Annotated in this window: 89 protein-coding genes (1 of these 89 only partly in view); 40 read left to right on the top strand and 49 right to left on the bottom strand. The window is 68.2% G+C overall.

Annotated elements, in window-relative coordinates; translation table 11 throughout:
- From VG502_RS08280 to katG, 4 genes are all read left to right on the top strand, one after another.
- Positions 1-772, top strand: partial view of a hypothetical protein gene (locus tag VG502_RS08280; protein WP_414655719.1) — the 3' portion only. It extends 434 nt beyond the left edge of the window; the window shows 772 of its 1,206 coding nt (coding positions 435-1,206); its start codon lies off the left edge, out of view; it ends in the stop codon at positions 770-772.
- Between the two features lie 79 nt (positions 773-851).
- Positions 852-2,324, top strand: a complete 1,473-nt coding sequence (locus VG502_RS08285; RefSeq protein WP_325549561.1) for a bifunctional phosphatase PAP2/diacylglycerol kinase family protein — start codon at positions 852-854, stop codon at positions 2,322-2,324.
- Positions 2,325-2,428: 104 nt separating this feature from the next.
- On the top strand, positions 2,429-2,866 hold the full coding sequence (locus tag VG502_RS08290; protein WP_325549648.1) for a Fur family transcriptional regulator: 438 nt from the start codon (positions 2,429-2,431) through the stop codon (positions 2,864-2,866).
- A 24-nt stretch (positions 2,867-2,890) separates the two neighbouring features.
- Entirely contained in the window at positions 2,891-5,089 is a 2,199-nt protein-coding gene (gene katG, locus VG502_RS08295; protein ID WP_325549562.1) for a catalase/peroxidase HPI, read from the top strand.
- A 307-nt stretch (positions 5,090-5,396) separates the two neighbouring features.
- Here katG and VG502_RS08300 read toward each other — a convergent pair whose 3' ends face one another.
- Complete coding sequence (locus VG502_RS08300; RefSeq protein WP_325549563.1) at positions 5,397-5,699, bottom strand: hypothetical protein; 303 nt, start codon at positions 5,697-5,699, stop codon at positions 5,397-5,399.
- Between VG502_RS08300 and VG502_RS08305 the strand changes: the two genes are divergently transcribed.
- The 3 genes from VG502_RS08305 to VG502_RS08315 are packed head-to-tail and all read left to right on the top strand — an operon-like array spanning position 5,656 to position 8,149.
- Positions 5,656-6,672, top strand: coding sequence for a CapA family protein (locus VG502_RS08305; protein WP_325549564.1), 1,017 nt, complete (start codon positions 5,656-5,658; stop codon positions 6,670-6,672). The two genes, VG502_RS08300 and VG502_RS08305, sit on opposite strands and share 44 nt — an antisense overlap.
- A 50-nt stretch (positions 6,673-6,722) precedes the next feature.
- Positions 6,723-7,136 carry a VOC family protein gene (locus VG502_RS08310; protein WP_325549565.1) on the top strand — a complete coding sequence of 138 codons (414 nt, stop codon included), beginning with the start codon at positions 6,723-6,725 and terminating at the stop codon, positions 7,134-7,136.
- Positions 7,133-8,149: a GNAT family N-acetyltransferase gene (locus VG502_RS08315; RefSeq protein ID WP_325549566.1), complete on the top strand. Its 1,017-nt coding sequence runs from the start codon at positions 7,133-7,135 to the stop codon at positions 8,147-8,149. The genes VG502_RS08310 and VG502_RS08315 overlap by 4 nt, the downstream gene beginning before the upstream one ends.
- 7 nt (positions 8,150-8,156) lie before the next feature.
- Here VG502_RS08315 and VG502_RS08320 read toward each other — a convergent pair whose 3' ends face one another.
- Positions 8,157-8,516, bottom strand: a complete 360-nt coding sequence (locus tag VG502_RS08320) for a winged helix-turn-helix transcriptional regulator (RefSeq protein ID WP_325549567.1) — start codon at positions 8,514-8,516, stop codon at positions 8,157-8,159.
- An 84-nt stretch (positions 8,517-8,600) separates the two neighbouring features.
- Here VG502_RS08320 and VG502_RS08325 point away from each other — a divergent pair, with 84 nt between their 5' ends.
- From VG502_RS08325 to menD, 6 genes are all read left to right on the top strand, one after another.
- Positions 8,601-9,374, top strand: coding sequence for an NAD(P)H-dependent oxidoreductase (locus tag VG502_RS08325; protein ID WP_325549568.1), 774 nt, complete (start codon positions 8,601-8,603; stop codon positions 9,372-9,374).
- 25 nt (positions 9,375-9,399) lie between these two features.
- Complete coding sequence (gene treY, locus VG502_RS08330; RefSeq protein ID WP_325549569.1) at positions 9,400-11,805, top strand: malto-oligosyltrehalose synthase; 2,406 nt, start codon at positions 9,400-9,402, stop codon at positions 11,803-11,805.
- Positions 11,802-13,517 carry a malto-oligosyltrehalose trehalohydrolase gene (treZ, locus tag VG502_RS08335; protein WP_325549570.1) on the top strand — a complete coding sequence of 572 codons (1,716 nt, stop codon included), beginning with the start codon at positions 11,802-11,804 and terminating at the stop codon, positions 13,515-13,517. Before treY ends, treZ begins: the two co-directional genes overlap by 4 nt.
- Positions 13,514-13,978 carry a flavodoxin family protein gene (locus VG502_RS08340; RefSeq protein WP_325549571.1) on the top strand — a complete coding sequence of 155 codons (465 nt, stop codon included), beginning with the start codon at positions 13,514-13,516 and terminating at the stop codon, positions 13,976-13,978. The genes treZ and VG502_RS08340 overlap by 4 nt, the downstream gene beginning before the upstream one ends.
- Positions 13,979-14,175: 197 nt before the next feature.
- Complete coding sequence (locus VG502_RS08345; protein ID WP_325549572.1) at positions 14,176-15,504, top strand: MFS transporter; 1,329 nt, start codon at positions 14,176-14,178, stop codon at positions 15,502-15,504.
- Positions 15,505-15,537: 33 nt separating this feature from the next.
- Positions 15,538-17,289 (top strand): 2-succinyl-5-enolpyruvyl-6-hydroxy-3-cyclohexene-1-carboxylic-acid synthase, encoded by a 1,752-nt coding sequence (menD, locus tag VG502_RS08350; RefSeq protein ID WP_325549573.1) that lies wholly within the window; start codon positions 15,538-15,540, stop codon positions 17,287-17,289.
- 149 nt (positions 17,290-17,438) lie between these two features.
- Here the strand turns inward: menD and VG502_RS08355 are convergent, their stop codons facing one another.
- On the bottom strand, positions 17,439-18,368 hold the full coding sequence (locus tag VG502_RS08355) for an aldose 1-epimerase family protein (RefSeq protein WP_325549574.1): 930 nt from the start codon (positions 18,366-18,368) through the stop codon (positions 17,439-17,441).
- The gene (locus tag VG502_RS08360; RefSeq protein ID WP_325549575.1) at positions 18,361-19,998 is read right to left on the bottom strand and encodes an AMP-binding protein; all 1,638 of its coding nucleotides are present in this window, start codon (positions 19,996-19,998) and stop codon (positions 18,361-18,363) included. Before VG502_RS08360 ends, VG502_RS08355 begins: the two co-directional genes overlap by 8 nt.
- A 186-nt stretch (positions 19,999-20,184) precedes the next feature.
- On the opposite strand from VG502_RS08360, the gene VG502_RS08365 reads away from it, so the two are divergent.
- Entirely contained in the window at positions 20,185-22,386 is a 2,202-nt protein-coding gene (locus VG502_RS08365; protein WP_325549576.1) for a helicase-associated domain-containing protein, read from the top strand.
- A 112-nt stretch (positions 22,387-22,498) separates the two neighbouring features.
- On the opposite strand, the gene VG502_RS08370 is transcribed toward VG502_RS08365, so the two are convergent.
- The gene (locus tag VG502_RS08370; protein ID WP_325549577.1) at positions 22,499-23,332 is read right to left on the bottom strand and encodes a TrmB family transcriptional regulator; all 834 of its coding nucleotides are present in this window, start codon (positions 23,330-23,332) and stop codon (positions 22,499-22,501) included.
- Positions 23,333-23,476: 144 nt separating this feature from the next.
- Between VG502_RS08370 and VG502_RS08375 the strand changes: the two genes are divergently transcribed.
- The gene (locus VG502_RS08375) at positions 23,477-25,531 is read left to right on the top strand and encodes a putative Ig domain-containing protein (RefSeq protein WP_325549578.1); all 2,055 of its coding nucleotides are present in this window, start codon (positions 23,477-23,479) and stop codon (positions 25,529-25,531) included.
- A gap of 130 nt (positions 25,532-25,661) precedes the next feature.
- Here VG502_RS08375 and VG502_RS08380 read toward each other — a convergent pair whose 3' ends face one another.
- The gene (locus tag VG502_RS08380) at positions 25,662-27,608 is read right to left on the bottom strand and encodes a M13 family metallopeptidase (protein WP_325549579.1); all 1,947 of its coding nucleotides are present in this window, start codon (positions 27,606-27,608) and stop codon (positions 25,662-25,664) included.
- 88 nt (positions 27,609-27,696) lie between these two features.
- Positions 27,697-28,626: a hydroxymethylglutaryl-CoA lyase gene (locus VG502_RS08385; protein WP_325549580.1), complete on the bottom strand. Its 930-nt coding sequence runs from the start codon at positions 28,624-28,626 to the stop codon at positions 27,697-27,699.
- 185 nt (positions 28,627-28,811) lie between these two features.
- Between VG502_RS08385 and VG502_RS08390 the strand changes: the two genes are divergently transcribed.
- Both VG502_RS08390 and VG502_RS08395 read left to right on the top strand, forming a co-directional pair.
- Entirely contained in the window at positions 28,812-30,374 is a 1,563-nt protein-coding gene (locus VG502_RS08390) for a M20/M25/M40 family metallo-hydrolase (RefSeq protein ID WP_325549581.1), read from the top strand.
- A gap of 167 nt (positions 30,375-30,541) precedes the next feature.
- Positions 30,542-31,081 (top strand): YbaK/EbsC family protein, encoded by a 540-nt coding sequence (locus VG502_RS08395; RefSeq protein ID WP_325549582.1) that lies wholly within the window; start codon positions 30,542-30,544, stop codon positions 31,079-31,081.
- 42 nt (positions 31,082-31,123) lie between these two features.
- On the opposite strand, the gene betT is transcribed toward VG502_RS08395, so the two are convergent.
- The 3 genes from betT to VG502_RS08410 are packed head-to-tail and all read right to left on the bottom strand — an operon-like array spanning position 31,124 to position 36,424.
- Positions 31,124-33,178, bottom strand: a complete 2,055-nt coding sequence (betT, locus tag VG502_RS08400) for a choline BCCT transporter BetT (RefSeq protein ID WP_325549583.1) — start codon at positions 33,176-33,178, stop codon at positions 31,124-31,126.
- On the bottom strand, positions 33,175-34,917 hold the full coding sequence (gene betA, locus VG502_RS08405) for a choline dehydrogenase (RefSeq protein WP_325549584.1): 1,743 nt from the start codon (positions 34,915-34,917) through the stop codon (positions 33,175-33,177). Before betA ends, betT begins: the two co-directional genes overlap by 4 nt.
- A 19-nt stretch (positions 34,918-34,936) precedes the next feature.
- Positions 34,937-36,424 carry an aldehyde dehydrogenase family protein gene (locus tag VG502_RS08410; protein ID WP_325549649.1) on the bottom strand — a complete coding sequence of 496 codons (1,488 nt, stop codon included), beginning with the start codon at positions 36,422-36,424 and terminating at the stop codon, positions 34,937-34,939.
- A 128-nt stretch (positions 36,425-36,552) separates the two neighbouring features.
- On the opposite strand from VG502_RS08410, the gene VG502_RS08415 reads away from it, so the two are divergent.
- The 3 genes from VG502_RS08415 to VG502_RS08425 all read left to right on the top strand — a co-directional run bounded on the left by VG502_RS08415 (position 36,553) and on the right by VG502_RS08425 (position 40,691).
- On the top strand, positions 36,553-37,128 hold the full coding sequence (locus tag VG502_RS08415) for a TetR/AcrR family transcriptional regulator (RefSeq protein WP_325549585.1): 576 nt from the start codon (positions 36,553-36,555) through the stop codon (positions 37,126-37,128).
- A gap of 89 nt (positions 37,129-37,217) precedes the next feature.
- Positions 37,218-38,867 carry a DNA repair helicase XPB gene (locus VG502_RS08420; protein WP_325549586.1) on the top strand — a complete coding sequence of 550 codons (1,650 nt, stop codon included), beginning with the start codon at positions 37,218-37,220 and terminating at the stop codon, positions 38,865-38,867.
- A 150-nt stretch (positions 38,868-39,017) separates the two neighbouring features.
- On the top strand, positions 39,018-40,691 hold the full coding sequence (locus VG502_RS08425; protein WP_325549587.1) for a substrate-binding domain-containing protein: 1,674 nt from the start codon (positions 39,018-39,020) through the stop codon (positions 40,689-40,691).
- A gap of 7 nt (positions 40,692-40,698) precedes the next feature.
- On the opposite strand, the gene VG502_RS08430 is transcribed toward VG502_RS08425, so the two are convergent.
- The 3 genes from VG502_RS08430 to VG502_RS08440 form a co-directional block, all read right to left on the bottom strand.
- Positions 40,699-41,340: a response regulator transcription factor gene (locus VG502_RS08430; protein ID WP_325549588.1), complete on the bottom strand. Its 642-nt coding sequence runs from the start codon at positions 41,338-41,340 to the stop codon at positions 40,699-40,701.
- Positions 41,341-41,345: 5 nt separating this feature from the next.
- Positions 41,346-42,650, bottom strand: a complete 1,305-nt coding sequence (locus VG502_RS08435) for a sensor histidine kinase (protein WP_325549589.1) — start codon at positions 42,648-42,650, stop codon at positions 41,346-41,348.
- A gap of 178 nt (positions 42,651-42,828) precedes the next feature.
- A complete protein-coding gene (locus VG502_RS08440; protein WP_325549590.1) occupies positions 42,829-44,292 on the bottom strand; it encodes an NCS2 family permease in 1,464 nt (487 codons plus the stop codon).
- Positions 44,293-44,385: 93 nt separating this feature from the next.
- Here VG502_RS08440 and VG502_RS08445 point away from each other — a divergent pair, with 93 nt between their 5' ends.
- The 3 genes from VG502_RS08445 to VG502_RS08455 all read left to right on the top strand — a co-directional run bounded on the left by VG502_RS08445 (position 44,386) and on the right by VG502_RS08455 (position 47,216).
- On the top strand, positions 44,386-44,640 hold the full coding sequence (locus VG502_RS08445; RefSeq protein ID WP_325549591.1) for a DUF2530 domain-containing protein: 255 nt from the start codon (positions 44,386-44,388) through the stop codon (positions 44,638-44,640).
- A gap of 63 nt (positions 44,641-44,703) precedes the next feature.
- Positions 44,704-46,143: a glucose-6-phosphate dehydrogenase gene (zwf, locus tag VG502_RS08450; RefSeq protein WP_325549592.1), complete on the top strand. Its 1,440-nt coding sequence runs from the start codon at positions 44,704-44,706 to the stop codon at positions 46,141-46,143.
- 308 nt (positions 46,144-46,451) lie between these two features.
- Positions 46,452-47,216, top strand: a complete 765-nt coding sequence (locus tag VG502_RS08455; RefSeq protein ID WP_325549593.1) for an IclR family transcriptional regulator — start codon at positions 46,452-46,454, stop codon at positions 47,214-47,216.
- A 320-nt stretch (positions 47,217-47,536) separates the two neighbouring features.
- On the opposite strand, the gene VG502_RS08460 is transcribed toward VG502_RS08455, so the two are convergent.
- The 5 genes from VG502_RS08460 to VG502_RS08480 form a co-directional block, all read right to left on the bottom strand.
- The gene (locus VG502_RS08460; protein ID WP_325549594.1) at positions 47,537-48,385 is read right to left on the bottom strand and encodes an amidohydrolase family protein; all 849 of its coding nucleotides are present in this window, start codon (positions 48,383-48,385) and stop codon (positions 47,537-47,539) included.
- Positions 48,386-48,476: 91 nt separating this feature from the next.
- Positions 48,477-49,214, bottom strand: coding sequence for an amino acid ABC transporter ATP-binding protein (locus VG502_RS08465; protein WP_325549595.1), 738 nt, complete (start codon positions 49,212-49,214; stop codon positions 48,477-48,479).
- Positions 49,215-49,345: 131 nt separating this feature from the next.
- Positions 49,346-50,224: an amino acid ABC transporter permease gene (locus VG502_RS08470; protein ID WP_325549596.1), complete on the bottom strand. Its 879-nt coding sequence runs from the start codon at positions 50,222-50,224 to the stop codon at positions 49,346-49,348.
- Between the two features lie 214 nt (positions 50,225-50,438).
- The gene (locus VG502_RS08475; protein WP_325549597.1) at positions 50,439-51,365 is read right to left on the bottom strand and encodes a transporter substrate-binding domain-containing protein; all 927 of its coding nucleotides are present in this window, start codon (positions 51,363-51,365) and stop codon (positions 50,439-50,441) included.
- Between the two features lie 415 nt (positions 51,366-51,780).
- Entirely contained in the window at positions 51,781-52,479 is a 699-nt protein-coding gene (locus VG502_RS08480) for an RraA family protein (protein WP_325549598.1), read from the bottom strand.
- 377 nt (positions 52,480-52,856) lie between these two features.
- Between VG502_RS08480 and VG502_RS08485 the strand changes: the two genes are divergently transcribed.
- From VG502_RS08485 to VG502_RS08495, 3 genes are all read left to right on the top strand, one after another.
- Positions 52,857-53,813, top strand: coding sequence for a zinc-binding dehydrogenase (locus VG502_RS08485; RefSeq protein ID WP_325549599.1), 957 nt, complete (start codon positions 52,857-52,859; stop codon positions 53,811-53,813).
- 146 nt (positions 53,814-53,959) lie between these two features.
- Positions 53,960-54,655, top strand: a complete 696-nt coding sequence (locus VG502_RS08490; protein WP_325549600.1) for a response regulator transcription factor — start codon at positions 53,960-53,962, stop codon at positions 54,653-54,655.
- A 1-nt stretch (position 54,656) separates the two neighbouring features.
- The gene (locus VG502_RS08495; RefSeq protein ID WP_325549601.1) at positions 54,657-55,808 is read left to right on the top strand and encodes a sensor histidine kinase; all 1,152 of its coding nucleotides are present in this window, start codon (positions 54,657-54,659) and stop codon (positions 55,806-55,808) included.
- A 53-nt stretch (positions 55,809-55,861) separates the two neighbouring features.
- Here VG502_RS08495 and VG502_RS08500 read toward each other — a convergent pair whose 3' ends face one another.
- The 5 genes from VG502_RS08500 to VG502_RS08520 all read right to left on the bottom strand — a co-directional run bounded on the left by VG502_RS08500 (position 55,862) and on the right by VG502_RS08520 (position 60,511).
- Entirely contained in the window at positions 55,862-56,614 is a 753-nt protein-coding gene (locus VG502_RS08500) for a DUF3027 domain-containing protein (protein WP_325549602.1), read from the bottom strand.
- Positions 56,615-56,617: 3 nt separating this feature from the next.
- A complete protein-coding gene (locus VG502_RS08505) occupies positions 56,618-57,001 on the bottom strand; it encodes a cold-shock protein (protein WP_325549603.1) in 384 nt (127 codons plus the stop codon).
- A gap of 175 nt (positions 57,002-57,176) precedes the next feature.
- Complete coding sequence (locus VG502_RS08510; RefSeq protein WP_325549604.1) at positions 57,177-57,797, bottom strand: HAD family hydrolase; 621 nt, start codon at positions 57,795-57,797, stop codon at positions 57,177-57,179.
- Positions 57,798-57,832: 35 nt separating this feature from the next.
- Complete coding sequence (locus tag VG502_RS08515) at positions 57,833-58,510, bottom strand: hypothetical protein (protein WP_325549605.1); 678 nt, start codon at positions 58,508-58,510, stop codon at positions 57,833-57,835.
- Between the two features lie 111 nt (positions 58,511-58,621).
- Positions 58,622-60,511 (bottom strand): ABC transporter ATP-binding protein, encoded by a 1,890-nt coding sequence (locus VG502_RS08520; protein ID WP_325549606.1) that lies wholly within the window; start codon positions 60,509-60,511, stop codon positions 58,622-58,624.
- A gap of 81 nt (positions 60,512-60,592) precedes the next feature.
- Between VG502_RS08520 and VG502_RS08525 the strand changes: the two genes are divergently transcribed.
- The 3 genes from VG502_RS08525 (at position 60,593) to VG502_RS08535 (ending at position 61,768) form a co-directional block, all read left to right on the top strand.
- Positions 60,593-61,072 carry a MarR family winged helix-turn-helix transcriptional regulator gene (locus VG502_RS08525; RefSeq protein ID WP_325549607.1) on the top strand — a complete coding sequence of 160 codons (480 nt, stop codon included), beginning with the start codon at positions 60,593-60,595 and terminating at the stop codon, positions 61,070-61,072.
- A gap of 100 nt (positions 61,073-61,172) precedes the next feature.
- On the top strand, positions 61,173-61,412 hold the full coding sequence (locus tag VG502_RS08530) for a CopG family transcriptional regulator (RefSeq protein ID WP_325549608.1): 240 nt from the start codon (positions 61,173-61,175) through the stop codon (positions 61,410-61,412).
- Positions 61,406-61,768 (top strand): type II toxin-antitoxin system PemK/MazF family toxin, encoded by a 363-nt coding sequence (locus tag VG502_RS08535; protein ID WP_325549609.1) that lies wholly within the window; start codon positions 61,406-61,408, stop codon positions 61,766-61,768. The genes VG502_RS08530 and VG502_RS08535 overlap by 7 nt, the downstream gene beginning before the upstream one ends.
- Before the next feature lie 46 nt (positions 61,769-61,814).
- On the opposite strand, the gene VG502_RS08540 is transcribed toward VG502_RS08535, so the two are convergent.
- A complete protein-coding gene (locus tag VG502_RS08540; RefSeq protein ID WP_325549610.1) occupies positions 61,815-62,507 on the bottom strand; it encodes an NUDIX hydrolase in 693 nt (230 codons plus the stop codon).
- Positions 62,508-62,597: 90 nt separating this feature from the next.
- Between VG502_RS08540 and VG502_RS08545 the strand changes: the two genes are divergently transcribed.
- Both VG502_RS08545 and VG502_RS08550 read left to right on the top strand, forming a co-directional pair.
- Positions 62,598-63,608, top strand: coding sequence for an SPFH domain-containing protein (locus VG502_RS08545; RefSeq protein ID WP_325549611.1), 1,011 nt, complete (start codon positions 62,598-62,600; stop codon positions 63,606-63,608).
- Complete coding sequence (locus VG502_RS08550; RefSeq protein ID WP_325549612.1) at positions 63,605-64,480, top strand: NAD(+)/NADH kinase; 876 nt, start codon at positions 63,605-63,607, stop codon at positions 64,478-64,480. The genes VG502_RS08545 and VG502_RS08550 overlap by 4 nt, the downstream gene beginning before the upstream one ends.
- 13 nt (positions 64,481-64,493) lie before the next feature.
- On the opposite strand, the gene VG502_RS08555 is transcribed toward VG502_RS08550, so the two are convergent.
- From VG502_RS08555 to VG502_RS08565, 3 genes are all read right to left on the bottom strand, one after another.
- Positions 64,494-65,036 (bottom strand): hypothetical protein, encoded by a 543-nt coding sequence (locus VG502_RS08555; protein WP_325549613.1) that lies wholly within the window; start codon positions 65,034-65,036, stop codon positions 64,494-64,496.
- A gap of 96 nt (positions 65,037-65,132) precedes the next feature.
- Complete coding sequence (locus VG502_RS08560) at positions 65,133-65,495, bottom strand: DUF3024 domain-containing protein (protein ID WP_325549614.1); 363 nt, start codon at positions 65,493-65,495, stop codon at positions 65,133-65,135.
- Positions 65,496-65,501: 6 nt separating this feature from the next.
- The gene (locus tag VG502_RS08565; protein WP_325549615.1) at positions 65,502-66,440 is read right to left on the bottom strand and encodes a 1,4-dihydroxy-2-naphthoyl-CoA synthase; all 939 of its coding nucleotides are present in this window, start codon (positions 66,438-66,440) and stop codon (positions 65,502-65,504) included.
- Positions 66,441-66,471: 31 nt separating this feature from the next.
- On the opposite strand from VG502_RS08565, the gene VG502_RS08570 reads away from it, so the two are divergent.
- The 5 genes from VG502_RS08570 (at position 66,472) to VG502_RS08590 (ending at position 71,025) form a co-directional block, all read left to right on the top strand.
- Positions 66,472-67,482, top strand: a complete 1,011-nt coding sequence (locus tag VG502_RS08570; RefSeq protein ID WP_325549616.1) for an o-succinylbenzoate synthase — start codon at positions 66,472-66,474, stop codon at positions 67,480-67,482.
- 48 nt (positions 67,483-67,530) lie between these two features.
- A complete protein-coding gene (locus VG502_RS08575; protein ID WP_325549617.1) occupies positions 67,531-68,682 on the top strand; it encodes a glycosyltransferase in 1,152 nt (383 codons plus the stop codon).
- Between the two features lie 119 nt (positions 68,683-68,801).
- The gene (locus VG502_RS08580) at positions 68,802-69,299 is read left to right on the top strand and encodes a MarR family winged helix-turn-helix transcriptional regulator (RefSeq protein WP_325549618.1); all 498 of its coding nucleotides are present in this window, start codon (positions 68,802-68,804) and stop codon (positions 69,297-69,299) included.
- Positions 69,296-70,543 (top strand): MFS transporter, encoded by a 1,248-nt coding sequence (locus VG502_RS08585; protein ID WP_325549619.1) that lies wholly within the window; start codon positions 69,296-69,298, stop codon positions 70,541-70,543. Before VG502_RS08580 ends, VG502_RS08585 begins: the two co-directional genes overlap by 4 nt.
- A 41-nt stretch (positions 70,544-70,584) precedes the next feature.
- Positions 70,585-71,025 carry a cytidine deaminase gene (locus tag VG502_RS08590; protein WP_325549620.1) on the top strand — a complete coding sequence of 147 codons (441 nt, stop codon included), beginning with the start codon at positions 70,585-70,587 and terminating at the stop codon, positions 71,023-71,025.
- A 92-nt stretch (positions 71,026-71,117) separates the two neighbouring features.
- On the opposite strand, the gene VG502_RS08595 is transcribed toward VG502_RS08590, so the two are convergent.
- Entirely contained in the window at positions 71,118-71,897 is a 780-nt protein-coding gene (locus VG502_RS08595) for an inositol monophosphatase family protein (protein WP_325549621.1), read from the bottom strand.
- 188 nt (positions 71,898-72,085) lie between these two features.
- Positions 72,086-72,829: an SDR family NAD(P)-dependent oxidoreductase gene (locus VG502_RS08600; RefSeq protein ID WP_325549622.1), complete on the bottom strand. Its 744-nt coding sequence runs from the start codon at positions 72,827-72,829 to the stop codon at positions 72,086-72,088.
- Positions 72,830-72,941: 112 nt separating this feature from the next.
- Between VG502_RS08600 and menE the strand changes: the two genes are divergently transcribed.
- Both menE and VG502_RS08610 read left to right on the top strand, forming a co-directional pair.
- Positions 72,942-74,102: an o-succinylbenzoate--CoA ligase gene (menE, locus tag VG502_RS08605; RefSeq protein WP_325549623.1), complete on the top strand. Its 1,161-nt coding sequence runs from the start codon at positions 72,942-72,944 to the stop codon at positions 74,100-74,102.
- A 39-nt stretch (positions 74,103-74,141) separates the two neighbouring features.
- Entirely contained in the window at positions 74,142-75,020 is an 879-nt protein-coding gene (locus VG502_RS08610; RefSeq protein WP_325549624.1) for a 1,4-dihydroxy-2-naphthoate polyprenyltransferase, read from the top strand.
- Positions 75,021-75,026: 6 nt separating this feature from the next.
- Here the strand turns inward: VG502_RS08610 and VG502_RS08615 are convergent, their stop codons facing one another.
- Both VG502_RS08615 and VG502_RS08620 read right to left on the bottom strand, forming a co-directional pair.
- Entirely contained in the window at positions 75,027-76,217 is a 1,191-nt protein-coding gene (locus VG502_RS08615; RefSeq protein WP_325549625.1) for a S1C family serine protease, read from the bottom strand.
- A 40-nt stretch (positions 76,218-76,257) separates the two neighbouring features.
- Positions 76,258-77,202: an EamA family transporter gene (locus VG502_RS08620; RefSeq protein WP_325549626.1), complete on the bottom strand. Its 945-nt coding sequence runs from the start codon at positions 77,200-77,202 to the stop codon at positions 76,258-76,260.
- A gap of 71 nt (positions 77,203-77,273) precedes the next feature.
- On the opposite strand from VG502_RS08620, the gene VG502_RS08625 reads away from it, so the two are divergent.
- Positions 77,274-78,179: a LysR family transcriptional regulator gene (locus tag VG502_RS08625; protein ID WP_325549627.1), complete on the top strand. Its 906-nt coding sequence runs from the start codon at positions 77,274-77,276 to the stop codon at positions 78,177-78,179.
- Positions 78,180-78,184: 5 nt separating this feature from the next.
- Here the strand turns inward: VG502_RS08625 and VG502_RS08630 are convergent, their stop codons facing one another.
- From VG502_RS08630 to VG502_RS08665, 8 genes are all read right to left on the bottom strand, one after another.
- Entirely contained in the window at positions 78,185-78,427 is a 243-nt protein-coding gene (locus VG502_RS08630) for a DUF4229 domain-containing protein (protein WP_325549628.1), read from the bottom strand.
- The gene (gene ccsB / locus VG502_RS08635; protein ID WP_325549629.1) at positions 78,427-79,485 is read right to left on the bottom strand and encodes a c-type cytochrome biogenesis protein CcsB; all 1,059 of its coding nucleotides are present in this window, start codon (positions 79,483-79,485) and stop codon (positions 78,427-78,429) included. The genes VG502_RS08630 and ccsB overlap by 1 nt, the downstream gene beginning before the upstream one ends.
- Positions 79,482-81,200 (bottom strand): cytochrome c biogenesis protein ResB, encoded by a 1,719-nt coding sequence (gene resB / locus VG502_RS08640; protein ID WP_325549630.1) that lies wholly within the window; start codon positions 81,198-81,200, stop codon positions 79,482-79,484. Before resB ends, ccsB begins: the two co-directional genes overlap by 4 nt.
- Positions 81,201-81,202: 2 nt before the next feature.
- A complete protein-coding gene (locus tag VG502_RS08645) occupies positions 81,203-81,946 on the bottom strand; it encodes a cytochrome c biogenesis CcdA family protein (RefSeq protein ID WP_325549631.1) in 744 nt (247 codons plus the stop codon).
- 9 nt (positions 81,947-81,955) lie between these two features.
- Positions 81,956-82,534, bottom strand: a complete 579-nt coding sequence (locus VG502_RS08650; protein WP_325549632.1) for a TlpA family protein disulfide reductase — start codon at positions 82,532-82,534, stop codon at positions 81,956-81,958.
- A gap of 8 nt (positions 82,535-82,542) precedes the next feature.
- The gene (locus VG502_RS08655; protein WP_325549633.1) at positions 82,543-83,199 is read right to left on the bottom strand and encodes a histidine phosphatase family protein; all 657 of its coding nucleotides are present in this window, start codon (positions 83,197-83,199) and stop codon (positions 82,543-82,545) included.
- 95 nt (positions 83,200-83,294) lie between these two features.
- A complete protein-coding gene (gene hemL / locus VG502_RS08660) occupies positions 83,295-84,641 on the bottom strand; it encodes a glutamate-1-semialdehyde 2,1-aminomutase (protein WP_325549634.1) in 1,347 nt (448 codons plus the stop codon).
- 34 nt (positions 84,642-84,675) lie between these two features.
- Positions 84,676-85,194: a MarR family winged helix-turn-helix transcriptional regulator gene (locus tag VG502_RS08665; RefSeq protein WP_325549635.1), complete on the bottom strand. Its 519-nt coding sequence runs from the start codon at positions 85,192-85,194 to the stop codon at positions 84,676-84,678.
- Positions 85,195-85,330: 136 nt separating this feature from the next.
- On the opposite strand from VG502_RS08665, the gene VG502_RS08670 reads away from it, so the two are divergent.
- Positions 85,331-85,885: a YceI family protein gene (locus VG502_RS08670; protein ID WP_325549636.1), complete on the top strand. Its 555-nt coding sequence runs from the start codon at positions 85,331-85,333 to the stop codon at positions 85,883-85,885.
- Positions 85,886-86,152: 267 nt separating this feature from the next.
- On the opposite strand, the gene hemB is transcribed toward VG502_RS08670, so the two are convergent.
- The 10 genes from hemB to VG502_RS08720 all read right to left on the bottom strand — a co-directional run bounded on the left by hemB (position 86,153) and on the right by VG502_RS08720 (position 95,530).
- Entirely contained in the window at positions 86,153-87,199 is a 1,047-nt protein-coding gene (gene hemB / locus VG502_RS08675; protein ID WP_325549637.1) for a porphobilinogen synthase, read from the bottom strand.
- Positions 87,196-88,833 carry a bifunctional uroporphyrinogen-III C-methyltransferase/uroporphyrinogen-III synthase gene (locus tag VG502_RS08680; RefSeq protein ID WP_325549638.1) on the bottom strand — a complete coding sequence of 546 codons (1,638 nt, stop codon included), beginning with the start codon at positions 88,831-88,833 and terminating at the stop codon, positions 87,196-87,198. The genes hemB and VG502_RS08680 overlap by 4 nt, the downstream gene beginning before the upstream one ends.
- Positions 88,830-89,870, bottom strand: coding sequence for a hydroxymethylbilane synthase (gene hemC / locus VG502_RS08685; RefSeq protein ID WP_325549639.1), 1,041 nt, complete (start codon positions 89,868-89,870; stop codon positions 88,830-88,832). Before hemC ends, VG502_RS08680 begins: the two co-directional genes overlap by 4 nt.
- Entirely contained in the window at positions 89,867-91,171 is a 1,305-nt protein-coding gene (locus VG502_RS08690) for a glutamyl-tRNA reductase (RefSeq protein WP_325549640.1), read from the bottom strand. The genes hemC and VG502_RS08690 overlap by 4 nt, the downstream gene beginning before the upstream one ends.
- Entirely contained in the window at positions 91,168-91,833 is a 666-nt protein-coding gene (locus tag VG502_RS08695; RefSeq protein ID WP_325549641.1) for a redox-sensing transcriptional repressor Rex, read from the bottom strand. The genes VG502_RS08690 and VG502_RS08695 overlap by 4 nt, the downstream gene beginning before the upstream one ends.
- A 486-nt stretch (positions 91,834-92,319) precedes the next feature.
- On the bottom strand, positions 92,320-92,583 hold the full coding sequence (locus tag VG502_RS08700) for a glutaredoxin family protein (RefSeq protein ID WP_325549642.1): 264 nt from the start codon (positions 92,581-92,583) through the stop codon (positions 92,320-92,322).
- An 11-nt stretch (positions 92,584-92,594) separates the two neighbouring features.
- Positions 92,595-93,944: a lysophospholipid acyltransferase family protein gene (locus VG502_RS08705; protein ID WP_325549643.1), complete on the bottom strand. Its 1,350-nt coding sequence runs from the start codon at positions 93,942-93,944 to the stop codon at positions 92,595-92,597.
- Positions 93,937-94,926: an NAD-dependent epimerase/dehydratase family protein gene (locus VG502_RS08710; RefSeq protein WP_325549644.1), complete on the bottom strand. Its 990-nt coding sequence runs from the start codon at positions 94,924-94,926 to the stop codon at positions 93,937-93,939. The genes VG502_RS08705 and VG502_RS08710 overlap by 8 nt, the downstream gene beginning before the upstream one ends.
- Positions 94,927-95,061: 135 nt before the next feature.
- Complete coding sequence (locus VG502_RS08715; RefSeq protein WP_082775156.1) at positions 95,062-95,160, bottom strand: 30S ribosomal protein bS22; 99 nt, start codon at positions 95,158-95,160, stop codon at positions 95,062-95,064.
- Between the two features lie 169 nt (positions 95,161-95,329).
- Entirely contained in the window at positions 95,330-95,530 is a 201-nt protein-coding gene (locus VG502_RS08720) for a helix-turn-helix domain-containing protein (RefSeq protein WP_325549645.1), read from the bottom strand.
- Positions 95,531-95,972 lie beyond the last annotated feature (442 nt).

A 95,972-nucleotide genomic window follows, 5' to 3' on the forward strand; every position in this document is an offset into this window, starting at 1 on the left:
GCGACAGGTCATCGCGGCCCGCCTGTCCGACGAGTTCGGAGTGTCCGCCACGTTCCGGCCGTTGTCGGTCGTGTGCATCGAGCGGGTTGCGGGCAGCGGCTCGGCACAGGAGATCATCGCGACACCGCCGAACCCGTACCTCGCGACGGTCGGCCTGCGGATCGACCCGGCGCCCGTCGGCAGCGGTGTGCAGTTCGACCTGGAGGTCGAGGCCGGGTCGATGCCGCCGGCGTTCTTCACTGCGGTGCGGTCGTCGATCGACGACACCCTGCGGCAGGGCCTGAGCGGCTGGCCGGTGACCGATTGTGTTGTCACCATGACGCATTCGGGCTACTGGGCACGTCAGTCCCACGCTCACGGCAGCTTCGACAAGTCGATGTCGAGCACCGCCGGCGACTTCCGATTGCTCACGCGCCCCGTGCTGATGCGGGCGTTGCGGCAGGCCGGCACGACGGTCTGTGAGCCGGTGGAGGCCTTCACCCTGGATCTGCTGCCGGAGCAGGTCCCGACCCTGCTCGGTGAGCTCGCCCGGTGGGAGGCCGACGTGACCCGCACCGAGATCGACGACCGTGACGCGCAGTTGGAGGGCGTCATACCGACGCGGTTGACGGATGCCATGCAGCAGCGGCTGCCGGATCTGACCAGCGGAGAAGGCGTTTGGGAGAGTCGGCTGGATCATCATCGCTCGGTGCGCGGGGTTCCGCCGGTGTCACCGCGGGTCGGTGTCGACCCGGGCGACTGGGCGGCATACGTGAAGGCACACCCGCGCTGACCCACCCTCCCGCTGGCCGCGGTGCGGACGGTGCGCGAGTATGACGGCACCACCATCCACACCGCGACAGGACAGTCCCGTGATCGACCGATTCAAACGCGTCCTGCAGGACGTCGACAACCTCGACGTGTCGATCTTCGAGAGCGTCGCCGCCGCCCGGAGTCCGGTGCTGGACAAGGTGATGCCTCGCCTGACCGACGCCGCGGACCATTCGCTGCTGTGGTTCGGGATCGCCGGCGCGTTGGGGGCCAGTCGTGACCGGCGCGCGAAACGTGCCGCACTGCGTGGCGTCGTGTCGATCGCAGCAACCAGTCTGATCGCGAATCAGGTTGCCAAGCGGACGAATCGGCGTCCGCGCCCGTCGATCGCCGCGCTGCCGGCCGGCCGGCTGTCCCGCCGCCTTCCGACGTCCGCCAGCTTCCCGAGTGGGCATGCGGCGAGCGCGGCGACCTTCGCGGCAGCGGTTGGCCTGGAGATGCCGGCGCTGTCCGCGCCGTTGCGCGTGCTGGCCGCTGCAGTCGGGTTCTCCCGCGTCTCGACGGGTGCGCATCACCCGTCCGATGTCGTGGCCGGGTGGATGCTCGGGACTGCGGTCGCCGGGGTCGGCGGGCGCCTGGTGCCCCCGGCGGAAGCGCCCTCCGTCATACAGCGCCCTGACGTCATACAACTGGAGGCGAAGCCGACCGGGTCCGGCGTCGTCCTGGTGGTGAACCCTGCGTCGCACAGTGGCGAGGGCGAGCGGGTGCTGGACAAGGTCCGCGACGAACTGCCCGACGTGGACGTGGTGGTGCTCGACGAGGATTCCGACGTAGAAGCGGTGATGCGCGAATCTGCCTCTCGTGCAGAGGTTCTCGGCGTCGCGGGTGGCGATGGGACGGTGCGCACGGCAGCAGCAGCGGCGCGGGACGCGGACATTCCACTGGCGGTGTTCCCGGCCGGGACGTTCAACCACTTCGCGAAGGATGCGTGGACGTATCCGCTGCGCGCGGCGATCACCGCCGTCAAGCAGGGCACCGCCGGCAAGGTCGACCTGGCCTATCTGAATGACGGGATCTTCCTCAACACGGCCAGCATCGGCGTCTACACCGACTTCGTCACGATCCGCGAGCGCAACGAGAAGCGCATCGGCAAGCCCCTGGCCGCGCTGTATGCCGGGGCACGCACCCTGTTGCGGTCGACACCGATCACCGTGCGGGTGGACGACCGGACCGCGGAAGTCGACCTGCTCTTCCTGGGCAACAGCGAATATCAGCCGCACGGGTTCGCACCGAGCTTCCGGGAACGACTGGACGACGGACTGGTCGACCTGCGGATGCTCGACGCGTCCGGTGTCGGGGCCACGCTGACGATCCTCGCCTCGCTGCTGACCGGCCAGCTCGGCCGGCACAAGCGCTATCACGAGATCCATGCGCCGTCGCTGAAGATCGAGGTGCTGCAGGGTGGTCCGGTGCGGATCGCACGCGACGGCGAGCTCGGCGAGGAAGCGGATGTGCTGGAACTACGCGTCGACCGGCGGGCGCTCACGGTCTACCGGCACGACGGCGCCTACTGAATGCCGGTCGGTCAGCGTCGGTGCATACGGTGGGCAATCCGACCCGGATGGATACCTCGAAAGAAAGACTTGACTCAGTCCAGAAAATGCACAAGGCTGGCGTCATGCCGGACTTCGAGGACACCTTGCGCGAGGCGGGACTGCGTGTGACGCGCCCGCGGGTCGCAGTGCTCGAGTCGGTGCGCGACCACCCGCACGCCGACTCCGCGTTACTGGCCGAGACGGTGCATGAAGCACTGCCGAGCGTCTCGCGCCAGGCGATCTTCGACTGTCTCAACACGTTCACCGAGACGGGGCTCGTGCGGCGCATCCGCCCGTCGGGCTCACCCGCGCGCTACGAGCTCAAGCGCAACGACAATCACCACCACCTTGTCTGCCGATCGTGCGGCACGGTCGTCGACGTCGAGTGCGCCGTCGGCACAGCTCCGTGCCTGCACGCATCGGACGACCATGGTTTCGTCATCGATGAGGCCGAGGTCATCTACTGGGGCTATTGCCCCGATTGCGCTGCCTCCCAACAGATTTCACCCGAGCGGGCCTGACACCCGCCGTTACGAAAGGATGTCATGAGCACCACAGACGAGCAGCCGCTGGCAGAGATCAACGACAGCGGAAGCGACACCGGCAAGTGCCCGGTCATGCACGAGTCCGTGCAGCCCGCGCAGGGCGGCGGCAACCAGCAGTGGTGGCCGCAGCGCCTCAACCTGCGGATCCTCGCCAAGAACCCCGCCATCGCGAACCCGGTCGGCGAGGACTTCGACTACGCGAAGGCGTTCGAGGCGCTCGACCTCGCTGAGGTGAAGGCCGACATCATCAGCACCGTCAAGACCTCGCAGGAGTGGTGGCCGGCCGACTTCGGTCACTACGGCCCGCTCATGGTCCGTATGGCGTGGCACAGCGCCGGCACCTACCGCGTGCAGGACGGCCGCGGCGGCGCCGGGGCCGGACAGCAGCGTTTCGCGCCGCTGAGCTCCTGGCCCGACAACGTGCTGCTCGACCGCGCCCGCCGCCTGCTGTGGCCGGTCAAGAAGAAGTACGGCAAGTCCCTGTCCTGGGCCGACCTGATCGTCCTGGCGGGCAACGTCGCCATGGAGGACATGGGCTTCAAGACCTTCGGCTTCGCGGGCGGCCGCGTCGACGCATGGGAGCCGGACGACGACATCTACTGGGGCGCCGAGACCGAGTGGCTGGGCGACAACACCCGCTACTCCGGCGAGCGCGACCTCGAAAACCCGCTGGCTGCAACGCAAATGGGCCTCATCTACGTCAACCCGGAGGGTCCGGGCGGCAACCCCGACCCGCTGGCTGCAGCGCACGACATCCGCGAGACCTTCGGCCGGATGGCGATGAATGACGAGGAGACCGTCGCCCTGATCGCCGGTGGTCACACCTTCGGCAAGACCCACGGTGCCGGCAACGCCGAGCAGGTCGGTCCGGAGCCGGAGGCTGCGCCATACGAGCAGAACGGCCTCGGCTGGAAGTCGTCATACAAGAGCGGTAAGGGCATCGACGCGATCGGCTCGGGCCTCGAGGTCACCTGGACCTACCACCCGACCCGTTGGGACAACGAGTTCTTCCACATCCTCTACGGCTACGAGTGGGAGCTCTTCCAGTCCGCGTCCGGCGCCAACCAGTGGCGTCCGGTCAAGGGTGGCGGCGCCGACATGGTGCCCGAGGCACAGGGCGACGGCAAGCGTGAGCCGCGCATGCTCACCACCGACCTCTCGCTGCGCTTCGACCCGGAGTACGGCAAGATCTCCAAGAAGTTCCTGGAGGACCCGGAGGCGTTCTCCGACGCCTACGCTCGCGCGTGGTTCAAGCTGACCCACCGCGACATGGGCCCGGCGACCCGTTACGTCGGCACCGAGGTGCCCAGCGAGGAGCTCCTCTGGCAGGACCCGATCCCCGCCACCGAGGCCCCGGGCGCCGACAAGATCTCCGCCGCCAAGCAGCAGATCGCGGACGCCGGCTTCTCGGTCTCCGAGCTGGTCAAGACCGCCTGGGCCGCTGCGGGTTGCTATCGCAACTCCGACAAGCGCGGTGGCGCCAACGGCGCGCGCCTGCGCCTGGAGCCGCAGAAGGGCTGGGCCGTCAACGACCCGGGCGTCACCGGTCCGGTTGTCGCCAAGCTGGAGCAGATCGCTTCTGCGACAGGCGTTTCCGTCGCTGACGCGATCGTCCTCGCGGGCAACCTCGGCGTCGAGCAGGCAGCCAAGGCCGCCGGGTATGACGTGCAGGTGCCGTTCACCCCGGGTCGCGGTGACGCGAGCCAGGAGCAGACCGACGTCGACTCGATGAGCTACCTCGAGCCGAAGATCGACCCGTTCCGCAACTACGTCCAGACCGAGCCGAAGGCACCGCTCGAGTTCCACCTGGTGGACCGCGCCAACCTGCTCAACCTGTCGGCGCCGGAGATGACCGTGCTGATCGGTGGTCTGCGGGTGCTGGGCGCCAACACCGGCGAGAGCAAGGCGGGTGTGCTGACCGATCGTGAGGGTCAGCTGACGAACGACTTCTTCGTCAACCTGCTCGACATCACCGCCGAGTGGAAGCCGGGCGACAAGCCGGGCACCTACGTCGGCAACGGCCCCGACGGCCAGACCTGGACCGGCACCCGTGTGGACCTGGCGTTCAGCGCGAACTCCGAGCTGCGTGCGGTTGCCGAGGTCTACGCCTCCGACGATGCCGCCGAGAAGTTCGTCCACGAGTTCGTCGCCGCCTGGGCGAAGGTCATGGACAACGACCGGTTCGACGTGCGGCGCTGATTCTTGCTGCGACTCCTCACGGCATAGGCAACGGGCCCGGCGAACTTGTTCGCTCGGGCCCGTTGCGTATGCCGGTCGTCGTCTCCGCGCCGGTCGACTTTCATGCGGTGAGGTTAGTCCGGGCTGTCGCCGGGTCCCTCGTCATACGCACAACTCGCTACTGTCGTCAGTTACTCGCCGCGGTTCGCGACGTCGTACTCGTGCTGCTTCTCCGCCGCACGGAAGAACAGGACGCCACCGCCGAACAGACCAACCGGCGATGTCGGTTACGCTCACGCCGCATGTGGCCCGCTCGCTCCCGCTTCCGTCACCGAGCCGCGGCTCTGGCTGCAACCGCCGTGCTGCTGGGCGGGTGTTCCTCCGCGATCGGGTCCTCGCCGGACCGCGGCACGGACGCCGCTTCCACTGCAGCGACCGCCGCACGGGCGCCGTCCAGCGCGTCGCGCAGCACCCCGCCCCACTCGTCGGGCACTTCCTCGAACCCGACGAGCAGTACTTCAGCGTCCGCCTCGAGCAGCGCCTCCTCCGCCCCGAAGTCTTCGGCCGCCCCGAAGCCGGCCGGCTCGGTGACCGTCGCGGTCTCCGGCGATGAGATCCCGCACCCCGCCATACTTTCGACCGCACGGCGGGGCGGCGGCTGGGACTTCGACCCGATGTTCGCCGAGGTGGCGCCGACGATCCGTGCCGCCGACGTCGCGATCTGCCAACTCGAGACGCCGCTGGGTGCGACCGGCGCCAATCTCAGCCATGGATTCATCATGGGCGCGCCGGCGGCATTCGCGACCGGTCTGCGGCGGGCCGGGTTCGACGGCTGCAGCACCGCGAACAACCACACCTTCGACCAGCAGCTGGCCGGAGTGCGGGACACGCGCCGCATCATGCAGCAGGTCGGGCTCCGGGCCGCGGGACCCGGACCCGACGCCTCGCACCCGGGTCAGCCCGCCTACTACCGCGCCAAGGGCTTCACGATCGCGCAGCTGTCCTACTCCTACACACTCGACAACACCGTCGGGAACACGAGGCACGTGCCGGTGCAGGCGCCGTGGGCGGTCAGCTCGATGTACGACATCGTGGGTGTCCGCGGCATCGAGGCGGATGCGCGCGCCGCACGGGCGCATGGTGCGGATCTCGTTCTCGTCTCGATGCATTGGGGCGAGGAGCAGGAGCAGAAACCGACCGACGACCAGCGACGTATGGCGCGGCAGCTCCTGTCGTCCGGCACCGTGGACTACATCATCGGCAACCACCCGCACGTCATCCAGCCGTGCGAGCGCATCCACGGCCGGATGGTCAACTACAGCCTCGGCAACGCGTTGTCCGACCAGACCGCCGGCATCGTCGCGTATGGCGGCAAGAAGTCGACCGACGCGGTCCAGGACGGCGTCATCGCACTCGTCACCTTCCGCCGGGACGCGGCCGGGAAGATCACCTCGACCGAGAAGTTCCAGCCCACCCGCGTCGACCGGGCGGCCGGTTACGTCATACGGCCGGTGACCAAGAGCTCGAATCCTTCGTCGTGGCAACGCACTTCGTCGGTCATCACGTCCGGTGGCAATAGTTGTGGGGCGAAGCCGCTGTCCTGACCGCGGGAAAATCGATGTCCTTCACCGGCCCGGCGACCCAGAATGGCGACATGGAGATGCAACTGAGCATGGTCGTGCTCGAAGTGCGGGATGTGGCGAAGTCGGTGGAGTTCTATCGGGCCCTCGGGCTGGCGATGCCGGACCCGCGCGAGGACCGGCCGGTGTCGCTGTTGCGGATGCCCAGCGGGGTCAGCCTCGTCCTCACCGAGAAGTTCGCGTCGGTCTACGACCCGGCCTGGACTCGCCCTGCCGGCGGCTATCAGCAGATGCTGGAGTTCTTCGCCGGCGAGGACGCCGAGGTCGACGCTATGTGGGACCGGCTGACGGCGGCCGGGTATGCCGGTCGGATGGCGCCGACGCAGACCCAGGGCCCGTATGCCGCGATGATCGACGACCCGGACGGCAACGTGGTGCTGCTGACATCCGACCAAGCAGCGCGAATCTCCAACAAGGACAACGCATGACGCTTCCGTCGGAGGCCGCGGCCCGCGACCGGCTCGACGAGCTACCCGGGATCTCCTGGCAACCGTTCGGGCGCGACGACCTACCGGCGATCGCCGCGTTCTACACCGAGTGTGAGACGTATGACGAGAACCCCGAGCGCAGCTCGCTCGCCGACCTCGAGGAGTTCTGGGACTCGACCAGGTCGGTGCCGGAGGCGGACACCCTGGTGGGACACGACGCCGATGGACGGGTGGTGGCCACGGCCTGGGCCGGGTGCAACCGGGCGATCACCGAACAGCGTCGCGTCCGCCTCGCGGGCGCGGTCCGGCCGGACCGGCGCGGCGAGGGGATCGGCCGGGCGGTCCTGCAGTGGGAGCTCGCGCACGGCCTCGCGTGGGATGACGCGACGCGTCGGGAGGGTTACGGCTCCCTGGTGATGCGTCTGTTCGTGCCGACGGAGCAGACGGATGCACGCGATCTGGCTGCGCGGCACGAAATGCCCACGGAACGCTACTTTTTCGAGATGTCGCGCTGGCTCGACGACGCGTTCGATGTGCCGGCCATCGATGGAGTGCGGCTCGTCGACTGGGACCCCGCGCGCAACGACGAGGTCCATCGGGTGATGGACGAGGCCTTCCGCGATCACTGGGGGCACACCGACATGACCGCCGAGATGTGGCAGGAGAACATCGACTCACACGGGTTCCGGCCGGACTGGACGGTGCTGGCGATCGACGACGGCACCGACCGAGTGATCGGGGCTGCCATGAACTACGCCTGGGAGCAGGACTGGGAGCCGCAGGGTTACACCGAGGGCTACACGGACCAGCTCGGGGTGTTGCGCAGCCACCGCGGGCGTGGCATCGCCGCGGCGCTGCTGCTCGAATCCATGCGCCGCTTCGGCGAGTCGGGCATGCAGGCCGCGGGGCTGGGTGTCGACGCGGCGAACCCGTCCGGGGCGTTGCGCCTCTACGAGAAACTCGGCTACCAGCGCACCGCCAGCACCTGCGCGCACCAGTTCACCCGCTCGTAGTGCCGAATCACGCTGAGTCCGAACGCAGCTCGGACTCAGCCGAGCCTCCGACATACTTCTTGCCCCAGCTGCCGAGCCGGTCGGCGATGTCCGCGAGCGCCATACCGGCTTCGGTGAGCTCGTAGGTGACGCGCGGCGGCACTTCGGCATACACAGTGCGTATGACGACCCCGTCGGCCTCCAGGGCGCGCAGCTGCCGAGTCAGCGTCTTGGCGGAGACAGGCCCCACCTGCCGTTGCAACTCGCCGAAACGGAGCGGGCCGGGCGCGAGCTTCGAGACGGCCGTGAGCTTCCAGTCGCCGCCGGCGACGGCCACGCCGACCTCGATCGGACAGATTTCGAGCGCCCGGCGCACTGGGTCGCGCATGCCCCACTCCGTTCCCGTCATGTCCATTAGTGACATGAATGACCGTACTACCGAAAGACGCACCGTGCACGTAGCGTTCTTGGTATGCGAGCACTACTGATCTCCGCAGCGCCTTCCGCGCACTCGTTGACAGATGATCTGACGCGCACCGCAAGCGCCGAGCTGCGGGCTCAGGGACATGCCGTCGATGTGCTGAATCTCAATGATTTGCAATGGGATGCGGTGGTTCGGCCGACCGACTACGGCATCGCCGAGTTCGAGCGCCCGGTCGGCGACCACGCGGTCGATGCGCGCTGCGAGGGCACCATCGACTCGGTCGTCGACCGGCACCAACGCCTCGTGGAGCGCGCCGACCTGATCGTGCTGATCTTCCCGTTGTGGTGGGCGGGTATGCCGGCAGTCATGAAGGGCTGGTTCGACCGTGTCTTCACCCAGGGGTTCGCCTACGGGCTGCACGACGCCGAGGGCAATACGCGCAAGTATGGCGACGGCGCGTTCGCCGGGAAGCGCGGGCTCGTGATCACCACGACCGGCGACCGGGCGTCCGCCTTCGGCGAGCGCGGCCTCAACGGCAACATCCACGACCTGCTCTTCCCAATCACCCACGGCATCCTCTGGTACACCGGCATCGCGCCGCTGGAATCCCTGGCACTGCTCGGGATCGACACCCCGGACTGGCCGGGCGTCGAGGACGCGCGTGAGCAGGTGCGTGCGCGGTTGGCCTCACTCGAGACGCAGGAGCCCATCCCCTATCGCCGGATGCTGGAGGACTACGACGCCGACCGGCGGCTGCGCGAGGAGCACGCCACAGGCCGCACCGACCTGGCGATCCACCTGCGGTCCGACCGCGCGTCGTGAAGCGGCACCCAGGCATGATGGGGCCATGGCTCGTGACGTCACCAGCACCTACCGGCTGCAGTTGCACGCGGGGTTCACCTTCGCGGACGCTGCCACCCAACTGGACTACCTGGCGGCCCTGGGGGTCTCGCACCTCTATCTCTCGCCGATCCTGCAGGCGGCGACCGGCTCGATGCACGGGTATGACGTCGTCGACCACTCGCGGATCAGTGAGGAGCTCGGCGGCCGGGCGGCGTTCGAGGAGCTGGTGACCGCTGCGCACAGCCGTGGGCTGGGCCTCGTGGTCGATGTCGTGCCCAACCACATGGCGATCCCGGCACCCGAGTCGCTGAACCCGCAGCTCTGGGAGCTGCTGCGCGACGGCCGTGATGCCAGCACCGCTTCGTGGTTCGACATCGACTGGAAGGCCGGCGGTGGCCGGATCGGGCTGCCGTTCCTGGGCAAGCCGCTGGACGAGGTGCTGGCGGACGGTGAGATCACGCTCGATCGGTCCGGGGACGAGCCGGTGCTGCGCTACTTCGACCATGCCTGGCCGCTCGCCCTCGGCACGGACAGCACCGACGATGTCGCGGAACTGCTGCAGCGACAGCACTATCGGCTCGCGCACTGGCGGGCGAAAGACACCGTCCTCAACTACCGGCGCTTCTTCGAGGTCGACACGCTCATCGCCATACGCGTGGAGGAGCCGGAGGTCTTCGATGCTTCGCACGCGCTGCTGCTCGAGCTGAACGACGATGGCCTGATCGACGGCTTCCGCATCGATCACCCGGACGGTCTCACCGACCCGATCGGCTATCTGAACCGACTGCGCGACAAGGCATCTCGCGGAACACCGGTCTGGGTCGAGAAGATCCTCGAGCCCGACGAGGCGTTGCCGCGATCCTGGAAGTGCGCGGGCACCACCGGGTATGACGCGCTGCGCGTCATACAGTCCGCGCTGACCGACCCGGCGGCGGCGACCGTGCTGCAGTCGACGTGGGCCGCGACCGGCGGCGACCGGGACTACACGCACGCGGTGGAGGTCGCCAAGCGGCAGGTCATCGCGCGGTCGCTGCAGCCCGAAGTGGAGCGGTTGACCCGGCGGGCACGCGAGGTGCTGCCCGAGCTGCCCGCCGACAACCTGCGAGCCGCGATCGTCGAACTACTCGTCGCGAGTGAGGTTTACCGCGTCTACGTGCGTCCGGGGCGCAAGCCCACGACGCAGGAGCAGCACCAACTGCAGTCCGCGCACGGGCGCGCGGTCGATGCGCGCCCCGACCTGCAGGAGGAGCTCGATGCCCTGTTGCCGCTCGCACTGCTGACCGATGAGCGCCCGGCCGCCACCGACTTCGGCGTGCGACTGCAGCAGACCTGGGGTCCGGTGATGGCCAAGGGAATCGAGGACACCACCTTCTATCGCTGGGGCGAATTCATCGCCATGAACGAGGTCGGCAGCGACCCACACCTGGTCGGACAATCCACTCCGAGCGAGTTCCACGATTGGGCCAAGCAGCACCGCGGATCGCGCGCGGGCGCCATGACGACACTGTCCACACACGACACGAAACGCAGCGAGGACGTGCGCGCCCGGCTGATCGCCGTCAGCGGCGATCCCAAAGCGTGGCAAGCGATTTCGGATGCAACGCGCAAGGCGGCCAAGCGCGCTCGTGTCGACGGCCGGACCGGGCACTTCGTGTGGCAGACGCTGCTCGGGGCGGGTGAGTTGTCCGACGAGCGACTCACCACTTACCTGCAGAAGGCGCTGCGTGAGGCCGCCCTGCAGACGTCGTGGCTGGACGTGAACGCCGACTACGAGCAACGGGTCATCGACTTCGCGCGCGACATCAACGCAGCCGGCCCGGTGCGCGACGCGATCGACGCGGCGCTTTCCGCCAACGCCAAGGCGATTCGTGCCGTCACGCTCGGCGCTAAGTTGTTGCAGCTGACCATGCCCGGCGTCCCGGACACCTATCAGGGCACCGAGCTCGTCGACCTGTCGCTCGTCGACCCGGACAACCGGCGACCGGTCGATTTCGAGCAGCGCGCGGAGTTGCTGACCACCGAGGACGGCACCGGGCTGGATGCGGAGAAGTTGCACGTGGTCACCACCGCGCTGCATGCCCGTCGTGACCATCCCCGTGTCTTCGGCAACGAATCGTCATACCAGCCAACGGTGTCCAGCTCCGATCATCTCCTCGGATTCAGCCGCTCGGTGTCCCCGAGCCGCCTGACGCCGATCGGACGCAACGGTCGCGAAACCTTCGTCACTCTCACGACGAGAGCGCCCTCAGTGCTCCACCGGTCCCGCGGCTGGCGGAACGCGACCGTCGACCTGCAGCGCGGCGAATGGCACGACCACATCTCCGACGCCACCGTGAGCAGCGAGGGCCAGCTTGAGCTGGCCGAGATCCTCGGCGACTGGCCGGTGGCGCTGCTGGAGAAGCTGTCATGACCGAATTCGCAGTGTGGGCACCGCTTGCCGGCAACACCGTCGAGCTCGCGATCGCTGACCGGGTCCTGCCGATGACTCGCGACGGGGACTGGTGGCGGGCAACCGCCGCCGCCGCTCCCGGCGAGCGCTACGCATTCCGCCTCGACGGCGGCGACGAGCGCCCGGACCCGCGATCCCTCGCCCAGCCCGATGGTCCGCACGAGCGCTCGGCGGTGGTGGACCTGCACGCGCACGAGTGGCACGACCAGGACTGGGCCGGGCAGCCGCTCGACGGCGCGGTGATCTACGAGCTGCACATCGGCACCTTCACTCCTGAGGGCACCTTCGACGCCGCGATCACGAAGCTGGATCACCTGGCCGCACTGGGTGTTTCGCTCGTCGAGGTCATGCCGGTCGCGGCATTCCCGGGCGACCGCGGATGGGGCTACGACGGGGTGGCGCCATACGCCGTGCACGAGGTGTATGGCGGGGCTGCCGCCTGCCAGCGGTTCGTCGACGCCTGTCACCAGCACGGCCTCGGAGTCCTGCTCGACGTCGTCTACAACCACCTGGGACCGAGCGGCAACTACTTGGCGCAATTCGGGCCGTATTTCACCGACCACTACGCCACGCCGTGGGGCAGCGCCGTCAACCTGGACGGCCAGGGCAGCGACGAGGTGCGCCGCTACTTCCTCGAGAACGCGCGAATGTGGTTGCGGGACTTCCATTTCGACGGGTTGCGCCTGGATGCGGTGCACGAGCTGCACGACGGGCGCGCGGTGCACTTCCTGGAGGAGCTGGCAGCGAAGACCGACGAGTTGGCGGCCGAGCTGGGCAGGCCGCTGACGCTGATCGCCGAATCCGACCGCAACGACCCGCGCACGGTGCGCCCTCGCGACGACTCCGGTGCCGGGCTGGGGCTCACCGGCCAGTGGGCGGACGACATACATCACGCACTGCACGTGGCGCTGACCGGCGAAACCCAGGGCTACTACTCGGATTTCGCCGATCCGGAGGCGCTCGGCAAGGTGCTGCGCACGCCGTTCTTCCACGACGGCACGTGGTCCAGCTTCCGCGGCAGGCACCACGGCCGCCCGGTCGACTTCGGCCGGACACCGCCGTGGCGCTTCGTCGCGTCGCTGCAGACCCACGATCAGGTCGGCAACCGGGCGACCGGCGACCGGCTCTCACACTTGGTGAACCCTGGCCGCCTCGCCGGCGCAGCCGCGCTGCTGCTCACCAGCCCCTACACACCGATGCTCTTCATGGGCGAGGAGTGGGGTGCCTCGACGCCGTGGCAGTACTTCACCGACCACCAGGAACCCGAGTTGGCGCAGGCGGTCTCCGAGGGTCGTGCACGGGAGTTCGCCGCGCACGGCTGGTCGGCGAATGTGCCTGATCCGCAAGCGGTTTCGACGTTCAACGACTCGGCCCTCGATTGGTCCGAGACGACCGACGGCGAGCATGCCAGGCTGCTCGACTGGTATGCCGCACTGCTCCGCCTCCGACGCGAGATCCCGGCGTTCACGGCCGCCGACGCGCCGCGAGTCTTCCGCAACGGCGCGACGATCCGGGTGCACCGCGGTGACTACGTCGTCCTGGTCAACCTCGGCGCGTACGACGCCGCGATGCCGGGCGAAGTGGTGCTCGCATTCGGCGAGGTCCGCGGCGGCGGTTCCGAACCGGTCACTGTCGGCGCCGAGTCGGTGGCGATCCTGAAGACGTCCCGGTGACCGCACCACGCCTGCTGGTCCTGCACCACTCCCCGACTCCGCGCCTCCGGTCGCTGCTGGACTGCGTGCTCGCCGGCGCACACCACGAGGACCTGCCGCCGGTCGACATACACGTCGTCGAGGCCCTGTCGGTGACGATCGACGACTTCCTCACCGCCGATGGCTACCTCCTGGGCACGCCGGCGAATTTCGGCTACATGTCCGGCGCGATGAAGCACGCCTTCGACTCGACATACGACGACACCCGCGGCAAGGTGTCGCGCCGGCCGTTCTCGTTCTGGATCCACGGCCGGTCGGACACCACCGGCGCGCGACGTTCGCTGGAATCGATCACGACCGGTCTCGAGTGGCGCCTGGCCGCTGAACCGGTGGAGATCCTGCGCGTCGAGTCCGACGAGCAGCGCGACGCGCTCACCGAGCTCGGCGGCACCCTCGCCGCCGTCGTCGCCGACTCCCCCTGACCGACACACTGACCGACACCCTGACCGACACCCTGACCGACACACCCTCCGCGAGTGACGGCTTCTTCGCCGACTGACGGTCGTATGGCGCCGTCACTCGGCGAGGAAGCCGTCATTCGGCATGGGGGTGGGTGGGTGGGTGGGCCGGCGCGAAAATCGGGTGACGGCTGTCGGTGCCTCGTGGTCGACTGTCCGACGTGCCGAAACCATCCCTGTCCCGAGTCCGCACCGGGCTCGGCCAGCTGATCCCGCCGACTCCCCTGTCGCGGCGATTGTCGCTGCAGTCCTTGCTGTTCGCGACGGCCGAGGGCACCTTCCTGACCGGCAGCGCGGTGTTCTTCACGCAGGTCGTCGGGTTGTCCGCGGCACAGGTCGGTCTCGGGCTGACCATCGCCGGCGTCGTGTCCTTCCTGGTCGCCTACCCGGCCGGACGCGTCGTGGACGTTCTCGGGCCGAAGCGCATGTGGTCGGCGGGCGCGTTGCTCGCGGCGCTGATGTTCGGGCTGTGGCCGTTCATGACGGGCTTCTCGGCATACCTGCTGATGGTGGTGCTGTTCGAGATCATCGAGAACGCCGCGGGCGCCGGCCGCAACGCCTACATCCTGGACGTGATGCCGGAGCAGGAGCGGGTCCGCACCCAGGCCTACATGTACTCCGCGCTCAATGTCGGCTTCACGCTCGGCGCGATCGTCGGTGGCGTCGCACTGGCTTTCGACAATCTCACCGTGCTGCGGTGGATGCCGTTGGTGACATTGGCAATCGGGCTGGTCAATGCCTTCTGGATCGCCCGGCTGCCGCGTGCCTCGCACGACGAACGCGCGGCGAAGCGCGACCGCAAGATCAAGCCCGAGCCGATCCCGGGCAAGGGCCCGCTGCACAACTTCGGCTGGATGGGCGTCAGCTTCTGCAGCGGCACGATGTGGACCAACCAGGTGCTGCTCAACGTCGTGATCCCGCTGTGGCTGGTCGAGGCCACGGACTCACCGCACTGGCTGCTGGCGTGGCTCTTCGGCACCAACACGGTGATGTGCATCTTCCTGCCGGCATACACGACGCGCGGCATACACACGTTGCAGGACGCACTCAAGGCCGTGCGGATCTCCGGTGCGTTCTTCGTGCTGTCGTGCCTGATCACGATGGTCACGCACACCACCTCCGGGTTGCTCACCGTCGCACTCGTATGGCTCGGGCACGTCACGGTGACCGGAGCCGAGCTGGCCGTGTCGGCGAGCAGTTGGGCGTTCCAGGCCGAGCTGATGGATCCGCGGCGACGGGGCGAATACGGCGGCGTGCAGGAGGTGTTCGCGACCCTCGGCGGGCGGTGGGCGCCTGCGGCATACACCTTCCTGGCGCTCAGTTGGCACGGCCCCGGGTGGCTGATCATCGCCGCGATCGTCGTGCTCGCCACGGCCGGGATGCATCCGTCAGTGCGCGCCGCGGAGGCATTCCTCGTGCGCGAAGTCCCCGCCGACGTTCTTGCCCGGGACCGGCCGGCGCCCCAGGAAGCGGCAGCCACCGTCGCCTGACGCGCCCGCCGACCGGTGCGGGAGGATGGCACCGTGAATCCTTCCGCTGCCATCGCAACCGTCCTGCTGGACGAGCTCATCCGCCAGGGTGTGCGTGAGGTCGTCCTGGCACCCGGGTCACGCTCCGCGCCGCTGGCGTATGCCGCCGAGGCGGCCGAACGCGCCGGACGCCTGCGACTGCACGTGCGGGTCGACGAGCGGTCCGCGGCATACCTCGCGCTGGGCCTGGCCAAGGCATCCCGTATGCCGGTGCCGGTCATCACCACGAGTGGCACGGCCGTCGCGAACCTCTACCCGGCCATGCTCGAGGCAGCGCACGGGTACGTTCCGATGATCCTGCTGACCGCAGACCGGCCGCAGGAATTGCGCGGCACGGGCGCCAACCAGACCACCGACCAGGTGAAGATCTTCGGCGGCTCGACGCGGTGGTTCCACGAGTTCGGCACGCCCGAGCGTCGTCCCGGCCAGCAGGCGATCTGGCGTTCGGTCATCGGCCGCGCGGTCGCGGAGTCGCGCGGCTACCCGTCCGGCGACCCGGGCCCGGTGCATCTGAACGTGCCGTTGCGTGACCCGCTGGTCCCGGACCAGCTCGACGACACCGACGCGGACTGGCCGGAGAGTCTCACCGGCCGGCCGCACGGCGAGGCCTGGCTCAGCCTGCGCCAGCCCGACTCACACGGCCGAGGTGCCGTGACCGGGTCGGGCATCGCTCCGGTGCCGAGGACGCTGGTGCTGCTGGGTGACCTGCCCGCCGCCCACCATTCCTCCGAGCTCGCCGAGCTCGCCGACGCCGCCGGCTGGCCGATCATGGCCGAGCCCTTCGGCGCCTACCGCCGTGGCCGCGTGACGCCCAACGGCCCGTTGCTGCTGCGCGCGCACGACTGGGTCGACGATCACCTACCCGAGCGGGTGCTGATCGGTGGACGCGTCACACTCGACCGCGAAGTCGCCCGGCTGCTCAGCAATCCGGCCGTCACCGTCGAAGCGGTCACACCGCTGACCTCGTGGGCCGACCCCGGTCACGTCGTGCGCCGGGTGCACGACTGGGACGACATCGAACGCAGTCACCAGGCCGTCGCATCGTGTGTCGATCGGGCGTGGGCGTCGCAGTGGCGCACCGCCGGTCAGGTCGTGGCTGCCGCGGCGGTGCCGCTGATCGAAGCCAGCTGGCCGAGCGGGCCGTCCGTGGCGCGCACCGTGGTGCACAGCCTGCCCGCCGACTCCGGCATGTACATCGGCTCGTCCAACACGGCCCGCGACGTCGACCTGGCCCGTGATCCGCGCGAGATCACGCACGGTGTCGTGGCGGTCGGAAACCGCGGACTCGCCGGCATCGACGGCGTGATCTCGTCGGCGATCGGTTTCGCGCTGGCCCGCGCGCCGCATCCCGCCGTGGCCCTGGTCGGTGACCTGACCTTCCTGCACGACACGAACGCGTTGCTGATCGGCCCGCACGAGCCACGCCCGGATCTGACGATCGTGGTGATGAACGACAACGGCGGCGGTATCTTCGGCACCCTCGAGCCGGGCCGTGACTCACTGTCCGGGCCCTACGAGCGGATCTTCGCCACCCCGACCGACACCAACATCAGTGAGCTGTGCGCGGCACACGGCATCGAGCACGAGTATGTCGGTGACGCCGACGTCCTTGCCGACCGGATCGCCAATCCGGGCAAGGGGATTCGCGTGTGTGAGGTGCGCATCTCGCGTGACGGCCAACGCGAGTTCCGCGCCGAGCTCGGCGCGGCCGCAGCCGCGGCACTGGCGCCCAAGCCGACCGAGTAGTCACGCCGGACCCTCTTGCCGAGAGGACACCAAAACACCGAGAGGACACGAAATTCGGGCGATTTTCCGCCGATTTTCGTGTCCTCTCGGTCGTTGGGTGTCCTCTCGGCGAAAGAGGGCGGCGGGACTTGCTGCTGCCGGACGCGACATCAGCCGCGGTGGGTGACACCCCACCGGCCGGACCAGGTGTCGCCGGGTTCGAGCACGACGAGCGCCTCGCCGGTGGCGAATGCACCAGCCGGGCAACTCATCGGCTCGACCGCGACGCCGGTGCGGCGGGCGCGTTCTACCGGCAGGGAGTCACCGGTGAAAACCTGTGTATAGCCGAAGTGTTCGGCCTCGGCCCACAAGGTGGTGCTGCGGTCGCCATTGCTCAGGGTGATCCGCCAGCGGCCGTCCTCGTCCGCGCTCAGCCCGGTGAACGCCGTGTCGAGCACGGCTCCCCCGATTTGCCGCGCGCTGCGGAAGTCGTAGTCGGTGTCGTCCACCGGCTTCGTACCGGTCGGCAACAGGCGATCGTCGACCGTCAGGTAGTCGGCGGCCGGCAGCGTCAGCGTCAGCTCGTCCACCGAGTCCTCGCCTGTGGTCAGGTAGGGATGCGCACCGAAACCGAACGGCGCCCGCGTCGACCCGACGTTCGTGGCGCTCGGCGTCACCGTCAGGCCGTCGTCGTCGAGTTCATACCGGACCCGCAGATCGAGTATGGCGCCCCACCCCGGGCTGGGCATCAGCCGAAGCCCAACGGTCACAGTCGAATCCGTCCGTTCGACGAGCGACCACTGCTCCCATCGGACCAGCCCGTGCGAGGCATTGAGCCGGGCCGGCTCGGTCAGCGGCAACTGCTGGGATGCCCCGTCGAAGGTGTATTTGCCGTCGGCGATGCGGTTCGGCCACGGCATGAGCAACTGACCGCGACCGGCATCCGCCTTGGCATCGGTCGGGTAGCCGAAGAGCGCGGGACGACCGCCGGCGTCATACGACCGGATGCCGCCGCCGACGCTGACGACGGTGAGTCGCTGGTCGCCGTGAGTGATCTCCCACTGCTCCCCCGACGGTGGAATCGCTTGTGTCTCAGTCATTGCCGAGGATCTTACGCGCCGCCTCGCGCATCTCGACCTTGCGGATCTTGCCCGTCACCGTCATCGGGAACGCGTCAGTGACGTGCACATAACGCGGGATCTTGTAGTGCGCCAGCCGCCCCTTGCAGAACTCCTGTATGGCGCCCGCATCCAGCGGCTCCTCCCCGGACCGCATGACGATCCAGGCCATCAGCTCCTCGCCATACTTCTCGTCCGGGACACCGATGACCTGCACGTCGGCGATCTTCGGATGCGTGTAGAGGAACTCCTCGACCTCGCGCGGGTAGATGTTCTCACCGCCACGGATCACCAGGTCCTTGATGCGGCCCACGACGTTGACATAGCCGTCGTCGTCCATCGTCGCCAGGTCGCCCGTGTGCATCCAGCGTGCGCTGTCGATCGCCTCGGCGGTCTTCTCCGGTTGCTCCCAGTAGCCGAGCATCACGCTGTAACCGCGCGTGCACAGCTCCCCCGTGCCACCCTGCGGAACCGTCAAACCCGTTGCGGGATCGACGATCTTGACCTCCAGGTGCGGCATGACCCGACCAGTTGTCTCGGTACGCCGCGCCAGCGTGTCATCGGTGCGGGTCATCGTCGAGACCGGCGAGGTCTCGGTCATGCCGTAACAGATCGCGACCTCGCTCATGTTCATCTCGGCGATCACCCGCTTCATGACCTCCACCGGGCACGGCGATCCGGCCATGATGCCGGTGCGCAGGGTGCCGAGATCGAAGCTGCGCTCACCCTGATCAACGAGGGCGAGCTCTGCGATGAACATCGTGGGCACGCCATACAAGGACGTACAGCGTTCTGCCTCAACGGCTTTCAGCGTCGCCTCAGGCTCGAAGGACGGCGCGGGGATCACCATACAGGCGCCGTGTGAGGTCGCCGCGAGGTTGCCCATCACCATCCCGAAGCAGTGGTAGAAGGGCACCGGCAGGCAGATGCGGTCCTGCTCGGTGTAGCTGACCAGCTCACCGACGAAGTAGCCGTTGTTGAGGATGTTGTGGTGCGAGAGCGTCGCGCCCTTGGGGAATCCCGTTGTGCCAGAGGTGTATTGAATGTTGATCGGGTTGTCGGCGGACAGCCCCTCGGACCGCTGTGCCAACTCGTCGGCGGTGACCCGTGCCGAACCGGCGACCAGGTCGTCCCAGGTCGGGTCGCCGATGTAGACGACCTGCTGCAGCTCGCGGCACTCACCACGCACCTGCTCGACCATCGAGCGGTAATCGGAGGTCTTGTGGGTCTGCGCGCTGACGATCATCCGCATGCCGGATTGGTTGACGACATACGCCAGCTCGTGGGAGCGGTATGCCGGGTTGACGCAAACCATGATCGCGCCGATGCGTGCCGTCGCGTACTGCACCAGGGTCCACTCGGGGCAGTTGGGTGACCAGATGCCGACCCGATCCCCCTTGTCGATGCCGGCGGCCATCAGTCCCCGCGCGACCTCGTCGACGGCCGCGTCGAATTCCGTGTAGGTCCAGCGGCGGCCGCTGGGAAGGTCGACCAGCGCGTCCCGGTCCCCGAAGCGCTCGACCGTCCGTCGCAGGTTGTCGCCGATCGTGTCACCGAGCAGCGGTGTCTGGGATGTGCCACTGGCGTATGACGGGTGGCTGGCAACGGGCATCGGGGACCTCCTGGGGTGACTACGTGTCGTGTCTCACATTAGGTCAGGGCACGCCGCGATGGCATGCCTCTGCCGTCGGCGGCGTCCGGATCCGTTGATGCCGTGGTTCGTCCTTCTGGGCGAGCGACCTGTTGGAGCCTCGTGCACCCGACGCCTGGCTCGCCACCAGGGACATATCCTTGCCCCGTGCCGAAGTCCGCCCGCAGTTTCGCCGACGACCTGCGCGCGCGCAGCGACGACCAACTGCGCGTGCTGCTGACGGCACGCCCCGACCTGACCCGCCCCGCGCCGGGAGACCTGACCTCGCTTGCCGCCCGTGCAGCGACCCGCGGCAGCGTGCAACGGGCCCTGGACGGCTTGTCGGCCGACCACCTGCGCGTGCTCGAAGCGGTCCTCGTCGGTGGGTCCGAGGCCGCCCCGAAACTCCTGTCCGCCACCAAGCGCGCCGTTCAGGCGGCCTGCCGCTCCTTGTGGGATCGCGCCCTCCTGTGGCGCAGCCCCGAGGGCTACCGCCCCTGCCGCGCCGTCTCGGAGATCCTGAGCAGCCCCGCCCGGCTGGGCCCGCCGGCGCGCGATCTCGGTGTGCCCGATCGCAGTGCGGATGCTCCCGCGGCATACGAGAACCTCAGTGAGGCAGCGCGATCCGCGATTGACCGGCTGCTGTGGCGGCATCCGCGTGCCAGCTTCGAGGGGGCTTCCGCCACCGGCGTCCTGGACGAACTGCTGGCCGCCGGGCTGGTGGTCCGCACCGACGACGGCGGCGTGATCCCCCGTGAGGTCGGACTCGCGCTGCGCGGCGGCCGGCTCTACGCGGACGGCATCGATCCACCGGCCGTGCCGACCGAGCAGCTCTCCGCGCACGACGTCGACGCGGATGCGGCTGCCGCCGCCCTCGACATCCTCTGGCGGGTCGACACCCTGGTGCGGCTGTGGGATCAGTCTCCGCCGCGGGTGCTGCGCTCGGGCGGGCTGAGTGTCCGCGACCATCGCGCCGCCGCGAGTGCGCTCGATGCCGACCTCGAGCTGGCGGCATTCGTCATCGAGATCGCGTATGCCGCACGACTCATCGCCAACGACGGCGACTTCGAACCCAGCTGGCTGCCGACCACCGCGTATGACGACTGGGTCGACGCGGACACCGGGACGCGCTGGGCCGCGATCGCGACCGGCTGGCTGGACAGTTCCCGCGCCGCCTCGCTCGCCGGCACCTCCACCGACCAGGGCACGATCAACGTGCTGAGCACCGAAGTGGGCTGGCCGATGATGCGGTCCCGCAGACGCGATGTCCTGGAGATCATGGCAGCACCCGGTCAATCCGTCACCGTGCCAGCGGAATACGTCGACGCGATGCTGCACTGGAAGCGGCCGCTGCGACTGCCCGCCGGTGCGCCGACCCGCTCCGGCGAAGTACTGCGCGAAGCGGCCTGGCTCGGAGTCACCGGCCGTGGCGTGCTGTCCGGCCCTGGTCGCGCTCTGCTGGCGGGTCAGGACGCCGCGGCGGCGATGACCGGCGCGCTGCCTGCGCCGGTCGACCACCTGTTACTGCAGGCCGATCTCACCGCTGTCGCACCCGGCCCGCTGACCGACGAGCTGCACTCGCTGATGCAGGCAGCGGCTGATGTCGAATCCCGCGGTGGTGCAACGGTTTACCGGTTCACCGACAAGAGCATTCGACGAGCATTGGATGCAGGGCGGTCGGCGACCGAGCTGATCGAGCAGCTCACCGTTGCCAGTCCGACACCGGTGCCGCAGCCGTTGGAGTACCTCATCGCGGACGTCGCCCGGCGACACGGCCAGACCCGGGTCGGGACGGCGACCTGCTACCTGCGCAACGACGACCCCGCGACGCTCGACGCGATGACCAACGACCGCAACCTGTCGGCCCTACAACTGCGAAAGATCGCCCCGACGGTCGTCGTCTCCCCCGCCCATCCGACCACCGTGCTGGAAATGCTGCGCCAGCACGGATATTCGCCGGTCGCCGAAGGTCAGGACGGGCACGTCGTCCATGTCGGCAGCAACCACAGTCGCGCCGCTGCGCCGCGCGGGAGCGAGCCGCCACGGCTGGATGCCGTCACCGACGAGCTGATCGACCAGGTGATCGCGCATGCCCGCCGCGGTGAGCAGGCGTCCGCGGGACGCGCCCTGAACAACTCCGGACCACGCATCCCGTCGACCGATCCCACGGTGACGCTGGCGATGTTGCAGGATGCGGCCTCGGAGCAGTCCGCCGTCTGGATCGGCTACTCCGACACCGACGGCGCGCTGCACCGGACGCTCTTCCGGCCACACCGTGCCGATGGTGGCCGGGTCACCGGTGTCGTCGGCGACGGCTCCGAGTCGCGCACGTTCTCGATCCACCGCATCACCGGCGTGGCCCCGGCGTAGCGGGTCGAGTAGCGGTGAGGAACGAGCCGCGTATCGAGACTCGGCGACCGTTGTTGGTTTCGATACGGCCTCCGCCGCTTCGCTCCCCCGGCCTACTCAACCCGCCAACTCCTCAGACGTCGAAACCTGCCTCGCGCGCGGCGTCGAGCACGGGCCGGCCGGCCTCCCACAATGCCTCGAAGGCGAAGGTCAGCGACGCCGCCAGATCAGGGTGCTCGACCAGCACGTTCGTGGCGGTCAGGCCGCCCGCGACGGGATCGGTCAGCGAGAACAGCGCATGGGTGCCGTTGACCAGGCACAGCTTCATCGGCACCCTGTCGACGATCCGGCCCTGCTCGCCCGCTGCGGCGAATTCCCTGAGACTCTCGACTGATTCGGCCGAGTCGAGGACTTCCTTCTCGTAGCAGCAGCGCACGTCGCCGCCCGACTCGGCGATCCTTCGGGTCGCGTCGAGGCCGGGCTGGTCATTGTCGACGACATACGGCTTGCGGGTGAAGAGCAGCATCGAGCTGGTGGCGCGGCGCTGCAACTCGAGGAACCGCGCGCCGAGGCTCGCCGGGTCGCGCAGGAACTCCACGAAGGCCAGCGGCGCCTGCTCCTGCTGACCGCTGCTCCACAGGCCGGCCAGCTCGTCCGACACGCCGTCGGCACTCAGCGCGAGAGCACTCAACCGCTGGCGATGCTCGGCGACCAGTCCGGAGATCGCCACCCGGGGATCCGTCGCGGTGAACGCGACCACCTGACCGCTGACCGGGCGGGCCAGCCCGCGCTGCACCAGCCCGTCGACCACGTCGTAGATCCGCTGCCGCGGGATCCGCGCACTCCGTGCGAGCTCGACCGCGGTCGACGTATTCCGTTGCACGAGAACGGCATACGCCTTGGCTTCGTATGACGTGAGCCCTAGGTCACGCAGCACGCGGGTGATCTCGGCAAGGTCCGGCGACATGTGGTCCATCATCCGACCGCTCGCAGCTTTGACCAAACCCTTGCCATCTCTTGACCCCTTGCTGGCGGACGCCGGGAGTAAGTTCCCCGGTTGCCACCACTAACAAGTGGTGACAATTCTGAAGGTTACCTGAAAGGACACCTGATGTCGTCAACCAAGCTGCGACACAGCCGGCGAAAAGCAGCCGGCGTCGCACTTTTCGGAGTTGTCGCCGCGTTGCCTCTCGCCATGACCGGCGGTACGGCGTATGCGCATCCGGACCACGGCTCCGTGCAGCCGGCCCACAAGGCAACGCACGCCGCGTCGTCCACGACCTCGGTTTCCGGCACCCCGGTGAAGGGGTCGGTGAAGGTCGAACACGTCTGTTCCCAGCACGTTGCGAAGGGCATTGCGAAGTGCTTCGCGCTGAAGCAGACCAACGCCGTCGAGCCCAACCGGATCGTCCCGCGTGCCGTGACGCCGAACGCGACGCCGTCGGGCTACGGCCCGAGCGACATCCAGTCCGCCTACAACCTGCCCGCCGCCGGTGCCGGCACCACGGTCGCGATCGTCGACGCGTATGACGACCCGAACGCCGAGTCCGACCTGGCCGCCTATCGGCAGCAGTACGGCCTGTCCCCCTGCACCACCGCGAACGGCTGCTTCACCAAGATGAGCCAGAGCGGCTCGACGAACAGCCTGCCGACACCCGACAGCGGCTGGGCGGGCGAGATCTCACTGGACCTGGACGCCGTCAGCGCGGCCTGCCCCGCCTGCCACATCCTGCTGGTCGAGGCGAACACCGCGAGTATGGACGACCTCGGAACCGCTGTGAACCAAGCGGTTTCGCAGGGCGCCAAGTACGTCTCGAACAGCTACGGAGGCAGCGAGGACAGCAGCACCACCACCGCCGACAGCCAGTACTTCAAGCACACCGGCACGTTCATCACGGCCAGCACGGGCGACAGCGACTACGGCGCCGAGTACCCCGCGACATCGGCATACGTGACCGCCGTCGGTGGCACCTCGTTGTCCCGCAACAGCGGGACCAGCCGTGGTTGGAGCGAATCTGTTTGGAAGACAAGCACTTCCGAGGGCACGGGCTCGGGTTGTTCGGCATACGTGAGCAAGCCGTCCTTCCAGACCGGCGTCAGCACCGGGTGCAGCAAGCGCGCCGAGGCCGACGTCTCCATGGACGCCGACCCGGCGACCGGCCTGGCCGTCTACCAGACGTACGGCGGCAACGGCTGGAGCGTGTATGGCGGCACCAGCCTCGCCTCGCCCCTGCTGGCCGCCACCGCGGCCGTCGCGGGCGCAGCAGGCCACTCGACCTACGGCAACGACCTGTCCTACTCGCACACCGGTGACTTCAACGACGTCACCAGCGGCAACAACGGCAGCTGCGGCACCGTGCTGTGCAACGCCGGTGTCGGCTGGGACGGCCCGACCGGCAACGGCACCCCGAACGGGGTGGCGGGCTTCGGCGCCGGCACCACCTCCGGCGTCAGCGTCACGAACCCGGGGAGCAAGAGCAGCCCGGTCAACACTGCGGCCTCACTGCAACTCGCGGCGAGCGGCGGCACTGCGCCATACACCTGGAGCGCGAGCGGCCTGCCGACCGGCCTGTCGATCAGTGCCTCCGGCCTGATCTCCGGCACGCCGACCACGGCCGGCACCTACTCGGTGACGGCGACCGCGAAGGATGCCACCGGCAAGACCGGCACGACGACCTTCAGCTGGACGATCACCAGCGGCTCCGGTGGCTCCTGCACCGCGCAGCTCGTGAGCAACTCCGGCTTCGAGTCGGGCGCGACCGGCTGGACGCAGAGCAACGACCAGATCATCGGCCAGTGGGGTTCCTACGAGCCCACGCACGGCGGCTCGTATGACGCGTGGCTCGACGGCTACGGCCAGTCGCACACCGACACGTTGTCGCAGAGCATCACGATCCCGTCCGGCTGCACCGCGAGCCTGTCGTTCTACCTGCACATCGACACGGACGAGTCCGGCTCGACGGCATACGACAAGCTGGCTGTGAAGGCCGGGTCGACCACGCTGGCGACCTACTCGAACGCCAACGCGGCCGCCGGCTACACCAAGCACACGATCAACCTGTCGGCATACGCCGGCCAGACCGTGACGCTCACCTTCACCGGCACCGAGGACAGCTCCCTGCAGACGTCCTTCGTGCTGGACGATGTGACGACGCAGCTGTCCTGATGAAGCCCGGTCCCGTTTTGGATTGAGCGGCATACACACGCATTGAGCGGCGTACGGAAATCGTGGATTTCCGTACGCCGCTCAATGCATTGGTATGCCGGTCAATCTTGGCGAGCCCGCCCGCGAGGCGTCAGAAGATGCGGACCTGCTGCTCCTCCGGCAGGTACATCCCGTCGCCGTCGGCGACACCGAACGCCTCGAAGAACTCACGCAGGTTGCGGGCGACATTGGCACGCGCGTCGGCCGGCGAGTGCGGGTCGATCGTGAGCAGCCGCTTGGCCTCCGCCTCACGCGCCTTGCCGCACCAGACCTGCGCCCAGCCGAGGAAGAAACGCTGCTCCGGAGTGAAGCCGTCCAACTCGGGCGAGTCCTGCGTCTCCTGCGCGATCTGCCACGCCTTGTAGCCGATCGTCAGGCCGCCGAGGTCACCGATGTTCTCGCCGATCGTCAGCGCACCGTTGATCTTGTTGCCCGGGGCGTCGCGTCCCTCGAGACCGTTGAACTGCTCGATCAGCTTCTGCGACAACGCATCGAAGCGCTCCCGGTCCTCGTCGGTCCACCAGTCGACGAGGTTGCCGTCGCCGTCATACCGCGAACCCTGGTCGTCGAAACCGTGCCCGATCTCGTGACCGATGACGCCACCGATGCCGCCGTAGTTGACCGCGTCCTCGGCGTCGACGTCGAAGAACGGCGGCTGCAGTATGGCGGCCGGGAAGACGATCTCGTTCATCACCGGCATGTAGTAGGCGTTGACGGTCTGCGGAGTCATGAACCACTCCTTGGCGTCGACCTCGTCGCCGACACGACGCAGCATCCGGTCGACCTCCCACGCGGTGGCCGCGGCGATGTTGCCGATCAGGTCGTCGTGGCGAATCTCGATGTCGGAGTAGTCCTTCCACTCCTCCGGGTAACCGATCTTGGGCGTGAACTTCGCCAGCTTCTCCAGCGCCTTCGCCCGTGTCGTCTCGCTCATCCAGGACAACGTCTCGAAGTCGCGGCGGTAGGCCTCGACGAGGTTGGCGACGAGCTTCTCCATGCGCGCCTTGGCGTGCGGCGGGAAGTGCCTTTCGACATACAGCTGGCCGGCGGCCTCGCCGATCAGCGACTCGACGAGCGAGACGCCGCGCTTCCACCGCTCCCGGTTCTCGGGTATGCCGGACAGGGTGCGCCCGGCGAAATCGAAGCGCTCCTCGACCATCGCCTGATGCAGGTATGGCGCACGGTCCGACACCAGCCGCCAGGTGAGCCAGGACTTCCAGGCGTCGAGTGATTCGCTGGTCAGCGCCTCGGCGAATCCGGTGAGGAATGAAGGCTGCTCGACGTTGACCGGGTCGAGGATCCGCGCCTCGCCGCCCACGCCGTCGAGCCACGCGTCCCAGTCGAGACCGGGAGTGAGCGCCTCCAGCTCGGCCCGGGAGACCTTGTTGTAGGTCTTGACCGCATCACGCGACGTGACCCGGTCCCAGTGCGCCTTCGCGATGCGCGTCTCCAGGGCCATGATCGTGTCGGCCTGCGCGGCATCCAGACCGGCGAGGCCGAGCAGGCGCCCGATGTGCGCGACATACTGCGCACGCAGTTCGGCGTGCTCCTCCTCGCGGTAGTAGGACTCGTCCGGCAGGCCGATGCCGGCCTGCATGACGTAGAGGATGTTGTGCGCCGAATCCTTCGCATCCGCAATGGAATAGAAACCGATGAAGGAGTCGACACCGCGCCGGCTCAGCTGCCCACACGCCCGGACCAGGTCGGACGGCGAGCCGATCTTGTCGATGATCGCGAGGTCCTCGGCGAGCGCGCTCGCGCCGGCCTTCTCGATGCGTTCGGTGTCCATGAAGGACGCGAAGAGGTCGCCCACCTGCCGACGAGGCGTGCCCGGCTCCGAGGCGGACTCCGCGGCCTCCTCGATCAGCGCGTGAACAGCCGCCTCAGCGGACTCCCGCAGCCGGTCGAAGGTGCCGTAACGCCCTCTGTCCGAAGGGATCTCGGTCTGCGCGACCCAGGTGCCGTTGACGTGGCCGAACAGGTCGTCCTGTGGCCGCACCGATCGGTCGAAGTTGTCGGTGGTGAGACCAGACTTCATGTGTGCACTCCTTGTGGTTTCCCGCCCCCGCGGATATCAGACTGTGGCCCAACCTACGCGGCGAGCCGATGTATGTCGCCGGGTCCGCCTAACCCGCGAGTGCCCTGACGACACTCGACGGCGACGGTCGACCGAGTTGCTGCGCCATCCAGACCGACGTCTCGACCAGCTTCTCCAGGTCGACCCCGGTCTCGATGCCGAGCCCCCGGCACATCCAGACCAGGTCTTCGGTCGCCAGGTTGCCGGTGGCCGATTTGGCGTAGGGGCACCCGCCGAGGCCGCCGGTGGAGGCGTCGACGACGCGGACCCCGTGGCTCAGCGCCGTCACCGTATTGGACAGCGCCTGCCCGTAGGTGTCGTGGAAGTGGACGCCGATGCGGTCGGCGCTGATGCCCTTGTCATCGAGCGCGGCCAGCAGCGCGGTCACGTGGCCGGGCGTCCCGACGCCGATGGTGTCGCCCAGGCTCAGCTGGTCGCACCCGAGGTCCATCAGCTTGCGGCATACGTCCACGACCTGCTCGATCGGCACAGGGCCCTCCCACGGGTCACCGAAGCACATCGAGACGTAACCGCGCACCCAGAGGCCGGCGTCCTGCGCCCGCGACACGACCGGCGCGAACATCGCCAGCGACTCATCGACCGAGCGGTTGAGGTTCTTGCGGGCGAAGGTCTCGGTCGCCGAGCCGAAGACCGCGACCGCGCCGACGCCGGCTGCGAGCGCGTTGTCCAGGCCGCGCTCGTTGGGCACCAGCACCGGACGCGTGGCGCCCTTGCCGAGATCGCCGAGCCGCTCCATCAGCTCGCGCGCGTCCGCAAGCTGTGGGATCCACGACGGCGGCACGAACGACGTCAGCTCCACGGCGTCGAGTCCGGCTCCGACCAGCCGCTCGATGAACTGCGCCTTGACCTCGGTGGGCACGACAGCCTTCTCGTTCTGCAGGCCGTCCCGCGCGCCGACCTCGTAGATCATGATCGACTCGGGCATCGACGGCATCGACGCAACCTGTGGCAGCTCCATGGCCCCATGGTCGCACCGCGTGACGTGCGCCACGTATGCCGGGCTCGGGGTCGTTCGGCGCGCCGGAGCAACCGCTCGTCTCACCGCTGCGACCACTGATCGAACATGAGCCGCGCTTGACCCTGCTCCTCGCGCCAGTGATCGAGAGTGACCTGCATCACACCGTCACGTGCAAGGAGCCAACCGTGAATGACGCCACTGATCCGACCTCCCGAGGACGACTGCTCAACCGCAGAGGATTCCTGACCCGCGCGGGCGGGATCGCCGCCGTGGTCGCCGCGGGGGCGATCTCCGGCGAGTCGCTGCTCGGCAGCGACCACGCCGCATCGGCAGCCACACTGCGCCCGGGCAGGAAGGCGGCGGCAGCGGCCGACGATCCGCTCGCCCTGCTGCAGAAGATGATCAGCTTCGACACCCAGAACTTCGGCAAGGGCGGCAAGACCCGGCCGTATGCCGAGATGGTCAAGGGCCTGTGGGACGCCGCCGGCGTCTCCTCCGAGATCATCCCGACACCTCAGCCGGACAACGTCCACCTGCTGGCCCGGATCAAGGGCACCACCTCTGCCGCGCCGGTCCTGTTGCTCGGACACTCCGACGTCGTACCGGTGGAGAAGGAGCACTGGTCGGTCGACCCCTTCGCCGGCGTGGTCAAGGACGGCCAGATCTGGGGCCGCGGCGCCCTCGACATGAAGGGCATGAACTCGGCGAGCATCAGCGCGCTGCTGCGCCACCTGGGCGAGGGCGGCAAGTTCGAGCGCGACATCATCGTGCTCACCGACTGCGACGAGGAAGCCGGTGACTACGGGTCGTCCTGGCTGGCGAAGAACCACTGGGACAAGCTCGACTGCGGCATGGTCCTGACCGAGGGCGGCTGGTTCATCGCCCAGTCCGACAAGACCACACCGATGCTGATCACCGTCACCCGCCAGGACAAGGTCTACTTCAACCTCGACCTGTATGCCGACGGCACCGCCACCCACTCGTCGAAGCCGATGCCCGACTCGGCGATCGTCGGCCTGTCGCGCGCGGTCGCCGAGCTCGGGGAGTATGACGCGCCGGTCCATCTGACCGACGTGACCCGCGAGTACTTCGGGGCGTTGGCCGATGCGACCGACGACCGGCGGTGGGAACGCGCCATCCGGTTGATGCTGCACGCCCGTGGCCAGCACGCCCTGGAGCGCACCGCCGCCCTGGTGGTGAAGGGCTCGGATTACCCCTACCTGCACCACGCCCTGCTGCACACGACGGCGGCATACGTCATCGAGGACTCGGGGTACAAGGAGAACGTCATCCCGTCGGAGGCGCATGTGCGCGTCAACTGCCGCGGCATACCCGGCGGCGAGAAGCCGCGGGACTTCCTGGCGACGGTGCGGCAGAAGATGAAGCCCCGCGGCATCACCGTGAAGTTGGCAGCGCCCGACGGAGTGTCCGAGGCGGACTACCTCGACCAGCTGGACCACACCTGGGCCACCCCGGCGGCGGATATCAAAACGCCTCTCTACCAAGCCATTTCGAAGGCATCGGAGCAGACCTACCCGGAGGCGGTCTTCGCGCCGGCACTATTCGAAGCAGGCACGAGCCTCGGGCCGTGGCGCGAGCACGGCATACCCGGGTACGGCGTCTACCCGTACGTGATCGACAACGACCAGCTCGTCGCCATGCACGGCAACGACGAGCGGATCTACGTCGACGCGCTGAAGACGGGGACGGATTTCATGTACCGGGTGTTCGACCAGTTCCGCGCCTGAGCCGCCCGGGTGTAGCCACCCCTTCCACCGAGAGGACACCCCTTCATCGAGGGGACACGCGATCCGGACGATTTCGACCCAAATCGCCTGTCCTCTCGATGCATTGGGTGTCCTCTCGGCAAGTGGGTGGTGCCCGACCCGTCGTCGGGGAGTCATATCGTGGCGGCATGCCTGATGCACCCGACGGACGCGGCACCCTGACCTGGCACTCCGCAGCGGAGCGCATCGACCTGCTCGGCGATCCGGTCGCCAAGCAGGTCGATGCGGTCCCGGGTCTCGAGGTCGCCGAGATCGACCCGGAACTGGCCGACACCGCGGCGTTCTGCGAGCGCTACGGCTCGGCGCCGGAGCTGTCGGCCAACTGCGTCGTCGTCGCGGGCCGCCGCGGCGAGATCACCCGGTATGCCGCGGTGGTCGTGCTCGCCACCACGCGGGCCGACGTCAACAAGGCGGTGCGCAAGTTCCTCGATGTGCGCAAGTGCTCCTTCGCGCCGATGGACGACGCCGTCCGCCTGAGCGGGATGGAGTATGGCGGCATCACGCCCATCGGGCTGCCGGCCGACTGGCCGCTGCTGATCGACGAGCGGGTCGCGAACGCGCCGGCCTCCGTCGTCATCGGCTCGGGCCTGCGCCGTAGCAAGTGCCTCGTGCCGCCCGCCGAACTCGCCGCACTGCCGACTGCCGAAGTCGGCGCCTTCGCCGGCTGACCGGATGCGCGACCGTATGCCGGGCGCGGGGAGGCCGACGGCTCAGGCCAGCGCGTCGGCGGCTACGGCCTGCGACGAGGACCACCACTGGTAGTGGTCCAGCACGTCGTGACAGATCCGGTCCGCGGAGTAGTCGAGGACGTCATACGTGCCGCCGCCGGGCAGCGCCACCTCGAGGTTCGCGGTGAGGTCGTCGGCCTCGATCATCCGGGCGCCGTACGAGGGCGCCTTCGCCCGCCTGATCCGCACTGTGTAGCCGAACGTCGTGTCCGTGCCGCTTCCCGGCACCTCCAGCGTGGCCATCCGCACGATCGGGTCCGCCAGGTCGTCGGCGGTGACGATCCGCGCGTCGACGCCCTGCTGCACCAGCTCGTCGACCACCTCGTGCAGTGCGGGCAGGACCACGCCATCCAGCCGGCGGGACGCCTGCCGGAGGCTGACCGTGCCGAGGGACCGGCTCAACCGGCTCCGCCAAGTGCTCGGCCGACGCAGTTCCGGCCCGCCGATCGCGGTGGTGGGCAGTGCGGTTCGGAAGGCGCTGGCCTGTAGGCGTTCGGACTCCAGCGCCCGGTGCAGCCCGAGCATCACGAGGACCATCACCAGCGCGAACGGCAGCCCCATGATGATGGTGGCGTTCTGCAGCGCCGGTATGCCGCCGACCATCAGCATCGCCACCGTCAGCACACCGGTGGCGGCGGCCCACAGGATGCGCAGCCACGGCCTGGCATCCGTCTCGGAGTCCGGGAGGTCGGACGACAGATTGGCCATCACCAGCGCCCCGGAGTCGGCACTGGTCACGTAGAACAGCAGACCGACGAACGTGGCGAGACCGACGAGAACGAGCGGCAGCGGGTAGTGCTGCAGCAGGTCGAAGAACCCCTGCTCGGGCGAGTTGACCGCGCGCTTGCCGAAGCTGCCGTCACCGTCGCGGATCCGCTTCACCGCGCTGTTCCCGAAGATCGACACCCACATGATGATGTAGAGGAACGGGATGGTCAGCGTCCCGAAGACGAACTGCCCGATGGTGCGGCCCTTGGAGATGCGCGCGAGGAACATTCCGACGAAGGATGCCCAGGCGATCCACCAGGCCCAGAAGAAGAGGGTCCACGAGCTCATCCACTCGCTCGGGTGGTCGTAGGCCATCGTGTCCATCGTCATACCGGGGAACATCGAGACGAAGTCGCCGACGTTCATCACCATGGCACGCAGCAGGAACCCGGTGCTGCCGGTGACCAGGACCCACAGGGCAAGTCCGATCGCCAGCAGCACGTTCAGCTGGGACAGGAAGCGAATTCCCTTGTCGACACCGGAGACTGCGGACACGGTCGCCATGATCACCGCGAGCGCGACCAGCCCGCTCTGCGCCGGCAGGCCCTGGTCGATGCCGAACAGCACATCGAGTCCGACGTTCAGCATCACGACGCCGATCCCGAGCGAGGTCGCCACCCCGAAGATCGTGCCCAGCACCGTGGCGATGTCCACCGCGTCGCCCAGCCGACCGCGAATCCGCTTGCCCAGCACCGGATACAGCGCCGAGCGGACCGCGAGCGGCAGTCCCTTGCGGTGTGCGAAGTAACCCAGCGCGATGCCCATCAGGGTGTACATGGCCCAGCCGGTGATGCCGTAGTGGAACAGCGTCCAGACGGTCGATTCCCGTGCTGCGTCGAGGGTTCCGCCCTTGCCCTGTGGCGGGTGCAGGTACTGCGTGGCGGGCTCGGCCACCGCGAAGAACATCACGTCGGTGCCGATGCCCGCGGCGAAAAGCATGCACGCCCAGGAGAACGTGGAGAACTCGGGACGGTCCGAGTCCTTGCCGAGACGCACTCTGGGGTAACGAAATCCGACGTAGACGACGAACACCAGCACGGCCGTGGCGAGAGCGATGTAGAACCACCCGAACCCGCCGGCGATGGCGGTCACCGCGTCCCCGAGCGCCGCAGCCGCGGAGTCGGTGTCGAGCATCGCCCACCCGGCGACCGCGATGGTGAAGACACCGGACACGATCAGCACCGGCCACTTGGTGGCCGGTCCGGTGACGTGATCGTCGACGGTCCGCTGAGATTCCTCGGTCGCGGTGTTGGCCTTCCCGATGGTCATCGCGCCTCCCCGGTGATCGCCTGTTCGGCGCTGGGGACCGTCGGCCGGGCGTCCCAGGCCTCATTGCGTGGATCGCCCTGTGGGTGGATCGGCATACCCGCACCGGCGCGGTAGACGGGCGCGTGCTCGGGAGCCAGCGGAGTGTTCCCGGCGATCAGGTCGGCCGCCTTCTCGGCGACCATCATCACCGGCGCGAAGATGTTGCCGTTGGTGATGGTCGGGAACACCGACGCGTCGACGACGCGCAGGCCCTCGGTGCCGTGCACGCGCATCGACGCCGGGTCGACGACCGCCTGGTCGTCGGTGCCCATCTTGGCCGAACACGAAGGATGCAGAGCGGTTTCCGCGTCCTTGGCCACCCAGTCGATGATCTCCTGGTCGGTCTGCACCGACGGGCCGGGCGAGATCTCGCCGCCGTCGAACGTCGCGAACGCGGGCTGGTCGAGGATGTGCCGCGCCGCGCGGATCACCTCGACCCACTCCCGCCGGTCGCGCTCGGTGGACAGGTAGTTGAACCGGATGGCGGGCTTGTGCCGCGGGTCCGCATCCTTGATGCGGACGTGACCGCGCACGTCGGAATTCATCGGGCCGACGTGCACCTGATAGCCATGACCGCCCTCGGGCGCGCTGCCGTCATACCGCACGGCGATCGGCAGGAAGTGGAACATCAGGTTCGGGTAGGCGACGTCGTCGTTGGTGCGGATGAAGCCGCCGCCCTCGAAGTGGTTGGAGGTGCCGACGCCGCGGTTGAACAGCCATTCGGCACCGATGTATGGCGCCTTCCACTTCTTCAGCCAGGGCGCGATCGACACCGGCTGGACGCAGCTGTGCTGCAGGTAGACCTCCAGGTGGTCCTGCAGGTTCTCGCCGACGCCCGGCAGCTCGACCCTCGGGGTGACTCCGGCCGAGCGCAGCGTCTCCGGGTCTCCGACCCCGGCCAGCTGCAGCAGCTGCGGCGAGTTGAACGCGCCACCGCACAGGATGACCTCTCCCGCCTGCACCGTATGGCGCCGGCGCCCGGCACGCACGAAGTCGACCCCGGTGACGCGGTCACCCTGCCAGCGCAGCCCGGTCACCGTGGCCAGCGTGGCGATGTCGAGGTTCGCCCGGCCACGGACCGGCCACAGGTACGAACGCGACGCGCTCATCCGGCTGCCGTGGAACACGTTGCGGTCGAAGGGTGCGAAGCCCTCCTGGCGGTAGCCGTTCACATCGTCGGTGCGGGGGTAGCCGGCCTGCTCGGTCGCCTCGAAGAACGCCTGGAAGAGCGGGCTGCTGGCCGGGCCGCGTTCCATCTTGAGCGGGCCGGACCCGCCGCGCCAGGCGTCCGCGCCCGCCATACAGGACTCCATGCGCTTGAAGTAGGGCAGGCAGTGGGCGTAGTCCCAGTCCTGCATCCCGTCGAAGCTCGCCCACTTGTCGTAGTCGCCGGGGTTGCCGCGCTGGAAGATCATCCCGTTGATCGAGCTGGAGCCGCCGAGCACCTTGCCGCGTGCGTGCGCGACGCGGCGTCCGTTCATGAACGGCTCGGGCTCGGTCTCGTAGGCCCAGTCGTAGAGCGGGTTCCCGGCGGGGAACATCAGCGCCGCAGGCATGTGGATGAGTGGGTCGAAGACGAAGTCCGAACGTCCGGCTTCGAGGACGAGCACCGAGGTGGACTCGTCGGCGCTGAGCCGGTTGGCGAGTGCGGAACCGGCTGATCCGCCGCCGACGATGACGTAGTCGTAGCTCTGCTTCATGTCGCGAATTCCTCTGCGCTCAGTGGTTTTCGGGTATGGCGAACCAGCCGGCCGGGGCGGGCCGGGTGTTGTGCCAGATGTGTTTGGTCTCCTGATATTCGGCGAGCCCGTCGATGCCGAGCTCCCGGCCGATCCCGGACTGCTTCATGCCGCCCCACTCGGCCTGGGGCACGTAGGGGTGGTAGTCGTTGATCCACACTGTGCCGTGCCGCAGCCGGCGCGCCATACGCTCCGCGCGTCCGGCATCGTTGGTCCACACCGCCCCCGCCAGCCCATAGACCGTGTCGTTGGCGATCCGGGCGGCGGCGTCCTCGGCCTCGTCCCTGGTAGCACCGGAGAAGGTCTCGACGGTGAGCACCGGGCCGAAGGACTCGTCGTGCACGCAGTCCATCGCACCGGTGCAGTCGTCCAGCACGGTCGGCGGGTAGTAGGAGCCGACGGCAAGCTCTCCGCCGGCGCGCTGCCCGCCGCAGCGCAGGCGGGCGCCCTGCTGCACGGCATCGTCGACATACGAGGCGACCTTGCGCAGGTGCTCCTCGCTGATCAGCGGACCGGTCTCGGCGCTCTCGTCGAAGGGCCCGCCGAGCCGGATGTGCTCGGCACGACGCACGATCTCGTCGACGACCCGGTCGTGGATCTCCTCCTCCACCACCAGCCGGGCGCCGGCCGAGCACACCTGTCCGGAGTCGAGGAACACGGCAGTCACCGCGTTGTCGATGGCGGCGGGCAGATCGGCGTCGGCGAAGATCACGTTGGGGTTCTTCCCGCCGAGCTCGAGGGCGACCCGCTTCACGGTGCCGGCTGCGGCTGCCATGATCGTCCGGCCGGTCTCGACGCCGCCGGTGAAAGAAACCAGGTCGACCAGCGGCGCGGTCGTCAACGGTGCACCCACCGCTGCGCCACTGCCGAGCACCAGGTTCGCCACGCCGGCCGGCAGGCCGAGATCGTGCAGCGCGCCGACCAGCCAGGCCGCCGTCTGCGGGGTGAGCTCGCTCGGCTTGAGCACGAACGTGTTGCCGGCGGCCAGCGCCGGAGCGACCTTCCAGGCGGTCTGCAGCAGCGGGTAGTTCCACGGCGTGATCAGTGCGCAGACCCCGACCGGCTCGGTGACGACCCGGCTGGACACATCGGGTATGCCGGTGTCGATGACCCGCCCGGCGTGGGCCTGGGCGAGCGAGGCGAAGTGCCGGAAGACGCCGACGATGTCGTCCATGTCGATCCGGGATTCCAGCAGCCGCTTGCCGGTGTCGAGCGACTCGAGCCGGGCGACTTCTTCCTTCTCCTGCTCCAGCCGGTCGGCGAGCCGGTGCAGCAGCCGAGCACGCTCGGCCGAACTCGTGGCTGACCACTCCCCTGCGTCGAACGCGCGACGCGCCGCGTCGACGGCACGCGCTGCGTCCGTGGCGTCACCCTCGGGCACGGTCGCGACGACGGATCCATCGGCGGGACAGGTGATTTCGCGCTGATGGCCCGATGCGGCGTCGCACCATTGCCCGTCGATGAACATGCTCGTCACAGGTGTCCTCCGTGCATCCTCGGTTCGTGATCCCGGCGGGCCGGCTGTCGGCGTTGGTGGCGCAGCGCCCGTCGAGTCGATAACGACCGTTATATCATAACGGCCGTTATACTCGGCGTGTGAGAACTGCTCCCGTGCGTGATCGGCTGCTGGACGCCGCCGATGAGGTCCTCTTCATGGACGGCTCCGTCTCGACCCCGGTCGACGTCATCCTGCGCAGGGCCGGTGCTTCCCCGCCGAGCCTCTACTCGCACTTCGGCAACAAGGAGGGGCTGGTCACCGCAGCGCTGCAACGACGCCTGCGCGTGTGGACGGGGGTCTGGGACGACCAGATCTCCCGCGCCACCACGGATCGGGGGCGGTTGCTCGCGCTCTGGCCGGCGCTGCGGGTCTACCAGCGTGATCACCTCACCGAGCGCTGGTGCGCCTTCAGTGGCACCGCTGCCGCCATACCGAATCCGAGTGAGCAGCTGACGGCGGTGCTCGCCGAGGAGACGCAACTACTGCGCGACCGGTTGCTGGAGCATTCCCGCCCGATCGCCGGGCGCAGAGCCCGGCAGCTCGCGAGCGCGCTCTTCGTCGCCTACACCGGCACGATGGCCACGATGCTGCGGGAGGAGTATCACGCCGCGATCGACGAGGGTGAGGCGTCCGCGAAGGCCCTGGTCGCCCATTACGCGACCGAGCAGCGCTGATCGTCCGGGGTGACGCTGGTCTCCCGACGGAAGAAGCAGCCGGCTGCGGTGGTTACCTTTAATCGGCTACTTCTTGAAGGGACACCCGCGTGACCGACGGACCACTGATCGTCCAGAGCGACAAGACCGTGCTGCTGGAGGTCGATCATCCCCTGGCGACGGAGGCACGGCGCGCGATCGCGCCGTTCGCCGAGCTGGAGCGCGCCCCGGAGCACATGCACACCTACCGGGTGACGCCGCTCGGCCTGTGGAACGCCCGGGCCGCCGGCCATGACGCCGAGCAGGTCGTCGATGCGCTGATCCGCTACAGCCGCTACCCCGTGCCCAACCCGCTGCTGATCGACATCGCCGAGACGATGGACCGTTACGGTCGGCTGCTGCTGCGCAAGGACGACGAGGGTCGTCTGATCCTGACGACGACGGACACGGCCGTTCTCACCGAGGTGTTGCGGCACAAGAAGATCGCGCCGATGGTCGGTGACCGGCTCGACGAGTCGAGCGTGCTGGTGCACCCCTCGGAGCGTGGCGCGATCAAGCAGCAGCTGATCAAGGTCGGCTGGCCGGCCGAGGACGAGGCCGGGTATGTCGACGGCGAGGCCCACGCCATCGCACTCAACCAGGACGGCTGGTCGCTGCGTCCCTACCAGCAGCAGGCGGTCGACGGGTTCTGGCACGGCGGGTCCGGCGTCGTCGTACTCCCTTGTGGCGCAGGCAAAACCCTCGTCGGCGCGGGCGCGATGGCCGAGGCGAAGGCGACCACGCTCATCCTGGTCACCAATACCGTTTCGGCCCGTCAGTGGCGCGACGAGCTCCTCGCCAGGACGACGCTGACCGAGGAGGAGATCGGCGAATACTCCGGCGCACGCAAGGAGATCCGCCCGGTCACGATCGCGACCTACCAGGTGCTGACGCACAAGCGCAAGGGCGTCTTCCCGCACCTGGAGCTGCTCGACGCCCGCGACTGGGGCCTCATCCTGTATGACGAGGTGCACCTCCTGCCGGCACCGATCTTCCGGATGACGGCCGACCTGCAGGCCCGCCGCCGGCTCGGCCTGACGGCGACCCTCGTGCGCGAGGACGGCCGCGAGTCCGACGTCTTCTCGCTCATCGGCCCCAAGCGGTTCGACGCTCCCTGGAAGGACATCGAAACGCAGGGCTACATCGCGCCGGCCGACTGCGTCGAGGTGCGGGTGACACTGTCGGACAGCGACCGGATGGCCTATGCGACAACGGAACCCGACGATCGCTACCGTTTTGCGTCGTGCGCGCCGGTGAAGGAGGACGTCGTCGAGGAGCTGGTGCGCCAGCACGACGGCCAGCCGACACTGATCATCGGCCAGTACCTCGACCAGCTGGACGCGCTGTCCGAGCGACTCGGCGCCGATCTGATCACCGGTGAGACCCGAGTCGCCCAGCGGCAGAAGCTGTTTCAGCAGTTCCGCGACGGCGAGATCAACAAGCTGGTGGTCAGCAAGGTCGCCAACTTCTCGATCGACCTGCCCGAGGCGAGCGTCGCCATCCAGGTCTCCGGGACGTTCGGATCCCGCCAGGAGGAGGCCCAGCGACTGGGCCGCGTGCTGCGTCCGAAGGGCGACGGCCGCACCGCGCACTTCTACACCGTCGTCACCCGCGACACCGTGGACGCGGAATTCGCCGCGCACCGACAGCGCTTCCTGGCCGAGCAGGGCTACGCCTACCGGATCGTCGACGCCGATCAGCTGGGCGCACAACCGAACTGAGGTCACGCCTGCTCGAGGCCGTCGCCGGCTCGATCACGTTTCGGCCAGGAAAATGAAACGCGGCACCATACTCCTGTGACGTCGTCTATTTTCTGAGCACGGCCGGACGATCCTGTTGGCCGAAGCACGCACGCTGGAGGTCGGCCCGTCATGAGTCGCAGACACGGTCGGCACCGATCAGCCCAGCCGGCCCCTGCCGCAGAGGTCCGTCATCGGGTCGCCGAGCCGCGCAACCGCGGCGCCGTCGCAGCGGTGGTCGCGGGGATCTGCGTGCTCGCGATCGGCGGTACGGCGGTCGCCGTCACCCGCCCCTGGCAACACGGCACCACCGCGACCCCAGCATCCAGCACCACCGGATCGACGACGCAACCGTCGCCGGACGCGGCCGCCCAGCAAGTGCGGGTGTGGACCGGCACCACCGACAGCACGCTGATCTCCCGGCTCACGGCCACGCTCGGCCCGGCATACCGCGTCGTCGCAGCGAAGAACGCCGACGACGCAACGATCGACCTGCGCCCGGGGACTTCCGGCCCGGCCCAGGTCGGCACGAGCCCGGTGGTGCTGGCGATGCCCGCACCGATGGCGAAGGCGTTCGGATCTCCGACGACGGACAACCTGCAGCGCTGGTTCAACGGCAAGAACACCTGGTCGGGCAAGGGGCACGCCGGGTGGGGCGACTTCAGGGTCGCGGTGGCGGACCCGGCGACGTCGTCCACCGGCGCGATCGGGTATGGCGCTCTGCTGACCGCCGTCAACGGAAAGCCCGTGCCGAAGGCGCCCGACTACACCCGTCCGACCGCGGCGACCTACGCCATGGTCCACGTCGAACAACGTTCCGTCGTGGCGAAATCCGACTCCGCCGCACGTGGCCTGCTGGACGCGTCCGACGTCGCGACGTTCGCCAGGACCGCGAGCGCCGTACTCACCACGGAGCAGGCGATCACCGACCACAATGCGCGGGCCGGAGCCGACAAGCTCGTCGGGCTCCCCCTGCTCGGCGGGGCCGCAGCCGTGCCGATCGTCGCCGTCCCCGCGAAGGATCTCGACACGACGACGTTCCAGGGCATCCTCACCCGCCTGCGTTCTCCCGCCGGCCAGCAGGCACTGCGCGCGGCCGGTTATCGCAGCCTCACCGGAGAACGGCCGGACACCGCCGGAGCCGCCAACCTCGCGAAACCGGTTGCTGTCACGGCCGATTCGCTCAATGCATCACGCAGCGCGTGGCGGACCGCGCACCAGCGCAACTCGACGGTGGCGGTGCTGGACCTGTCCGGGTCGATGACGGAGAAGTTCCCCGGCACCAAGACGCCGAAGGTCGCGATGATGCAGCAGTTGCTCAAGGTCGCCTACCGCCTGGCATCGCCGGAGCAGCGGTCGACCATCTGGTTCTTCGCCAACCGACCGGGTGGTCCCGTTTTCGACGACGTGCCGCTGGCCCTCGGCACGCCGTCACACATCAAGCAGATCAACTCGGCCCTCGATCACGCCAAGGCCGGTGGCGGCACCCCGGTCTATCTGGCCATCGAGCGCGCCTACGGCTACGCCGTCACGAATTACGCTCCCGGCAGGGTCAATCGGGTGCTCGTCCTGTCCGACGGCGCCAATGAGGACGCCGGCAACAAGGTCACGCTGGCGCAGGTCAAGGCGTATGTCGCCGAACGTTTCGACCCGAAGAAGCCCGTCACGCTCACCATGGTGCTGCTCAACCCCGGAGAGAACTACAAGGGCCTGGAACAGGTCGCGGCCGTGACCAAGGGCAGCGCGACGACCCTCAGCAAGATGTCCGAAGCGCCGAATGTCTTCCAGAAGGCGCTCTTCGGCTGACGGCTCTCTAGTCTCGCAGGAACGCCAGCACCGCGAGCACCCGCCGGTGGCCGGCGGTGTCGTCGGGCGACAGCTGCAGCTTGGCGAAGATCCGCTGGGTGTGCTTCTCGACAGCCCCCGACGTGACGACCAGGCGCGCGGCGATCGCGGCGTTGGACAGACCCTGTGCCATCAGCGACAGCACTTCGCGCTCACGAGGTGTCAACGACGTCAACGGATCTCGTCGCCTGGTCATCAGCTGCGCCACGACCTGCGGGTCCAGCACGGTGCCGCCACCGGCGACGGAATCGACGGCGGCCAGGAACTCGTCGATGTCTCCGACGCGGTCCTTGAGCAGGTAGCCGATGGCTCCGATGCCGGCCGCGAGCAGCTCATCGGCATACGCCTCGACGACATACTGTGACAGCACCAGGATCGGGGCATCCGGCCACTCCTGCCGGATCCGCACCGCAGCTCGGAGTCCTTCGTCGGTGCCGCTGGGCGGCATACGCACGTCGGTGATGACCAGGTCGGGGCGTTCGCGCAGGGCTGCTTCGACCAGGGCCGTCCCGTCACCGACGCCGGCCACCACCTCGTGCCCGGCGTCGCCGAGGATCAGCTGCACTCCCTCTCGTAGCAGCGTCGAGTCGTCGGCCACCACGATTCGCATGGAAGTCAGGTTAGGGGAATCACCGCCAGCACCGTGGTCGGTCCGCCGATCGGCGACTCGATCGTCAGCGTGCCACCCACCGACCGCACGCGGTTCTGCAGGCCGACGAGTCCGCTGCCCTTCGACAGGTGAGCACCGCCGCGGCCGTCATCGGTGACGGACACGACCAGGTCAATCCCGTTGACCTGCAACGAAACCAGCCCGCTGCGTGCCGCGCTGTGCTTGGCGGTGTTGGTGAGTGCCTCGGAGACGACGAAGTATGCCGCCTGCTCCAGGTGCGGCGGCAGGATCACCTCGTTCAGGTCCGCCTCGACCGTGACCGGGATCGTCGCGCGACCGGCGGCCTCACGGACCGCGGCGACCAGCCCGCGGTCGGACAGCACCGGCGGGGCGATGCCCTTGGAGAGTGCGCGCAGCTCGTCCAGCGTCTCCTGCGTCGACGCGATCGCCGCACGCAGCCCGAGGATGGCATGTGAGTCGTCACCCACCTGTCGCTCCATCCGGGCCAGGTCCATCTTCAGCCGGACCAGCCGCTGCTGCGGGCCGTCGTGGATGTCGCGCTCCAACCGCGCCAGTTGCGTGGACTCCGCCACCCGGCCCGCCGCGCGCGACTGTGTCAGCTCGACGATCTTCGCCTCCTGCTGGGCGCGACCGAGCAGCGCCGTCGAGACCAGAGCCTGCGCCCGCGCCAGCCCGATCATCACCAGCGGCAGGGTGATCAGGAAGATCAGTCCGACCAGCACGTTCACCGCAGCGGCCGCACCGAAGGAGTGCGCGCCGATCAGATCTGCCAGGTCCTGGTTTCCGTTGTGCCCGTGGAAGATCCAGCCGTATGCCGGCCACGTGGTGGCGGCGATCGCGATCGACCACCAGGTGATCGTGAGCACCCAGGTGACGGTGGAGACGATCCACGAGACGAGGCTCCAGACCACCTCGAGCCAGACACTCGGGCTGCTGACGACGCGGACGGCGTAGTCGACCCAGCGTTCCCGGGGCGCCCGTGCCAGCCGGCGCGCGGGCGGTGCGTCCAGTCCGACCAGTCGCGACACCATCCGGCGCTCGAGTGCGGCGGCACCGGCCGCGCAGCCGATGGCGAGCGGAATCGACAACGGTGCCAACAGGATCGAGAACGCCGTCGACACCAACGTGATGTTGACGATGAAGATCGCCAGCTGGAACGGCCACGCGAGCAGCAGGTAGAGGGTGCTGTGCAGAGTGCGGCGCACCAGCCCGGGTCGGCTGTCGCCCGATGTCCCGACCGGCTGTGTCCCGGCCCGCGAGTCGTCGCTCATCACGTGTGAATATGCCATGGCTCGACGTTAGGAACACGGCGTTCCCGAAGCGATCCCGTGCACCGGTCAAAGGAAGGTCGGGCCAGCCCGACCCTGCGGGTCGAGTAGGGGGAGCCCCAAGGCGAGCGGCGTATCGAGACCCGGGATCTCGATACGCCGCTCGTCCCTCACGGCACTCGATCCGCTCGGGAGAGCGTCAGAAGATCTTGTCGAGGATGTCCTGGACCGGCGCGATGGCGAAGTAGATCACGAAAAGCCCTGCGATCAGCCACATGAGCGGCGGCACCTGCTTGACCCGACCACGGGCCAGCTTCACGACGACGAACGCGATGCAGCCGGCACCGATGCCGACCGTGATCGAGTAGGAGAACGGCATCAGCACGATCGTCAGGAACGCCGGAATGGCGATGTCCCAGTCGTGCCAGTCGATCCCGCCGACCTGCTGCATCATCAGGAAGCCGACCAGCACCAGCGCGGGCGTGGCTGCCTCGTAGGGCACGACCTCGACAACCGGCGACAGGAACGTGGCCAGCAGGAAGAGAGCGCCGGTCACGATCGCGGCGAGGCCGGTGCGGGCGCCCTCGCTGACACCGGCGGACGACTCGATGTAGCCGGTGTTGGAGGAGACCGACGCCATACCTCCCGCAGCGGCGGCGACAGAGTCGACGACCAGGATCTTCTGCGCGTCGACCGGTGTCCCCGTCTCGTCCAACAGGTCGCCCTTGCTGCCGATCGCGACCATCGTGCCCATCGTGTCGAAGAAGTCGGCGAGCACCAGCGAGAAGATCAGCAGCAGTGCGGTGATCACGCTGATCTTGCCGAACGAGCCGAAGAGGCTGAAGTCGCCGAGCAGTCCGAAGTCGGGAGTTGCGATCCAATCCGACGGCAGTTTGGGCACATTCAGGCCCCACCCGGTCGGGTTCGTCCTGCTCTGCGCACCCTGGTGTCCGATCGCCTGGACGATCACCGCCAGCACGGTCGTGCCCAGAATCGCAATCAGTATGGCGCCCTTCAGCTTTCGCACGTAGAGCGCGATCACCGCGATCAGGCCGACGCAGAAGACCAGCAGCGGCCAGCCGTTCAGCCTGCCGTCGACACCCAGCTCGACCGGAGTGCCCGCGCCGGCCCGGATGAATCCTGCGTCGAAGAACGCGACGAAGGTGATGAACAGACCGATGCCCACACTGATCGCGGTCTTCATCGGCGGCGGGAGCGCCTTGAACGCCGCGACCCGGAAACCGGACAGCACGAGCACCAGCATCACGATGCCCTCGAGCACGACCAGGCCCATCGCGTCGGCCCATGTCATGTCGGGCAGCGCCGCGATCGAGAATGTCACAAAAGCGTTGAGCCCCAAGCCTGTTGCGATCGCCATCGGGTAGTTGGCGATGGCGCCCATCAGGATCGTCATCACTCCCGCGACCAGCGACGTCGCTGCTGCGACCTTGGCCAGCTGCGGGTCCGACCCCCCGCCGAGGAATGACCCGTGGCCGCCGTTGTCCTTGACGGTGCCGATGATCAGCGGGTTGAGCACGATGATGTAGGCCATCGCGAAGAAGGTGACCAGACCACCACGGATCTCCCGGCTGACCGTCGAACCTCGCTCGGTGATCTTGAAGTACCGGTCCAGCGCGTTCGGCGCCATGGCGGGTGAACTCATGGGCAGCAGCGTACCGGCGGGCCGGCGGCCACCTTTCGGGCGAAGCAACGACCGCGCCGAGTCAGCGGGATCTGTTTGGTTAGGCTGCTGCTCGTGAGCGACTCCAGCCCCGAGGAACCCGCAGAGGTCTCCGCCGATGACCTGTTGCCGGTGAAGGTCGACGTGCTGCGCGTCCTCGAGATCGGCACCGCGCTCTGGGTGATCGCACTGGTGTTGACCCTCGTCATACCGGCGCTGCATCAGGACGGTCGTGACTGGTGGCCGTGGACCTGTGTCGCGGGTGCCGTCCTCGGTGGCATCGGCTGGGCCTACATCAAGCGCGGCCGAGGCAACGCCAGCGCCGCCTAGACACCCCGAGACGCGAGCGACCCCGCTTCACACAACGGCGGCCGAGGGTACAAGGTTGGGGGTATGACGCCAGACGCCATGCAGGATTCGACCACTTTCGTCCTCTTCGGTGCGACCGGTGACCTGTCCCGGCGCAAGCTGCTGCCCGGACTGTTCCATCTCTTCGACACACACCTGCTCGCCGACCTGCGGGTGATCGGCACTTCGCTGGAGGCCATGTCGCGCGAGGAGTTCGTCGAATTCGCCAAGAAGGCGATCCAGGAGTTCAGCAAGCACCCCGTCGAGCCGAAGGTGTGGAACGCCTTCGCGAAGCGACTGCACTACGTGCCCGGCGCCGAGGGACCTACCGCACTGCGCAACTGCGTCACCGAGGCGGAGCAGGACATGGCGCCGCCGATCCAGCACCTGCACTACCTGAGTGTCCCGCCCAAGGCGGCGCTGGACGTCATACAGACGCTCGAGGCGGCCGGGCTGGTCGACGGCTCCCGCGTCATCATGGAGAAGCCCTTCGGCACCGACCTGGCGAGCGCGGTCACGCTGAATGCCGCCGTGCACAGGGTTTTCGACGAGTCGCAGATCTACCGCATCGACCACTTCCTGGGTAAGGAAGCGGCCCTCAACATCCTCGCGTTCCGCTTCGCCAACGGACTCTTCGAGCCGATCTGGCACCGCAACTTCATCGACCACGTGCAGATCGACGTGCCCGAGGAGCTCAGTCTCGAAGGTCGCGCGGGGTTCTACGAGGGCACCGGTGCCTACCGCGACATGGTGGTCACGCACCTGTTCCAGGTGCTGGCGTTCACCGCGATGGAGCCGCCGACGTCGCTGGATCCGGAGTCGATCACCGAGGAGAAGAACAAGGTCTTCCGCTCGATGGTGCCGCTCGAACCGACCGAGGTGGTGCGCGGGCAGTACCAGGGCTACCGCGACGAGAAGGGCGTGGACCCGGAGTCGGAGACCGAGACGTTCGTCGCGCTGAAGTGCCGCATCGACAACTGGCGCTGGGCCGGTGTGCCGTTCTACCTGCGCACCGGCAAGAAGCTCGCCGAGGGGCAGCGCATCATCTCGATCGCGTTCAAGGAGCCGCCGAAGTCGATGTTCCCGTCCGGGTCCGGCGTCGGCCAGCAGGGTCCGGACCACCTGACCTTCGACCTCGCCGACGAGGCGCGAGTCTCGTTGTCGTTCTATGGAAAGCGGCCCGGCCCCGGCTTCCGGATGGACAAGGTGTCGATGCAGTTCGCGGTGCAGGACACCGGCTGGGCCGGTTCGGTGCTCGAGGCCTACGAGCGCCTCATCTACGACGCCGTCCGCGGCGACCACACCCTCTTCACCACAGCCGAAGGCATCGAGCGCCTGTGGGAGATCAGCCAGCCGCTGCTGGACAACCCGCCTCCGGTGCGCCCCTACGCAGCCGGCTCCTGGGGACCGAATCAGATCCACCAGCTCGTCGCGCCCAACGCCTGGCGGCTGCCGTTCGAGCGCAAGTGGCGCGAGCCGAGTTGAGTCGGCTGGCGACCCAACCAACCGCCGTCGTGTGACTATGTCAGATGTTCGTGTAGGCACCGCTGTGTGCCAACATGCCGACCTAGCTGACATCGATGAACCCTGTCGGAGGCGTTCGTGTCGCTCACGATGATCGTGCGGCTAGGGAAGGTGAAGCGGGTCTGAAGTCCAGCGGGCTCCGGAGTGTCCGCCGGCGCGGCCAAAGTAGCCTCTCAGGGACGCGTCGCTACGCCAGCCTTTCCGGAGCAAGCAAGATGTTGCTATCATAGGATGATATTTACTATTGCGAGCTCGATATAGGAGGGTTGATGGCTGCGGAGTCCGTCCCCGAACGCTCAGTCATGCGGTCCGTTGAGCGTGCACTGGACGTGATCGATACCTTGGGCGAGAGCGGTCGCCCGCTTCGTCTGGCTGATGTGGCGCGGGCGACTGGATTGCACATTGCGACGGCGCAGCGGATTCTGCGCGTTCTAGAGCATCGCGAGTACGTTTCGCTCAATAGTGGCGTCTATAGCAATGGTCCAGCGGTGCTCGCCGCTGCCCATTCCTACCAAGTTGGGAACCAATTGGTCCTCGCGGCAATGCCAGTTCTCCAGGAACTTGCGACAGTTCTCGGCGCGACCGCGTCTTTGTCGGTCCGGATCGGTAAGTCGCGTGTGCTCGTGGCGCGGGTTGAGGGCAGCAGTCCTCTCCGCTACCAATTGCCTATCGGCGGTAGACTGCCCCTTCATCTTGGTGCGGGTAAAGTGTTTCTCGCCTACATGAGTTCCGAAGAGCGCACTAAAGCACTTGAGGGAATTTCTGAGATCGTCACTGCTGCTGGTGAGCACATTCCGATGGCCGAATTCGGGTCGATTCTCAAAAAGGTCGCGAAACAGGGGTATGCCGTCTCGAGCAATGAACGCGTCATGGGCGCGACCTCCGTGAGCGCACCTGTACGCGTTGCTGATGGAAGCGTTGTGGCCGCCCTGCAGGTTTCGGGCAGCCACGAAGACCTGCAGGGAGAGCGGCTCGATGCCATGCCGCGTGAGCTTGTCAATGCTGCGGCGAGCATCGCTCAGCGCTGCCGTTGACAGCCACGTGAGCTGGGTCGAACCTCGTCAAAGAATTGCGAAAGCGTTCACAGGCGAGCCGACGCCGCCCGGGAGATTGAGGGGTCTCGCCGAGCGAATAACGAGTAGCGCCCGGCGTGGGCGCACTCCGCAGCGAGTTCGTCGAGGTGCCGAGGGGGCACCCGAGCGTTGCGATGAGTTCTTTGGTGCATCATGCCGCGGTCTTCCCTCGTATCGCTGCGAACGCGTCCGGGCCGAGCAGCGCGAAGTGGGAGTCCCAGAGCCATTCGAGGAAACTTCTGGACTGTTCGTACTGAACCACATGACGGTGCGCGACCTCCTCATCCGTGTGCCCATCCACGCACTCCACCGGCGTCCGTTTCGCCGTCGTGAAACCCGTAGAGCCGAGCGGCATTGTCGCTGAAGACCATCGCGCGCACCTTGTCGTTCGGTAGCCAACTGCTCACCAGGTTGAATGAGTGTTCGTCGTCAGGTGGCGAAGCTATCGTCGGGTGTGGCCAGTCGCTCCCCCACACCATGCGATCTGGTGCCGCGGCAGCGAGCTCGCGGACCGTGTCGCCTACGTCATCGAAGCCAGGGGCGCCACGCTGGCTGGATAGGTAGGGTCCGGAGACTTTGACCCAGGCCTTCCCGGCGACAAGGAGTTCCTTGATCAGCCGGAACTCCTTGCTTCGCTTTCCTGTCGGTTGAGGGACCTTCGCCAGGTGATCGAACACGAGCTGCACCGGCAGGTCCCTGAGAGACGATGCCGCCGCGAGCAGCGCCTGTGGCGGGAGGTTGATGTCAAGATGCCAGCCAACGCGCGAAGCGATCTCCGCGAGTTCTTGAATTTCCTCCGCGAGTGCATGTGCTGACGGTGACTGGGCCCTAGTGTAGAGCCGTATACCGGCAATCCCCGCCGCTTTCAACGCGCGTAGGGCGTGCAGGTCCAAAAGGGGATCTATCACGGCGACGCCGCGTGCCGACGGTCCGATGCGAGAGATCGCGTTGACCGTCGGGCGGTTGTCGTTGCCGTGATATGACGGCTGTACTACGACCACTCGCCGCACGCCGAGCCGCTGCCGTGTCGGCTCGTAGTCGGCCGGACCACGGTCGTCAAAAGGGTTGCCATCAGTGAGCGAGCAGCGATGATCGTAGAAGTGAATGTGGCAGTCGCATAAAGCTTCCACATCGCTCTCCGTCCTGTTCGGGTTGGTATCGTCCTATCGTGTGCCATGGCGCGGTGCGCCACGCCCGGCTGGCGGCGATCGGCCGCCTCACCTATGCAGTCGCCATGCCGAGGTACTCGCGTGCTTCGGACGTTTGAGGCGACCTGAAGAATTCGTCAGCTGGAGCGTCTTCCACGACTGCGCCAGCTGACATCAGGACTACTCGCTGCGCGATGGAGCGGACGAAATCGACCTCGTGGGAGACGATGATCATCGTCATCCCGTCCTTTGCGAGGTCCCTCATCGCCCGGAGCACCTCTTCAGTCAGTTCCGGATCGAGCGCAGATGTCGGCTCGTCGAACAGCATCAGTTTCGGCTCGAGCATCAGACTTCTAGCGATGGCGACACGTTGCTGCTCGCCCCCGGAGAGTTCACGCGAGAATGCCTGGGCGCGGTGCGCCATCCCAACCTTCTCGAGCAGATGCATCGCTCGCTCCTTGAGTTCTGACTTCTTCCCAAGGCGGAGGACGGTCGGCGCGAGCATGAGATTGTCGAGCACGTTGAGGTGGGGAAAGATGTTGTAGTCCTGCGACACCAACCCCATGCGGCGTCGTTGGCGGCTGACCTCTGACTCTTTCAGATCGTGCAACACTCCGCCGTGCACCCGACGGCCGACTGGTTCTCCGTCGAGGAGGACACAGCCTCGGTTCGGCATAGTGAGGGCGTTAATGCATCTCAGCAGCGAGCTCTTGCCAGCGCCCGACCGTCCCACGATGCACGCGACCTCGCCGGACCGAACCTCAAGGCTGACGTCTTTCAGCACATGGACGCCGTTCAAGGTCAGATCCACATGCACGATACTTACATCACTCATGGTTCCGAACGCCCTTCGTTGATGGCTTCCTTGGTGGATGAAACTCGACTTTTCGGCGGAAGTACGAAAATGGGCTGCCGTGCCTGTCGGGACACGGGCGGGTGCGCCTAGCGCGAGCCACGGGCACGGCGCTCGAGCCACCTCTGGAGAACGGTCGCGCAGCTTGTGATCAGCAGGAACCAGAGCGATACGACGATCAGGAGCTCAATAACGGTGAACGTCCGTGAGTAGATTCCCTCGGCTTGGCTCAGCAGGTCGCCTCCGCCGATAGCGCTGACAAGCGTCGTTTCTTTGAGCACAATGATGAACTGGCTTCCGCTCGGCGGCAGCATGACTCGCAGCGCGATGGGCAGCACGACTCTACGTTGACGCTGCCACCACGTGAGTCCCAGACTCGCGGCAGCCCGCACGTACCCGTCCTCGACAGAGAGGATGCCCGTGCGGACGATTTCGCTGAAGTATGCGCCGTTCGCGACAGCGAGGGCGACCGCGGATGTCACGAAAGGCGTGAAAATGCCGCCGAAGCGAAACGCGAGGAGGCTGTCCGATGAGCCTGGCGGGCCGACGTCGATCACCGTCACGAACAGGGTGATGTTGCCCCAGAAGAGTATTTGCACGAGCGTCGGGACGCTTCGGAAGACCCAGACGTAGAGCAATCCGAGGCCGCGCAGGACGGGATTCTTGCTTACGCTCGCCAGGCCTGACGCGATACCGATGAGGATGGCTCCGGCGAGACCGGCGACCGCCAGCAGCGCCGTGGTCTTCAAGCCGTCAAGGATCAACGGATCGAATACGTAGGTGCCGACCGTGCCCCACTCGAGGTGGCCGTGCCGGCCCACCGATCGGAGCAGGACGAAGAGCACTATAGCGACTACGACGCCCGTGACCCACCACGAGAGGCGGCGCGGGGCAGCCACCTTGGTCGGCACGTCCCACGTACCCGTGTTCTCGTCACGCCTGATCTCGGCGTTCAGGTTCTGCGGCATGGTACTCACCCGTTCCAGAGGGAGTGTCTGCAGCGGTCACATCTGACCGCTCCTGGGTTCTGAGGCGTCGCCGACGGGTCGAGGTGATGAGCAGAGCGCGTCGGAAAGCGGTGATCGGACGGTCGCACTGCCCCGTGCGATATTCCTCGTGGCCTAGTGCGTGGCGGGGCCGCGTTCGCCTGAGTGAGAGGACTGTCCGGGCTGCGTCGATACGTCAACTTGCTGCCTTGATCTGAGCATTGATCAGAGAACGATCTATCGGCGTGACAAGACTTCCTGTCGCTTTGATAATCTTGGCATATTCACCGCTGTTGATCATGGCGTTCATTTGCGTCTGGAATGCTTTTGCCAACGCTAGGCCGTCCTTGGTTTGTGCGAAGGAGTTTCCTGTCACCCGGTTTGCGTAGTCGTCCTTGAGAGCGACGGTGAGCCCAGGCTGTGCTTTGGCCATGGATATCGCGTTCGGGGTGGCGATGATGTAGCCGTCGATGCGGCCAGTCCGTACAGCAAGCGCCCCGTCGCTAGAACTGCCGTAACTGGCTGTGGTCACGCTTGCCTTGCCGTCCCTACGGCATTGCTGATCGATGCTCTTGGCTACGTCTTCGGCGATCGTCGCGCCAGTGCTGAAGGCGAGCTTGCTGCCACACAGGTCGTCAGTGGAGGAGTACGCCTTCCCCTTCCGCGCGACAACGCTCGCGGAAGTTTCGTACAGGCCGAGGAAGTTCGCCTGTTTCGCGTTTTCTGCTGTTTTGGTCGTTTGACTCCCGACCATGTCGATCTTGCCGCTGGCCATGGCTGGGATCAGGCCTGAGAAGGAAATCTTCGTCCAGTGCAGGGTGAGGCCGAGGTGCGCGGCGTCCGCCTCGAGAAGCTTGACGAGCGTGCCGTCGGGCTTGTTGTCCTTGTTCAGGTAATACAGGCCCGCTCCACTGAAGCTGGACCCAATGGTAATCACCCCTGACTTGCGGATGGTTGCCGGCAGCAGGCTGCGCGCGGCGGGGTCACCGTTTGCGCCATGCGCGGCAGCGGAGGAAATTGAGGCCGTGCTCGCTCCGCCGGATGACCCGCAGGCTGCCAAGCTCACCGCGAGAATTCCTGCGGCTGCCGCCCAGGCAGACCTGTTGACATTTGTCCGTTTCATCTTTCAATCCTTTGGTGGTGGGGAACGGATCTGTTGAGTAGCGAATGTGCGGCTCGGGGATGCTTGCCCACTTCGTGACCTATGTTCTGCGGCCAAAAGGCAGCGGTTACCAGCGACGAAGCCGTGCGTACCCCGGGTCCGAGGCGGCAGATTGGCGGCGGGATGAACGGGGCGGGTCACACGCGGGATCCCCAACGCGCGGGAGCGCGGCTATTTGGAGTACTCGTGCGCCTCTGTGCCCAACCGATCGGGCCACCGTCACTGTGCGCGTCTCATATCTGGCCTCCAATCGCATGAGCGGCACTTGCTTCCTTGTACCAAGACCTCTGCGTCCCAAGTCCTTCACGGACTGCATGGTGACCAGGACGGCTACGACGACTGCGGCATCGCCGCGCGGATTCACAATGGGAACGATTCAGGGAGTCGGCCATGAAGTTCTGGATTCTGCGGTGGTCTGGAGTTGGCTTTTGAGCTGCTCGGTCAACAACTCGAACGTGCGCGCCTCGCGCTCGACCTTCGCCCGCGCGTCTTCGATCACTCTGGCAACGGCGGCAGCGGGGATGACGGCGACCCCGTCGGAGTCGCCCACGACGTAGTCACCTGGCGAGACAACAACACCGCCGACCGAGATCGGGCAACCGAAGCCACCCGGGCCGGTCTTGAACGGGCCGGCTGGGGTGATTGCACGTGCGAACACCGGCATGTTCATTGTGGCCAGACCGTCGACATCGCGGACCGCGCCGTCGATGATGTATCCCGTCGCGCCGGCGACCCGTGCGCGTAGGCCCATCAGCTCGCCGATCAGCGCCCGGCTCTCGTCTCCTTGGCCGTCGACGACGATGACGTCATGCGGCTGGACAGCCTGGAGAGCGTCGTGAATCGCCCGGTTGTCGCCGGCGCGTGTCCACACGGTCAGCGCTCTGCCGACCACGTGTGCCCCGCTCCACACCGGGTGGATTGCCGAGGCCAGCAGGCCCATCCGATTCATGACGTCACCCAGGACGGCTGCCGGCAGGTCCTTGAGAGTCTCGATCAACGAGCTGATCTCGTCCTGCTCTTTGCGTACCCATTCGCGCTTCGCCTCAAGGCGGTTGAGGCTCGTATCGCTATTCATCAGGGTGCGGCTCCTCTGGAGTGATTGGCCTGCGTGTCGAAGACATCCGGACTATGAGCTCTCATAGAATGATATGATCTATCACTCAATAGTTTGGCCCACTGCACGCAGGACGTCAAGCCCTTCACACCGACTGATGAACAGCGGCCCTGGCGAAGCTGCGGACTCGGCGACTGTCGCGCCGGCCGCCCTGCTCTCACACGTCCCGTCGCTCCTGAACGGACTCGCACGGCGCCTTGACAGGGAACCCTGGCGGTCGGAATACTCATATCATTATATGCAATGACATCTCATTGTATGAGAGATGCACAAGTAAATCACTGACCGGCGCCTCGACACGACCGCCAAACAACTGAGTTCGAAGGAAGGATCCACTGATGTGGGCGTACATGCTGGAGAGCCCGGCGCAACTGTCCAGGACAACGGCGCCGAGGCCAAGCCGCGAGACGCTGGCCGAGGGCCACGTGATTGCACGGCTGCTCGCGGGCTCCGTATGTGGGAGCGATGTTTCACACTTTCTTGGTGAGTGGGACCGCGGGCCCGACCGCCGGCGCGTCGCTGGTTACCCCATGCATGAGGTTGTCGGCGAAGTGATAGCCAGCACTGATGACAACTTCCCGTTGGGCACCAAGATCGTCGGCTGGGCAGAACACAGCACCGGCCTCGCGGAGGAATTCGTCGCGGCCACTCATTCGATCCATGCGCTGCCCGCATCGACCAACCCGGTGTACAGCACCATCGCACAGCCACTCGCATGCGTGCTGTTCAGTGTCGCGCGACTACCCGACCCTGCCGGAAAGCGCGCGGCGGTGCTCGGCCAGGGACCCTTAGGCCTCCTGTTCAGCCATGTACTAGCCGATGCAGGAGCACATGTGGCTGGGGTCGATCGCGTTGACCGTGCTGACGCGGCACCGAAGTTCGGTGTCAAGGAGTCCATTTGGGATTCAACCCATCGCTGGGCACGAACGCTCGACGATGCCTCCCGGCCGGAGATCGTGGTCGAGTCAATTGGACATCAGGCCGCCACGGTCGATGACGCGATCGAAGCCCTCTCCTACGGTGGAACCGTATTCGCTTTCGGCGTACCCGACCAGCGCTACTACGCCCTGAACTTCCAGCGACTGTTCCGGAAGCAGGCGATACTCATGGGCGGCGTGACCGAAAACCGGCACTACTGGCTCGGGGAAGCACTCCGATATTTGGAGCGGCACCCCGAGCTGGCGGACGACTACATCACCCATATTTTCCCCATCGAGCGCGCCCAGGACGCCTACGCGCTTGCCGCGACACCATGCGCAGGCCGGTTCAAAGTCGCGCTCCGGGTCAGTAACTGAGTCGCGAGCGGAGTCCGAGCTGCAGTTTCACATACGACGTGTACGGGAGTGCCGGTCGAAACGGGCGATCGGCATACCCGGCAGGTAGTTGTTTCAGCTCCGTAAGGAAGCCTGAGCTTCTCATTGGAGGTCGCTACCGTCGACCCATGGACAACATCCAGCCGCGTCTAATGGTCGTCGAGGACGACCCGACGGTCCGCGGGGTCGTGGGCGACTACCTACGCTCCAGCGGATACGACGTGTCCTCCTTCAGCGACGGAGGTCGTGCTCGCACCGCACTGGAGCAGAACCTGCCCGATGTCCTCATCGTCGACCGGATGCTGCCCGGTGTCAGCGGCGACGACCTGTGCCGCGACGTGCGTCGTCGTTCCGACATACCCGTCATCATGTTGACGGCGCTGGGCGCCGTGGACCATCGCATCAGCGGACTCGAGTTCGGCGCGGACGACTACATCGCAAAGCCCTTCTCGATGAAGGAACTTCAGCTGCGTGTGGCCGCTCAACTGCGCCGCCACTCCCCGTCGGCGCCGGCCGCGCCTTTCACGATCGGCGTGTTCCGGATCGACCCCGGTCACCGTCGCGTATGGCGGGACAACGTCGAGATCGCGCTCACGACACGGGAGTACGAACTGCTGCTCTTCTGCGTCGAGCGGCCCGGTGAGGTGCTGACCCGCCACGACATGCTCGCAGAGGTGTGGGGCTGGAGCTTCGGCGATGCGTCGACCGTCACCGTGCATGTCCGCCGGCTCCGGGAGAAGATCGAACCGGAGCCGCGCTACCCCGTCTACCTCCGCACCGAGTGGGGCGCGGGCTACCGCTTCACGCCATACGGAAAGGGCTGACATGCTCACCGTTCCCGATCTAGCCCTGATCGTGTTCACCGCCGCCATCTGTACGGCGATCGTCACCGCACTCGCGTTGGCGGTATTGCGTTGGAATTCAAAGGGTTCCGTCGCTTCCCAGGTCACGATCGTGGTCTCGGCCGCGGTGCTGTCGATCGTTGCTTCCGTGGTTGCGGTCGTCATCGAGATGTTCGTCTCGACGCACGACCTGACGGTGCTGTGCTGGGTCGTCGGCGTCTCGGCGATCGTCAGCCTGAGCGCTGCCTGGGTGACGATGAAGCACACCGTGGGACGGTCCGTTCGAGCTCTCGTCGAGTCAGCCCGGCGGATCGGTGACGGCGACGTCCTCCAGCCGCAGGCACCCGGGCTGAAGGAGTTCAACGAGCTGCACGCGCAACTGGCCGAGTCCTCGAACCGGCTCGCCGACGCGCGCGCCGAGGTGGACAAGCTGGACACGGCACGCCGGCAGTTCTTCGCCTGGATATCGCACGATCTGCGCACTCCGCTGGCCGGAATGCGTGCGATGACAGAGGCTTTGGACGACGGGGTCGCCACCGACCGGGACGCCTACATCCGCACCATCCGCGCCAAGGTCGACACGATGACCGGCATGGTGGACGACCTTTTCGAGCTGTCCATCCTGCAGAGCGGCACGTTGCAGTTGCAGCGCGAGCTGGTCGAGTTGCTCGACCTGGTCTCCGACGCGGTCTCCGACATACAGGCAGTCGCCGCTGCCCGAGGCATCACGATCGTGCAACGTGGCGTCGAAGGACACCTGCTGTGGGCCGACCCGCGTGAGCTCACCCGGGCGATCGGCAACCTGCTGGTCAACGGCGTGCGGCACGCGCCGCCCGACTCGGAGATCCTCATCTCCGCCCATACGAGCGACGAGCAGCACCTGGTGCTGAGCATCATGGACCACGGCAGTGGTGTCGGCGTGGAGGACCTGGGCCGGATGTTCGACGTCGGCTGGCGCGCGAACACCGCTCGTACCACTGACGATTCAGCTCACGGCGCAGGCCTGGGACTGGCGATCGTTCGTGGCATCGTGGAGGCGCACGACGGCGAGATCCACGCCGAGCAGGTGCCCGACGGGTTCCGCCTCAACGTCACCCTGCCCACCACCGCGAATGACGGCTTCCTCGGCGAGTGACGGCCCAATTGGACCGTCACTCGCCGAAGAAGCCGTCATTCGGCAGAGACGTGCTATGAGAAGTCGAGCGCCAACTCGTCGAGGACGGGGGCGTCGAGGACCTCCGGCGCGGTGGCCGGTGCCTCGGTCTCGCTGTGCGCACCGCACCCGTGGTCGAGTGAGACGACCCTGCCGTCGGACGGCGACCACTCGCCGGCGCAGACGCCGAAGACCTGACGCAGCACGCCCGGCATCGGCACGAAGAAGCCGCAGGTCGAGCAGTGGGCGCTGGCCTGCTGGGCGACTGCCGCGTTCGGGCCGGCGTCGCCGTCATACCAGCGCTGCGCGGCAGCGTCGCGTCCCTCGGCGGACAGCACCCGCCGGCGGCCGAGGCCGAGCTCGAAGAAGCCGACCTGGTCGACGTCCTCCTCGCCGGTCGCTTCGAAACCGGCCTCGAGGTAGGCGTCGTCCTCGACATACGGGCGCTCGTCGCCGGCCCCGATGTCTCCGGGGGCGATGCGATCGACATACGGAAGCCAGTCGGGAGCGAGCACGGCGGCGTCGGTCGGCAACAGGTTGGTCTCGCAGACCGTCGCGAACTTCTGTCGGGGAGCCCGCGCGACCGACACGGCCCAGTGCCACCCGACGTACCCGGGCGAAAGGCACGCGAAGTACTGCATCGCGAGGCGCTCACCGATCATGACCGAGCCCACGTGTTCACCGACGGTGCCGGGCTCGGCGATCGCGACGACCGCCTCGCGTGCCGGCTCGATCGCGGCGAGCGCGACCTTGTCCGCCTTGGGCTTGGTGTCCTTCTTCGGTGCCATGACTCAGCCTTCGAGATCGTCGGCGACAGCGCGCAGCACGGAGGCGATCTTGTCCGCGTGGCGCTTGTCGGGGTAGCGGCCACGGCGCAGGCCGTTGCCCAGGTCGTCCAGCAACTTGATCACGTCCTCGACGATGACCGCCATGTCGTCGGCCGGCTTGCGGTGCCGGGCGGCCAGGGACGGCGAGGACTCGCGCAAGGTGACGCTGAGCGCCTGCGCGCCGCGGCGCCCCTCGGCGACCGAGTAGTCGATGCGGGTGCCGCTCTTGACCGTCGTCACGCCGGCCGGCAACGCGCTGGAGGGCAGGAAGACGTCCTGTCCGTCGTCGCCGGAGACGAACCCGAAACCCTTGTCCGAGTCGAAGAACTTGACCTTGCCGGAAGGCACCGTGACACCTACTTGGTTGTTGCGTGGTTGTTCGTGGAGGAAGCGGCAGCCGCGAACTCATCGCGCAGATGCCTGCGGCGCAAGATTAACGTGTGAGCGGCGATTCGATCGAATCGTTTGCCCCGTGGACGATGCCCCCGCACCTGCCCCCGCACCTGCCCCCGCACCGCACCGGTCAGCCGGCGGCGAGCTCGTCCAGCCGCGACACCAGGTCGCCCAGGTCTTCGACCACCAGATCGGCGCCGGCTTCGTGCAGTTTCTCGGCGTCGGTCGGGCCGGTCGCGACGCCGATCGCACGGACCTCGGCGGTTCGCGCGGCGTGCATGTCACCGCTGTGATCGCCGATGTATGCCGTGGCCCCGTGCTCCCGCAGCGGCGTCGCCTTGTCATGACCGAAGAGATCGCCGACCACGATGTCCGGGTGGACACCGACGTGCTCCAGCACCGCCTTGACGGCTGTGGGGTTCTTGGCACTGACCACGAGGACGGTGCCGCCCGCGTCATGGATGGCGTCGACGAGTTCGCGGGCACCCGGCAGCAGCACGGTCACCTCGATCGCCTGCTCGAGGTAGTCGGCCCGGTAGTCGGTGGCCGCCCCCTCCAGCTGGTCGTCGGGCAGGAAGAGCGCCAGGTTGTCCAGCAACGGAGCGCCGATCAACGGCCACAACTGCTCCTCGGTGGCCGTCACACCGCGCGCCTCGAGCACGCGCTGCATGCAGCCGACGATCCCCTGCCGGGAGTCGACGAGCGTCATGTCCAGGTCGAATCCGACGACGAGTCGCTTTGCGTCATACACGCTGCGAACGATAACGACCTTCGTTGTGAGCGATGTCAGGGCGCATAGGGGTCGTCGGGATCACCCGGCTTGTGCGGCGGCTGCGCGCCATACCCCTGTGGTGGGCCGTATGGCGGCCGGCCCGGCCCGTAACCGCCCGGCCAGCCGGCTGCGGCGGCGCGTGCCTGGTTGCGCTCGCGCCCGGAGTTGACCAGCTTGATGATGCCGACGATCAGCAGCACGACACCGGCGAGGAAGGCGAGCACGCCGATCCCGAGACCGATCCCGAGCGGCACCAGCACACGGCGGGCGACGTCGTTGGCGACGCTCGAGCTGAGCACCTTGGCGCGATGGCCGCTGCAGTCGATCGCGTAGTCGCCGGTGCTGCCGGGGTCGAAGGTGCCCGCACGGGTGTAGGCGGTGCCGCCCCAGTCCATCGAGAGCCGCGCGGTCCCGGTGTCGACCGCGACCCGCCGCCCGTCGGGTCCGGTGACCGTGCAGCGGGGCAACGGTTCGCCGGCCTCGTAGCGACCCTCGACCAGGATCGTCTGGTCCTCGACGCCGGTGACATGCGTTTTGCCACCGGGCTCGATCCACGCGGCGTCGCTCACGGAGTTCATGCCACCCGAGACGCCCTTCCAGATGCCGACACCCGCGGCGGTCGGCGCGATGACCAACATGAGGATCGCGCCGATGATGGTCAGCGCGAGGCCTCGTCGCTTGGGCAGTTGCATCAGGTCTCCTCCCGGCATCCGTGGGCACGCGCTGTCAGCAGACCACGCGGCACGTGGCGGCGTCCACCGGGGCAGCCCACCGGCGCCGCCCACCGGGGGCAGCCCACCGGATCAGTTCATCAGGCTGACGTGCCGTGCTGCCTGGGAGTTCCACAGGGTCGCGTAGCGCCCGCGCCGCGCGAGCAACTCCTCGTGGGTGCCGCGCTCCACGATGCGTCCCTGGTCGAGCACGACGATCAGGTCGGCGCCCCGGACCGTCGACAACCGGTGCGCGATCGTCAGCGTCGTGCGGCCGCGACTGACCTCGTCGAGGGCGTCCTGCACGGCACGCTCGGTGGCGTTGTCGAGGGCACTGGTCGCTTCGTCGAGGACCAGCACCGCGGGATCGCGCAGGATGGTCCGCGCCAGCGCGATGCGTTGCTGCTCACCGCCGGAGAAGCGATGGCCGCGCGCGCCGACGAGCGTGTCGTAACCGTCCGGGAGCGCCTCGATGAGGTCGTGGACCTGCGCGGCTCTCGCCGCCGCCTCGATCTGCAGGTCGGTGGCGTCCGGCCGTGCGTAGCGCAGGTTCTCACGGACCGTGGTGTGCAGCAGGTAGCTCTGCTGCGAGACGACGCCGACCAGTGCTGCGACGTTCTGCAGGGTCATGTTCCGCAGGTCGACGCCGTCGATGGCCACCGATCCGTCGGTCGGGTCGTGCAGCCGGGAGACGAGCCCGGCCAGGGTCGTCTTGCCCGACCCGGTCGCACCGACGAGGGCGACCTGCTTGCCGGCGGGCAGCTCCAGGTCGATGTGGGCGAGTGCGTCGCGGTCGGCTCCGTCATACCGGAAGGCGACGTCGGTCAGCGTCACGTCGCCCTGAGCGGTCGCCGGGTCGACGGGCGTCGGATCGACGGGGTCGTCGATCGTGACCGGCAGGTCGAGGAACTCGAAGACGCGGCTGAAGAGCGCCATCGAGGTGACCACTTCGGCGCCGACGTTGAGGACGCCGAGCATCGGTCGGAACAGGGCGGATTGCAGCGCGGTGAACGCGACGAGCGTGCCGATCGTCATACCTCCGCTGGTGGCCGGGAGCCCGGCGGCCAGGTAGATGAGAGCCGGTATGGCGGAGAAGACGATCGCCATGGTGCCCATCCGCCAGCGGCCGGCCATCTGCGATTGGAGCTCGAGCTCGGTCAGCTCGGAGGAGGTGTCCCGGAAGCGTTGGGAGAGAAGGGGACCCGAGCCGACGGTCTTCGCCAGCAGGACGCCGCTGATCGACAGTGACTCCTCGATCTGGGTCTGCATGTCGGCGAGCGCCCGCTGCGCGCGGGCCTGGATCGTGCGCCGCAGGCGGGCGACCCGACGGGTCAGCCAGATGGCCGGCGGGAGGACCAGCAGGCTGAGCAGCGACAGTCGCCAGGAGAGCAGCACCATCGCGGCGGCGGTGCCGACGGCAGTGGTGATGTTGGTGGCGATCGAGGTCGCGGAGTTGGTGATGACACCCTGCATCGCGTTGATGTCATTGGTGATTCGCGACTGCACCTCGCCGCCGCGGGTGCGCGTGAAGAAGCCGAGCGGGAGCCGCTGCAGGTGCGAGAAGAGGTCGGTGCGCAGGCCGTGCATGACCTGCTGGCCGATCTTGGTCGACAGCCAGGTCTGTATGACGCCGAGGGCCTGCGTTGCCACCGTCACGGCGAGCATGCCGCCGACGAGCATCAGCAGCAGGTGGACGTTCTGCTGCGGGATGGCGTCGTCGATGAGGTGCTTGGTCAGGAACGGCGTGACCAGACCGATCAGGGAACTGATCACGATGATCGCGATGACGACGGCGAGCGGCGTGCGGTGCGGGCGGAAGAGTGCGGTGATGCGGCGCAACGGGACCGGGTGTTGCTCGAGCTGGGCGATGTCGGCGGGGCTCTTGCGGCGGCCGGCGCCGCGGCCCCGGTGGCCGGATCCGCCACGTTCGGTGTTTTGCGGACGGACGCCCGGAGATCCGGGAAAAGTGGTGGGGGCTGTCACAGGCAGCACCTGCCTTTCGATGAGCTTTAGTGAGGCTACCTCACTTTGCTGTAACCACACCGAGCGCCATACAATTCCCGTATGCCGAAGAACCCCGCGCCGGCCACCGAGGACGAGCCGTCACTGAGCCAGTTGGTGATGCGCACGGCCCGCAGGCTGCGGCGGGTGACCCTCGACGAGTTGGAGCCCTTCGGGCTGACGCCGAGCCAGTCGCGCGCCCTGGGCGTGATCAGCCGGCATTCGGACCGGCCGCTGCGACTCGGCGACATCGCCGCCCATCTCGATATCGCGCCGCGCTCGGCCACCGAGGTCGTCGACGGCCTGGAGGAACGCGGCCTGGTCAGGCGCTCCCCCGACCCGACCGACCGCCGCGCCGTGACAATCACGCTGACCGACGAGGGCCGGGCGCTGCGCCGGCGCATTGAGCGGGTCCGGACCCGGCGGGGCGATGAGTTCTTCGGTCACCTCACCGAGGATCAGCAGGCGCAGCTGCGGTCACTGCTGGAGCTGGCACTCGTCCCGCACAACACCTCCCGATCGAGAGGACCCCATACGCACTGAGCGGACCTCGTTCCACCGGCCGTTCGTTGGTCCGCTCAGCCAGTTTCGGGTCCGCTCGATCAGCTCGCCGCCCGCCGTCATACCAAGTTATACTGGATGGATGAAGACCGCGATCTCCGTGCCCGACGAGACGTACGACCACGTTGAGCGTGTCGCCAAGAAGCACGGCCTGAACCGCTCGCAGTTCTACGCGGCCGCGGCAGAACGCTATGCGGCCGAACTCGAGTCGTCCGATGTGAGTGCAGCAGTGAACGCCGTCGTCGACGCGGCCAACGCTGACGGTTCGGCGCGCTTTGCCGTCAGCGCCGGGCAACAGGTCCTCGACGGTGACGAATGGTGAATCGCGGAGATGTGCACTGGTGCGACCTCGGCCAGCCGTCGGGAAGCGCCCCCGGCAGACGACGACCCGTGCTGGTGATCCAGTCCGACGATTACAACCGCAGTCGCCTGGCCACCACGATCGTCGCGGTGCTGACTTCGAACACCGCCCTCGCGGCAATGCCCGGCAACGTCTTCCTGCCTGCCGCGGCGACCGGTTTGCCCAAGGACTCGGTGGTCAACGTGACCGCACTGGCGACGGTGGATCGACGCGACCTGGACCCGCACGCGGTCGGCCGGGTGCCCGACCACCTGATGAGCGACGCCGACGACGGCATACGACAGGTCCTCGACCTCGGCGGCCGCCCTCGAATCTGACTCGATCACCGGCCGCTCTGGTCCCGTGCCCATCAACCACGCAGCGTCAGCGCAGCAACGGCGGGTGCAGCTGGGTGATCGTGCCGACGCGGTAGAGCCGTGCCGGGCGGCCGCCATCGCGGGTCGTCGTGTCGGCTGTCTCCTGCAGGAATCCCGCAGTCCTGGTCACCTTGCGATGGAAGTTGCGCGGGTCCAGTGTCCGGCCCCAGACGATCTCGTAGACGCGCCGCAGCTCACTGATGGTGAACTCCGGCGGGCAGAATGCGGCCGCCAACGGGGTGTACTCCAACTTGCCGCGGGCGCGCTCGACGCCGTCCCGCAGGATCTCGGAGTGGTCGAACGCGAGCCGGATCGGCCCGTCCAGCAGCTCGTCGACAGGCTGCCATCGGGCCTCCGCGGCGTCGGTCCCCGCGGTCGGTGCGGGCAGGTCCGCCGCGAGGGCGATGTAGGCGACGGTGACGGTGCGCATCCGCGGATCACGGTCGGGTGCGCCATACGATGCGAGCTGCTCGAGGTGGAATCCGTCCGCGGGCAGCCCGGTCTCCTCGCGCAGTTCGCGCGCCGCCGCATCCGGCAGGTCCTCATCGGGCCGCAGGAAGCCGCCCGGCAGCGCCCACTCCCCCTCGTATGGCGCCTCGCCACGACGAACCGTCAACGCCTGCAACCGATCTGCGCGGATCGTGAGCACCACCAGATCGACCGTGACTGCCAGCGGCGGGAAGGTCGGCTGCTTCGGCATACGTTCACCATAGCCGCTTAACGTCGACTTGACGATTATTGCCGCGGCGGCTTATCGTCATACTGACGTTAACAACGACAGGAGGCCGCCATGGCTGACATCGCCCGCTATCCCTTCGTTCGCCACCTGCGCGCTTCGGGCACGACGCACGTCGAGCAGATCCGCAACGGCAGGACCGTCCGCTCGGGTACCGGTGCGTCGTTCTGGTTCCGCCCGCTGAGCGCGGTGCTCAACGAGGTGCCGGTCGACGACCGCGAGCTGCCGCTGCTCTTCCACGCTCGGACCAGTGACTTCCAGGACGTCACGGTCCAGGCGACGATCACCTTCCGGGTGACCGATCCGGCGACCGCCGCCGGCCGCATCGATTTCTCGATCGACCCGGACAACGGCCGTTGGCGCAGCACTCCCCTGGACCAGGTCGCCGGGCTGCTGACCGAGTCGGCCCAGCAGTACGCGATCGACCTGCTGGCCACCGCCGACCTGCCGACCGCGATGGCCGGTGGCGTCGGCCCGATCCGCAGCGTGATCACCGACGGGTTGCGCCGCGACGAGCGGCTGGCCGCGACCGGCATCACGGTCGTCGGGGTCCGCGTCGTCGCGCTGCGGCCGGAGCCGGAGGTCGAGAAGGCGCTGCGCACCCCGACGCGTGAACAGGTGCAGCAGGAGGCCGACAGGGCGACCTTCGAGCGTCGCGCGCTCGCGGTCGAGCGCGAGCGGGCCATCGGCGAGAACGAACTGCAGACGCAGATCGAGCTGGCCCGTCGTGAGGAGCAACTGGTCGGGCAGCGCGGTTCGAACGCCCGCCGGGAGGCCGAGGAGAACGCTGCCGCGGGCGCGATCGCGACCGACGCCGAGGCCCGTCGCACCGTCACTCTGCGCCAGGCCGAGGCGGAGGGTGTCCGGCTGACCGGCGCCGCGCACGCCGATGCCGAGGCGGCGAAGGTCGCGGCATACCGCGACGTCCCGCAGGCGGTGCTGATGACGATGGCCCTCAAGGATCTGGCCGCCAACCTGCCCGACATACAGACGCTCGTGCTGACCCCTGACCTGGTCAGCAAGGCGCTGGCCCAGCTGGGCACCGGGGCGGAGGCGACGAAGTGAACACCCCACGCGTCGTCATCGTCCACCGCCGCACGGAGTATGACGAACTGCTCGCGACGCACGGCACACGCGGCCAGGCGGCGTTCTTCCTGCGGACCCGCGGACGCGACATCGCCGAGCTGGAGGAGCGAAACCGGTTGACCCGGAAGGCGATCGAGACCGCCACCGCGGCGATCCCGGTCGACTGGCGACGCGGTTCGGTCGAGCGCACGGACGTCGCACGCTTCCTCTTCGCACCGGATGACGTGATCGTCATCGTCGGCCAGGACGGGCTCGTCGCGAACGTCGCGAAGTACCTGCAGGGTCAGCCGGTCATCGGGATCGACCCGGAGCCGGGCCGCAATGCCGGCGTGCTGGTCACCCACCCGGCGCGCGACCTCGGCGAGTTGCTGCGCGCCACCGACCATGTCAGCGAGCGCACCATGGTGCAGGCCGACCTGGACGACGGGCAGCACCTGCTCGCGCTCAACGAGATCTTCATCGGGCACCGCAGCCACCAGACGGCGCGTTACGAGCTGCGTCCGCCGGGCGCACGCGCCGAATCGCAAGCATCCTCAGGTGTCTTGGTGTCGACTGGCACGGGTGCCACCGGCTGGTGCCGGTCGGTGGCACTGGAGCGCGCCAGCCGGCTGCGACTGCCCGCTCCGCACGAGCCGCGGCTGGTGTGGTTCGTCCGGGAGGCGTGGCCGTCGCCCACCACCGGGACCACGCTGGTCGAGGGCGAGCTGACCGGCAACTCGCTCGAGCTCACCGTGAAGTCCGATCAGCTCGTCGCGTTCGGCGACGGCATCGAGACGGACTCGCTCACCCTCACCTGGGGGCAGACGCTGCGCGTCGGCATCGCGGACCGGGCGCTGCGCCTGGTGGGGTGACAGTTTCCGTCGGTCAGTTCCGAGTCCGCTCGATGATCGAGTCCCCTGGTTCGGCATCCCCTGACGTTTCGTTCCGCCGGCCACGGGCGGCCGCGATCAGCATGCCGATGCTGACCAGCCCGACGAGGCCCGCAAGAACGACCAAACCGATGGCCAGCCCATTTCCGTGGCGTTCCTTGACACCAGCTGCAGGGTGACCGCCGGCATCGTCCTCGACCTCGACCGCACCGCCCTTGCAGGTGATCTCGTAGTCGCCCTTCGGACCGGTCCGGAAATCGGTCGTCCGGCCCGCGGCGACGATGTAGCGGGACCAGGTTCCCGGCCCGGAGATCGAGCAGCCCTTGATGTCGGTGATCCCGTCACCGCTGTCGAGCGCCACCTGATGGTGCGCAACCAGGGCGACCGAGGCGCCCGGCTCCAGCCGCACGCTCTCGTAGCCGCGGGAGGAACTGTGCAGCCCACCGGTCACCGACACCATCATCCCGATGCCTACTGCGACAAGCAGCCCGACCAAACCCAGGCGGGTTCGTCTGCGCGTCTCTCGCTCGGTCGTCACCGGTCAACAACTATCGTCCCAGCCTTGGAACTAGCAGGGAACCAGCCGAACCCCCGCCTCCACGGCACGGCTCCCGGCGGTCTCTCGCCACGCGGGTCAGAAGCGGTCCGGTTGGAAGATGCGCTCGGAGTTGAAGTCGACCTCCTCGAGCGTCCGCGCCATCGACCCGGACTCGTACACAGGCCAACGGCGGTAGCGATGCCACCGGCCGGTGCGCCACGCATAGGCGTAGAGCCCCCACTCGCGCTCCTCCTCGAAGTAGCGCAGCTGGAAGAACTTCCGGTGCATCCAGCCGCCGTCGGCGCTCCAACTCGGCCGCGCCTCACACAGCGTGACGTGGGTGCCGCGGATGTGGCACTCGATCCGCACGTCGTGCCGCGCGTTCGGTGGCACCTTCGAGTCACACCAGCGCTGCACGCGGGCGACGTCGGTCTCCGGGATCTTGCGGCGCCACGCCATACGGGCTCAGAAGTACCAGGGGAAGGGCGACCAGTCCGGGTCGCGCTTCTCCAGGAACGAGTCACGGCCCTCGACCGCCTCGTCGGTCATGTAAGCCAGGCGGGTCGCCTCACCGGCGAAGACCTGCTGGCCCATCAGCCCGTCATCGGTCAGGTTGAACGCGAATTTCAGCATCCGCTGCGCGGTCGGGCTCTTACCGTTGATCTCGGCGGCCACCTGCAGCGCCTCCGCCTCCAGCTCGGCGTGATCGGCCACGATGTTGACCGCGCCCATCCGCTGCATCGCCTCCGCGTCATACGTGCGACCGAGGAAGAAGATCTCGCGGGCGTTCTTCTGCCCCACCATCTTGGCGAGGTATGCCGAGCCGTAACCGGCGTCGAACGACCCGACATCGGCGTCGGTCTGCTTGAAGCGGGCGTGCTCGCGCGACGCGATCGTCAGGTCACACACGACGTGCAGTGAGTGCCCGCCACCGGCCGCCCAGCCGTTCACCACTGCGACAACGACTTTCGGCATGGTGCGGATGAGTCGCTGCACCTCCAGGATGTGCAAGCGGCCGCCCTGCGCCTTGACCCGCGCCGCGTCGACCGTGTCGGCGGTCTCGCCCCCGGCATACTGATAACCGGACCTGCCGCGGATTCGCTGGTCGCCGCCGGAGCAGAACGCCCAGCCGCCGTCCTTGGCGCTGGGGCCGTTGCCGGTCAGCAGCACGCAACCGACGTCCGGCGTCATGCGTGCGTGGTCGAGCGCGCGGTAGAGCTCGTCGACGGTGTGCGGCCGGAAGGCGTTGCGGACCTCGGGACGGTCGAACGCGATGCGCACGGTGCCCTGCTCCGGGCCGGGCCGCACGCACCGGTGATAGGTGATGTCGGTGAAGTCGAAGCCCTCGACCGGCTCCCACGCACTGTCGTCGAAGATCTGGCTGATCTGCCGCTGCTCACTCACGCGCACGAGCCTAAAGCTACGGTCGTATGTCGTGAGCGCCACACCGTCCCTGGACACCCTGCTGTCCGCCATGCACGTCGTCAGCATCCCGATGCAGGTGCGCTTCCGCGGGGTGATGCACCGTGAGATCGCCCTGTTCACAGGGCCGTCCGGCTGGGGCGAGTTCTCACCGTTCCTGGAGTATGACGCCCCCGAGGCCGCCCGCTGGCTCGGCGCCGCGATCGATGCCGCGTGGGGCTCCTGGCCGGAGCCGGTGCGGTCGTCGGTGCCGATCAACGCGACCGTGCCGGCAGTGTCTGCCTCAGAGGTCGCGCCCGTGCTGGCCCGGTATGACGGCTGCCGCACCGCCAAGGTGAAGGTCGCCGAGCGCGGGCAGTCGCTGGCCGACGACGTCGACCGCGTTGCCGCGGTCCGGGACGTGATGGGCACGGGCGCCCGGGTGCGGGTCGATGCGAACGGCGGCTGGTCGGTGGACGACGCCGCCGGTGCGATCGCGGCGCTGGCGCCATACGGGCTGGAGTATGTCGAGCAGCCGTGCGCGACGGTGGAGGAGCTCGTGGAGCTGCGCACGCTGCTGGCGCGCAACAGGATTGATGTGCCGATCGCCGCGGACGAGTCGATCCGCAAGGCGGAGGACCCCCTGCGCGTCGCGCGGCTGGGCGCTGCCGACATCGCAGTCATCAAGGTGGCGCCGCTCGGCGGGGTCTCCGCGGCGTTGCGGATCGGGACCGAGGCCGGACTCCCGACGGTCGTCTCGAGCGCGATCGACTCGTCGGTCGGCATCGCCGCCGGCGTGGCGCTCGCCGCCGCATTGCCCGAGCTGCCGCACGCTTGCGGCCTCGGCACGCTGGAGCTCATGGCGGGCGATGTGGTGACGGATTCGCTGGTGCCGCAGGACGGTTCGATCGCGGTGCGCCGCCCCGCGCCGGATGCCGACCTGCTCGCGGAGCATCGTGCCGCGCCCGATCGTGCGGCGTGGTGGCGTGAGCGCGTCACGGCCTGTCACGAAGTTCTGACCGGGATCTCGACCCGCGACCGGTAGCCGCGCTCGGCCCCGCGCGGGCCGGTCGCCCATTACGCTCGGTCGGCGATGCGCATCCTCTTCACCTTCATCGGCGGGACCGGACACTTCGAACCCATGGCGCCGGTCGTCCGGGCAGCCGAGGCAGCCGGACACGAGGTCGCCGTGGCCTGTTCGGGAGGGCCGGCGGAGCAGCTGCGCGCCGCCGGCTTCCGGACGTTCGCGACGAGCCCGTGCGCCCCACCCGCGCCCAGGACCCGGACGCTGACCCCGCTCGTGCCGGATGACGCGTATGCCGCGGAGATGGAGTTCGCCGAGAATTTCGCCGACAAGGGCGCCCGCCGCCACGCGGCGGCGGTGCAGGACCCGATCCGCGACTGGCGGCCGGACCTCATCGTCCGTGACGAGGCCGACTTCGGAACGGCGATCGCCGCCGAAGCCCAGGATGTTCCGGTGGCGACGATCCTGGTGCTGGCGGCCGGCCTGCTGATCCGCCCGGACCTGGTGGCGCCTCCCCTTGCCGCCATCCGGGCCGAGCACGGATTGCCACCGGACCCGGACCTCGCGATGCTCTCCCGAGGTATGACGTTGTCGCCCTTCGCCCCGTCGTTCCGGAGCCCGCACGCGCCAGTGCCGCTGTCCGACGCGACCGTCCACTTCCGCAGCGCCGCCACGAAACCGACTGCCAAGCCTCAGTATTCGCCACGTCGACGTGTCTACGTGACACTCGGGACCGTCTTCAACTCCGCGTCCGGTGATCTCTTCGAGCGTCTCCTCGCCGGGCTGACCGATCTCGACGCGGATGTCGTGGTCACCGTCGGCCCCGACCTCGACCCGGCCGACTTCGGACCTCAACCGGCGCACCTGCGCGTCGAGCGGTTCCTCCCGCAGGACGATGTGCTGCGCAAGTCCGATCTGGTCGTCTCGCACGGCGGATCGGGCAGCGTGTCCGCCGCGCTCGCCCATGGGTTGCCGTCGGTGCTGCTTCCGCTCGGCGCGGACCAGCCGCACAACGCGGCGCGCGCGCACGAGCTGGGGCTCGCCGTCGTTCTCGATGCCGGCACCGTCACCCCCGAGACGATCCGCGAGACCGTCAGCGAGACGCTGCGCGATGCCGCCATACGAGAGCGGGCGTGCGACGTCGCCGACGAGATGCGCGCGCTGCCCGATGCGGCGCAGATGCTGCCGGCACTCGAGGAATACGTCGCGATCGCGCGCTGACCACCGACCCTGACGGTCCAACCGGCGACTGACGGTGCGATTCCGCCGTCAATCGCCGCCGGGCGCCGTCAGGGTCGTGCCACTTTCGCGAATTGTATAAGCACTGTTACATTTATCGGATGCCCGATCAGGATCTGCTCGACAGCAGCTACTACCGCCCGCTCTTCAAGCTGATGCACGCCATGGATCAAGAGATCGAGAAGCTCTACACCTCCCGCGGGAAGTCGGTCCGCAGCCGCTCGGTCGGGCCGTTGATCTCACTGTCCCGCTTCGGCCCGATGTCGGTGAAGGACCTCGCGATCGACCGGGAGGTCTCGCATTCCGCGATGAGCCAGACGGTCACGGGGCTCGCCCGCGAAGGGCTGGTCCGGCTCGACCCCGGCGAGGACGCCCGCACCCGGATCGTCTCGCTGACGGCCGCCGGCGAGGAGATCGCACCCCTGGTGCGCGCCGAATGGCGCGCGACCGAGTCGGTCCTGCGCGCCCTGGACGCCGAGATCGACCAGCCGATCATGCGCGCGGTCGAGGCGATCAGGGCCGCCCTGGCCGAGCGGCCGTTCCACGACCGCCTCGAGGAAGCGCTGGAGACGCAGCTGCAGCAAGGGATGGACTCGTGAAGGTCATCACGGATGTCACCCCGCTGCGCACCAGCCCGGCGTTCCGTCGGCTCTGGGTCGGCGGCGCGGTCTCGGCGATCGGCGGCCAGTTCAACAGCTTCGCCGCCATGTATGCCGTCTGGCATCTCACCGGATCCTCTTTGATGGTAGGCCTGTTGGGCCTCGCATCGGGGGTGCCACTGATCGTGATCGCGCTGGCCGGCTCGATGTTCATCGACTCCGTCGACCGTGCTGCTCTCGCCCGGCGCGCGACGTTCGGGCAGCTGGTGACCAGCCTGGCGATGGCGTGGGCCGTCCTGGAGGAGCAGGTCGGTCTGCTCATCGCGCTGACCGCGGTGGCCGCAGCGCTGGGCTCGTTGGCCGGTCCGGCGCGCCGGGCACTGACGCCGACGGTCGTCGGCCGCGGCGAGCTGGCGGCGGCATACGCCTTGACCTCATTGGCTTTTCAGGTCTCGATGCTCGTCGGGCCCGGCCTGGCGGCTCTGGTCGCCACCGCGTTCAGCCTGCCCATCTGTTTCCTGATCGACGCGGCCACCTTCGTGGTCGCCCTCGCAGGCCTGCGCGGTCTGCACCGCCCACCCGAGGACGCGGTCGCCGACCGTGGCTTGGGCGCCGCAATGGCCGGATTCCGTTTTGCCGCAAAGGCGCCCGTGGTTCGCGGCGCCCTGCTGTGCGACCTGGGTGCGACCGTGCTCGCCATGCCGTTCGCACTCTTCCCGGCGCTCAGCCAGGACCGGTTCGACGGCAGTGCGCAGACGCTGGCCTGGTTCACCACCGCGGTCGCGGTGGGTGGCGTGACCGCCTCGGCGCTCAGCGGAGTGATCACCCATCGCGCTCGTCCCGGCCTGGTGATGATAACCTGCTCGATGACCTGGGGCGCGACACTGATGGTCGCCGGGGCTTCCCACCTGCTGTTCGTCACGTTGGGCATGCTCGCGCTCGCCGGTGCCGCCGACACCTGGTCGGTGACCAGCCGCACCACCCTCGTGCAATCGGCGACACCGGATCGTTTCCGTGGCCGGCTCAGCGCGCTCGAACAGGTCGTCGGCGCCGGCGGCCCCAACCTCGGCAACTTCCGCGCCGGCGCGGTCGGCAACCTGATCGGCCCCGGTTTCGCCATGTCACTCGGCGGGCTCACCAGCATCATCGCGGTCGCCGGAATCGTGGCCAGTGGCAAGGAGATCCGCAGCTACACGCTGGGCGCCGACACCCCGTCGGACGAGCCCGCCACCGTGACCGATTAATTGGGGCGCGCCGGCTCCCGGGCGTGCCTACGCTGACCCGCGTGGACGACCAGAAACTCGACGAGACCGCCGCCGCTTGCAAAGAGCTGATCAGCACCCGCTTCCCCGACGACGAGGACCGTGGCGCTGCCGCAATGCTGCTCGCGGACGGCACGATCCTCACCGGCACCGCACCCGACGCGATCAACCCGTCGGTCGAGGTGTGCCATGAGATCGAGCCCTACTGCGGCGCCTTCCGCCTCGGCCAGCCGGTCGTCGCGTCGATCTGCCTGCATCGGCAGCCGGGTGGCCGCACGATCGTGCTCAGCCCGTGCGGCGTATGCCGGGAGCGTCTCGCAGTCCACGGCCCGCAGGTGCTCGTGGCCGTCGCCGCACCCTCGGATGCGACCGAGATCGTCTGGAAACCGTTGAAGGACGTGCTGCCCGATTACTGGATGACGGCCTTCCCGGACGAGGTCGATCCGGGCTGGATTTTGAGATGATGGCGGAACCTCGAGACGCTCGTCCCTCGCTCCTCGGCCACCTCAAGAGAGCCCTGAGGAGCGTGTGAGGGACGAGCGCGCGTCTCGAAGGGTCAGACCTGCGTGCCGTCCAGGGCCTTGAGGACGGTCTTCGAGATCGCCGCGCTTCCGGCAGCGACCAGCGGTGAGCGCGTCGTGGTGGGGTCGTATGCCGTGCCGTCGTCATACGTCGTGATGCCACCGGCCTCGGCGACCAGCAGCGATCCGGGCGCGTGGTCCCAGGGCATCGCCCCGCCATACAGCAAGTAATCGCAGGCGTTTTCGGCGAGCTTGGGGTAATCGATGCCGCAGCTGACCCAGGTCAGCTCCAGCGGGGACAGCTCACCCACCGACGTACCGATCAGTGCGCGCCGCGAGGTGCGCCCGCGCGGATCCTGCTCGTCGCGCTCCGGTATGTCGAGCCGGCGCTCGCCGCACCAGGCGCCGGCGCCGCGCTCTGCGACATACGCCAGCTTGTGCTCCGGCTGCCAGATCCAGCTGCGCACGACCTCGCGGTGTCGCATCTCGGCGACCATCACGGCGTAGTCCTGCGAACCGTGCACGAAGTTGCGGGTCCCGTCGACCGGATCGATGGTGAACCAGTGGTCGGCACCGGCGGCGGCGTGCAGCGCGGAACTGTCGGCCGACACGGCCTCCTCGCCGACCATCAGCGCGTCGGGGTATGCCGCGACCAGGCGCTTGGTGATCTCCACCTCGGCCTCCCGATCGGCCACCGTCACCAGATCACCGGGGTTCTTCTCCATCACCTCACCCTCGGTGAGAGCCCGGAATCGTGGCTCGATCACCGCGTCGGCGACTTCTTGCAGCAGGGTCAAGACCTCGTCAGTCTGCACGGGCTCCACTATGCCGGGTCGGGCGCCGAGCCGATCACGCAGGTCGGGCCCTCACGACGCGCGCTCCCCTGCCGAGAGGACACCCGTTGACCGAGAGGACACCGAATGTGGCCCATATTTGGCCCACATCGGGTGTCCTCTCGACTGTCGGGTGTCCTCTCGGCAGAAGGGGGGTGGGGGTGAGAGAGCTACGCGTCCTCGCGGTAGAGCTTGTGCGCCGCGGCCTGGGCGCGCGGGCGGACGACGAGCTGGTCGATGTTCACGTGCTCGGGGCAGGTCGCCGCGAACGCGATGCAGTCGGCGACGTCCTCCTGGGTCAGCGGATTACGCACTCCGGCATACACTTTCGCGGCCCTCTCGGTGTCACCACGGAAGCGGACCAGCGAGAATTCGTCGGATTCGACGAGCCCGGGAAGGATCTCGCACACCCGCACCGGCTGGTCCCACAGCTCCAGCCGCAGCGACATCATCATCGCGTGCTCGGCAGCCTTCGCACCGCAATAACCGGCGGCACCCTCGTAGCTGACGAGTCCGGCCGTCGAACCGACCGTGACGATGACGCCGTGTGCCGCGCGCAGTGCCGGCAGGCACGCCTGGATCGTCGAGGCTGCGCCGATCACGTTGGTTTCGAACATGATCCGCCAGTCGTCGAAGTTCGCATCCGCGACGGTGTCTGTCCCGAGTGCGCCGCCGGCGTTCGCGACCAGAACCGCGATCCGCTCTCCGGCCGCCTCGGCGAGCGCCGCCACATCCTCGGCCCTCGTGACGTCGCAGGTCACCGCTCGACCATCGATCTCCGCGGCGAGCTGCTCGACCCGCTCGGTCCGCCGCGCCGCGCACACGACCTCGAAACCCTCAGCGGCCAGCTTGCGGGCGGTCGCACGGCCGATCCCGCTACTCGCACCGGTCACCACAGCGATCGGACGGGTCATCGCACATCTCCTTGCTCGAAAGTGACCGATACGTCACCGATTCCGGCGGCAGTTCGCCGCATCGCTCGACGTTCACGATAGAGCGGCAGCCCGGGGCATCTACTCTTGGCGGGTGCCAGACCTGCAACCCTTCGCCGTCGACCCGGGCGCGCTGACCGACTACCGACGGGCACTCGCCGCAGCTCTGGACGCCGGCGGACCGGCGATCGCGCCGTATGCCGATGGCCCCGCGCCGGTGCTGGACCCCGACGCCTCGCTGCCCGACGGCCTTGCGCTGGTCGTGAGCACCTCCGGCTCCACCGGCACGCCGAAGCGCGCGATGCTGACCCGGGACGCGCTCGCCGCGAGCGCCGACGCGACGCATGAGCGGCTCGGCGGACCCGGCCGGTGGTTGCTGTCGATGCCGGCGCACCACATCGCCGGCACGCAGGTCCTGATCCGCTCGCTGCGCGCCGGCACCGTGCCGCTGGCACTCCCCCACTTCGGCATCGACGAATTCATCTGGGCTGCAGGCGAACTCACCCACGAGCGCCGCTACACGGCGCTGGTGCCGACGCAGCTGCGACGCCTGCTCGACGCCGGCGCCACAGCACGCGCGTCGGTAGCCCGCTTCGACGGCATCCTGCTCGGCGGCGCTGCGGCCGACCCCGGCCTGCTCAGTGAGGCAGCCGACGCCGGCGCCACCGTGCTGACCACCTACGGGTCCAGCGAGACCGCCGGTGGCTGCGTCTACAGCGGTGTCCCACTGACCGGCACCACTGTCGAACTCGCGGACGACGGCCGAATCACGTTGTGCGGCACCACGATCGCCTCCGGTTACCTCGGCGCGCCCGAGCTGACCGATGCGGTCTTCGGGCGACGCGACGACGGCACACGCACCTTCCGCACCGACGACCTCGGTGTATGGCGCAACGGGCGCCTCCACGTCATCGGTCGCATCGACGACCTGATCAACACCGGCGGGGTCAAGGTCGCACCCCGGGTCATCGAGTCCGCCGCGGCCCTGCACCCGCAGGTCCTGGAGGCGGTCGCCCTCGGCCTGCCCGACCGCGAGTGGGGTGAGGCGGTCGCTCTCGCCATACGAGCTCGAACTGCGCTGTCCCTGCACGACATCCGCGAACACCTGCGGGACCACGTGCCGTCATACGCACTGCCCAAGCGGTTGCTGCTGGTGGACGAGATGCCATTGCGCGGGCCCGGTAAGCCGGACCGCGCAGCGCTGGCAAAAGCTCAGGGATGGCAGACTCTGACTGCTCACCAGTCGGCCGACTGACTGCCGCCCGTCTCCTCGAAAGTCCCCCAGACCAACCTCATGGCCACGCTCAACGAATGGATCGCCGGATCCCGCCCACGCACCCTGCCCGTCGCGGTCGCACCCGTCGCCGCAGGAACCGGCGCGGCATACGCGATCGGTGACGGCAACCCCGCCTACGCGCTCCTCGCGCTGCTCGTCTCGCTGCTGCTGCAGATCGGCGTCAACTTCGCCAACGACTACTCCGACGGCATCCGCGGCACCGACGACTCGCGCGTCGGCCCGGTGCGACTGGTCGGACAGGGGCTGGCGACACCGGCGAACGTGAAGCTCGCCGCCTTCGGCGCGTTCGGCGCCGCCGCCCTGTGCGGCCTCGCCCTGGTGGCACTGTCCGGGAAGTTCTGGCTGCTGATCCCCGGTGCGCTGGCCGTCGTGGCCGCGTGGAAGTACACCGGCGGCAAGCACCCCTACGGCTACCTGGGCCTCGGCGAGGTCTTCGTCTTCGTCTTCTTCGGGCTGGTCGCCACCCTCGGCACGACCTACACGCAGGCCGGTTCAGTCGACCTGAGTGCGATCGCGGCTGCCGTCGGGATCGGCGCCATCGCCTGCGCGATCCTGGTCGTCAACAACCTGCGGGACATCCCGGGCGACACGGTCTCCGGCAAGCGGACGCTCGCCGTGCGCATCGGCGACCCGGCCACCCGCACGCTGTTCACCGCGATGTTCGCGATCGCACTGGTGGCGGTCGTCGTGTCCGCCATACAGCGGCCGTGGACGATCATCGCGCTGATCGGCCTGGCGCCGGCCGCACGCTCCGTGCAGACCGTCAACAAGGGCGCCACCGGCCGTGACCTGATCCCGCCGCTGGCGGCCACCGGTATGACGATCCTGGCGTATGGCATGCTCTTCGGCCTGGGCCTCGTGCTGGATCATCACTGAGCGGTCTCAGTTCGCGGGGCTCGTGCCCAGGGTGACCGTCGCGGTGTGCGACTGACCCTGCGCGTCGGTCCACGTCACGGACACCTTGTCGCCGGGGTACTTCTGGTCCAGGACGCCGGTCAGGTCCGTCGGGGTGTTGACCTGCGTGCCGTTGATCGCGGTGATCGTCGAGCCCGCGGTGATGCCGGCCGCGGCCGCGGCACCACCGGCCGTGGCAGCGACGACCGACGCGCCGCCGGCTCCGAGACCGCCGGGCGACTGCGTGCTGACCTCGACGCCCAGCGCCGCGCGGCTGCCGATGTGCACCGTCGCGGTCTTGGTGCCGCTCTCGATCTGGTGGGCGACCTTCATCGCCGCCGACGTGGGTATGGCGTAGCCGGTGATCGGCGTCGAGGACGATGCCGCGGTGTCGATGCCGATGACCTGCCCGTCGGAATTGAGCAGCGGGCCGCCGGAGTAGCCGGGCACGATCTGCGCGTTGGTCTCGAGCAGCCCGGTCAGCCGCTCCGCGGAGGCGCCGCTGCCGCCGTCCGAGGCGGTGATCTGCTCGTCGGTGTCGGTCACGGAGCCGCTCGTCTTGTAGAGCGTGCCCCGGCCGCCGCCCTGGCCGACCGCGGTGACCTTTTCGCCGAGCACGGCCGCGCCGGTGTCCAGCGATGCCGTCTTGAGCCCGCTCGCGCCCTCCAGCTTGATGACCGCGATGTCGTGCGACTCGTCGAAACCGAGCACCTTCGCGGTGTAGGTCTCGCCGTTCGACGCCTTGACCCGGATCGAGGTCGACCCGTCGACCACGTGGTAGTTGGTCAGCACGATCCCGTCGGACGTCAGCACGATGCCGGAGCCGGCGCCCTCACCGCCCTGCATGACGGTGTCGACCATGACCACACCGGGCCAGGACGAGACCGGGGTGCCGGAGACGCGGCTGCTGGTGGCCTGCTTCCACGGGTTGGCCTGGTTGCCGTCGCCGGAGCTGCCGCTCCCGTTGCTGCCATTGCTGCCATTGCCATTACTCCCATTGCCGTTGCCCGAACCCGTCGACGGACTGCTCGGGCTGGGGCTGCTCGGGATGGTCACGGACGGCGCCGTGCCGGAGACGGTGACGCGGTCCGACAGCGCCTGGTCCGCGGCGAATGCACCGGCAGGGACCAGGGTTGCGACGGCGAGTGCCGCGGTGGCGGCTGCGAGACGGCGATTCATGACGGGCTCCTGAAGTTCGATTGACCCCAGACTCCCGCCGTCACTGATGGAGGACCGCGGAAGCAGTTGTGCGCTTCCTGTGAGCAGTCTCCTCCTGCCGAGGATCCGCTGCCGGATTATCCACAGGCCGTGCGGGCGTCCGCGACGTCAGCAACACACCCGAGACCACGACCACGCAGCCGAGCAGCTCGATCGGGCCGGGACGTTCACCGAGCACCGCCCAGGCGGCGCTCAGCCCGACGACCGGCACGAGCATGCTGTATGGCGCAACGGTGCTCGCCGGATGCCGTGACATCAGCCAGGTCCAGATGCCGCTGCCGGCAACACTGCCCAACACGCAGGTGTAGAGCAGTCCACCCCACGCCACCCACGCGCTGCCGGAAGTGGCGATCGAGTCGGCGATCCGGTGCGGGCCCTCCACCAGCAATGACAGGCCCAGCATCGGCAGCGGCGGCACCACCGTCATCCACAGGGTGAGGTGCAGCGGCTTGGGCGGCGCGGCCAGCTTGCTGGACAGGTTGCCGAACGCCCAGCCGAGCCCGCCGCACAACGTCAGGACGAACGGCCACCACGCCGCGCCGCCGACCCGCTGTGAGCCGACGATCACCAGACCGGTGACGGCGATGATCACGCCGAGCGCACGCGCCGGCGTCAGCCGCTCCCCCACGAGCACCCCGAGCAGCACGGTGAACGGAGCCGAGCTCTGCAGCACCAGCGAGGCCAGCCCGGTCGGCATACCGGCGTCCATCGCGCTGTAGAGGAACGCGAACTGCAGCACGCCGAACCCCAGCCCGTAGCCGATCAGCCAGCGCACCGGCACCTGCGGTCGCGGGACCAGCAGGACGGTCGGCACCGCGATGAGCGTCCAGCGCAGGGCGACCAGGAAGTATGGCGGGAACTGCTCGAGCGACGCGTGGATCGCCAGGAAGTTCAGGCCCCACAGGACTGCGACGAGGCCGGCGAGCAGGCGGTGACGAATCGGCATGCGTCGATGCTGCGCCCATCCACTCGATAGGTCCAGCGACATTTTCTGTGATGACTCATTAGGCTTCCTTCATGGAACTGCGCCACCTCAGCCTGCTGCGCGAGTTGCGGGACCGCGGCAGCGTCGCAGCGGTCGCCGCCACGACCTGGCGCACACCGTCCGCGGTGTCGCAACAGCTGCGCACCGCCGAGCGCGATCTCGGCGTGCGTCTCGTCGAGGCCGACGGTCGCGGGCTGCGGCTCACCGACGAGGGCCGGCTGCTGGCCGATGCCGCGCTCGATGTCGAGACGGCCCTCGCCCGTGCACAATCCCGGCTCGATGAGTTCCGCGGGCAGATCGCCGGCGAGGTGCGGATCGCCGCGCTGCCCAGCGCGATCGAATACCTCGCGCCGCGCCTGTTGGTCGCGCTGCGGGACCTGCCGGTCGAGGTGCGGCTGGACGACGTCGATGTCGCAGAGGAGGACTTCGTGGACATGGCCGACGACTACGACCTGGTCATCGGGCACACGATGCGACCCGCAGCTCCCCGCCGGCGCGGGCTCGTCATCCACGAGGTGGTCCGGGAGCCGCTGGACGTCGTCATACCCCAGGACCACCGGTGGGCGAGGCGGCGCAGCATCCGGCCGGACGAGGTGATCCGCGAGCCGTGGATCACCGTGCCCGCGGGCTATCCGTTCCGCAGCCTGCTGGACCGCATCGAACGCGCCACGGGACGACCCGCCGACGTCGTGCAGGAGGTCCGCGACAATCGCGTGGTCGAGGCCCTGGTCGCGGCAGGTGTCGGGATCGCGCTGCTGCCGCGTTTCACCACGCGCCCGCATCCCGCGGTCCGGTTGCTGCAGTTGCGCGACGTCGACAGCGCCCGCCGAGTGCTGGTCATGGCCCGGCGCGATCGTGCCGAGCGGGCGCTCGTACGCCACGTCATACAGCAGCTGCTGACGATCGGGCGCAGCCTCACGGCCGAGGCGAGCGACTGAGCGGACTACTCGTCGGTGTCGTCGTCCTCGGCGCTGCGGTATGCCGCGGCGCGCTCCTGCCGCTCGGAGACCTTGCGCTGGACCTGATCGGCGAACTGCTCCCGCTGCCGGCGCAGCGCGAAGAACGACACCACGAGCGACACCAGCGCGGACAGCAGCAGGAGCGCCCAGCTGCGGAACCCGACGGCGAACAGGATGAGCAGGGCGACCACGAAGATCAGCAGTCGCAGAATGGAATAGCGGATCATCACATACCTGAATACGAGTGCATACCGACGATGAAGATGTTCACGACGCAGAAGTTGAACAGCACGCAGCCGAAGCCGGCGAGCGCGATGTAGGCGGCCTTCTTACCGCTCCAGCCGGCGGTCGCGCGGGCGTGCAGGTAGGCGGCATAGACCACCCAGATCACCAGCGACCAGACCTCCTTGGGGTCCCAGCCCCAGTAGTGGCCCCAGGCCTTCTGCGCCCAGATCGCGCCGGCGATGACCGTGAACGTCCACAGCGGGAAGGCGATGATCAGCAGCCCGTACGTCGTGCGGTCCATCACCTCCGAGCCCGGCACCGCGTCCATGAACGTGTATTTGGTGTCCTTGATGTCCTCGCGCCACTTCTGGACGAAGTAGAGGATCGTCGTGGAGAAGGCGATCGTGAAGAACGCGACCGACAGGATCGCGACCGTGACGTGGATGCTGAGCCAGTAGTTCTTCAGCGACGGCAGCAACTGGCTGGCGGCGGTGTAGAAGACGAGTGCGGCGAGCATCTCGGTCAGCAGCGTCGGCCCGACCACGAAGATGCCGAGCGAGCGCACGTCCCGCTTCAGGCTCCAGATCAGGAACGCGCACATCACGAAGAACGCGCCGACGATGGCGAATTCGTACATGTTGCCCAGCGGCAGGCGACCCACCGACGCCGACCGCAGGCCGACACAGGCCGCCAGCAGCAGCATGCCGAGCCACGACAGCGACATACCGATGCCGGCCCACTGCCTTTTCTCGGGTATGGCGGAAGGCTTCTCGGACGTCCGCTCGAGCACCGCCGTGCTGCCGCTGCCGCCCCCGGCCGTCGCTTCGGACGTCGCTTCGGACGTCGTCGCCTCGACCGACGTCCCGGCGGCTTCGGCAGCGCGCTGCGCGGCGCGCGCCATACGTCCGGGGTGACCGGCGAGGTCGAGCGCGAACGACATCATCGCGAGCGCGAGCACGACCGCCGACGCGTAGAGGAAGTTGTTGGACAGGTTGGACAGGCCGACGTCTGTGGCGTGGCCGCCCCAGCTGAAGGAGATCGAGGGGGTGAACGTGATCATCGTGCCGAACCTGCCTGGGATGTGGGGGTTTTACCGAGTCGTGTCTCGACACCGTCGAGGAGGGCGTCGAGCGCGACCTGCAGGCGCGGATCCTCGCCCTTGGCGAGCGCGCCGGCGGTGATCAGACTACGCCGCTCGCCCTGCCGGCTCCCGGACGCGTCGGTGTCCGGGTCGGTGTCCTTCTCGAGGTCCGCGGCGCGGATCTTGAGGAAGATGCGTCGCCGGCGCAGCGTCATCGACATGATCAGCCCGAGGAGGCCGATCAGCGCCGACACGAGTGCCGTGCCCTTGCCGGGGTCGTAACGAGCCGACAGGCCCGCCCAGCGCGGGATCTTCTTGTCCATCGAGATCGTGGTGCCGTCGGGCAGCTTCACCGTCTGCCCCGGCTTGACGACCGCGCGCCAGGGGCTCTTGCCCTCCATGACCTGGGTCATCTTCTGGGTGTTGAGCGTGTAGACCGACTGCGGGCCGTCGTCGGGGAAGAGCTGTCCCCGGTAGGCGCCGAGCACCAGGGCCGGATTGTCGAGCCCGGCATACGTGGAGATCGGGCCCTTCTGGTTGTCGAACGTCGCGGTCGGCAGGAAGAAGCCGAAGAAGCCGAGTTCCTTGGGTGAGGCGGCCGGGACCTTGACCGCGCCGACCGAGCGGTAGGCGTTGTCCTGCGGCAGGAACGGTGTCGCCTGGTGGTAGAGCACCTTGCCCTTGGGGTCCTTGACGGTGATCACCGGTGCGTAACCGTTGCCGAGCAGGTAGACCGACGTGCCGTCCAGCTTGACCGCGTCGTTGACCGCGAGCGTGCGGTTGGTGGCCTTGCCGTCGGGGTTCTCCCTGGTCGTGACCGAGGCGATGAAGTCGCGCGGCTGGCCGAACTGCGGTGAGTCCTTGGCGACGTTCTTCTCGAAGGTCACGTCGAGCTTGTTGACCTTCATCGTCCACGGCTTGATGTCGTCGGTGTTGACCCACGGGCCGAGGTCGAGCGTGTTGTAGCTGCCGACCGCGCTCACGAACGAGTCGTTGCCCTCCGGCACGATCACATCGCCGCGCCAGCCCATCAGATGGTCGGCCGCGACGGCGAGCACCAGGATGAGCAGGCAGAGGTGGAAGAGCAGGTTGCCGGTCTCCCGCAGCCGCCCGCCCTCGGCGGCCACGGTCTGCTCACCGTCGACAGACCCATCGGCCGGGCCGTCGACACGCACGCGATAACCCTTGCGGCGCAACGTTTCCCGAGCAGCCTCGACCAGTTCGCCGGTGCTCGCGTCGACGCTGCGCTCGGCACTCGCCGGCAGCCGGGTCAGTCGCTTCGGTACGCGCGGCAGCGGTGAGCGCAGCGCCTTGGCGTGCACGAGGCACCGCGGCAGGACGCAGCCGACCAGCGAGATCAGCAGCAGGATGTAGACGGCGGCGAACCACGGTGCACCGTAGACGTCGAACATGCTGAGCTTGTCGAGCCAGGGTCCGGTCGTCGTGTGGTCCTGCAGGTAGGTCGCGACCCGGCCGGCGTCGATGTTGCGTTGCGGGAAGATCGAGCCCGGCACCGCCGCCACCGCGAGCAGCAGCAGCAGGAAGAGCGCCGTACGCATCGACGTCAGTTGACGCCAGAGCCAGCGGAAGGTGCCGAGGACACCCAGCTTGGGCGCCTTGACCAACGGCTTGCGGCCGCGCGGTGCGCCGCCCTTCTTGCCGGGGTCGGTGGTGGTTTCGGTTTCGGTCGACAAAGTCAGATCACCGGGACAAACGTGTCGGAGCCGGTGAGCCGGACCTGGATCCAGGAGATCAGGTGCAACCACTGCCCCGACACCATGATCAGACCGACGACCAGCATGAGGATCCCACCGACCAGTTGGATCGGCCGGTGGTGGTCGCGCAGCCAGCGCGACCAGGTCTCAGCGCGTGACCAGCCGGCCGCGATGAGGAGGAACGGTATGCCCAGCCCGAGGCAGTAGAACGCCGCCAGTGTCACGCCCCGCGTCGCGCCGGAGTGACCGATCGGGTTGGCCAGGTTGAGGATCGCGCCATACACGGGACCGACGCACGGGCTCGCGCTGAGCCCGAAGACGGCGCCCAGCAGCGGCGCACCGAGGAGTCCGGCGGACGGCTTCCACCGCACGGGTATGCCGCGCTGGCCGATGAAGCCGAGGTAGACCAGCGCGAGCAGGATGACGATGACGCCGCTGACGCGGATCATCACGTCCTGGTGCAGGTAGCGCAGGTTGACCACCCAGCTGTATGCCGCGGCGACGCTGACCAGCACCACCGAGAAGCCGAGCACGAACAGCAGTGCACCGGAAACCAGCCGGGTCTTGCGCTGCTCGTCGGTGAGCCCGGTGACGTAGCCGAGAAAGCCTGGCACCAAAGGCAATACGCACGGCGACGCGAACGACACCACACCTGCCACGAGCGCCAGGACTATGGCGATCGGCAGGCTGCCCGTGGCAACGGTCTGTGCGGCGTCGGCGGTCACTGGGTCGTTTCAGCCTTTGCTCAGGACGTCGTTGACCAGCCCGGTGAGGGTGGACTCGGTGGTCGGACCGGAGACGCGCGCGGCGATCCGGTGCTGCTTGTCCAGGACCAACGTCGACGGAGTCGCCGAGGCCTTGCCCTGCAGGGCGACGAGGGCCGCGCCGCCGTCGTCGCGCAACGACGGGTAGGTGACACCGGCCGACTTCAGGAATGCCGCGGCGGTCTGCGGGCCCTCCTGCCGGTCGACGCCGATCATCAGGACGCCCTTCTTCTGCAGCGCGGTCCACGCCTTCTGCAGGTCAGGTGTCTCGGCCTTGCAGGGCGGGCACCACGAACCCCATACGTTGACGACGATGACCTTGCCGGCGTGGTCCTTGGTCGACCACGGCGTGCCGTCGAGCAGCTTGCCGGAGAGCGTGACCGGCTTGCCGCGTTTGGCGGGCGCGAGCTGCGCCAGCGTGCCGTCACCGGCGAGGTAGTTCTTGTCCGATCCCTGGTTGGCCTGGTCGCTGATCGACTTGCCGCCGTCGCTGCCGCAGGCCGCGAGCCCGAGGACCGCCACGCAGGCCAGCGCCATGGCCGGAATCACACGGGTCCTCATCGTGACCCGCCCAGCGCCGATCCGGCGGCCTCGGTCGCGCCGGGCAACAGGTCGCGAGCCGGCTCGGCATACTCCACCCGGCTGAACCGGTCACCGTCGAAGATGACGCTGGTCACCGACGCGAGGGTGCACTGCCGGCGCCGCGGGTCGTGCCACAGGCGCTTGCCCTCGAAGTGCTCGCGGGCGATCCAGACCGGCAGCTGGTGGCTGACGATGACCGCCTCGTGGCCCTCTGCCGCGGCACGGGCGTCGCGGGTGGCGGCTTCCATGCGCTCGGCGATCTCGGCATACGGCTCGCCCCAGCTGGGCTTGAGGGGGTTGGTCAGCTTGCCCCAGAAACGTGGATTGAGAAGCTGTTTCGGGTTCTTGCCGACGGTCAGGCCCTCGAAGTCGTTGCCCGCCTCGATCACCCGGTCATCCAGTTTCACCGGCAGCTTGAGCGCCTCGGCGAGCGGTTCGATCGTCTCCTGGGCGCGCTCGAGCGGCGAGGAGACCAGGTGGGTGATGTCCCGTTCCTCGAGGTATGACGCAGTGCGCTTGGCCATCTGCCGGCCGAGCTCGGACAGGTGGAAGCCCGGCATACGGCCGTAGAGCACGCCGCCGGGGTTGTCGACCTCCCCGTGGCGGACGAGGTGCACAACGGTCTCAGTCATCGCACACCGCCGAGGCAGGTATGACGGAACGGCGCCGGAGGAAATTCACGCTGGGAGTGTCGCATCGAAATCTGTGTCGAATTCTCAGGGGCGACTCAGACCGCAGCCGCAGCGGCAGCTGCTGCCGGGAGTGCTGCCAGGACGTGCTCGACCGCGGCATCGTCGTGGGACGCGCTGACGAACCACGCCTCGAACGAGCTCGGCGGCAGGTGCACGCCCTGCTCGAGCATCGACTGGAAGAACCGGCTGAAGGCGGCGGTGTCCTGCGCCTTGGCGTCCTCGTAGTTGCGCACCGCGCCGTCCCGGAAGAAGACCGAGAACATCGACCCCGCCCACTGCACCGTGTGCGGGACACCGTGCTCGGTCAGCGCCGCCGACGCACCCTCGGCGATCGCGTGCGCGACGACATCGAGCCGGTCATAGACGTCCGGGGTGCAGCCACGCAGCGTGGCCAGGCCGGCGGCCGTCGCGACGGGGTTCCCGGACAAGGTTCCTGCCTGGTAGACGGGCCCGTCGGGTGCGAGATTGCCCATCAGCGCAGCGCTGCCGCCGAACGCGGCAGCCGGGAAGCCACCGCCCATGACCTTGCCGAAGGTGAACAGGTCGGGGGCGCCGCCCTCGGGCTCTCCCTCCAGGCCGTACCAACCCGACGCCGAGCAGCGGAAGCCGGTCATCACCTCGTCGGAGATCAGCAGCGCACCGTGCTCGCGGGTTATCCGGCGCAGGGCGCTGGTGAAGCCGGGTGCGGGCGGGACGACGCCCATGTTGCCCGGGGACGCCTCGGTGATGACGCAGGCGATCTCGTCGCCGTGCTCGGCGAAGGCAGCTTCGACAGCCTGAATGTCGTTGTAGGGCAACACGATCGTCTCGTGTGCGGCCGATGCGGGGACGCCCGCGGAGTCGGGCAGCGCGAACGTCGCCACCCCGGAGCCCGCGGCAGCCAGCAGCGGGTCGACGTGGCCGTGGTAGCAACCGGCGAACTTCACGACGGTGCTGCGGCCGGTCGCTCCACGGGCGAGTCGCAGCGCGGACATGGTGGCCTCGGTGCCACTGTTGACCAGCCGCACCTGCTCCAGCGGAGCCACGCGCGAGACGATCTCCTCGGCGAGCGCGACTTCGTTCTCGCTGGGGGTGCCGAAGCTGAAGCCGCGGGTCGCCGCCTGCTGGACCGCGTCCAGCACGCTGGGGTGCGCGTGACCGAGGATCATCGGCCCCCAGGAGCAGATCAGGTCGACGTAACGGTTGCCGTCGACGTCGGTCAGCCACGGGCCCTTCGCGGACGCGATGAAGCGGGGCGTGCCGCCCACCGCCCGGAACGCGCGCACCGGGGAGTTGACCCCTCCGGGGGTGACATTGCGGGCGCGTTGCAGCAGTGCTGCCGAGGCGTCGTCGCGGGTGACGCGGTCCTGCGTCCGGTCCTGCGCTGAGGGCGTGCTCGTCATACGACCATTGTCTCAGGCGGCATCGCGCGAACTCCTACGGGTTGTAGTTGTCCGTCTCCGCGCCGAGCAGATGGTTGCGGACGTTGCGCATGGCGTCGCCGAGCGACTGGAACAGCGCGGGATCCATCTGCCGGATCAGATGCTCCTGGACTCCGGTCGCGTGCACCCGGGACGCGGACCGAACGGCCGCCAGGCCGGCGTCGTTCAGCTTCAGTTGAATGCCGCGCCCGTCGTCCGGAGCCGGCCTGCGCTCGACCCAGCCGCGCCGGGTGAGCCGGGTGGCGGTGTGCGTGACACGGCTGCGGGATTGCACGGTCTGGTCGGCAAGCCGGCTCATCCGCATCTCCTGCCCGGGCGCCTCGGACAGCATCGACAACAGCTCGTACTCCGCGAGCGACATACCGGCGTCCTGCAATTCCGCGTCTAGCACCGCCTCGAGCGCACGGCTGCCGCGCAGGTAGGCCCGCCACGCGCGCTGCTCGTCATCGGACAACCACGGGACGTCGGCTTCCGTCGCGGTCGGGCTCAGCGGGGCGGACTCAATCTCGGACACCCCCACAGCATAAATCGCAAACTCGTCGTCCGGCACGGGAATAATTGAAATATCAACTACTGTTGTGCATACTGGTTGCCACGCACGGCGACCGACACACCGACTTAGAGATTCAACCGATCCGCTGAGGAGCATCATGAGCAACTCCACCGCCACCACCACGACCACGCTCGACGGCCTGACCGCCGGCACCTGGAAGATCGACGCCGCGCACAGCGCGTTCGGCTTCCAGGTCCGCCACCTGATGGTGAGCAAAGTCAAGGGCAAGTTCGACGAGTTCGACGCGACCCTGACCGTCGGGGACACGCTGGAGGAGACCAGCGTCGAGGCCGAGGTGAAGATGGCATCGGTCAACACCGGCGTCGCCGACCGCGACAACCACCTGCGCACCAACGACTTCTTCGAGGTCGAGACCTACCCGACGATGACCTTCAAGTCGACCAAGGTCACCGAGACCGAGCTGACCGGCGACCTGACGATCAAGAACGTCACCAAGCCCGTCACCTTCGACGTCGAGTTCGGTGGCGTCGGCGGCGACCCGTGGGGCGGCACCCGCGCCGGTTTCGAGGCCTCCCTCGAGATCAACCGCAAGGAGTTCGGCGTCGACATCGAGATGCCGCTCCAGGGCGGCGGCGTGGTCGTCGGCGACAAGGTCAAGATCATCCTCGACCTCGAGTTCGTCAAGGCCTGAGCGCCACACCTCGCAGGTGTGACAACCTGAGCGACGTCACACCCCTGGCAGGTGTGACAACATGAGCGACGTCACACCCACGAACATCCACGAACCGCGCGAGCGGGACCGGCATACCCCCGAGTGCCTGGTCCCGCTCGCGTTTTCGTTCACCCGCCCGCCCCCTTTCTTGCCGACAGGACACCCGAAAACCGAGAGGACACCGGATTCCGGGCGATTTCGCCCGGAATCCGGTGTCCTGTCGGTGAAAGGGTGTCCTCTCGGCAATCAGGAGGACTGCAGGTGGCGGGCCACCTCGGTCGCGTAGTAGGTCAGGATGATCTGCGCGCCGGCCCGCTTGATCGCGGTGAGCGACTCCAGAACCATGGCGTCGCGATCGATCCAGCCGTTCGCGCCGGCCGCCTCGATCATCGCCATCTCGCCACTGACCTGGTATGCCGCAACGGGCACGTCGCTGACCTCGCGGACGTCCCGGAGGATGTCGAGGTAGGGCAGCGCAGGCTTGACCATCACCAGGTCGGCGCCCTCGGCGAGGTCGAGCTGCACCTCGCGCAATGCGTCGGTGCGGTTGGCGAAGTCCTGCTGGTAGGTCCGCCGGTCGCCCTGAAGCTCCGACTCCACCGCCTCGCGGAACGGGCCGAACGCCGCGGACGCGTATTTCACGGCATACGCGAGGATCCCGACGTCGGTGTGCCCGGCCTCGTCCAGCGCACGGCGTATGACGCCGACCTGGCCGTCCATCATCCCGGACGGCCCGACGAGGTGCGCGCCCGCTTCGGCGTGCGCGACCGCCATCTCGGCATAGCGCTCGAGCGTGGCGTCGTTGTCGACCCGGCCCTGCGCGTCGAGCACACCGCAGTGCCCGTGCGAGGTGAATTCGTCCAGGCACAGGTCCGACATCAGCACGGTGTCGTCACCGAGCTCCTCCCGCAGACGGCGGAGGGCGACATTCAGGATGCCGTCGGGATCCGTTGCGCCGGAGCCGGTTTCGTCACGTTGTGCCGGCACGCCGAAGATCATCAGCCCGCCGACTCCCGCGTCGACCGCTTCACGTGCGGCCTTCACCAGCGAGTCGAGGGTGTGCTGGTCGACGCCCGGCATCGACTGCAGCGGGACCGGGGCCTCGAGGCCCTCCTTGACGAACATCGGCAGCACCAGCTCGGCCGGGTGCAGCCGCGTCTCGGCGACCAGCCGGCGCATCGCCGGCGTGGTGCGCAGCCGTCGGGGACGGGCCGAACCCGCGGGCAGGGCCCACGGGTTCCGGCTCGGTGCACGGTGTCGGGCGGCGGCCCGGGTCGGGGCGACCTCGCTCATCGCGACGCCTTCGCCTTGCGGCGGGAGGAGGCCTTCCGCTCACTCGGGCGACGCACCTGTTCGCCGTTCTCGGCGGCGGTGAGCGCCAGGCCACGGCCGTAGTCCGCGAGGGCGTCCACCAGTGCCTCGGCACTCGGCTCGGCCGCCAGCACGTCGACCCGCAGGCCGTGCTCCTCGGCGGTCTTGGCGGTGGCCGGGCCGATACAGGCGATGACCGTGGTCGCGTGCGGCTTGCCCGCGATGCCGACCAGGTTGCGGACCGTCGAGCTCGAGGTGAAGCACACCGCGTCGAACTTGCCGGTCTTGATCGCCTCGCGCACCTCGGGTGCCGGCGGAGCCGCGCGCACGGTCCGGTATGCCGTGACGTCGTCGACCTCCCAGCCCATGTCCTGCAGGCCCGCGACCAGCGTGTCGGTGGCGATGTCGGCGCGCGGCAGGAAGACCCGGTTGATCGGGTCGAGCACGTCGTCATACGGCGGCCAGTCCTCGAGCAGGCCCTTGGCGGACTGCTCGTTGCTCGGCACCAGGTCGGGCTCCAGGCCCCACTCGCGCAGTGACTCGGCCGTCACACCGCCGACGGCGGCGATCTTCAGTCCGGCGAAAGCCCTTGCGTCCAGGCCGAATTCGACGAACTTCTCGCGTACGGCGCGGACCGCGTTGGCGGAGGTGAAGCCGATCCACTCGTAGCGACCGGTGACCAGGCCCTTGATCGCGCGCTCCATCTGCTGCGGGGTCCGCGGCGGCTCCACGCTGATGGTCGGGACGACATCGCTCGCTGCGCCGTGCGCCGCGAGGCGGTCGGTCATCGTGCCGGACTGCTCCTTGGTGCGCGGCACCAGGACGTTCCAGCCGAAGAGCGGCTTGGTCTCCCACCAGGACAGCTGCTCGCGCAGGCCGACGACCGAGCCGACGACCGCGACGACCTGACCGGTCAGCGGCTGCGCCTTCAGCGCTGCGGCGACCCCACCGAGGGTGGTGACGCGCGTTGCCTGACGGATGGTCGTGCCCTCGGTGCTCAGCGAGACGGGGGTGTCCGCGTCGCGACCGGCGGCCAGCAGCTTCGCCAGGCCGGCGGGGACCGAGTCGGCGGTGCCGAGGACGACCGCGGTGGCGTCGTTCGCGACCGCACTGCTCCAGTCGGTCTTCTCGTCGGCCGCGGACAGCACGTGCACCGTGCGGGCGCCGCTGCCCACCAGCGGGATGCCGGCGTATGACGGCACCGCGCTGACCGCGCTCACGCCCGGCACGATCTCGAAGGGGATGTCTGCCTTGTGGCAGGCGATCGACTCCTCCGCGAGGCCGTTGAAGGTGGCGGGGTCGCCGTCCATCAGACGCACGACCAGCCCGACGGTGTCGTCGGTGCGTGCGGCCGACTTGGCGGTCCGCACGACCAGCTTCGCGCGCGATGCGGTGGTGAGGGTCTGCCCCGTCTCGCCGTGCCCGGCGTCGACGATCTCGACGTCCTCACGGGCGAACTGCGCGACGAAGTCCTCCCGAGCGATCTGGTCGATGATGATCACGTCGGCCGCCCGCAACAACGTGGCCGCGCGAACGGTGATCAGTGACGGGTCGCCCGGCCCGGAGCCGATGAAGGCAACCTGGGGCAGGGTCTTGCGGGTCTTTGTTGTGCTCACTTCTTCACGCTCCGCGGCGCTGGGGGGTGTTGGACGGTGATGGGATCTGGGTCACTTGAAGGGTCCCTTGATGTGTCCCTTGGTAAGAGTCCGCCGGGTGCCGGCTCTGGTGCTTGCTCATCCGGCCGGAACGCTTCCAGCGCTCCGTCGGCGAGCAGTAACTCCGCGACGTCGTGACCGAGTTGCTCTGGGTCGTCGAACGATCCGGTCAGTGACCGCCGCAGGTCGAAAGTGCCGTCGGTGCGACCGACGAACGCGCGCAGCGAGATCTCCAGGCTGCCGTCGACGTCCTCGCTGACCTCCGCGAGCGCCCCCAACGGCGCGGAGCAGCCGGCCTCGAGGCGAGCCAGCACCGCTCGCTCGGCGGTGACCGCCGCGCGGGTGTCCGGGTCGTCGAGTTGCGCCACGACCTCGCGCAGGGCGTCGTCGTCGCTACGGATCTCCAGGGCGAGCGCGCCCTGCCCGGGAGCGGGCAGCATCTGGAGCGGGTCGATGGACTCGGTGATCTCGTCGAGGCGGCCGACCCGCGACATACCGGCGCGGGCCAGCACGATCGCATCGAGCTCACCGTTGCGGACGAAGTCGATCCGGCGGTCGATGTTGCCGCGTATGGCGCGAAACTCCAGACCGAGGCCGAGCGCCGCCAGTTGGGCGACGCGCCGCGGAGAGCCGGTGCCGACGACCGCACCCGCCGGCAACTCACCGAGGGTCAGCCCGTCGCGAGCGATCAGTGCGTCGCGTGCATCCTCCCGAGCAGGTATGGCGGCAATCGTCAGCCCCGGAGCCGGCGCCGTCGGCAGGTCCTTGAGGGAGTGCACCGTCAGGTCGATCCGATTGTCGCGCAACGCATTACGGATGGCGGTGGCGAAAACACCGGTGCCGCCCAACTGGGCGAGCGGAGCGCGGTTGGTGTCTCCCTCGGTGACGATCTCGACGATCTCGATCTCGTGGCCGAGTGCGCGCAACCGGTCGGCGATCAGGCCGGTCTGGGTCAGCGCGAGGTTGCTGCGGCGCGATCCGATGCGAATCAGGCTCATCGCTGCTCACCGCCTGCGGGAACCTCGCCGTGCGGGATCTGCGCGACGCGGGACTCGTGCGGGTCCAGGTCGAAGAGCATCCGCAGCAGCGCGGCGTAGTCCTGGCCGCCCTGCTCCTCACCGGCGAGCTGCTTGATGCGCACGGTCGGTGTGTGCAGGATCTTCTCCACGACACGGTGCACCGTCATCTGCACCTGTGCGGCGTCGTGCTCGGACAGGTCGGCGCGCTGCTCGAGCCGGGTGAGCTCGGCAGCCACCACATCGGCTGCGCGCTTGCGCAACTCGGCGACGGCCGGTGCGACGGCTGCGGCCCGGCGGGCGACGAGGAACTCCGCGACCTCGGCACTCACCAGGTCGTGGGCGGCCGCCACCTGGGTCTTCTCGGCGTCCTCGGCGACCGCCGCGCTGAGGTCCTCCAGCGAGAGCAGTGCGATGCCGGGCATCGCCGCCAGCTGCGGATCGATGTCCCGAGGCAACGCGAGATCGACCAGCAGAGTGGGGGTTTCGGACAAGGTCACGTTGTCGGCATCGAGTACGTGACCGACCGCGCCGGTGCAGGAGATCACCAGGTCCGCGTCCGCGACGGCCGCGGTGAGGTCTGCCCAGTCGCGGGCGACTCCCCCGGTCGCCTGCGCGAGGCGAGCGGACTTGGCGGGCGTGCGGTTGATGATGGTGAGGTCGCGGACTCCGGCGCGTGCCAGCGTGTGTGCGGCCAGGCCGCTCATCGCTCCGGCTCCGACGACCAGTGCATGCTGCTGCCCCAGCTCGCCGAGAGTGGACTGCGCGACGACCAGCGCCCGCTCGACCAGGGACCGGCTGACGGTGTCGATGTCGGTCTCGGTGTGGACGCGCTTGCCGACGCGCAGCGCGTGCTGCATGAGGGCGGACAGCGACGGGTCGAGGTGTCCACCGTCCTGCGCAGCACGCAGCGCCTCGCGCAACTGGCCGAGGATCTGCGCCTCGCCGACCGCGACCGAGTCGAGGCCGGAGGCGACCTGGAAGGCGTGGGCCACGGCACGGTCCTCGAAGTGCACGTAGAGGTGGTCGCGCAGCTGCCCGACTGCCAAACCGGTTGTGGCCGCAAGAGATTCGGTGATGCCGGTGACGGCGCCGTGGAAGGTCTCGACGTCGGCGTAGATCTCGACGCGGTTGCAGGTGGACACGACGACCGTGGCGTTGACGTGTTCGTTCAGCTCGAGCGAGGTCACCAACCGCTCGGTCTGCTCGTCGGTCAGCACGACCTGTTCGAGGAGGTCGACACCGGTCGTGCGGTGCGACATACCGATGACGATCAAACTCATTGCGCCGCCCCCTCGATCTCGTCGTCCCGGCCACGTTGCTCGTGGAAGGCGAGGATCTGCAACTCGGTCGCCAGGTCGACCTTGCGGACCTCGACGCCGTCCGGGACGGTGATCACGCACGGGGCGAAGTTGAGGATGGACCGCACCCCGAGCGCGACCGCCTGGTCGGCAGCCTGCTGCGCGGCGTGCGGCGGGGTGGCCAGCACCGCGATGATGCTCTCGGGTGCTTGCGTGGCGAGTTCGGCGAAGTCGATGACCTGCAGGCCGGCGATCTCGGTGCCGATCACGGCCGGGTCCTCGTCGACCAGCCAGCGGACGCTGAAGCCGCGGGTCGCGAAACCGCCGTATGCCGCGAGCGCGTGACCCAGGTTTCCCATGCCGATGATGGCAACGGACCAGTCGTGGTGCAGGCCGAGCTCGCGGGAGATCTCCTCGGAGAGACGGCCGACGTCATACCCGACACCACGCACGCCGTACGAGCCGAGGTGGGACAGATCCTTGCGCAATCCGGTCGAGCGAACACCTGCTGCCTCGGCGAGCGCCTCGGAGGAGACGACCTCGACCCCGCGCGAATCCAGGGACACGAGAGCACGCAGATAGAGGGGTAGCCTGGCCACGGTGGCTTCCGGGATCTCCCGGCGGGCGGCCGATGCGGTGCTCACGTTCGCTCCGACTCCTCCATGCACTGCGGGACAGGCGTATACCAAACGCCGGCCACAGAGGATCAATGACCCCCTGACTCTAGGTCTTTGTGAACGCAGGCACAAAGTCGCGAATTCCCGGCAAAAGTGCTAGACGGGGGTGGCCACACGTCCGCGAGGTGCTCGTGATAGCGACGGTGCGCTGTTGGCGCGTTGTCAACAGGCGGTGCGGCAACGGTTTCGATGACTGAACACCCGTCTCGCGGACCGGACGCCCGGCATTTCGTCCGCATCGTGGGCCCCACCACGGATCGGGGAACGCGCGCGGCCTACCTCCGCGACCCTGGCAACCTGCTTGTCGGCGTATGCCGCGACGCCTGACTCCATGCCGAGAGGACACCCGATGCACCGAGAGGACAGGCGATTGGGCCGATTTTCGCCGAAATCGGCTGTCCCTTCGATCAAAGGGTGTCCGCTCGGCAAATTGAGCGGGCGGCGATGCGGGACTCAGCGGTTGCCGAAAAGCTTCCGTCGGGAGAGCGCCTTGCGCAGCCGGGCCTCGTCGACGCGCCAGTAGTCGTGCTGCTTGCCGTCCACGAGGGTGACCGGGATCTGTTCGGCGTATGACGCCATCAGCTCGGGCTCGTCGAGGACGCTCCGCTCGACGAAGCTCTCCCCCGTGTCGGCACAGACCCGCTCGATGATCGCGCGTGCGTCATCACACAGGTGGCAATCGGGCTTGCCGATGAGCGTGATGCGGGGATTCGACATGCGGGGCACGGTCAGAAGAAGACTGAACGGCGTTGCAACAGAAGCGAATACAGCGACTGCTGGATGTTCTCGCGGACCTGGTCGGTGAGGTCGAAGACCAGCATCGGGTCGTCAGCGGCCGCGGCGCCATAGGTGTCGGTGTTGACCGGCGCGCCGAACTCGATGATCCACTTGCTCGGCAGGGGGATCAGCCCGGCCAGCCCGAGCAGCGGGAAGAACGGCGTCACCGGGAAGTAGGGGAAGCCGAGCACGCGCGCCAGGCCCTTGACGTTGCCGATCATCGGGAAGATCTCCTCGGCGCCGACGATCGCGCACGGGATGATCGGCACCTCGGCCCGCAGCGCGGCGGACACGAAACCGCCGCGCCCGAACCGCTGCAGCTTGTAGCGCTCGGAGAACGGTTTGCCGACGCCCTTGAAACCCTCGGGGTAGACGGCGGCCAGCTCGCCGGCGGCGAAGAGCCGCTCGATGTCGGGGTTGGAGGCCAACGTGGTGCCCGACTTGCGGCTGAGCTCGCCGATCAGCGGGGACTCGAAGACGAGGTCCGCCCCGAGCATTCGCACGTGCCGGTGCTTCGGGTGCTCGTCATGTATGGCGACCTGGGTCATCAGGCCGTCGATCGGCAGCGTGCCGGAGTGGTTGGCGACCACGAGGGCCGCACCCTCGTCCGGGATGTTCTCGATGCCGCGGACCTCGACGCGGAACCACCGCTTGTAGAGGGGCCGCAGCAACGGCAGCCACACCTGGTCGGTGAACTCGCGATCGAAGCCGAAGTCGTCGATCTCGTAGTCACCGGTCAGCCGGCGACGCAGGAACGCCAGCGCCTGCGCGATGCGGCGCTCCAGGTCGTCGCCCTCGATGCCCACGAGATCGCCGGCCCTGCGCAGGCCCTCGACCAGGACATTGACGACACCTGCGAAATCGGCAGCGCTCGATCCGTGGAAGTCCGGTGCCTCCGGCGGGTCGGGCACGACCCGCAATGACGGCACGCTGCCGGCCGGCGCGTGCTCCCGCTGCGCGGACGTGCGCCGGGCGGCGGCTCCGATGTTCTTGCGGGACGGGCGGCTGCCGGTCGCTGCAGAGGTATGACGGGGGCCGACCGCCGGAGCAGGTGTCCGCTGCTCGGCGGGGGCGGGCTTCTTCGACGGAGCAGCCTTCTTGACCGGAGCCGCCTTCTTCGCGGTCGCCTTCGTGGCCGGGGCCGTCGCGGTCTTCTTCGCGGCGGCCTTCGTGGTCGGCGACTTCTTCGCCGCGGTCTTCTTGGCGGGGGGTTTCACCGCTGCGGACTTCGCCGCGGACTTCGCGGCGGTACGGCGCGGCCCGGTGCTCTCACCGGTCCCGGTGGGCTGCTCCTCAGACACGTGCTTCTCCCAGCTTGGCGGCGTGACGACGGCCGGGCGCACCGAGGACGTCGCGGAATGCGTCCCGAGTGGTGTACTGCGGCGTGAAGTCGAGCATGGTGTGCATGCGGGTGGTGTCCATGCCACGTCCGAATTGCAGGAACTGCATCTGCTCGGCATCGAAAGCCCCACTGCCGCCGAGCATTCCGGACAGCTGCTGCATCATCGGCGCGGTCTGGGCGAGCACCGGAATCACCGGTTTGCCGGCGATGCGGGCTGCCAGACGCACCGTGAGCATGCCGTCACCGGCGACGTTGATCGTGCCGGACAGGTCCTCGGCGTTGGCCGTGCGCTGCAGCACCGCGACGGCGTCCTCGATGTGCAACACCTGGAACCGGCCGTCGAAACCCAACGGCACCGGAAGCGCCGGGAGCGAGAAGTAATCGGAGAACGTCGTCCGCAGGCCCTGGCCGACGAGGTTCGCCATACGCAGGATGGTGACGTCGATGTCGGGACGGCGCCGGGCGAGCCCACGCACGTAGGTCTCGACCTCGACCGAGTCGCGGCCGAAGCCGCCGGTCGGATTGCGCCGGGCGCCCATGTCCTCGGTGAACATCGCCGGGTCCCGCGGTGACGCACCGTAGATGGAGGACGACGACTTGACGATGAGCCGCTCGACGGAGTCGGCCTTCTGGCACGCAGCGAGCAGCTGCATGGTGCCGATGACGTTGATCTCCTTCTGCAGGGTGCGCCCGCCGGCCTGCTTCGGCGTCATGATCACGCCGAGGTGCAGGACGGTGTCGACCTTCTCCTGCGCCAGGATCTTGCCCATGATCGGGTTGCGGATGTCGGCCCGGATGAAGTCGGCCCGGCCGAGGCTGTGCAGCGGCGGAACCGTGTCGATCGCGATGACGCGCTCGAGCGTGGGATCGGCCGCGAGCGCGCGGCACGTCATACCTCCGACCAGCCGGGACACCCCGGTGACCAGGACAACCCGACCCATTGGCCCTCCTCGGTAACGACAACCCTGACTGTGTGCCCGATCCTATCCGGCGACCTGTGCACCACGCAGGTCGGACGATATGGCGAAGCCCCGGTACGGCGTCGTGCCGTCCGGGGCTCCTACGCGTCGATGCGCCTACTTCTTGTTGCGACGCTGGTGACGCGTCTTGCGAAGCAGCTTGCGGTGCTTCTTCTTGGCCATCCGCTTACGGCGCTTCTTGACGACTGAACCCATGCGTACGCTCTTCCTGAATCTGCTGAATGGAACCGGTGGGCTGTGGCGCCGCAACCGGCACGCGAAGCCTTGATGTCATCGCATCCGCACTGGGACGCGATCCGCCGCCCAAGGCTACGCCATGGGCGGGACCGCCGACGAATCGAGGGCGATCACGGGACCGTCGCGGTCAGGCCGTGCCCATGTAGGACTGGCTGAGATATTCCGAAACCGCATCCTCGGGCACCCGGAACGATCGACCGACCCGCACGGCGGGCAACTCGCCGGAATGCACCAGCCGGTAGACCGTCATCTTCGAGACCCGCATGATTGCGGCGACCTCGGCGACGGTCATGAATGTGACCTCGCCCGGCTGACGCTCTTCGGCCATGGCAGTTGCCAACCCTTCTTTTGACGACACGTGTGTCGACCCCGAGCCGTGGGCCGCTCCCGGCGTCCCACAGGTGTTCTGGTGGGCAACGATAGAGGGTCAGGAGTGTCTGTGGAAAGTCTGAGCGTGCGAAATGTCCACCTGACACGCCGATACAGGTGAGAAAAATGTGGCGATCCGGCTGTTGCGCCGCATGTTCCAGGCGTTGCAGGTGTGATCTGGCGCCCCATCCCGAACCGACGACCGTTGCCGGTTGTGCACGCCTCGGACATCGAAACCCGTACATAACCGACAACCGTTGCCGGTTATGCACACCTCGAACACCGAAACCCGTACCGAACCGACAACCGTTGCCGGTTATGCACGTACGGCGACGGCGCACGATAAGCCAACCGCACGCCAAGCGGACCGCCGCGAAGACGACGACCGGAATTGTGGCCGG

It is taken from the genome of Flexivirga sp. (assembly GCF_035551235.1).
Lineage (GTDB): Bacteria > Actinomycetota > Actinomycetes > Actinomycetales > Dermatophilaceae > Flexivirga.

What these genes read in the sequence shown, in the direction of transcription:
- hemB (WP_325549637.1), bottom strand. Translation starts at nt 87,199, where the DNA reads ATGAGCGAGGTCGCCCCGACCCGGGCCGCCGCCCGACACCGTGCACCG.
- VG502_RS08600 (WP_325549622.1), bottom strand. Translation starts at nt 72,829, where the DNA reads ATGACCCGTCCGATCGCTGTGGTGACCGGTGCGAGTAGCGGGATCGGC.
- VG502_RS08410 (WP_325549649.1), bottom strand. Translation starts at nt 36,424, where the DNA reads ATGTTCATCGACGGGCAATGGTGCGACGCCGCATCGGGCCATCAGCGC.
- VG502_RS08290 (WP_325549648.1), top strand. Translation starts at nt 2,429, where the DNA reads ATGCCGGACTTCGAGGACACCTTGCGCGAGGCGGGACTGCGTGTGACG.
- VG502_RS08610 (WP_325549624.1), top strand. Translation starts at nt 74,142, where the DNA reads ATGGCCACGCTCAACGAATGGATCGCCGGATCCCGCCCACGCACCCTG.
- VG502_RS08435 (WP_325549589.1), bottom strand. Translation starts at nt 42,650, where the DNA reads ATGGCATATTCACACGTGATGAGCGACGACTCGCGGGCCGGGACACAG.
- VG502_RS08310 (WP_325549565.1), top strand. Translation starts at nt 6,723, where the DNA reads ATGGAGATGCAACTGAGCATGGTCGTGCTCGAAGTGCGGGATGTGGCG.
- VG502_RS08320 (WP_325549567.1), bottom strand. Translation starts at nt 8,516, where the DNA reads ATGCGCGACCCAGTGCGCCGGGCGCTCGAAATCTGTCCGATCGAGGTC.
- VG502_RS08470 (WP_325549596.1), bottom strand. Translation starts at nt 50,224, where the DNA reads ATGCCGCAGAACCTGAACGCCGAGATCAGGCGTGACGAGAACACGGGT.
- VG502_RS08515 (WP_325549605.1), bottom strand. Translation starts at nt 58,510, where the DNA reads ATGCAACTGCCCAAGCGACGAGGCCTCGCGCTGACCATCATCGGCGCG.
- betT (WP_325549583.1), bottom strand. Translation starts at nt 33,178, where the DNA reads ATGACCATCGGGAAGGCCAACACCGCGACCGAGGAATCTCAGCGGACC.
- VG502_RS08315 (WP_325549566.1), top strand. Translation starts at nt 7,133, where the DNA reads ATGACGCTTCCGTCGGAGGCCGCGGCCCGCGACCGGCTCGACGAGCTA.
- hemC (WP_325549639.1), bottom strand. Translation starts at nt 89,870, where the DNA reads ATGAGCCTGATTCGCATCGGATCGCGCCGCAGCAACCTCGCGCTGACC.
- VG502_RS08500 (WP_325549602.1), bottom strand. Translation starts at nt 56,614, where the DNA reads ATGGCACCGAAGAAGGACACCAAGCCCAAGGCGGACAAGGTCGCGCTC.
- katG (WP_325549562.1), top strand. Translation starts at nt 2,891, where the DNA reads ATGAGCACCACAGACGAGCAGCCGCTGGCAGAGATCAACGACAGCGGA.
- VG502_RS08375 (WP_325549578.1), top strand. Translation starts at nt 23,477, where the DNA reads ATGTCGTCAACCAAGCTGCGACACAGCCGGCGAAAAGCAGCCGGCGTC.
- VG502_RS08540 (WP_325549610.1), bottom strand. Translation starts at nt 62,507, where the DNA reads ATGCCGAAGCAGCCGACCTTCCCGCCGCTGGCAGTCACGGTCGATCTG.
- VG502_RS08620 (WP_325549626.1), bottom strand. Translation starts at nt 77,202, where the DNA reads ATGCCGATTCGTCACCGCCTGCTCGCCGGCCTCGTCGCAGTCCTGTGG.
- VG502_RS08545 (WP_325549611.1), top strand. Translation starts at nt 62,598, where the DNA reads ATGGCTGACATCGCCCGCTATCCCTTCGTTCGCCACCTGCGCGCTTCG.
- VG502_RS08700 (WP_325549642.1), bottom strand. Translation starts at nt 92,583, where the DNA reads ATGTCGAATCCCCGCATCACGCTCATCGGCAAGCCCGATTGCCACCTG.
- VG502_RS08480 (WP_325549598.1), bottom strand. Translation starts at nt 52,479, where the DNA reads ATGAATAGCGATACGAGCCTCAACCGCCTTGAGGCGAAGCGCGAATGG.
- VG502_RS08430 (WP_325549588.1), bottom strand. Translation starts at nt 41,340, where the DNA reads ATGCGAATCGTGGTGGCCGACGACTCGACGCTGCTACGAGAGGGAGTG.
- treZ (WP_325549570.1), top strand. Translation starts at nt 11,802, where the DNA reads ATGACCGAATTCGCAGTGTGGGCACCGCTTGCCGGCAACACCGTCGAG.
- VG502_RS08395 (WP_325549582.1), top strand. Translation starts at nt 30,542, where the DNA reads ATGCCTGATGCACCCGACGGACGCGGCACCCTGACCTGGCACTCCGCA.
- VG502_RS08655 (WP_325549633.1), bottom strand. Translation starts at nt 83,199, where the DNA reads ATGACTGAGACCGTTGTGCACCTCGTCCGCCACGGGGAGGTCGACAAC.
- VG502_RS08720 (WP_325549645.1), bottom strand. Translation starts at nt 95,530, where the DNA reads ATGGCCGAAGAGCGTCAGCCGGGCGAGGTCACATTCATGACCGTCGCC.
- VG502_RS08385 (WP_325549580.1), bottom strand. Translation starts at nt 28,626, where the DNA reads ATGGAGCTGCCACAGGTTGCGTCGATGCCGTCGATGCCCGAGTCGATC.
- zwf (WP_325549592.1), top strand. Translation starts at nt 44,704, where the DNA reads ATGACGCCAGACGCCATGCAGGATTCGACCACTTTCGTCCTCTTCGGT.
- VG502_RS08440 (WP_325549590.1), bottom strand. Translation starts at nt 44,292, where the DNA reads ATGAGTTCACCCGCCATGGCGCCGAACGCGCTGGACCGGTACTTCAAG.
- VG502_RS08575 (WP_325549617.1), top strand. Translation starts at nt 67,531, where the DNA reads ATGCGCATCCTCTTCACCTTCATCGGCGGGACCGGACACTTCGAACCC.
- VG502_RS08615 (WP_325549625.1), bottom strand. Translation starts at nt 76,217, where the DNA reads ATGAATCGCCGTCTCGCAGCCGCCACCGCGGCACTCGCCGTCGCAACC.
- VG502_RS08715 (WP_082775156.1), bottom strand. Translation starts at nt 95,160, where the DNA reads ATGGGTTCAGTCGTCAAGAAGCGCCGTAAGCGGATGGCCAAGAAGAAG.
- VG502_RS08485 (WP_325549599.1), top strand. Translation starts at nt 52,857, where the DNA reads ATGTGGGCGTACATGCTGGAGAGCCCGGCGCAACTGTCCAGGACAACG.
- VG502_RS08425 (WP_325549587.1), top strand. Translation starts at nt 39,018, where the DNA reads ATGAGTCGCAGACACGGTCGGCACCGATCAGCCCAGCCGGCCCCTGCC.
- VG502_RS08710 (WP_325549644.1), bottom strand. Translation starts at nt 94,926, where the DNA reads ATGGGTCGGGTTGTCCTGGTCACCGGGGTGTCCCGGCTGGTCGGAGGT.
- VG502_RS08455 (WP_325549593.1), top strand. Translation starts at nt 46,452, where the DNA reads ATGGCTGCGGAGTCCGTCCCCGAACGCTCAGTCATGCGGTCCGTTGAG.
- VG502_RS08355 (WP_325549574.1), bottom strand. Translation starts at nt 18,368, where the DNA reads ATGACTGAGACACAAGCGATTCCACCGTCGGGGGAGCAGTGGGAGATC.
- VG502_RS08535 (WP_325549609.1), top strand. Translation starts at nt 61,406, where the DNA reads ATGGTGAATCGCGGAGATGTGCACTGGTGCGACCTCGGCCAGCCGTCG.
- VG502_RS08300 (WP_325549563.1), bottom strand. Translation starts at nt 5,699, where the DNA reads ATGGCGGGGTGCGGGATCTCATCGCCGGAGACCGCGACGGTCACCGAG.
- VG502_RS08360 (WP_325549575.1), bottom strand. Translation starts at nt 19,998, where the DNA reads ATGCCCGTTGCCAGCCACCCGTCATACGCCAGTGGCACATCCCAGACA.
- VG502_RS08630 (WP_325549628.1), bottom strand. Translation starts at nt 78,427, where the DNA reads ATGATCCGCTATTCCATTCTGCGACTGCTGATCTTCGTGGTCGCCCTG.
- VG502_RS08625 (WP_325549627.1), top strand. Translation starts at nt 77,274, where the DNA reads ATGGAACTGCGCCACCTCAGCCTGCTGCGCGAGTTGCGGGACCGCGGC.
- ccsB (WP_325549629.1), bottom strand. Translation starts at nt 79,485, where the DNA reads ATGATCACGTTCACCCCCTCGATCTCCTTCAGCTGGGGCGGCCACGCC.
- VG502_RS08560 (WP_325549614.1), bottom strand. Translation starts at nt 65,495, where the DNA reads ATGGCGTGGCGCCGCAAGATCCCGGAGACCGACGTCGCCCGCGTGCAG.
- VG502_RS08325 (WP_325549568.1), top strand. Translation starts at nt 8,601, where the DNA reads ATGCGAGCACTACTGATCTCCGCAGCGCCTTCCGCGCACTCGTTGACA.
- VG502_RS08380 (WP_325549579.1), bottom strand. Translation starts at nt 27,608, where the DNA reads ATGAAGTCTGGTCTCACCACCGACAACTTCGACCGATCGGTGCGGCCA.
- VG502_RS08490 (WP_325549600.1), top strand. Translation starts at nt 53,960, where the DNA reads ATGGACAACATCCAGCCGCGTCTAATGGTCGTCGAGGACGACCCGACG.
- VG502_RS08530 (WP_325549608.1), top strand. Translation starts at nt 61,173, where the DNA reads ATGAAGACCGCGATCTCCGTGCCCGACGAGACGTACGACCACGTTGAG.
- VG502_RS08495 (WP_325549601.1), top strand. Translation starts at nt 54,657, where the DNA reads ATGCTCACCGTTCCCGATCTAGCCCTGATCGTGTTCACCGCCGCCATC.
- VG502_RS08525 (WP_325549607.1), top strand. Translation starts at nt 60,593, where the DNA reads ATGCCGAAGAACCCCGCGCCGGCCACCGAGGACGAGCCGTCACTGAGC.
- VG502_RS08670 (WP_325549636.1), top strand. Translation starts at nt 85,331, where the DNA reads ATGAGCAACTCCACCGCCACCACCACGACCACGCTCGACGGCCTGACC.
- VG502_RS08690 (WP_325549640.1), bottom strand. Translation starts at nt 91,171, where the DNA reads ATGAGTTTGATCGTCATCGGTATGTCGCACCGCACGACCGGTGTCGAC.
- VG502_RS08475 (WP_325549597.1), bottom strand. Translation starts at nt 51,365, where the DNA reads ATGAAACGGACAAATGTCAACAGGTCTGCCTGGGCGGCAGCCGCAGGA.
- VG502_RS08580 (WP_325549618.1), top strand. Translation starts at nt 68,802, where the DNA reads ATGCCCGATCAGGATCTGCTCGACAGCAGCTACTACCGCCCGCTCTTC.
- treY (WP_325549569.1), top strand. Translation starts at nt 9,400, where the DNA reads ATGGCTCGTGACGTCACCAGCACCTACCGGCTGCAGTTGCACGCGGGG.
- betA (WP_325549584.1), bottom strand. Translation starts at nt 34,917, where the DNA reads ATGAAGCAGAGCTACGACTACGTCATCGTCGGCGGCGGATCAGCCGGT.
- hemL (WP_325549634.1), bottom strand. Translation starts at nt 84,641, where the DNA reads ATGACGAGCACGCCCTCAGCGCAGGACCGGACGCAGGACCGCGTCACC.
- VG502_RS08370 (WP_325549577.1), bottom strand. Translation starts at nt 23,332, where the DNA reads ATGTCGCCGGACCTTGCCGAGATCACCCGCGTGCTGCGTGACCTAGGG.